General features: G+C 72.2%; 103 protein-coding genes and 1 riboswitch (2 of these 104 cut by a window edge). Of the genes, 54 read left to right on the forward strand and 49 right to left on the reverse strand.

Features of this window, described 5'->3' with window-relative positions; all coding sequences use genetic code 11:
• On the forward strand, window positions 1–163 hold the 3' portion of the coding sequence (locus ACE1OC_RS37690; RefSeq protein ID WP_407840802.1) for a glycoside hydrolase family 9 protein. Its footprint begins 2309 nt before the window's first position; the window shows 163 of its 2472 coding nt (coding positions 2310–2472); its start codon lies off the left edge, out of view; the stop codon is at window positions 161–163.
• 67 nt (window positions 164–230) lie between these two features.
• Here the strand turns inward: ACE1OC_RS37690 and ACE1OC_RS37695 are convergent, their stop codons facing one another.
• The 6 genes from ACE1OC_RS37695 to ACE1OC_RS37720 all read right to left on the reverse strand — a co-directional run bounded on the left by ACE1OC_RS37695 (window position 231) and on the right by ACE1OC_RS37720 (window position 8489).
• Window positions 231–710, reverse strand: coding sequence for an alpha/beta hydrolase family esterase (locus ACE1OC_RS37695; RefSeq protein ID WP_407840803.1), 480 nt, complete (start codon window positions 708–710; stop codon window positions 231–233).
• Window positions 711–898: 188 nt separating this feature from the next.
• Entirely contained in the window at window positions 899–2338 is a 1440-nt protein-coding gene (locus ACE1OC_RS37700; protein WP_407840804.1) for an endo-1,4-beta-xylanase, read from the reverse strand.
• Between the two features lie 391 nt (window positions 2339–2729).
• Window positions 2730–3701 carry a glycoside hydrolase family 6 protein gene (locus tag ACE1OC_RS37705; RefSeq protein ID WP_407840805.1) on the reverse strand — a complete coding sequence of 324 codons (972 nt, stop codon included), beginning with the start codon at window positions 3699–3701 and terminating at the stop codon, window positions 2730–2732.
• Between the two features lie 97 nt (window positions 3702–3798).
• The gene (locus ACE1OC_RS37710) at window positions 3799–5244 is read right to left on the reverse strand and encodes a glycoside hydrolase family 43 protein (RefSeq protein WP_407840806.1); all 1446 of its coding nucleotides are present in this window, start codon (window positions 5242–5244) and stop codon (window positions 3799–3801) included.
• Window positions 5241–7460 (reverse strand): beta-glucosidase, encoded by a 2220-nt coding sequence (locus ACE1OC_RS37715; RefSeq protein ID WP_407840807.1) that lies wholly within the window; start codon window positions 7458–7460, stop codon window positions 5241–5243. The genes ACE1OC_RS37710 and ACE1OC_RS37715 overlap by 4 nt, the downstream gene beginning before the upstream one ends.
• Before the next feature lie 9 nt (window positions 7461–7469).
• Complete coding sequence (locus ACE1OC_RS37720; protein WP_407840808.1) at window positions 7470–8489, reverse strand: LacI family DNA-binding transcriptional regulator; 1020 nt, start codon at window positions 8487–8489, stop codon at window positions 7470–7472.
• A gap of 234 nt (window positions 8490–8723) precedes the next feature.
• Here ACE1OC_RS37720 and ACE1OC_RS37725 point away from each other — a divergent pair, with 234 nt between their 5' ends.
• From ACE1OC_RS37725 to ACE1OC_RS37740, 4 genes are all read left to right on the forward strand, one after another.
• Window positions 8724–10022 (forward strand): extracellular solute-binding protein, encoded by a 1299-nt coding sequence (locus tag ACE1OC_RS37725; protein ID WP_407840809.1) that lies wholly within the window; start codon window positions 8724–8726, stop codon window positions 10020–10022.
• An 85-nt stretch (window positions 10023–10107) separates the two neighbouring features.
• Window positions 10108–11004, forward strand: a complete 897-nt coding sequence (locus ACE1OC_RS37730; RefSeq protein WP_407841806.1) for a carbohydrate ABC transporter permease — start codon at window positions 10108–10110, stop codon at window positions 11002–11004.
• Window positions 11001–11831 (forward strand): carbohydrate ABC transporter permease, encoded by an 831-nt coding sequence (locus tag ACE1OC_RS37735; protein WP_407840810.1) that lies wholly within the window; start codon window positions 11001–11003, stop codon window positions 11829–11831. Before ACE1OC_RS37730 ends, ACE1OC_RS37735 begins: the two co-directional genes overlap by 4 nt.
• 135 nt (window positions 11832–11966) lie before the next feature.
• The gene (locus tag ACE1OC_RS37740; RefSeq protein WP_407840811.1) at window positions 11967–13439 is read left to right on the forward strand and encodes a non-reducing end alpha-L-arabinofuranosidase family hydrolase; all 1473 of its coding nucleotides are present in this window, start codon (window positions 11967–11969) and stop codon (window positions 13437–13439) included.
• Window positions 13440–13524: 85 nt separating this feature from the next.
• On the opposite strand, the gene ACE1OC_RS37745 is transcribed toward ACE1OC_RS37740, so the two are convergent.
• Complete coding sequence (locus tag ACE1OC_RS37745) at window positions 13525–17406, reverse strand: DEAD/DEAH box helicase (RefSeq protein WP_407840812.1); 3882 nt, start codon at window positions 17404–17406, stop codon at window positions 13525–13527.
• Window positions 17407–17842: 436 nt separating this feature from the next.
• Here ACE1OC_RS37745 and lanKC point away from each other — a divergent pair, with 436 nt between their 5' ends.
• From lanKC to ACE1OC_RS37765, 4 genes are all read left to right on the forward strand, one after another.
• Entirely contained in the window at window positions 17843–20470 is a 2628-nt protein-coding gene (lanKC, locus tag ACE1OC_RS37750; RefSeq protein WP_407840813.1) for a class III lanthionine synthetase LanKC, read from the forward strand.
• Complete coding sequence (locus ACE1OC_RS37755) at window positions 20467–20604, forward strand: SapB/AmfS family lanthipeptide (RefSeq protein WP_389688497.1); 138 nt, start codon at window positions 20467–20469, stop codon at window positions 20602–20604. Before lanKC ends, ACE1OC_RS37755 begins: the two co-directional genes overlap by 4 nt.
• A gap of 67 nt (window positions 20605–20671) precedes the next feature.
• Window positions 20672–22552, forward strand: a complete 1881-nt coding sequence (locus tag ACE1OC_RS37760; protein ID WP_407840814.1) for an ATP-binding cassette domain-containing protein — start codon at window positions 20672–20674, stop codon at window positions 22550–22552.
• Window positions 22549–24318 carry an ATP-binding cassette domain-containing protein gene (locus ACE1OC_RS37765; protein ID WP_407840815.1) on the forward strand — a complete coding sequence of 590 codons (1770 nt, stop codon included), beginning with the start codon at window positions 22549–22551 and terminating at the stop codon, window positions 24316–24318. Before ACE1OC_RS37760 ends, ACE1OC_RS37765 begins: the two co-directional genes overlap by 4 nt.
• Window positions 24319–24351: 33 nt before the next feature.
• On the opposite strand, the gene ACE1OC_RS37770 is transcribed toward ACE1OC_RS37765, so the two are convergent.
• Window positions 24352–24960, reverse strand: a complete 609-nt coding sequence (locus tag ACE1OC_RS37770; protein WP_407840816.1) for a response regulator transcription factor — start codon at window positions 24958–24960, stop codon at window positions 24352–24354.
• 243 nt (window positions 24961–25203) lie between these two features.
• Between ACE1OC_RS37770 and ACE1OC_RS37775 the strand changes: the two genes are divergently transcribed.
• The 4 genes from ACE1OC_RS37775 (at window position 25204) to ACE1OC_RS37790 (ending at window position 31032) form a co-directional block, all read left to right on the forward strand.
• Window positions 25204–25554, forward strand: a complete 351-nt coding sequence (locus tag ACE1OC_RS37775) for a PRC-barrel domain-containing protein (protein ID WP_407840817.1) — start codon at window positions 25204–25206, stop codon at window positions 25552–25554.
• 87 nt (window positions 25555–25641) lie between these two features.
• The gene (locus ACE1OC_RS37780) at window positions 25642–25950 is read left to right on the forward strand and encodes a trypco2 family protein (protein ID WP_407840818.1); all 309 of its coding nucleotides are present in this window, start codon (window positions 25642–25644) and stop codon (window positions 25948–25950) included.
• Window positions 25951–25974: 24 nt separating this feature from the next.
• On the forward strand, window positions 25975–29823 hold the full coding sequence (locus ACE1OC_RS37785; RefSeq protein ID WP_407840819.1) for a trypsin-like peptidase domain-containing protein: 3849 nt from the start codon (window positions 25975–25977) through the stop codon (window positions 29821–29823).
• Between the two features lie 54 nt (window positions 29824–29877).
• Window positions 29878–31032, forward strand: coding sequence for a N(5)-(carboxyethyl)ornithine synthase (locus tag ACE1OC_RS37790; protein WP_407840820.1), 1155 nt, complete (start codon window positions 29878–29880; stop codon window positions 31030–31032).
• 66 nt (window positions 31033–31098) lie between these two features.
• Here the strand turns inward: ACE1OC_RS37790 and ACE1OC_RS37795 are convergent, their stop codons facing one another.
• Entirely contained in the window at window positions 31099–32217 is a 1119-nt protein-coding gene (locus ACE1OC_RS37795) for a glutamate--cysteine ligase (RefSeq protein WP_407840821.1), read from the reverse strand.
• Between the two features lie 202 nt (window positions 32218–32419).
• Between ACE1OC_RS37795 and ACE1OC_RS37800 the strand changes: the two genes are divergently transcribed.
• Window positions 32420–33742 (forward strand): MFS transporter, encoded by a 1323-nt coding sequence (locus ACE1OC_RS37800; RefSeq protein ID WP_407840822.1) that lies wholly within the window; start codon window positions 32420–32422, stop codon window positions 33740–33742.
• 50 nt (window positions 33743–33792) lie between these two features.
• Window positions 33793–35034 carry an anhydro-N-acetylmuramic acid kinase gene (locus tag ACE1OC_RS37805; protein ID WP_407841807.1) on the forward strand — a complete coding sequence of 414 codons (1242 nt, stop codon included), beginning with the start codon at window positions 33793–33795 and terminating at the stop codon, window positions 35032–35034.
• Between the two features lie 10 nt (window positions 35035–35044).
• Here ACE1OC_RS37805 and ACE1OC_RS37810 read toward each other — a convergent pair whose 3' ends face one another.
• Together ACE1OC_RS37810 and ACE1OC_RS37815 are read right to left on the reverse strand one after the other, a co-directional pair.
• Window positions 35045–36091: an anti-sigma factor RsbA family regulatory protein gene (locus ACE1OC_RS37810; protein ID WP_407840823.1), complete on the reverse strand. Its 1047-nt coding sequence runs from the start codon at window positions 36089–36091 to the stop codon at window positions 35045–35047.
• A gap of 107 nt (window positions 36092–36198) precedes the next feature.
• Window positions 36199–37101, reverse strand: coding sequence for a SigB/SigF/SigG family RNA polymerase sigma factor (locus tag ACE1OC_RS37815; protein WP_407840824.1), 903 nt, complete (start codon window positions 37099–37101; stop codon window positions 36199–36201).
• 283 nt (window positions 37102–37384) lie between these two features.
• On the opposite strand from ACE1OC_RS37815, the gene ACE1OC_RS37820 reads away from it, so the two are divergent.
• The 3 genes from ACE1OC_RS37820 to ACE1OC_RS37830 are packed head-to-tail and all read left to right on the forward strand — an operon-like array spanning window position 37385 to window position 39418.
• Window positions 37385–38068 (forward strand): HemK2/MTQ2 family protein methyltransferase, encoded by a 684-nt coding sequence (locus tag ACE1OC_RS37820; RefSeq protein WP_407840825.1) that lies wholly within the window; start codon window positions 37385–37387, stop codon window positions 38066–38068.
• Window positions 38052–38399 carry a CDGSH iron-sulfur domain-containing protein gene (locus ACE1OC_RS37825; RefSeq protein ID WP_407840826.1) on the forward strand — a complete coding sequence of 116 codons (348 nt, stop codon included), beginning with the start codon at window positions 38052–38054 and terminating at the stop codon, window positions 38397–38399. The genes ACE1OC_RS37820 and ACE1OC_RS37825 overlap by 17 nt, the downstream gene beginning before the upstream one ends.
• Entirely contained in the window at window positions 38396–39418 is a 1023-nt protein-coding gene (locus ACE1OC_RS37830) for an iron-containing redox enzyme family protein (protein ID WP_407840827.1), read from the forward strand. The genes ACE1OC_RS37825 and ACE1OC_RS37830 overlap by 4 nt, the downstream gene beginning before the upstream one ends.
• 14 nt (window positions 39419–39432) lie before the next feature.
• On the opposite strand, the gene ACE1OC_RS37835 is transcribed toward ACE1OC_RS37830, so the two are convergent.
• A complete protein-coding gene (locus ACE1OC_RS37835; protein ID WP_407841808.1) occupies window positions 39433–39882 on the reverse strand; it encodes a flavin reductase family protein in 450 nt (149 codons plus the stop codon).
• Window positions 39883–40079: 197 nt separating this feature from the next.
• Between ACE1OC_RS37835 and ACE1OC_RS37840 the strand changes: the two genes are divergently transcribed.
• Together ACE1OC_RS37840 and ACE1OC_RS37845 are read left to right on the forward strand one after the other, a co-directional pair.
• Complete coding sequence (locus ACE1OC_RS37840) at window positions 40080–40235, forward strand: DUF6131 family protein (RefSeq protein ID WP_250739869.1); 156 nt, start codon at window positions 40080–40082, stop codon at window positions 40233–40235.
• 64 nt (window positions 40236–40299) lie between these two features.
• A complete protein-coding gene (locus ACE1OC_RS37845; protein ID WP_407840828.1) occupies window positions 40300–41355 on the forward strand; it encodes a fatty acid desaturase family protein in 1056 nt (351 codons plus the stop codon).
• A gap of 189 nt (window positions 41356–41544) precedes the next feature.
• Here the strand turns inward: ACE1OC_RS37845 and ACE1OC_RS37850 are convergent, their stop codons facing one another.
• Window positions 41545–41985, reverse strand: coding sequence for a hypothetical protein (locus tag ACE1OC_RS37850; RefSeq protein WP_407840829.1), 441 nt, complete (start codon window positions 41983–41985; stop codon window positions 41545–41547).
• 1 nt (window position 41986) lies between these two features.
• A complete protein-coding gene (locus ACE1OC_RS37855; protein ID WP_407840831.1) occupies window positions 41987–42529 on the reverse strand; it encodes a hypothetical protein in 543 nt (180 codons plus the stop codon).
• A gap of 170 nt (window positions 42530–42699) precedes the next feature.
• Here ACE1OC_RS37855 and ACE1OC_RS37860 point away from each other — a divergent pair, with 170 nt between their 5' ends.
• The 3 genes from ACE1OC_RS37860 to ACE1OC_RS37870 all read left to right on the forward strand — a co-directional run bounded on the left by ACE1OC_RS37860 (window position 42700) and on the right by ACE1OC_RS37870 (window position 44769).
• On the forward strand, window positions 42700–43203 hold the full coding sequence (locus ACE1OC_RS37860) for a hemerythrin domain-containing protein (protein WP_407840832.1): 504 nt from the start codon (window positions 42700–42702) through the stop codon (window positions 43201–43203).
• Between the two features lie 57 nt (window positions 43204–43260).
• Window positions 43261–44355: a carboxylate-amine ligase gene (locus ACE1OC_RS37865; RefSeq protein ID WP_407840833.1), complete on the forward strand. Its 1095-nt coding sequence runs from the start codon at window positions 43261–43263 to the stop codon at window positions 44353–44355.
• A gap of 144 nt (window positions 44356–44499) precedes the next feature.
• On the forward strand, window positions 44500–44769 hold the full coding sequence (locus ACE1OC_RS37870; protein WP_407840835.1) for a DUF6296 family protein: 270 nt from the start codon (window positions 44500–44502) through the stop codon (window positions 44767–44769).
• An 86-nt stretch (window positions 44770–44855) separates the two neighbouring features.
• On the opposite strand, the gene ACE1OC_RS37875 is transcribed toward ACE1OC_RS37870, so the two are convergent.
• From ACE1OC_RS37875 to ACE1OC_RS37895, 5 genes are all read right to left on the reverse strand, one after another.
• Window positions 44856–46565, reverse strand: coding sequence for a SpoIIE family protein phosphatase (locus ACE1OC_RS37875; protein ID WP_407840836.1), 1710 nt, complete (start codon window positions 46563–46565; stop codon window positions 44856–44858).
• A 137-nt stretch (window positions 46566–46702) separates the two neighbouring features.
• The gene (locus tag ACE1OC_RS37880) at window positions 46703–47485 is read right to left on the reverse strand and encodes a ribonuclease BN (RefSeq protein WP_407841809.1); all 783 of its coding nucleotides are present in this window, start codon (window positions 47483–47485) and stop codon (window positions 46703–46705) included.
• A 224-nt stretch (window positions 47486–47709) separates the two neighbouring features.
• The gene (locus tag ACE1OC_RS37885) at window positions 47710–48609 is read right to left on the reverse strand and encodes a YihY/virulence factor BrkB family protein (protein ID WP_407840837.1); all 900 of its coding nucleotides are present in this window, start codon (window positions 48607–48609) and stop codon (window positions 47710–47712) included.
• Between the two features lie 67 nt (window positions 48610–48676).
• Complete coding sequence (locus tag ACE1OC_RS37890; protein WP_407840838.1) at window positions 48677–49183, reverse strand: DinB family protein; 507 nt, start codon at window positions 49181–49183, stop codon at window positions 48677–48679.
• Window positions 49184–49301: 118 nt separating this feature from the next.
• Window positions 49302–49994 carry a hypothetical protein gene (locus ACE1OC_RS37895; protein WP_407840839.1) on the reverse strand — a complete coding sequence of 231 codons (693 nt, stop codon included), beginning with the start codon at window positions 49992–49994 and terminating at the stop codon, window positions 49302–49304.
• A 235-nt stretch (window positions 49995–50229) separates the two neighbouring features.
• Between ACE1OC_RS37895 and ACE1OC_RS37900 the strand changes: the two genes are divergently transcribed.
• Window positions 50230–51252, forward strand: coding sequence for a glycosyl hydrolase (locus ACE1OC_RS37900; RefSeq protein WP_407840840.1), 1023 nt, complete (start codon window positions 50230–50232; stop codon window positions 51250–51252).
• Window positions 51253–51275: 23 nt separating this feature from the next.
• Here ACE1OC_RS37900 and ACE1OC_RS37905 read toward each other — a convergent pair whose 3' ends face one another.
• A complete protein-coding gene (locus ACE1OC_RS37905) occupies window positions 51276–51419 on the reverse strand; it encodes a hypothetical protein (protein ID WP_407840841.1) in 144 nt (47 codons plus the stop codon).
• On the opposite strand from ACE1OC_RS37905, the gene ACE1OC_RS37910 reads away from it, so the two are divergent.
• On the forward strand, window positions 51408–52604 hold the full coding sequence (locus ACE1OC_RS37910) for an MFS transporter (protein WP_407840842.1): 1197 nt from the start codon (window positions 51408–51410) through the stop codon (window positions 52602–52604). The genes ACE1OC_RS37905 and ACE1OC_RS37910 overlap by 12 nt on opposite strands.
• 198 nt (window positions 52605–52802) lie before the next feature.
• Here the strand turns inward: ACE1OC_RS37910 and rpsR are convergent, their stop codons facing one another.
• Genes rpsR through rpmG form a run of 4 tightly spaced genes read right to left on the reverse strand, consistent with a single transcriptional unit; the run spans window position 52803 to window position 54681 of the window.
• Window positions 52803–53042: a 30S ribosomal protein S18 gene (rpsR, locus tag ACE1OC_RS37915; protein ID WP_407840843.1), complete on the reverse strand. Its 240-nt coding sequence runs from the start codon at window positions 53040–53042 to the stop codon at window positions 52803–52805.
• Between the two features lie 49 nt (window positions 53043–53091).
• Entirely contained in the window at window positions 53092–54234 is a 1143-nt protein-coding gene (locus ACE1OC_RS37920) for a CobW family GTP-binding protein (RefSeq protein ID WP_407840844.1), read from the reverse strand.
• Window positions 54231–54479, reverse strand: a complete 249-nt coding sequence (locus ACE1OC_RS37925) for a type B 50S ribosomal protein L31 (RefSeq protein ID WP_274546837.1) — start codon at window positions 54477–54479, stop codon at window positions 54231–54233. The genes ACE1OC_RS37920 and ACE1OC_RS37925 overlap by 4 nt, the downstream gene beginning before the upstream one ends.
• Before the next feature lie 37 nt (window positions 54480–54516).
• On the reverse strand, window positions 54517–54681 hold the full coding sequence (gene rpmG, locus ACE1OC_RS37930; protein ID WP_030162346.1) for a 50S ribosomal protein L33: 165 nt from the start codon (window positions 54679–54681) through the stop codon (window positions 54517–54519).
• Between the two features lie 69 nt (window positions 54682–54750).
• On the opposite strand from rpmG, the gene rpmB reads away from it, so the two are divergent.
• A complete protein-coding gene (rpmB, locus tag ACE1OC_RS37935) occupies window positions 54751–54987 on the forward strand; it encodes a 50S ribosomal protein L28 (protein WP_407840845.1) in 237 nt (78 codons plus the stop codon).
• A complete protein-coding gene (gene rpsN / locus ACE1OC_RS37940) occupies window positions 54987–55292 on the forward strand; it encodes a 30S ribosomal protein S14 (protein WP_375948407.1) in 306 nt (101 codons plus the stop codon). Before rpmB ends, rpsN begins: the two co-directional genes overlap by 1 nt.
• 336 nt (window positions 55293–55628) lie before the next feature.
• On the opposite strand, the gene ACE1OC_RS37945 is transcribed toward rpsN, so the two are convergent.
• Complete coding sequence (locus tag ACE1OC_RS37945) at window positions 55629–56369, reverse strand: hypothetical protein (protein ID WP_407840846.1); 741 nt, start codon at window positions 56367–56369, stop codon at window positions 55629–55631.
• A 340-nt stretch (window positions 56370–56709) separates the two neighbouring features.
• Between ACE1OC_RS37945 and ACE1OC_RS37950 the strand changes: the two genes are divergently transcribed.
• Together ACE1OC_RS37950 and ACE1OC_RS37955 are read left to right on the forward strand one after the other, a co-directional pair.
• A complete protein-coding gene (locus ACE1OC_RS37950; protein WP_407840847.1) occupies window positions 56710–57768 on the forward strand; it encodes a PP2C family protein-serine/threonine phosphatase in 1059 nt (352 codons plus the stop codon).
• A gap of 163 nt (window positions 57769–57931) precedes the next feature.
• On the forward strand, window positions 57932–59338 hold the full coding sequence (locus tag ACE1OC_RS37955; RefSeq protein WP_407840848.1) for a serine hydrolase domain-containing protein: 1407 nt from the start codon (window positions 57932–57934) through the stop codon (window positions 59336–59338).
• A 50-nt stretch (window positions 59339–59388) separates the two neighbouring features.
• On the opposite strand, the gene ACE1OC_RS37960 is transcribed toward ACE1OC_RS37955, so the two are convergent.
• From ACE1OC_RS37960 to ACE1OC_RS37985, 6 genes are all read right to left on the reverse strand, one after another.
• Entirely contained in the window at window positions 59389–60720 is a 1332-nt protein-coding gene (locus tag ACE1OC_RS37960) for a chloride channel protein (RefSeq protein ID WP_407840849.1), read from the reverse strand.
• Window positions 60717–61262, reverse strand: coding sequence for a potassium channel family protein (locus tag ACE1OC_RS37965; RefSeq protein WP_407840850.1), 546 nt, complete (start codon window positions 61260–61262; stop codon window positions 60717–60719). The genes ACE1OC_RS37960 and ACE1OC_RS37965 overlap by 4 nt, the downstream gene beginning before the upstream one ends.
• 155 nt (window positions 61263–61417) lie before the next feature.
• Window positions 61418–62095 (reverse strand): GAP family protein, encoded by a 678-nt coding sequence (locus ACE1OC_RS37970; protein ID WP_407840851.1) that lies wholly within the window; start codon window positions 62093–62095, stop codon window positions 61418–61420.
• On the reverse strand, window positions 62085–62693 hold the full coding sequence (locus ACE1OC_RS37975) for a putative glycolipid-binding domain-containing protein (protein WP_407840852.1): 609 nt from the start codon (window positions 62691–62693) through the stop codon (window positions 62085–62087). Before ACE1OC_RS37975 ends, ACE1OC_RS37970 begins: the two co-directional genes overlap by 11 nt.
• A gap of 118 nt (window positions 62694–62811) precedes the next feature.
• Complete coding sequence (locus ACE1OC_RS37980; RefSeq protein ID WP_407840853.1) at window positions 62812–64104, reverse strand: pyridoxal phosphate-dependent decarboxylase family protein; 1293 nt, start codon at window positions 64102–64104, stop codon at window positions 62812–62814.
• Window positions 64105–64191: 87 nt separating this feature from the next.
• The gene (locus tag ACE1OC_RS37985) at window positions 64192–66690 is read right to left on the reverse strand and encodes an ATP-binding SpoIIE family protein phosphatase (RefSeq protein ID WP_407840854.1); all 2499 of its coding nucleotides are present in this window, start codon (window positions 66688–66690) and stop codon (window positions 64192–64194) included.
• Window positions 66691–66984: 294 nt separating this feature from the next.
• Between ACE1OC_RS37985 and ACE1OC_RS37990 the strand changes: the two genes are divergently transcribed.
• The 8 genes from ACE1OC_RS37990 to ACE1OC_RS38025 all read left to right on the forward strand — a co-directional run bounded on the left by ACE1OC_RS37990 (window position 66985) and on the right by ACE1OC_RS38025 (window position 73812).
• Entirely contained in the window at window positions 66985–67842 is an 858-nt protein-coding gene (locus tag ACE1OC_RS37990) for a CAP domain-containing protein (RefSeq protein ID WP_407840855.1), read from the forward strand.
• Window positions 67843–68013: 171 nt separating this feature from the next.
• Window positions 68014–68577, forward strand: a complete 564-nt coding sequence (locus ACE1OC_RS37995) for a hypothetical protein (RefSeq protein ID WP_407840856.1) — start codon at window positions 68014–68016, stop codon at window positions 68575–68577.
• Window positions 68578–68876: 299 nt separating this feature from the next.
• Window positions 68877–69665, forward strand: a complete 789-nt coding sequence (locus ACE1OC_RS38000; RefSeq protein ID WP_407840857.1) for a thioredoxin family protein — start codon at window positions 68877–68879, stop codon at window positions 69663–69665.
• Entirely contained in the window at window positions 69662–70285 is a 624-nt protein-coding gene (locus tag ACE1OC_RS38005; RefSeq protein WP_407840858.1) for a TlpA disulfide reductase family protein, read from the forward strand. The genes ACE1OC_RS38000 and ACE1OC_RS38005 overlap by 4 nt, the downstream gene beginning before the upstream one ends.
• Entirely contained in the window at window positions 70282–71025 is a 744-nt protein-coding gene (locus ACE1OC_RS38010) for a cytochrome c biogenesis CcdA family protein (protein WP_250739909.1), read from the forward strand. The genes ACE1OC_RS38005 and ACE1OC_RS38010 overlap by 4 nt, the downstream gene beginning before the upstream one ends.
• A 57-nt stretch (window positions 71026–71082) precedes the next feature.
• Window positions 71083–71643: a hypothetical protein gene (locus ACE1OC_RS38015; protein WP_407840859.1), complete on the forward strand. Its 561-nt coding sequence runs from the start codon at window positions 71083–71085 to the stop codon at window positions 71641–71643.
• Between the two features lie 25 nt (window positions 71644–71668).
• Complete coding sequence (locus ACE1OC_RS38020; RefSeq protein ID WP_407840860.1) at window positions 71669–72400, forward strand: response regulator transcription factor; 732 nt, start codon at window positions 71669–71671, stop codon at window positions 72398–72400.
• A complete protein-coding gene (locus ACE1OC_RS38025) occupies window positions 72397–73812 on the forward strand; it encodes an ATP-binding protein (RefSeq protein WP_407840861.1) in 1416 nt (471 codons plus the stop codon). Before ACE1OC_RS38020 ends, ACE1OC_RS38025 begins: the two co-directional genes overlap by 4 nt.
• A 42-nt stretch (window positions 73813–73854) precedes the next feature.
• On the opposite strand, the gene ACE1OC_RS38030 is transcribed toward ACE1OC_RS38025, so the two are convergent.
• The 8 genes from ACE1OC_RS38030 to ACE1OC_RS38065 all read right to left on the reverse strand — a co-directional run bounded on the left by ACE1OC_RS38030 (window position 73855) and on the right by ACE1OC_RS38065 (window position 82200).
• Window positions 73855–74490, reverse strand: a complete 636-nt coding sequence (locus tag ACE1OC_RS38030) for a TetR/AcrR family transcriptional regulator (protein WP_407840862.1) — start codon at window positions 74488–74490, stop codon at window positions 73855–73857.
• Between the two features lie 132 nt (window positions 74491–74622).
• Window positions 74623–75483 (reverse strand): 3-hydroxybutyryl-CoA dehydrogenase, encoded by an 861-nt coding sequence (locus tag ACE1OC_RS38035; protein WP_407840863.1) that lies wholly within the window; start codon window positions 75481–75483, stop codon window positions 74623–74625.
• A gap of 53 nt (window positions 75484–75536) precedes the next feature.
• Window positions 75537–76712, reverse strand: a complete 1176-nt coding sequence (locus tag ACE1OC_RS38040) for an acyl-CoA dehydrogenase family protein (RefSeq protein ID WP_407840864.1) — start codon at window positions 76710–76712, stop codon at window positions 75537–75539.
• 82 nt (window positions 76713–76794) lie between these two features.
• Window positions 76795–77970: an acyl-CoA dehydrogenase family protein gene (locus ACE1OC_RS38045; RefSeq protein WP_407840865.1), complete on the reverse strand. Its 1176-nt coding sequence runs from the start codon at window positions 77968–77970 to the stop codon at window positions 76795–76797.
• A gap of 115 nt (window positions 77971–78085) precedes the next feature.
• Window positions 78086–80191, reverse strand: a complete 2106-nt coding sequence (locus tag ACE1OC_RS38050) for an acetate--CoA ligase family protein (protein WP_407840866.1) — start codon at window positions 80189–80191, stop codon at window positions 78086–78088.
• A gap of 1 nt (window position 80192) precedes the next feature.
• On the reverse strand, window positions 80193–80384 hold the full coding sequence (locus tag ACE1OC_RS38055) for a ferredoxin (RefSeq protein WP_407840867.1): 192 nt from the start codon (window positions 80382–80384) through the stop codon (window positions 80193–80195).
• Window positions 80381–81694 (reverse strand): NADH-ubiquinone oxidoreductase-F iron-sulfur binding region domain-containing protein, encoded by a 1314-nt coding sequence (locus ACE1OC_RS38060; protein ID WP_407840868.1) that lies wholly within the window; start codon window positions 81692–81694, stop codon window positions 80381–80383. Before ACE1OC_RS38060 ends, ACE1OC_RS38055 begins: the two co-directional genes overlap by 4 nt.
• Window positions 81691–82200, reverse strand: coding sequence for a hypothetical protein (locus tag ACE1OC_RS38065; RefSeq protein WP_407840869.1), 510 nt, complete (start codon window positions 82198–82200; stop codon window positions 81691–81693). The genes ACE1OC_RS38060 and ACE1OC_RS38065 overlap by 4 nt, the downstream gene beginning before the upstream one ends.
• A 399-nt stretch (window positions 82201–82599) precedes the next feature.
• On the opposite strand from ACE1OC_RS38065, the gene ACE1OC_RS38070 reads away from it, so the two are divergent.
• From ACE1OC_RS38070 to ACE1OC_RS38100, 7 genes are all read left to right on the forward strand, one after another.
• A complete protein-coding gene (locus ACE1OC_RS38070; RefSeq protein ID WP_407840870.1) occupies window positions 82600–83787 on the forward strand; it encodes an aromatic ring-hydroxylating oxygenase subunit alpha in 1188 nt (395 codons plus the stop codon).
• Between the two features lie 146 nt (window positions 83788–83933).
• A complete protein-coding gene (locus ACE1OC_RS38075; RefSeq protein WP_407840871.1) occupies window positions 83934–85064 on the forward strand; it encodes a polyamine ABC transporter substrate-binding protein in 1131 nt (376 codons plus the stop codon).
• 124 nt (window positions 85065–85188) lie between these two features.
• Window positions 85189–85989, forward strand: coding sequence for an ABC transporter permease (locus ACE1OC_RS38080; protein ID WP_407840872.1), 801 nt, complete (start codon window positions 85189–85191; stop codon window positions 85987–85989).
• Window positions 85986–86879: an ABC transporter permease gene (locus ACE1OC_RS38085; protein WP_407840873.1), complete on the forward strand. Its 894-nt coding sequence runs from the start codon at window positions 85986–85988 to the stop codon at window positions 86877–86879. Before ACE1OC_RS38080 ends, ACE1OC_RS38085 begins: the two co-directional genes overlap by 4 nt.
• 5 nt (window positions 86880–86884) lie before the next feature.
• Window positions 86885–88111, forward strand: a complete 1227-nt coding sequence (locus ACE1OC_RS38090) for an ABC transporter ATP-binding protein (protein WP_407840874.1) — start codon at window positions 86885–86887, stop codon at window positions 88109–88111.
• Window positions 88112–88143: 32 nt separating this feature from the next.
• Window positions 88144–89460, forward strand: a complete 1317-nt coding sequence (locus tag ACE1OC_RS38095) for a flavin monoamine oxidase family protein (protein WP_407840875.1) — start codon at window positions 88144–88146, stop codon at window positions 89458–89460.
• 97 nt (window positions 89461–89557) lie between these two features.
• Complete coding sequence (locus ACE1OC_RS38100) at window positions 89558–90895, forward strand: aldehyde dehydrogenase family protein (RefSeq protein WP_407841810.1); 1338 nt, start codon at window positions 89558–89560, stop codon at window positions 90893–90895.
• Here the strand turns inward: ACE1OC_RS38100 and ACE1OC_RS38105 are convergent.
• Together ACE1OC_RS38105 and ACE1OC_RS38110 are read right to left on the reverse strand one after the other, a co-directional pair.
• A complete protein-coding gene (locus tag ACE1OC_RS38105) occupies window positions 90885–91352 on the reverse strand; it encodes an Ohr family peroxiredoxin (protein ID WP_250739927.1) in 468 nt (155 codons plus the stop codon). The genes ACE1OC_RS38100 and ACE1OC_RS38105 overlap by 11 nt on opposite strands.
• Window positions 91353–91427: 75 nt before the next feature.
• Window positions 91428–91496, reverse strand: a riboswitch (guanidine-III (ykkC-III) riboswitch).
• A gap of 46 nt (window positions 91497–91542) precedes the next feature.
• Window positions 91543–92580 carry an AraC family transcriptional regulator gene (locus ACE1OC_RS38110; RefSeq protein ID WP_407840876.1) on the reverse strand — a complete coding sequence of 346 codons (1038 nt, stop codon included), beginning with the start codon at window positions 92578–92580 and terminating at the stop codon, window positions 91543–91545.
• 255 nt (window positions 92581–92835) lie between these two features.
• On the opposite strand from ACE1OC_RS38110, the gene ACE1OC_RS38115 reads away from it, so the two are divergent.
• From ACE1OC_RS38115 to ACE1OC_RS38125, 3 genes are all read left to right on the forward strand, one after another.
• Window positions 92836–93591: a type 1 glutamine amidotransferase domain-containing protein gene (locus ACE1OC_RS38115; protein ID WP_407840877.1), complete on the forward strand. Its 756-nt coding sequence runs from the start codon at window positions 92836–92838 to the stop codon at window positions 93589–93591.
• Window positions 93592–93627: 36 nt separating this feature from the next.
• On the forward strand, window positions 93628–95751 hold the full coding sequence (locus ACE1OC_RS38120; RefSeq protein WP_407840878.1) for a hypothetical protein: 2124 nt from the start codon (window positions 93628–93630) through the stop codon (window positions 95749–95751).
• 199 nt (window positions 95752–95950) lie between these two features.
• Window positions 95951–96313, forward strand: coding sequence for a transglycosylase family protein (locus tag ACE1OC_RS38125; protein ID WP_407840879.1), 363 nt, complete (start codon window positions 95951–95953; stop codon window positions 96311–96313).
• A gap of 48 nt (window positions 96314–96361) precedes the next feature.
• Here the strand turns inward: ACE1OC_RS38125 and ACE1OC_RS38130 are convergent, their stop codons facing one another.
• A complete protein-coding gene (locus tag ACE1OC_RS38130) occupies window positions 96362–96697 on the reverse strand; it encodes a YbaK/EbsC family protein (protein ID WP_407840880.1) in 336 nt (111 codons plus the stop codon).
• Between the two features lie 193 nt (window positions 96698–96890).
• On the opposite strand from ACE1OC_RS38130, the gene ACE1OC_RS38135 reads away from it, so the two are divergent.
• The gene (locus ACE1OC_RS38135; RefSeq protein ID WP_407840881.1) at window positions 96891–97319 is read left to right on the forward strand and encodes a hypothetical protein; all 429 of its coding nucleotides are present in this window, start codon (window positions 96891–96893) and stop codon (window positions 97317–97319) included.
• Between the two features lie 109 nt (window positions 97320–97428).
• On the opposite strand, the gene ACE1OC_RS38140 is transcribed toward ACE1OC_RS38135, so the two are convergent.
• Together ACE1OC_RS38140 and ACE1OC_RS38145 are read right to left on the reverse strand one after the other, a co-directional pair.
• Window positions 97429–99228, reverse strand: a complete 1800-nt coding sequence (locus tag ACE1OC_RS38140; RefSeq protein WP_407840882.1) for a methyltransferase — start codon at window positions 99226–99228, stop codon at window positions 97429–97431.
• A 112-nt stretch (window positions 99229–99340) separates the two neighbouring features.
• Window positions 99341–100561 carry a 4-hydroxybenzoate 3-monooxygenase gene (locus ACE1OC_RS38145; RefSeq protein WP_407840883.1) on the reverse strand — a complete coding sequence of 407 codons (1221 nt, stop codon included), beginning with the start codon at window positions 100559–100561 and terminating at the stop codon, window positions 99341–99343.
• A gap of 439 nt (window positions 100562–101000) precedes the next feature.
• Between ACE1OC_RS38145 and ACE1OC_RS38150 the strand changes: the two genes are divergently transcribed.
• The gene (locus ACE1OC_RS38150; protein WP_407840884.1) at window positions 101001–102833 is read left to right on the forward strand and encodes an ATP-binding SpoIIE family protein phosphatase; all 1833 of its coding nucleotides are present in this window, start codon (window positions 101001–101003) and stop codon (window positions 102831–102833) included.
• On the opposite strand, the gene ACE1OC_RS38155 is transcribed toward ACE1OC_RS38150, so the two are convergent.
• Window positions 102830–104323: a carboxylesterase/lipase family protein gene (locus ACE1OC_RS38155; protein ID WP_407840885.1), complete on the reverse strand. Its 1494-nt coding sequence runs from the start codon at window positions 104321–104323 to the stop codon at window positions 102830–102832. The two genes, ACE1OC_RS38150 and ACE1OC_RS38155, sit on opposite strands and share 4 nt — an antisense overlap.
• A 100-nt stretch (window positions 104324–104423) precedes the next feature.
• Here ACE1OC_RS38155 and ACE1OC_RS38160 point away from each other — a divergent pair, with 100 nt between their 5' ends.
• Genes ACE1OC_RS38160 through ACE1OC_RS38170 form a run of 3 tightly spaced genes read left to right on the forward strand, consistent with a single transcriptional unit; the run spans window position 104424 to window position 107291 of the window.
• Window positions 104424–105275: an MBL fold metallo-hydrolase gene (locus ACE1OC_RS38160; protein ID WP_407840886.1), complete on the forward strand. Its 852-nt coding sequence runs from the start codon at window positions 104424–104426 to the stop codon at window positions 105273–105275.
• A 3-nt stretch (window positions 105276–105278) separates the two neighbouring features.
• A complete protein-coding gene (locus ACE1OC_RS38165) occupies window positions 105279–106178 on the forward strand; it encodes a LysR family transcriptional regulator (protein WP_407840887.1) in 900 nt (299 codons plus the stop codon).
• Between the two features lie 57 nt (window positions 106179–106235).
• On the forward strand, window positions 106236–107291 hold the full coding sequence (locus ACE1OC_RS38170) for a tartrate dehydrogenase (RefSeq protein WP_407840888.1): 1056 nt from the start codon (window positions 106236–106238) through the stop codon (window positions 107289–107291).
• Between the two features lie 81 nt (window positions 107292–107372).
• On the opposite strand, the gene ACE1OC_RS38175 is transcribed toward ACE1OC_RS38170, so the two are convergent.
• Window positions 107373–107570: a hypothetical protein gene (locus tag ACE1OC_RS38175; RefSeq protein ID WP_407840889.1), complete on the reverse strand. Its 198-nt coding sequence runs from the start codon at window positions 107568–107570 to the stop codon at window positions 107373–107375.
• Window positions 107571–108085: 515 nt separating this feature from the next.
• Between ACE1OC_RS38175 and ACE1OC_RS38180 the strand changes: the two genes are divergently transcribed.
• Window positions 108086–108772: a CAP domain-containing protein gene (locus ACE1OC_RS38180; RefSeq protein ID WP_407840890.1), complete on the forward strand. Its 687-nt coding sequence runs from the start codon at window positions 108086–108088 to the stop codon at window positions 108770–108772.
• A 228-nt stretch (window positions 108773–109000) separates the two neighbouring features.
• Entirely contained in the window at window positions 109001–109678 is a 678-nt protein-coding gene (locus ACE1OC_RS38185) for a transcriptional regulator (protein WP_407840891.1), read from the forward strand.
• Between the two features lie 107 nt (window positions 109679–109785).
• Here the strand turns inward: ACE1OC_RS38185 and ACE1OC_RS38190 are convergent, their stop codons facing one another.
• The 3 genes from ACE1OC_RS38190 to ACE1OC_RS38200 all read right to left on the reverse strand — a co-directional run.
• Entirely contained in the window at window positions 109786–111231 is a 1446-nt protein-coding gene (locus tag ACE1OC_RS38190) for a nucleobase:cation symporter-2 family protein (RefSeq protein WP_407840892.1), read from the reverse strand.
• A 355-nt stretch (window positions 111232–111586) separates the two neighbouring features.
• Complete coding sequence (gene thpD, locus ACE1OC_RS38195; protein WP_407840893.1) at window positions 111587–112489, reverse strand: ectoine hydroxylase; 903 nt, start codon at window positions 112487–112489, stop codon at window positions 111587–111589.
• A 52-nt stretch (window positions 112490–112541) separates the two neighbouring features.
• Window positions 112542–112593: the 3' end of an ectoine synthase gene (locus ACE1OC_RS38200; protein ID WP_407840894.1), read on the reverse strand. Its footprint extends 353 nt past the window's final position; only the last 52 of its 405 coding nucleotides appear in the window; the start codon falls outside the window, past its right edge — the gene reads right to left on this strand; its stop codon occupies window positions 112542–112544.

The raw sequence follows: 112593 nt of genomic DNA on the forward strand, positions 1-112593 counted from the left end.
CGCCACGGTGAGCCAGTCGGGCAGCACGGTCACCGCCCGGGACGCGGGGTGGAACGGCACGCTGGCCCCCGGCGGCAGCGTGAGCTTCGGCTTCCAGGCGACGTACTCGGGCACCAACGCGATCCCGACGCGCTACACGCTCAACGGTGCACTCTGCTCCTGACGGACGACGACGGAGTGGAGCCGGGGTCATCATCCCGGCTCCACTCCGTCTCCGTGGTGCGGGTGCGTCACTGGAACCGTGCGAAGAACCGCCAGATCTCTCCCTTGGTCCAGGTCCTGACGCCGCTCTCGTCGGGGGAGCCGTCGACCGGACCGGGCAGGTGGCCTCCGTCGAACGCGGCCCATTGGACCGGGTACCCGGCACGGCAGCCCGAGTAGGTGGTCGTGATGTGCGTCCGGCTGCCCGGTGCGGGCTCGCGCGGGCCCTGGGGAGTACAGCCGTTGTTGCTGACGAACCTGCCGCGCAGGGACCGTCCTTGCGCGAGGGTGGGGACGGAATCGCCGACGCCGTGGATTCCGAAATGGGCGGTGGGCTGGGCGCCGCTGCTGCACCCGCTGATCTCGCCGTCGGAGATGACCGCGACGGCCCTGAAGACATTCGCCCGGGTGCACGCGAGTGCGTAGCTCATACCGCCGTCCCAGTTGAATCCCGTGGCGAATCGCTGCGTCGTGTTGACGCAGAGGCCGCCCTCCATTCGCCGGATCATGTCGTCGACGAAGGCGATGTCCTCACCGCCCGAATCGGCCCATCCGTTGCCGAGTCCCTGAGGATGAAGCTGCGGCCCTTGCCGCCGCTCTGAATCGTGTGCGTACCGCTCACCAGAGTCGGAGCGCTGCCGCATCCGCCACCGGACGGCAGCTTGCACCAGCGATGTAAGGCCGCCGTGGCAGGCCATCAGGTGCGGGTCCAGCGTTGGTTGCTGCCGTTCGAGCAGGCGTAGAGCTGGATCAGGGTGCCGTTGGCGGTGCCGTTGGCGGCGGCGTCGAGGCAGAGGCCGGACTGGACTCCGACGATGGATCCGTCGGAGTTGAGGCGCCACTTCTGGTTGTCGCCTCCCCAGCAGCCGTAGATCTGGACCTTGGTTCCGTTGCCGGTGCCGCCCGCGTCCAGGCACTTGTTGCCGTAGACCCTGAGCTCGCCCGCGGCGGTGTACGACCACTGCTGGTTGGTGCGGTTGTTGCAGTCCCACAGGTTGAGCTGGGTGCCGTCGGTGGTGCCGGCACCGGGCACGTCCAGGCAGCGGCCCGAGCCGACGCCCTTGATCTGTCCCGCACCGGGCGTGGGGGTCGGAGTGGGGGTGGAGGAACCGGCGTTGAGTGCGTTGAGCACGGAGGTGTAGGCGGTCTTCTTGCTGCCGTTGCCGTCGAACAGCAGCGGTGACTGCTCCGATCGCCAGGAGTCGGTGTCGCGCACGCCCCAGACGGTGATGCCGAGGCAGCGTGCAACGGCCAGGCAGTCGTTGGTCACGTTGGCGTAGGTCGTGGCCGAGGCGCCCTGGATGTCGAGTTCGGTCACGGCCACATCGACGCCGAGGGCGGCGAAGCTCTGCAGGGTGGTGCGGAAGTTGCTGTTGTAGGGGCTGTCGCTGTTGAAGTGCGACTGGAAGCCGACGCAGTCGATCGGCACGCCGCGCTGCTTGAAGTCCCGGACCATGGCGTACATGGCCTGGGTTTTGGCCCAGGTCCAGTTCTCGACGTTGTAGTCGTTGTAGCAGAGCTTGGCGGCCGGGTCGGCGGCGCGCGCGGTACGGAAGGCGACCTCGATCCAGTCGTTGCCGCTGCGCTGCAGGTTGGAGTCGCGCCGGGCTCCCGAACTGCCGTCGGCGAAGGCCTCGTTCACGACGTCCCACTGGACGATCTTGCCCTTGTAGTGGGCCATCACGCCGTTGATGTGGTTGTTCATCGCCTGGCGCAGCGTGCTGCCGCTCAGGCTCTGCATCCAGCCGGGCTGCTGGGAGTGCCAGGCCAGGGTGTGGCCGCGGACCTGTTTGCCGTTCTGCACCGCCCAGTTGTAGACGCGGTCACCGGCGGCGAAGTTGAACTGGCCCTGCTGGGGTTCGGTGGCGTCGATCTTCATCTCGTTCTCGGGCGTCACCGAGTTGAACTCGCGGCCCGCGATCGTGGTGTACGCCGAGTCGCCCAGCCTGCCCGAGGCGATGGCCGTGCCGAAGTAGCGGCCGCTCTGCGCCGCCGCGCCGCCGAGCGTGCCCTCGGCGGCGTGCGAGGTCGGCGCCACCAGTACTGCGGCCGAACCGAGGACGCCGACGACCAGGGCTGTCCACAGGCCGCCGATCTTCCGGCGGACGGTGGGCGGGGAAATGGCATGTGAGCGCATGAATGAGCCTCCAGGAGAGAAATCAAGGAAGGAGGGGGAGCGCGGCAGAATGAATCCGCGTGAGCGACGCCCACGCCCCTTGATAAAGGGACGGTCACCAACAGGGCGTAGGGATCCAAGGCCGGCACCCGGCACCCGGACGGACGGACGGACGACACCGTCTCGGGCCCCAGTCTGGAAACCCCGCCGAAACATGTCAAGAGTTTCGAATGGATTTCGAGAATCCGGCCTTCCGGATAGGCCTGATATCCGTTTTCCATGGCGTGCTCCTCATCGAAAGTATTTCGATGAGGAGCGGACGGCGGACCCGAGGGGAGATCCCGCCATAAACGAATATTCATTCCAGCTCGTATCTCCGGGAATGGCAGGCTGGTCAAAGGTCGGCGCGGGGTCAGTAGCCGTAGATCATCTTGTAGGCGACCTCCGGCAGGAACTGTCCGGCCGAGGAGCCGGCCCCGACGCCGCAGTTGCCGTCGGACTCGCCGGGGACCTTGATCCACAGCAGCATTTCGGCACCGCCGCCACGCCGGCTGGGAGTTCCGATCCGGCGGCCGGCGGGGTTGCACCACTGGCCGTCGGAACCGTTGCCGTTGCGGCTGGTGTCGATGACGAACGGCTTGGTGTAGCCGTAGGAGGCCAGGGCGGAGTTGACCGCGTTGCCGTAGGAGGTGTTCTGGTCGGTGGTGACGTAGTTGGAGACGTTCAGTGCGAAGCCGTGTGCCCCGCTGACACCGGCGGCGGCGAGCTGCCGCGCCATGGTCGGGGCGTCGATCCAGCCGGGGTTCCCGGCGTCGAGGTAGACCCAGGTGTGGGGTGCCTTGGCCTTGAACTGGGCAATGGCGTTCTTCAGCATGGCGTTGCGCTCGGCGATCTGGCCGGCCGTCATGCAGCTCTCGTGACCGAGCGCGTCGGGTTCGAGGACGACGACGGCGGGGCGGCTGCCGATGCCACTGGCGAAGGCGGCGATCCAGGTGTCGTACGCGGCGCGGCTCCCGGCGCCGCCGCCGGAGTGACCGGCGCAGATGTCCCGATCGGGGATGTTGTACGCGACGAGGATCGGTAGCTTGTCGTAGGAATCCGCGCGGCCGGCGTAGGCGCCGGTGGCCGTGCCGATGTCGCCGCTCCAGTTGCCGAACCAGCGGGCGGCCGGGGTGTCGGCGATGGACGTCCGGATCGCCGCCGCCCGCCCGTCGCCGGGGTTCACACGGGCCCACCGCAGGGCGGAGTTGTCGGGGTCGGTGTAGAAGCCGCTGGTCATGGTGGTCGGGTCGGCGGCGTGTGCCGGGCCGGCGTCGATCACGGCGAGACCGGCGGCGAGGACACCGGCCAGCAGGGCGGATGCGGCTCGGACGGACGTGAGCATGGCTTTTCCTCCGGTGCGGGTGGGGGAATGAAGGGCTTGCGGATTTGATGTGGGTCACGGCGGACTCGCGTTCATCGGCGAGCCCACCTGGTGCGTGTCATCGCCCCCGCTCCGCCGGCCCCGGGTACGTGATGTCGAACCACGCGAAGCGGGCTCGGGCGGTGGAGGGGCGGCCGTTGGAGGTGGCGTAGAGGCCGAGCTGGACGCTGGTGAACAGCGGGGTGAGGAAGGTGGCTTCGAGGGTGGCCAGGTCCTGCCAGGCGCCGTCGGTTGCCGCGTGGGCGAAGGTGTGGCCGAAGCCGCGGATACGGACCCCCAGGCGCACGGGGCCCGGACGGACGGAGGTGCGGGCCAGGACCTTCGGGCCGTGGAAGAGGCCCAGTCCTTCGGTGGTGCGGAGGAAGAGGAGGTGGGTGTCGTCGTCGAGGACCACGGCGAGGCCCGCCTGTTCGTCCGGCGCGTCGGGGGCGAAGTGCAGTTCGGTGGAGACGTCGCAGTCGGGGTGCAGTTGCGGGCGGGCCAGGAGGGACGGGGTGGTGCGCTCGCCCAGGCGTTCCGGGCGGAGGCTGAGGTGGAGACCGTCGTCGCCCGTGGTCCAGAACGGCGCGCGTGGGGTGCGCAGCGCGCTCCAGTCGGGGGAGGGGTCGGTGAAGGCGTCGTGGAGGGGGCGGCGGAGGTCGGTGTGGACGACGGGGGAGAAGACCGGCCAGCCGTCGTCCCAGGCGATCCAGGCGAGGAAGGTCTCGCGGCCGAGAGCGGAGCCCGGGCGGACGCCCAGGAGGACGGCTCGCCAGTCGCCGTTGGGGGTTTGGACGAGGTCGGCGTGGCCGGTGCAGGTGACCGGGCCCGTGGACGGCGGGAGCACCGGGTTGTCGGGTGCGCCCTCGTAGGGGCCGGTCACGTGGCCGGCCCGGGCGGCGACCACGCTGTGGTCCACATCGGTGCCGCCCTCGGCGGTGAGCAGCAGATAGGTTCCGTCGATCTTGTAGAGGTGCGGGGCCTCCGACCACCGGGCGCCCGGGCGGCTGCCCGACCACAGGACGTGCTCGGGTCCCGTCAGCCGCCGTTCTCCGGGGAGGTATTCGCGCATCCAGATCTCGGTGAAGCCCGCGGCTTCGTCCACGACGCGTGCGGCGGTGAACCAGGCCCGGCCGTCTTCGTCGAAGAACAGCGACGGATCGAAGCCCTCGCCGTCCAGCCAGTGCGGCTGCGACCACGGCCCCGCCGGATCGGTCGCCGTGACGACGAAGTGGCCGGGGCCGTCCATCAGCGTGCAGACGAGATGGAAGACCCCGTCGTGGTGCCGGATCGTCGGTGCGAACAGGCCGCGTGAGGGCTCGCATCCGTCGAGGTCGAGCTGAGAGGGCCGGTCGAGCGCGGAACCGAGGCGCCGCCAGTTCACGAGGTCGCGGCTGTGGAACACGGGAAGGCCCGGGAACCATTCGAAGCTGGACGTCACCAGGTAGTAGTCCGCTCCCACGCGGCAGACGGACGGGTCGGGCCGGAACCCGGGCAGCACGGGATCACCGAACATCGCGGTCATGGAACCGGGACGATCTCGACCGGCACGGACAGCACCCGGTCGGCTGCCGGATGACGTACGGGGCCTTCCAGGGTGAAGGAGCCTTGGAGCGGAAGATCTCCGCTGGAGCGGCCGACGGCCACGCCGATCTCCCCGGGCTCCACTCTTCTGCGCAGGTCGAGCCCGGTGAAGGAGGTCCGGTCGGCATGGACGGAGAAGGTGATCCGGGCGGCCCCGCCCGGCGGTAGTTCCACCGTGCCGAATCCGGCGAGCCATCGCCGGGGCCGGACGACGGACGCGACCGGGTCCGAGAGGTACAGCTGGACCACCTCGGTCCCGGCGACCTCGCCGACGTTGCGGACGGTGACCGACACGGCGACGGCGCCGTTCGTGGTCGTGACGGGATCCACGGAGAGCTCCGAGTAGGCGAAGCTGGTCCAGCTCAGCCCGTGCCCGAAGGGGAACAGCGGGGTCGGGTCCACCGAGCTCCAGTCGGTGTGCCCGCCGAGCTTGGCGTGCAGGTAGGTGCCGGGCTGGCCGCCGACCCGGCGGGGGATGGAGACGGGCAGCCTCCCGGTCGGTTCCGCGGCTCCGCGGATGATCCGGGCCAGCGCCGTCCCGCCCTCTTCTCCGGGGAAGAACGCCTGCACCACGGCCGAGGCCCGCTCCGCCAGGGAGCCGAGCGCGTAGGGCCGTCCGGAGACGAGGACCAGGACGGTCGGCACCCCGGAGTCGAGGACGGCGGAGGCGAGTGCGGCCTGGTCGCCGGGCAGGTCCAGGGTCTCGGCGTCGCAGCCCTCACCGGAAGTGCCCCGGCCGAACATGCCGGCCCGGTCCCCGAGCATCAGCACGTTCACGTCCGGATCGTCCGCGGTGACGGTGAACCCGGCAGCGGCCAGCGCTTCGCCGAGGGTCGGGATCGCCACCCCGAGGTCGCCGGGCAGCGCGACGTGGTTGGGGAAGGAGTAGCAGCCGAGGAAGGACTGGGGGTCGTGGGCGTACGGGCCGCTGATCGCCACCCGGCACGGCTGCAGCGGCAGGATGCCGTCGTTGGCGAGGAGCACGGTGGAGCGTTCGGCCAGGAGCCTGGCCAGAGCCCGGTTTGCCGGTGGGTCGAGGTCGACCGGCTCGGGGGTGAGGGGCTGCCAGTCGGGGTCGAGCAGGCCGAGCTCGGCCTTCTGGAGCAGGACCCGTTCCGCGGCCCGGTCGACGAGCTCCTCGGACAGGTTTCCCGATCGGACCAGTTCGGTCAGCGGCTCGCCGTAGCAGCGGGCCGTGGGCAGCTCCACGTCGATTCCGGCGGTGAGCGCCAGCGCACCGGCCGCGCCGCGCGATCCGGTGACGCCGTGCCGGGTCTCCAGGAAGGAGATGGCGTAGTAGTCGGCGACGACCACACCGCCGAAACCGAGGTCGCCCCTGAGCAGCTCGGTCAGCAGCCGTTCGTCGGCGGCCACCGGGACTCCGTCCACGTCGGTGTAGCTGTTCATCACCGACCGGGCGCCTCCCTCGCGCAGGGCCCGTACGAAGGGCTCGACCAGTACGTCGGCGAACTCGCGCGGCCCCGAGGAGACGGGGGCCATGTTCCGGCCGCCGCGCGAGGCCGAGTACCCGGCGAAGTGCTTGAGCGTGGCCACGATCCCGGCGCCTTCCAGACCCTGCACGTAGGCGGTGCCGATCGCCCCGACGAGATAGGGGTCCTCGCCGATGCACTCTTCGGTTCTGCCCCACCGGTAGTCGCGGACCACGTCGAGCACCGGCGCCAGCCCTTGGTGGACGCCGACCCGCCGCATCCCCGCGCCGATGGCGGCGGCCATCTGCCGCACGAGCCCGGGGTCGAAGGAGGCGCCCCAGGCCAGCGGCCCGGGGAAGACCGTCGCCCCGAACGTCATGAACCCGGTCAGGCATTCCTCGTGGGCGACCGCCGGGATACCGAACCGGCCGGATCCGGTCACCTGTTGCTGGAGCGAGGCGAGCCGTTCCATTCCGGCTTCCGCCGAGATCGGCGCGGTGCCGTACACCCGGGTGAGCTGGCCGAGCCCGTGCGCGACGATGTCGTCGAGGCCTGGCGCGGACTCGCCCGAATCGTCCTCCATCGGCGCGACCGGTGTTCCCGGATCGGAGGGCAGCGCCCAGAATCCGGTGAGCTGACCCGCCTTCTCCTCCAGCGTCATCCGTTTCAGCAGATCGGCGACTCGCGCGGACACGGGCAGCAGGGGGTCACGCCAGGGCTCGGTCAAGGAATTCTCCTAGGGACGGGGGCGGGGCGGGGCGGTGGAGAGCCGGATCTTGAGCTCGGTGGAGAGCTCCATCCGGGGGCTGACCAGGGGTTGGCCGTCCAGGAGCTGGAAAAGGGTGCGGGCGGCGACCCGGCCCATCTCCTCCAGCGGTTGACGCACCGTCGTCAGCGGCGGTGACAGCCATTCGCACATCGGCAGGTCGTCGAAGCCGACCACGCTGAGGTCCTGCGGGATGTTCAACCCGCCCTGCCGGGCGGCTTCGTAGACGCCCATCGCCTGCTGGTCGCTGCCGGCGAAGACGGCGGTCGGCGGCTCGGGGAGGGCGAGCAGTTCCCGGGCGCGCCGGAATCCGCCCTCGTGCTGGAAGTCGCCGAACCGGATCAGGTCGCGGTCGACCTCGATCCCGGCCCGCTCCAGGGCGGCCCGGTACCCGTCGATGCGGGCCTGGCTGCAGAGCATCTCCTTGCGCCCGCCGATCGTGGCGATCCGTCGGTGTCCCAGCTCCAGCAGGTGCTCGGTGGCGGCGAGGCCGCCCGCCCAGTTGGTCGCTCCGACGCTCGGCACGCCGTTGCCCGGCAGGTCGATCGGGTCGATGACGACCAGCGCCACCCCGGCCTGTTCGACCTGGGCGCGCTGGGCCTGGGTGACCGAGGCGGTCACGAGGATGACGCCGTCGCTGTGGTGCAGGACCGGCAGTGCGGCCCAGCTCGACGGCGTGGCCTCGCCCGGCGGGACGAGGGAGACGACGGTGCCGACGCTCCGCTGGGCGCACTCGGCCTCGACGCCGCGCAGGATCTCCACCGCCCACGCGCTGTCCAGGCCGCCGATGATCAAGTCGACCAGCCCCGACCTGCGGGCCCGGCCCTGCTTGCCGGGGTGGAGGTAGTTGTGAGAGCGCAGCAGGCTCTCGATCCGTTCGCGTGTCGAGGGCGCGACGTCGGAGCGCCCGTTGATCACCTTGGACACGGTGGCCTGGGAGACCCCTGCCTCCGCGGCGATGACGGCCAGGGTCGGACGCTGCTCGCTCAACTTCTCTCCTCTGCGTGGACGCTTGGGGCCGGGGCGATAGATATCGCAAACTTTCGAAGAGTTTCCGGTTGGCTTGACCAGGTTGTCAAGCTCCAAGTGAGCTGCTGCTCACGGCAATTCGGTGAGAAGGCTTGACCGGGGCGCCTCGCGTTTCTAGTTTGTGCAGCACTGAATTCAAGGATGTTACGAAACATTTTCGAACTCGAACCCGGCATTCCCCACCCCGGAGGTCCCATGGCCAGCACACCCCCGAGTCGAAGAAGCTTCCTGGCGCTCACAGGCCTGACCGCTCTGTCCGTCTCGCTGACCGCAGCCTGCGGTGACGGGGACTCCGGCTCGGGCTCGGGGTCGGCGGCCGACGGCAAGGTGACCTTCGCGTGGTGGAACATCGCCACGACGGAACCGGGCAAGTCCCTCTTCCCGCAGATCTCCTCGGCGTTCACGGCCGCTCACCCGAACATCACGATCAAGACGACCTCGTTGGAGAACGAGGCGTTCAAGTCCAAGCTGACGGCCACCAGTTCATCGGGCAAACTCCCCGACGTCTTCCAGACCTGGGGCGGCGGCGTGCTGCGCCAGCAGGTCGACGCGGGGCTGGTCGAGGACCTCACCGACGTGCTCGGCTGGTCCTCCGACCTCACCCCGGTCTCGCTGCAGCCCTATCAGTTCGAGGGCCGGACCTACGGGGTGCCGTACGACATAGGCATGGTCGGCTTCTGGTACAACAAGAAGCTCTTCGCCCAGGCCGGGATCACCGCGCCACCGGCCACCTGGGCCGAGTTCCTCGAAGACGTCGAGAAGCTCAAGGCCGCGGGCGTCACCCCGATCGCCCTCGCGGGCAAGGAGAAGTGGCCCGGCCACTTCTACTGGGCCCACCTCGCGATGCGCGTCGCAGGCCTCCCCGCGCTGCAGCAGGCCGCCACCACCAAGGACTTCACCGGCGCAGGATTCGTCCGGGCGGGCACCCACCTCAAGGAACTGGTCGACCTCCAGCCGTTCCAGACGGGCTTCCTCGGCGCCGGCTACTCGACCCCCGGCGGCCAGGCCGCGACCATGGGCAACGGCCAGGCCGCCATGGAGCTGATGGGCCAGTGGGCACCGTCGGTACAGAAGGACGCGGGCGCCGACCTCGGGGCGGACCTGGGCTTCTTCCCCTTCCCGACGGTCGACGGCGGAGTCGGCCGGGCCACCGAGGTGTTGGGGGGTGGCGGCGGCTTCGCCCTGCGCAAGGGCGCCCCGAAGGAGGCCCTGGAGTTCCTGAAGTTCCTCGTTCTGGAAAACGAGTCCAAGCTGCTGGCCTCCAACGGCTATCTACCGGTGGTCAAGGGCGCGGAGAGCCAGCTCGCCGACGCCAACAGGAAGGCGGTGGCCGACAGCCTGGTCAGGGCGACGGGCTTCCAGCTCTACCTCGACCAGGCCTACCCGCCGGCGGTCGGACAGGAGGTCAACGACAGCGTGGCCGACCTCATAGCGGGCCGGAAGACGCCCGAGCAGGTCACCAAGTCGATCACCGAGGCTGCGAAGGGTGCCTAGCTCCGTGTCCACCCTGACCAAGGAGCGGACGCACGACACCCTGCCGGTGCGCCCGCCCGCCCCGGAGCGGTCGCTCCTGCGCGGGTTGCGCAGCTGGGCGTCGGTCGCCTGGTTCCTCGTCCCGGCCCTGGTCCTCTTCCTCGTCTTCGTCCTCGCTCCGATCGCGGTCGCCGTCTACACCGGCTTCTTCAAGTGGGGCGGGACCGGCCCCGTGGACGAATTCGTCGGCTTCGAGAACTACACCAAGCTGTTCGCCGATCAGGTCTTCCTCGGCGGTCTGGGGCGCGGTCTGTACCTGGTCGTCCTGTCGATCACGGTGCAGCTGCCGTTCGCGTTGTTCACGGCGGTCCTGCTCAACCAGAGGCTGCGCGGCCGGGCCGTCTACCGGATGCTGTTCTTCGCGCCGTACATCCTGTCCGAGGTGGTGACGGCGGTCCTCTTCACGATGATCTTCCTGCCCGGTGCGGGCATGGCCGACCATCTCGCCGGCGCGCTCGGCCTGGAGGGGCTGCGGGGGAAGTGGCTCGCCGATCCCTCGACGGTCATGCCGACCCTGTTCGTGGTTATGACCTGGAAGTACTTCGGATTCCACATGATGCTTTTCCTCGCCGGGCTGCAAAGCATCCCGGGCGAGATCCTCGAAGCCGCCTCCATCGACGGCGCCGGCGCTTGGCGGCGCTTCCGGCACGTGGCGCTGCCGCTGCTCGGTCCGACGATCCGGATCAGCGCCTTCCTGTCGATCATCGGGGCCATCCAGCTCTTCGACCTCGTCTGGGTCATGACCGCGGGCGGGCCCAACCACTCCTCCGAGACGATGGCGATCTCGGTGTTCCAGTACGGGTTCAAGCGCTACCAGGTCGGCTACGCCAGTGCGATCAGCGTGGTGCTGTTCATGATCAGCCTGGTCTTCTCCCTCTTCTACCAGCGCTACGTGCTCCGCCGTGACCTGAGCGGGGCCGTCACCTCGGGAGGTGGCCGATGAACGCCCGCAGGACGGTACGCGGCCTGTCGCTGCACGCGGTGGTCTGGCTGATCGGTGCGTTCGTCGTCGTTCCGCTGATCTACGCGGTGATCTCCGGATTCAAGAGCACCGGCGAGCTGACGACCAACCCGTTCGGGCTGCCCGAACACTGGAAGGCCGGCAACTACACGGGCATCCTCGGCGATGGAACGTTCTGGCGGCAGATCGCCAACAGCGCGGGCATCGCGATCGGTACGACGTGCTGCACGGTGGCGGTCTCGGCGATGGCGGCGTTCGTGCTGGCCCGCTATGCCTTCCGGGGCAGGGAGCTGTTCTACGCGCTGTTCACGATCGGGCTGATGTTCCCGTTCGCGGTGGCCGTCCTGCCGCTGTTCCTGCTCCTGCGAAACTTCGACCTGCTCGACAACCCGCTCGGAGTGATCCTCCCGCAGGCGGCCTTCGGGCTCCCCATGACGATCATCATTCTGCGCGGCTTCTTCAGGACCATCCCGGCGGAGGTCGAGGAGGCGGCCATCGTGGACGGCTGCGGCAAGTTCCGCTTCTTCTGGAAGATCCTGCTGCCGATGGCGCGGCCGGCTCTCGGCACGGTTTCGGTGCTGGCGATCGTCGCGAGCTGGAACAACTTCTTCCTGCCGCTGCTGGTGTTCAACGACCCGAAGTGGCAGACGGTCCCGGTCGGCGTCCAGCAGTTCCAGGGCCAGTACGCGACCGACTACGCGCTCGTCCTCGCCTACATCGTCCTCGCCATGGTCCCCGCCCTCGCCTTCTACGCCGTCGCCGAGCGGCAGTTGATCGGCGGCCTCACCGCGGGCGCCACCAAGGGCTGACTCCTGCCGCACGACCTCCATCCCCGAGGAGACCTTGTGAATCGCCCGCGCTCACCCACCCCATTTTTGTTAGCGCTAACACTGACCTCGAGCCCTACCCCTGCCCCACCCCCGCCCCCCAAAGGAGCTCTTCTGATGTGGTTCCGCCATCCGCCCCGGGCCCTGAGGCTCGTACTCGCGGTCCTTTCGTCCTTGCTGCTCGGGGCCACGCTCCTCGGCACCCAGCCCGCAGCCGCAGCCGCGGCGGCGGCGATTGACGTCAACACCTCGTACGTGCTGGTCAACCGCAACAGCGGCAAGGCCCTGGACGTCTACAACCTGTCGACCGACGACGGGGCCCGCATCACCCAGTGGACCAGGAACGATCAGAACCAGCAGGTGTGGCAGTTCGTGGACTCCGGCGGCGGCTACTACCGCATCAAGTCCCGCCACTCCGGCAAGGTGCTGGACGTCTCCGGCCGGTCCACCGCCAACGGCGCCGCGATCGTCCAGTGGGCCGACCTGAACGGCACCAACCAGCAGTGGCGGCCGGCCGACAGCTCGGACGGCTACGTGAGGCTCATCGCACGTCACAGCAACAAGGCCCTCGAAGTGCAAGGCGGCTCCACCGCCGACAACGCGAACATCGTCCAGTACGACGACTGGGGCGGCGCCAACCAGCAGTGGCAGCTCGTCCCGGTCGGCGCCGGCAACCCCGGCCCGTGCGCGCTTCCGTCGACCTACCGCTGGGCGTCGACGGGCGCGCTGGCGCAGCCCAAGCCGGGGTGGGCCTCGCTCAAGGACTTCACCGTCGTCCCCTACAACGGCAAGCAACTCGTCTACGCGACGACGCACGACACGGGGACGAGTTGGGGTTCGATGAACTTCGGCCTGTTCACCAACTGGTCGGAGATGGCCTCGACCGGCCAGAACACCATGTCGACATCCACCGTCGCGCCCACGCTCTTCCACTTCGCGCCGAAGAACATCTGGGTGCTCACCTACCAGTGGGGCGGGACCGCCTTCTCCTACCGGACGTCGAGCGACCCCACCAACCCGAACGGCTGGTCGTCACCGCAGGTGCTCTTCTCGGGCAGCATCACCGACTCCGGAACGGGACCCATCGACCAGACGCTCATCGGTGACGGGACGAACATGTACCTGTTCTTCGCCGGTGACAACGGCAAGATCTACCGGGCCAGTATGCCGATCGGGAACTTCCCGGGCAGTTTCGGCACGACCTCGACCGTGATCATGAGCGACACGACGAACAACCTGTTCGAAGCCCCGCAGGTCTACAAGCTCCAGGGCCAGGAACGCTACCTCATGATCGTCGAGGCGATCGGCTCGCAGGGCCGCTACTTCCGCTCCTTCACCGCCACCAGTCTGAACGGCTCGTGGACACCCCAGGCCGCGACCGAGAGCAACCCCTTCGCCGGCAAGGCCAACAGCGGCGCCACCTGGACCAACGACATCAGCCATGGCGAACTGATCCGCACCACCGCCGATCAGACCATGACCGTCGATCCCTGCAATCTGCAGTTGCTCTACCAGGGACGCAGCCCCAACTCCGGCGGCGACTACGGCCTCCTGCCCTACCGACCGGGTCTGCTGACCCTGCAGCGCTGACGGCAGGACTGGGTCCGGCTCCAGAACGGAGCCGGCGCGGCGGGCTCGGCCGAAGGCCGAGCCCGCCCGTCACATCCCCCGGCGGCTACTCGGTGGCCGGCGGCCAGGTGGCGCGGTCGCGGAGGTGGTGGAACTCCGTCAGTTCGGAGGCGAGGACGTCGAAGTGCGGGAGAGGGGCCCACAGGCTGCGCTCGCCGATGACGTAGAGGCGGCGCTTGGCGCGGCTCGCGGCGACGTTGAGCAGGTGCGGGGTGCCGGCCGCCCACTCGCGGGCGCCCGGCCGACCACCGCCGAGCACGAGGACGACGACGTCGGCCTCCTTGCCCTGGGCCCGGTGGACGGTGGCGCAGCGCTCGTCGATCAGTTCGGACGTCCAGCCCTGACGGCCGCGGCAGACCTTCTGGCATTCGGCGACGAGGGCCCGGAAGGGGGCGATGACGCGCACGCGCTCGACGCCGATGCCGTGCCGGTGCAAGGCGTCGAGGACGAACTCGAAGGCCCGGCGGTCGCGTTCGCCCCACGGCGCGTCCGGCGGGCGGTTCGGGTCGTCGGTGTTGAGCCAGCGGCTGGGGAGCAGACCGTCCTGCTCGGCATCGGGGAACGAAGCGTGTGCGGTGCCGTGGACCATCAGGCCGCCGTACGCGACCTCGTTGCTGACCGTGAACATCGGGTCCTCGCAGCGGCGGTGCACGCGCAGCGGCGAGCCCACCCAGACGTGCTCGTCGCCCCCGTCCGGGGCCGGCAGGTAGGTGCCGTAGCGGTTGGTGCGGTCGGCGACGGCCTGGGCCGACGTGGCCGAGGGCAGCCAGCGCTCGTCGACGCCGTAGGCGCGCAGCAGCCGCAGCTGCAGGGCCGTGGGCATGGTGACGACGGGTTCGAGCTGGAGCGGATCCCCGACCAGGAGGGCCCGTCGGGCGCGCCACAACGCGCCGACGGCGGCTTGCGGGGTGGCCTGCCCGGCCTCGTCGACGAGGACCCAGCCGATCGACTCCCGGCCGAGGCGGGCGAACATGCTGCCGACGGAGGAGAACGTCGTGGAGACGACGGGCACGAGGAGGAACAGCGTCTGCCAGGCGCGCTCGACCTCCTCGTCGGGGACGGGCCCGTTGGTGCCGGCCATCAGCTCCATCAGGACCTGCAGGTTGCCGCGGACCCGCTTCGCCGTCCCGGCGACGAAGGCGCGGTGCAGGTCCAGGGCGCGCAGGAACAGGTCGCTGCGCGCGGTGGACCACACGTCGTCGGACCAGGGCGAGCCGAGTTCCTGGTCGGCTTCGTCGAGGTGGTGCCAGCCGACGGGCAAGGACGGCAGCGCCAGGGCCGCCTCCCGCAGTGCGCGGTGGCGGCCGTCGAGTTCGGCGAGGGCGACCCGCAGGTCGCGGCGGGAGGAGTCGGCGACCTGCCGGGCGTACCGGAGGGCACGGCCTGCCTCGTCCTCCCGCGCGTTCGCGGCCCGTTCGTACGCGACGGCGGCGGTGAGGCCCGCTGCGGCCTCGTCGACGACGGTCGCGGACCGGGTGTGGCGGTCGGAGGCCAGGGACTCCGCGCGTACGGCCGCGGCGACCTGCTCCAGGGAGTCCTCGAGCGCGGCACGCTGCTGGACGAGCAGGTGCGCGATCTCGGCCTGGGTGTGCTCCTGCTGCCGTTCGGCGGCCTGCCGGTCGGCGGTGCTCTGCAGCAGGCGGCGCAGCCCGCCGCGAAGGCCCCGCTCGACGGCCGGGGGAGCGTCGTGGCGTGCGGTCAGCGCGGTCACGTACGCGCGATGGTGAGCGGCCAGTTCACGGGCGGCCGACAGGTCCGCGCGGACGGTGGCCAGCTCCTGGCGGGCCCGCGGTACGTGTTCGGATGCCGCCCCGTATCCGGCCTCGGCCGCCGCGGTGGCGGACCGGGCGGCAGCGGTGTCGGCGGCGGCCCGGTCCAGGACCGCCGTGGCGGCGGCGACCTGCCGGTCGGCCCGGGACACGGCGGCTTCCAGGTCCGCGATCCGCTGCCCGGCCGACGGGGATTCCACGGCCGCCAGGTCCCGGGCGAGCCGGGCGCGTCCGGCGCGCAGCCGCTCGACCTCGGCCCGGGCCGTACGGAACGCGGCGACGGCGTCGGTCCACGACGGCACCGGCTGGGCGGGCCCGGGGGCCGCAGCCGCGGCCTGGTCCGCCGAAGCGGCGGTACGCCGGGCACCGGGTGGGGGACGGGGCGGAATCCAGTCGCTCAGGATGTCCCGCATGCCCCGCAGCGGCGGCAGGTACGCGGCGGAGCGGGCGGCGGCCTCCTTCTTGGGCAGGCGGCCCCACCAGAACCGGTCCCCGAACTCCTTGCGGTTGGTCTTGTTGCCGAGCACCGCCGCGACCAGACCCCAGGCCGGTCCGCCCAGGAGCGCGGAGGCGAGGTCGGAGAAGTGGTCGGTGCCGCCCTGCCAGTGCTCGCCGAGCGCGCCGATGCCGGGCAGTTCGGCGGTGACGTTCTCCACGGCGCCGTTGTTGGAAGAGGTGACCACGATCTCGAACCCGGTCAGCCGCGGGTCGAGCCGCGACACGAAGCGGGGGTGCTTGCCCTGGCGGTCCCTGCCCCGCCAGGCCGGACCGGTGAACGCCTGCTCGGGCCGGTCGAACGTGGCCAGCACCGCTGCCCGCTCGACGACCAGTGCGGCGACCAGGTCGCGCAGCATCGTGGTCTTGCCCGTGCCCGGCGGGCCGTTCACGGAGAACATCCCGCCCTCGGTTCCCGCCCGGTCGGCGAGCACGCGGTCGACCGCGAACTGCTGGCTCAGGGCGAGCGGGAACCGTGCCGGTGCGGGCCAGCGCCCGGCCGGAACAAGGTCCGGAGCCACCCCTTCCAGGACGACCCCCCGCTCCCGGCGCACATCCGTCCGCGCGCCCACGGCGACGGAGCCGAGCTCGGTCAGGTACGCCTCCAGCGCCGGTCCGATCCCCTTGCCGACGGCCGTGGACACCCGGGCCAGATCGGGCGGGAGCAGGCTGTTCAGGAACGGCGCGGCGGCGGTGACCTTCGCCTGGGGGTCCCGCGGCCGTTGGACCAACCTGCTGCGCACCCGGACCACCTGCGGCCGCAGGTGGTCCCGTACCCCGCACAGGTCGGCGATCTGCGCGGTCAGGGCGACCAGATCGGCGAACCCGAGCGCACGGGGACCGGCACCTGACCCGGCACCGGCGCCTGACCCGGCACCGGCGCCTGACCCGGCACCGGCGCCTGACCCGGCACCGGCACCGGACCCGGACTCCGCCTCCGTCGACGTGGCGGATCCGGGGGCCGACGCCCGCTCGGGCACGCCCCCGGTACCGTCCGGACGCCCGGGCTCCGGCTGCTCCTCGGCGGGCCGGCGGGCCGCGACCCAGTCGGCGGCGCGGCGCACCAGGGGTTCCGCCGCGCCCTGCAGCACGGCGCCGGCGGCCTCGCCGAACAGGGCCCCGACCGCACCGACGGCGGCGCCGCCCAGGATCTCGGCGAGCAACCGCTGCCAGCTCCCGCCGCCGGCCGCGGCCGGTGTTCCCGGTCCGTCCCCGGAGCCGGGCCGCTGCCCGTACGCCGTTGCGGCGGCCGGGGCGGTGGGGCCGTAAGGGATGACGGTGGCGGTGAGCTCGTCGATCGCCCTGCCGAACGCGTCGTCGAGCTCCTCGAATCCGTTCAGCCATCCCGGTACGGACGGCCCCGGATCGAAGAGACGGCCGGTCGCCCAGCCGCACGCGGAGATCACCGACGTGTCCTCGAGCGGCCGGCCCTCGTCGTCCAGGACGAGCGCGAACATCGCGCTCTGGCCCGACAGCACCAGCTCGGTCTGGGGCACGCCGGGGTCCGGATCGGTCCCCGCAGGCAGCACCGCGATCATCGCCCGGCGGAGCAGCTCCAAGTCGAAGACCCCGCCGTAGACCTCGTGCCGCCACATGTATCCGGCCCGTGCCCGCCGTGCCCCCGTCTCCGGATGGTCCGGATCCCACGGCAGGAGCGAAGGCACCCGCCCCGGCTCCGGTTTCAGGTCGCTTACGTACTCTTCCCTCGGCCCCGACCGCACGGCGGACCGCCGGCGCGGCAGCGCTGGGATGGTCGGTGGACTGAACAGCTCGATCGCGCGCCAGCACTCCAGCAGGGCCTCCCGCCGACGGTCCTGCACGTGTCCGCTCCGCACCCACTGCCCCCGTGTCGCACACGCGGCGTACCGCCGCCCCCTGAAGATCGGCTCCGCTGCCGAATCTACCGGACCGTCAGCAGGGCGAGTACCGAACGGCCTGCTGGCCAGTCGGCCGGCCGGTGCCGGAACGTCCGGCCGTGCAGGGCCGGTTGGGCCGCAAGTGACTCGTGCGTACTGCACACCCCGTCGGTGACAGCGGTGACTGTCGCCGCATCCACCGGGCGTGACACCGTCGGGACCGCAACCGACCGAGGGAGCAGGTGTGAACAAGGGGTACGCCGCCTTCTGCGACGCCGACCGGTGGTTCTACGACGCGCCGTACCGGCGGGCCGGTGAGGACTACCCGACCGCCCTCGCCCCCGTCCCGCCGGGATGGCGCTCCCACCGGAGCGGCGACTGGCTCGCGCTGCGTCCCGAGGACGCCGAACTGCCCGCACAGGGCTGGAAGATCCACGTCTCGGCCACGCTGGACAACGCCGAATCGCTGCTGACGACGGTGTACGAGTACTGCACCGCCCGACGCATCGCCTTCAAGTTCGTCCCGAGCCGGTACCTGCTGCACCTGCGCAACGCCAAGTACGCCGACCGCGCGGCGAGCGGGAAGTTCATCACCGTCTACCCGGCCGACGAGCAGCAGTGCCGGCAGATCGCGGAGGACCTCGACGTCGCCCTGGCCGGCGCGGCCGGCCCGTACGTCCTCAGCGACCTGCGCTGGGGCGCCGGACCGGTCCACCTCCGCTACGGCAGCTTCACCCTGCGGCACTGCTACGACGAGCACGGCGAGCTGGTCCCGGCGATCGAAGCCCCCGACGGGCGGCTCGTACCGGACCGCCGGGGACCGGTCTTCCAGCCGCCCGAGTGGCTCGAACTGCCCGGATTCCTCACGCCGCACCTCGAAGCGCGCTCCGCGCTCACGCTGGCCGGCCTCCCCTTCACGGTGGAGCGGGCGCTGCACTTCTCCAACGGCGGGGGCGTCTACGTCGGCAAGGACACCCGTACCGGCGAGTCGGTCGTCCTCAAGGAGGCGCGGCCGTACGCGGGCCTCGCCGCCGACGGAGCCGACGCCGTGACCAGGCTGCACCGCGAGCAGGCCGCGCTGGAAAGGCTGACGGGGCTGGACTGCGTCCCCGCGGTGCGCGGCGCGTTCACGGTCGGCGGCCACCACTTCCTGGTGCTGGAACACCTCGCGGGCAAACCTCTCAACACCTACTTCGCCCGCCGCCACCCGCTGATCGAAGCGGACCCCGACCCGGCGGAGCTCGCCGCATACACCGAGTGGGCCCTCACCATCCACCGGAAGGTCACCGCGGCCCTCGACGCCGTGCACGCCCGCGGCGTGGTCTTCAACGACCTCCACCTCTTCAACATCATGGTGGCCGACGACGAGACCGGCGACCCCGCCGTCTCGCTGCTGGACTTCGAAGCCGCCGCGCACGTCGACGAGGGGCTGCGGCAGACCGTCGCCAACCCCGCCTTCGTCGCCCCGGCCGACCGGCGCGGCTTCTCCGGCGACCGCTACGCCCTCGCATGCCTGCGGCTCGCGCTCTTCCTCCCGTTGACCAGCCTGCTCGTCCTCGACCGGGCCAAGGCCGCCCACTTGGCCGAGGTCATCGCCGAACAGTTCCCCGTACCACGGCAGTTCCTCGACGAAGCCGTCGAAGAGATCACGGCCGGACTACCGCAGCGCGCACCGGGCGGCCGCCCACCCGCACCGTACCTGCCCGTCGAGCCGCAGGACTGGCCCGCCGCCCGTACGTCGATGACCGCGGCGCTGCGCGCGAGCGCCACCCCGGAGCGAGAGGACCGCTTCGTCCCGGGCGACATCGCCCAGTTCGCGACCGCCGGCGGAGGAATCGGTTTCGGTCACGGGATCGCAGGCGTGCTCCACGCCCTCGCCGAGACCGGAGCCGGGCCCTGGCCCGAGGCCGAGGAATGGCTGCTCGACCGGACCGGACAGCCGTTGTCCGGCACCCCGCTCGGCTTCTACGACGGCCTGGCCGGCACGGCCTGGACCCTGCACCGGCTCGGACATCCGGGCCGGGCCCTCGACCTCGCCGAACAGCTGCTCCACCAGCCCTGGGAGAGCTCGGGCCCCGGCCTGCACGGCGGGCTCGCCGGCATCGGCCTGGCCCTGGACGCGCTCGGCACCGCCGACGGCGAGGGCGAGCTGCACACGGCGGCCCTGCGCTGTGCCGAACTGCTCGCCAGCCCCGAGCACCGCCCCGCCCGCGCGGGACTGCTGTACGGCGACTCCGGACCCGCCCTGCTCTTCCTGCGGCTCTACGAACGCACCGGCGACAAGGAGCTCCTGACCCAGGCGGCCCGGGCGCTCCACCGCGATCTCGACCGCTGCGTCACGAGTGCGTACGGCACCCTCCAGGTGAACGAGGGCTGGCGCACGATGCCGTACCTCGGCGAGGGCAGCGTCGGCATCGGCATGGTGATCGACGACTGGCTGGAGCACGGCCCGGACGAGCGCTTCGAACAAGCCCGGCGCGAGATCGTCCGGGCGGCGCAGGCGACCTTCTACGCCCAGCCCGGACTGATGCGCGGCGCCGCCGGAATGATCCTCCACCTGGCCCGGACCACGACGCCGGGCCCGGGCACCGGACCCGAGGCCGTCGCCCGCCAGATCGACGCACTGGCCCGGCACGCAGTGCCGTACCAGGGGCATCTGGCCTTCCCCGGCGAGCAGATGATGCGGCTGTCCATGGACCTCTCCACGGGCACGGCCGGCACGCTCCTCGCCCTCGGCAGCGCGGCGCCCGGCGGGCGCGCGCACCTGCCGTTCCTCCCGCCGCTGCGCGAGCGCGCGGCGGCCCCAGAGCCGGCCCCGCCCGGGGCCGTGACCCATGGCACCACTCGACGGAAGAAGAGGAACCTGACATGACGCTTCTTGACCTGCAGTCGATGGAGACCCCGAAGGAAGAGGCCACCGAGCTGACCGGCGGCGGTGGCGGCGGCAGCCGGGCCAGCCTGCTGCTCTGCGGCGACAGCAGCCTGAGCATCACGACCTGTAACTGACCAGGTCACCTCGGGCCCGGGCGGTTCGCCGCCCGGGCCCGCACCACACCCCTGGAGGCATCCGCCGATGAGAGCCCCCGACGCGGCGGCCGACACCGCGCAGCCGCAGGACGTCGCCCGTGCCGCCGACCGGGCGCTCCGGGCAACGGCCCGGCACAGCGGCGGGCGCACCGCCGCCGTCCTCGGCTGCGAGGTGGCGGCCGCCGGGGCGGCGCTCGCCGAACCCGCGGTCCTCGGCCACACCCTCGACCTGCTGCTCCGCCACGCCCCGTCGGGCCCCGCCTGGACGCTGCTGTGCGCCGGGGTCATCGCGGCCGAAGTGGTGCTGGACGCCGCCGCCGCGCGGCTGACCGGAGAGGTGGACGGCCGCTCCACCGCCCGACTGCGCAGGCTCGGGCTCGCCCGGCTGCTGCGGACGGCCCCGCACCACGCGGCCGGCCACGCACCCGGCGAAACCGCCGCCCGGCTGACGGCCCACGCTGCCGAGGCCGGAAAGGTACCGGCCGCCGTCGCCCACGCCGTCGCCGCTTTGCTGGCGCCGCTCGGTGCGGTTGCCGCGCTCCTCCTCATCGACCTGTGGACGGCGCTCGCCTTCCTCGTGGGCGTTCCGCTGCTGGTGCTCCTGCTGCGGGCCTTCTCCCGTGACACCCTCACCAGCGTCGCCCGCTACCAGCAGGTGCAGCTCGCGACCGCCGGCCGCCTCGTCGAGGCGCTCGCCGGTGCCCGCACCATCGCCGCCGCCGGCAGCGCGGCCCGCGAACGCGCCAGGATCCTCGCGCAGTTGCCCGAACTCGGCACCGAGGGGCGGCGCATGTGGCAGGTCTACGGCAGTACGACGGCCCGGTCGGCGGCCCTCATGCCGATGCTCTTCTACGCGGTGCTCGCCGTCGGCGGCATCCGCCTGTCGGCCGGGGCCATCGGAGTCGGCGAGCTCCTCGCCGCGTCGAGGTACGCGGGCCTCGCGGCCGGAGTCGGCGCGGTGACCGGAGGGCTGGCGGCGGTGGCCCGCGGCCGGGCCGCCGCCCGGCGGACCGCCGCCCTGCTGGTCCTGCCCGTACTCGGCCACGGCCGGGCGGAGCTGCCGGAAGGCGGTCCCGGCACCCTGGAACTGCGCGACGTCCGGGTCGTGCGCGGCGGATCGGCGGTCCTGCGCGACGTCAGCCTGGTGATCCCCGGCGGCACCACGGTGGCGGTGGTGGGCCGGTCGGGCGCCGGCAAGACCCTGTTCGCCGCCGTGGCCGGCCGGCTCACCGACCCCGACGCGGGCCGGGTGCTGCTGGACGGCGTACCCCTGCGGGAGGTGACCGCCGATGCGCTGCGCCGCGAGGTCGGCTACGCCTTCGACCGGCCGGTCCTGCTCGGGGACACGGTCGGCGACGCGATCGGCTTCGGCGCGGGTCCACGCCCCGGCCGCGAAGCGATCCGCGCCGCGGCCCGTGCCGCGGGCGCGGACGCGTTCGTACGGCGCCTGCCCCACGGATACGGCACGCGCCTCGCCGAAGCCCCGATGTCCGGCGGTGAGGTCCAACGCCTCGGACTGGCGCGGGCGTTCTGTCATGCGGGGCGGCTCCTCGTGCTGGACGACGCCACCTCCAGCCTCGACACCGTCACGGCCCGCGAGGTCGAGCGGGCGCTCGTCCGCGAGGTCCGGCCCGGCACCCGGATCGTGGTCGCGCACCGCCTCTCGTCCGCCGTCCGCGCCGACCTCGTCGTATGGCTGGAGGACGGCCGGGTACGGGCAACCGGCACCCACGGCGAGCTGTGGCGCAACGACCCGGCCTACCGGGCGGTGTTCGCCGCGGACGCGAGCGCGGACGCTTCGACGGGAGCCGGCGAGGAGACGACTGCGGCGGCGACCGCGCGAGCCCCCGCGGTTCCGGAGACGGACGACCACCAGCCGTCCGGGGGCAACCCGGGAAACCGGGGAAACCGGGAGGCGGCGCGGTGACCGAGGGCGAGACCTGGCGCCGGGTGGCCCCCGAGGCCCGGCGGTTCCTGCGCGGCCGCAAGCGCGCCCTGGGCCGGCTCGCGGCATGGTCGCTCCTGGAGTCCGCGCACACCTTCCTCGGCGGCTACGGCGTGGCCCGCGCGCTCGACGACGGCTTCCTGGCCGGCCGCACCGCCACCGGTCTCGCCTGGCTGGCCGCGGCCGGAGCCGGAGCACTGCTCGGCGGATTCGCGCTGCGCGGTGTGTTCGCCGGACTCGCGGACCTCGTCGAGCCGCTGCGGGACGGCTTGGTGCGGCGGGCCGTGCGACAGGCACTGGACCGCGCGGTCGCCGACCCGGCGCGCGCGCCCGGCGCGGGTGCGGTGGCCCGGCTGACCCAGCAGACGGAAATGGCCCGGGACTCCTTCGCCGGGCTGGTCCTGACGGCCCGTTCGTTCGTGTTCACCGCCGTGGGGGCCTTCGCGGGCATGGCGGCCCTGGATCCCGTGCTCCTGCTGATCGTGCTGCCCCCGCTGTTGCTCGGCGCGGCCGCCTTCCTGGCGACGCTGCGCCCCATGGCGTCCGTACAACGCCGGTCGCTGGACACCGACGAGGCGCTGTCGGACCGGGTGGGGGCGGTCGGTGAGGGGCTGCGCGACATCGTGGCCTGCGGCGGACAGGCGGCGGCGCAGGCCCGGGTGGAGCCCCTCATAGCAGCGCAGGAGCGGTTGGCCGGACGGCTCGCGCGCTGGACGGCCCTGCGGACCCTGGCGCTGGGCACGGCGGGCCGGCTGCCGGTGATCGCCCTGCTCGCCGCGACACCCTGGCTGCTCGGACGCGGCATCACCGCCGGGACGCTGGCCGGAGGCCTCACGTACCTGGTACAGGCCTTGCTTCCCGCGCTGAGCACCCTGATGACGGCCGTGGGATCCGCCGGCACCCGCCTGCTGGTGGTCCTGGAGCGCTTCTGTGATCCGCCGCCGGCAGCCGAGGACAGCGGCAGCGGGGCGAGGTCGCGGGCACCCGTACGCACCACCCGGCGGAGCGCCGCCGCGGTGGAACTCCGGGGCGTCAGCTTCGCCTACGGCCCTGGTGCGGCGCCCGTGCTCGACGGACTCGACCTGGTCGTGCGGCCGGGGGAGCACCTCGCCGTCGTCGGGCCGAGCGGCATCGGGAAGTCCACGCTGACCGCACTGCTCGCGGGGATGCTGTCACCCGGCGCGGGCGCGGTCCTCGTCGCCGGCGTCCCCGCACGGCGGGAACCCGGTGCCGCGGGACCCGACCCGCGACGGACCCTGCTGCCACAGCAGGCCTACGTGTTCACCGGCTCGGTACGGGACAACCTCACCCACCTCGCCGCCCGGCCGGGCCGCCCCGCCCCCGATGACGCCCAGGTGCTGCGCGCCGTCGGCATCCTTGGACTGGAAGGCCTGGTGGAGAGGCTGGGCGGCCTGGACGCCCGGGTGTCCCCCCGGCTGCTGTCCCAGGGCGAGGGCCAGCACCTCGCACTCGCCGCCGCCTACCTCTCGCCGGCCCCGCTGCTCCTGCTCGACGAGGCCACCTGCCACCTGGACCCCCGGACCGAGGAGCGTGCCGAACGGGCCCTCGCGGCCCGGCCCGGCACCCTCGTCGTCGTGGCCCACCGCATATCCTCCGCGGCCCGCGCCGACCGGGTCCTGGTCCTCGACGGGACGCGCGCCGTGTGCGGCACGCACGCGGACCTCCCGGCCGGATCACCCTTGTACCGCGATCTGGTGGGGGAGTGGGACCGGGCCGAGGACGGGTGAGGCGGCGCCGTGTCCGTCCTCGGCGGCCGTGGATCAGACCCAGCCCTCCCGCCGGGATATCCGGATCGCGTCGATGAGATTGCGTGCGCCGGTCTTGCGGGTGGCCGCGGCCATGTAGTTGCGCACCGTCCCGCTCGCCAGATGCAGTGCGCGGGCGATCTCGGCGATGGAATCACCCTCCGCGGCCCGGGCCAGCACGCTGAGTTCCCGGGGGCTCAGCGGTACGGGGTCGGCCTCCATGAAGGCGGAGGCCAGCGAGGCGTCGATGAAGCGTTGCCCCGCGGCCACCTTCTGGACCGCTCGTACGAGCCGTCCCGGCGAGCCGTCCTTGTCAACGTAGCCGAGGGCCTCGGCCCGGAAGGCCCGGTGCAGCGAACCGGGCGCGCCGGTCGACGCGAGCACCAGGACCGAGGACGGGGACGCGAGGACCCGGCGGTCCGCGCGTCCGCCGTCGGCCAGAACGGCCGTCGCCCCCGGACAGTCGAGGTCGACGACCGTCACGTCTGGTCGTAAGGACTCGGCCTGGCGTACGGCGGTCCGCCAGCCCGCAGATGTGACGTCGAAGGACCCTTCGGATCTGAGCAGGGCGGCCAGTGCCGACCGGACCAGGCTGACGCTGTGCAGAACGAGGACCTTGGTCATCGTGCGCTCTCCTCGGTAGACGAACCAACGGCACCACACGGGTGCCCCGGTGCCCGTCGATGGAACGTCACTGCGGGGGCGCGTGGGAGCGTACGGCCAGCTTGGCCGAGATACCCGAGTCTTCGTGCTCGCCTTTGGCGGGGAACCCCCTTGAAGACCGGGCGCGTCCCGAGCCGACGTGTGAGATCCGGGTCTCGGGGCAGTCGCCTGGCCGAGGCAACCGCAGAAGGAAGGGAGACACCCATGAACATGAACGTGTGGAGCTACCGCGAGACGTCGGGCCGTCTGGAGGCGATCGACCTGAGCGGGTTCAAGGTCGAGGCGGCCGACGGGAGCATCGGCAAGGTGAGCAAGCACTCCGACGAGGTCGGCTCCTCGTACATCGTGGTGGACACCGGGCCCTGGATCTTCGGTCGTGAGGTGCTCCTGCCGGCGGGCACGGTCACCCATGTCGACGTGGAGGGCGAGAAGATCCACGTAGACCGCACCAAGGACCAGATCAAGTCCGCTCCCGAGTTCCTCAGCGAGAAGCACATCGGGGACACGGACTACTACAGCCGGATCGGCGGCTACTACGGTGGCTTCATCGGCTGAGACGTCGTCCACAGTGGCGCCCGTCGGCGCGCACGCCCCTTGTAGGGTGGCGCCCACTGAACGGTCCAAGGGTGAGGAGCCGGTGGGGTGTTGGAACTCAGTGAGATGATCCGGGAACTGAGGGCGCAGTTGACCGCGGCAGCGGTACAAGGGGCCGGCGAGGCACTGCAGTTCGAGGTCGGTCCGATCGAGATCGAGGCGAACGTCGCCGTCACGAAGGAGGCGGGGGGCGGCGGCAAGGTGCGCTTCCTCGTCGTCGAGGGCGGCGCCGACGGCAAGTACGCGAAGTCGGAGACGCAGCGCATCACCGTCACCCTCCAGCCGACGACCCCGGGCCCGGGCGGCACCCGCACGGCCGCTCGGATCTCGGGGGCGGAGGCGGCGGGCGAGCGCTGAGACCGGGGTCGGACGATGGGGGGAATGGACATCGCCCGCGTCGCCGAGGTCATCGTCACGACTGCCTCGGGCAAGGCGCGCCGGGGCTCGGGCTACTTGGTGGCCGCGGGACGGGTACTGACGGCGGCGCACGTGGTCACGGAAGCGTCGGCCGTACGCGTGCGCTTCGATGCCGACCGGCTGGGGGAGCGGGTGCTCCACGCCGAGGTGACCTTCACCGACGACGCGATCGACGTCGCCGTCCTCTCCGTCGCAGCCGTCGCTCCCCTTCCCGAGGGGCCCGCCCGGTTCGGCCGCGTGGGCGAACACGACGCGGTGCTGCAGTGCAGCGCCGTGGGCTTCCCCGCATTCAAACTGCGGGAGGGGGAGGACGGATCGCGCTACCGGGACTCCGAGCACGTGCACGGCTCCTGCTCGGTCCTCTCCAACCGGCGCGAGGGCACCCTCGACCTGCGCGTCCCCGCCCCCGACGGAACCTGGGACGGCATGTCGGGCGCGGCGGTGTTCAGCGACGGACGCATCGTCGGCATCGTGGTGATCCACCACCTGACCGACGGCCCGGGCAGGCTGGCGGTCAGCCGTGCCGATCGCTGGGCCGAGCGTCTGCCGGCGGCCGAGCGGCACGCCCTCGAGGAGCTGCTGGGCACGGAACTCTCGCCGGGCCGGCTGCCGGACGTGCTGTCGGCGGCACGCTCCGTGCGAACACCCTTCATGGCGCCTCCCGTTCCCCGCCATTTCGTACCGCGGCACGCCCTCGGACGCACAGTCAAAGAGGCGCTGCTGCACCGACCGGTGTCGCTGTGCGGCGCGGGCGGCTTCGGCAAGACGACGCTCGCGGCATGGGCCTGCGGAGAGGAGGAGATCCGCGGGCGCTTTCCCGACGGCGTGCTGTGGGCCCGGCTCGGACCGTCGCCCACCGCCGAGCAGATCACGACGTCGCTGGCCGGGCTCGCCGCCGTGCTCACCGGCGGCGCACCCGTGATCCATGCCGATGTGCCCTCCGCCACCCAAGCGTTCCGGTCGGCGCTGGGGCAGCGGCAGGTGCTGCTCGTCGTGGACGACGTATGGGCGGAGGCGGATCTGCAGCCCTTCCGCGACGCGGGCACCCTGCTGATCACCACCCGCCGCAAGGCGCTGCTCGGCGACCAGGGCACCGAGATCCCCGTGGCGGCCATGGACGACGGCGAGGCGTTGGCCCTGCTCGGCCTGCCGGACGAAAGTCCCACCCTGGCACCGCTGTTGCTCCGTACCGGACACTGGCCGCTCGCCCTCGGCCTGCTCTCGGGACCGTTGCGCAGCCTGATCTCCGACCGTCATGCCAGGACCACCGCGGAAGCGGTCGCCGAGCTGTTGGGCGAGCTGGACCGCGAGGGCATCGTGGCACTGGACGACCTGTCCGACGTCGACATGGCGCGCGGGATCTCCCTCACGCTGGAGGTGAGTCTCGCGGACCTGCCGGCGGAGTCGCGGGGACGTTTCCTCCAGCTGGCGGCCTTCCCCGAGGGAGAGAAGATCCCCTACTGGCTGCTGCGCCGCCTCTGGGGAGTGAGCGAACTGCGCGCCCGCGCGGAGGGCGACCGTTTCCTGGACCGCTCCCTCGCCTCGGCGGCGCGGGACGGGGCGGGGGTGCGACTGCACGACGTCACCCGCGAGGCCCTGCGCCACCTGGACCCGGACCGACCGGGCGCCGTCAGCACCCGCCTGCTCGACACCCTGCGCCCGGTCGCGGGTTGGCACGAACTCGACGACCAGGAACGCGCGTTCCTGCCCACACTCGCCTTCCACCTCGTCCAATCCGGGGGTGTGGAGGAACTCGCCGCTCTGGTACGCGACATGCGCTTCCTCGTGGCTCGCCTGACGGACTCCGGTCCGGTGGCCCTCGAAGGCGATCTGGAGAGGTCCGAAGCCGCCCACGCCCGGGAACTGGCCCAACTGCTGGAGCGTGAGGGCCATCTGCTCACGGGCGGCTTGTCCGCCACCGACATCGCCCTGACCCTCGAGAGCCGCCTCGCGGGACGTCCTGAACTGCTGGCCGGGCTGAGTCACCTCGCCGAGGCGCGCCCTGCTCGCGGACTCACCCCGTTGCTCCCTCCGCCCGACCGTGGCGACGGCATGCTGCGGCGCTCGTTCTTCGCCCGCGACGGTGATGGCATGTGTCATGACATCGACTGGCATCCGCGGGGGGAACTGCTGGCCGTGGCCGGCGAAGGCCCCGCCGTCCGGTTCTTCGACGCTGCCGGCCGAGAACGTGGGAATCCGATCGAGATACCCGAGGAGTCGGTGAGCCGCGTCCGATGGAGCCCGGGCGGCACGCGGCTGGCACTCATCAGCCAACGCCTCGAACACGAACGGTACGTCAACACGCTTCGCGTCTACGATCCGGAGACGGGGACACAGGTCGACGCGCTTCCAAGCCCCGGGACGGCCTTCTGCTGGGCACCCGACTCCGACTGCCTCGCCGTGGTCTGCCGGGGCGATGCGGTGGACGGAGCGGGCTTGTGGGAGCCGGGCTCGGGCATGGCGCCGCGCGCCCTGCCAGGAGCGCCCGTGGACGCCGCAGGCGGCGGAACCCACGTCGCCGCCCTGGACTGGCACGCCGAGAACGGCCTGCTCGCCTGCACGACGGGCGACGCACTCAGTGCCACGGACGGGGGCGCACTCGTGCTGTGGGCCGACCCCCGTGGGTCGCAGCCGCCGACCGTCTGGCCCTACCGGGACTTCTGCCCCCGTGGCCAGAGAGTGGGGTGGCGGCCGAGCCCGAACAGCGTGGCCTGGCGCCCCGGCGGTCACAGCGCACGGGTGCAGGCACCCGACGTCATGGTGGTGGACCCGCGGGCGCGGCGGGTGCTGTGGCGGGCACCGGAGGGCAGCTGTCCCCGGTGGTCCCCTGACGGCCGCCGCCTGATGCTGGGCAGCAGCAACGGGCACGTGCCGGGTGGGCGGGAGCAGAACTCGTTCTCGCTGTGGCGAATGCCGGCGGACACCCACCTGGCACGGGGGGAAGAACCGGTGCGGGAAGGGGAGATCATGCTGGGGATCATGCGTTTGGATCCCGGGGGAGGGAGGTGGCGCCCGGACGGCGCCGCCATCGCCGGCACCACGGAGCGACGCGTGGTCAGGTTGTGGAGATCGGACCCGTCGGACCAGGCCCCTGATCGGAAGCGGCCGGTCCGCCTGAACGTGGTGACCTGGAACGGCAGCGGGACCAGACTGGCGGTGGGGGACAGGACCGGATCCCCCCAGTGGTGGATCGTGGATCCGGAACGTGCGCGTACCGCGTGGCAGAGCTGTGCACCGCATCCTTTCGCCAGAACGATTGCCGTGCGCAGGCGGCAGCGGTGGCGCAGTGTCGGCGACTCGCCGGTGCTGTTTGGACCCGACGGGGGCCGGTACACAGTGGACCGTGGTGGATCCGGTCCCCTGCGGGTGGTCGACCGGCACCGCGGCACCTCAACCGTGCTGGGAGCGGAAGAGGGGTGGTGGTGGCGGTCCGTCTCCTTCACTCCTGGCGGCGACCGGGTCGTCGCCCTTGGCGAGCACAAGGGGCTGGGGCGGGTCCTCACCGTCTGGCACCTGACCGGGCTCGCCGTCGAGCCTCCCGTGGCGCGGTGGCTTCCCTTGCGCAGTGGGTCCGGTGACCGCAGGGAGCCGTACGTCCACGTCATCCGGCAAATGGCCGTCAGCGATACCCATGTCGCGGTGATCGGTGGGCAGTTGATCGGCCTCTTTACTCTCGATGACTTGCGGAACCTGTGCTGGATCAGAACCAACGACACCCTCTGGGGCGGAGCTTTCGACCCCGCGGGCCGCCGCCTCGCCGTGGTCGGAGACGCAGGGCTCCACCTCTTCGCTGTGCAGGGCTGCGCATCCTGAGGAGTCCCCCCATGCTCCGGGGTGTGTTAAACATGAACTAATCAAAGGGGCATTTTGCAGCAGCTCAAGCTCGGAATCATGTCGCAGTCCCGTAAAGAGAACGAGCGTCGTCTGCCGATCCACCCGGCACACTTCGAAAACATCGATGCCGACCTTCAGGCCGGCATTTATCTGCAGACCGGTTACGGAGAGCGCTTCGGTGTCCCGGACCGGCAGCTTGCACCGTGGGTCGCCGGTTTCCGCTCACGCGAAGAGCTGATCGCAGAGTGTGACGTCATCCTCCTGGCCAAACCACTGCACGAAGATCTGGCCGACCTGCGGGACGGGCAAGTGCTGTGGGGGTGGCCGCACTGCGTACAGGACGAGAAGGTCACGCAGGCCGCCATCGACCGCAGGCTCACGGTGATCGCTTTCGAGGCGATGAACCACTGGACCCGGGACGGCGGATTCAGTCTGCACGTCTTCCACAAGAACAACGAGCTGGCCGGCTACTCGTCGGTGCTGCATGCCATGCAGCTGACCGGAGCGACCGGAGACTACGGACGTCGGCGGCGTGCGGTGGTCATCGGCTTCGGTGCCACCGCCCGCGGTGCGGTCACCGCGCTCAGCGCGCTGGGTGTTCACGACGTCGACGTGCTGACCGCTCGCGGCATCGCCGCCGTCAGCTCGCCGATCCACTCCGCGCGGATCGTGCACTTCGATCACGACGTGGCCGACGACACCCTCGACCCGCGGCGCAGCATCGTGGTCACCGACGACGGTCCGGAGCCGCTGGCCGACTTCCTCGCGGGGCACGACATCATCGTCAACTGCGTGCTCCAGGACACCGCGGCGCCGCTGATGTTCCTGATAGAGGAGGATGTGCCGAAGCTCGCGCCCGGCACGCTCGTCATCGACGTCTCCTGCGACGAGGGCATGGGTTTCGCGTGGGCCCGGCCCACCACCTTCGACGCTCCCATGTTCACCGTCGGCGACCACGTCAACTACTACGCCGTGGACCACAGCCCCTCCTACCTGTGGGATGCGGCCACCTGGGAGAACAGCGAGGCGCTGATCCCGTTCCTGCGGTCGGTCCTCGAAGGGCCGGCCGGCTGGGACGGCAACGGCACGATCCGCCGAGCGATCGAGATCCGCGGCGGCACCATCCAGAACCCCGCGGTCCTGGCCTTCCAGCACCGCGCCGAACAGTTCCCGCACGCGCTGCTCTGAACCGGCCGGGCGGATCTGGTCTCTGACCCGGGTCACTGGACCAGTTCGCTGGCCCGGTCATCCGGCTCAGGCGCAGGCTCCGGCGGTGATCTCCGCGCAGCGAGTGGCCACGGCGCCGAGCGTGCCCTCCGTACGCAGTAGCCCGCGCTGGACGCGCGCCCCGTTGCCGTGCTCCAGGAGGCGGGCGATGCCCTCCCGGACGCGTTCGGCGTCGCCGTGGTCGGCCAGGGCTTTGCGCACGTGGGCGTGGAGTGCCTCGACGGCCACGGCGGGCGAGGTCGCGCGCATCGTCCGAGGGTCGATGAGCGGGCCGTCCAGCCCGGACCGGCCGGCGCGCCAGGACGCCAGCCGCAGCAGGCTCGTACCGATCCTGGCCGGCGGCTGTCCCTCCCGCCAGGCGCGCGCGGCGGTCTCGACCAGTCCGCGCACCAGGGCCGCCAGGAGGACCGGGGTCGACGCCTCCAGGCAGACGTCCGCGACCCTGACCTCCACCGTCGGGTAGGCGGCGGACAGCCGGGCGTCGAAGTACATCATCCCCTTGTCGCGCAGCACGCCGGTGTCCAGCATGGCGCGCACCTGCTCGTGGTAGCGGTCGGCGGACCCGAAGAGGTCCGTCGGCCCGGCCGACGGCAGCCGGTTCCAGACCCGGCTGCGGTAGCTGGCGTACCCGCTGTCCTCACCCTGCCAGAACGGAGAGTTCGCGCTCATCGCGGTGAGTACGGGCAGCCAGGGGCGGATCCGGTCCAGGACGGCGACGCCCTCTTCGTCCGACTCGACCGACACGTGGACGTGGCAGCCGCAGGTCAGCTGCTCCTGCGCGGTCAGTCCGAACTGCTCGCCGACCCACTCGTACCGCTTGCCCGTGCTCAACGAGGGCCGGACCGGCAGAGGGGAGGTGCCGAGGGCCGCGACCAGTGCTCCGGCGGACGCGGCGTGCCGGGCGGCTTCCCCCCGCCAGCGGGTGATCTCCTTCAGGAGCTCGCCCAGGTCGGTCACCGGTTTGGTGGCGAACTCCAGCTGCTCCTCCTGGAGTTCCTTCTCAAAGGCGTGCCCCTGCGGTTCGTCGCCAGGCTGCCGGGCGACGGACCGGTCCGCAGCCGCCAGCACGGCCCCCGACAGGGCCAGCGGCTCTCCGCTGCGTGCGTCCACCAGTAAGAGCTCTTCCTCCACGCCTACGCTTCGCATGCCGCCGCCCGTCGATCCGCTGTTCACGTCGCCCCACGCCTGCCCCGCCCCGTCCCGACCATGCGGGCGCAGGCCAGGGCGGTCGGGGTGGCGCCTGCCACCCCTGCCGACCGGGTGCTTCCGGCTCTCCGCCCCTTCGCCCAGTACGGCAGATGGCGGACGGAACTTGTGGAGCGGCCGCGCGCTCAGCAGGCTTGCCCCCATGCTCTCTCCCGCTCCCGGACCGGTCCGCTCCCCTGGGGCAGCGGCCCGGCGGGCCCGTTCCCGCCGGGCGCTGATCGCCGGCTGCGTCGGCAACTTCATCGAGTGGTACGAGTTCGGCGTCTACGGCTACCTCGCCACCGTCATCGCGGCGCACTTCTTCACTCCCGAGGGCGGCAGCGCGGTGGAGGGGCTCGTCAAGACGTACGCCTCCTTCGCCCTCGCGTTCTTCTTCCGGCCCGTCGGTGCGGCGCTGTTCGGGCGGCTCGGTGACCGGATCGGCCGGCGGCCGACGCTCGTCCTGGTCATCTGCCTGATGACCGGCGCCACGACGCTCATCGGTGTGCTCCCGACGTACGCGACCATCGGCGCGGCCGCGCCGTGGCTGCTGACGCTGCTGCGGGCCGTGCAAGGGCTGTCGGCGGGCGGGGAGTTCGGCGGAGCGGTCTCCGTCATGACGGAGACCGCTCCGCCGGGCCGCCGGGGGCGGTACGGGGCGTGGCAGTCGTTCACGGTCTCGCTCGGCCTGCTCGCGGGCGCCGGTACGACGGCGGTCCTGGCGACCGTACTGACCCCCTCGGAGCTGAACGCCTGGGGCTGGCGGGTGCCCTTCCTGCTGACGCTGCCGCTCGGGCTCGCCGCACTGTGGCTGCGGGTGCGCCTGGACGAGACGCCCGCCTTCGTTTCGGCCGTCTCCCCGACGGGCGGACCGCCGCGGCGACCGCCCGCCGGGGAGACGGTGAGGGCCGTCGCGCTGGGCGCCGGGCGGGCCATGGGCTGGTCGGCGGCCGGGTACACCTTCCTGGTGGTCCTGCCCTCCTACCTCCAGAACACGCTGAACGCGACCTTCCAGCAGGCCCTCGTCGCGACCGTGCTGGCGAACCTGGGGTTCGCGGCGACCATCCTGCCCGCCGGCGCGATGAGCGACCGGCTCGGGCGGCGGACGGTGATGCTGGCCGGAGCGCTGCTCGTGGCCGTGCTCGCACTGCCGCTGCTGAACCTGGTCCAGAATCCGGGTGTGCCCGTGTACGCGAAGGGCGCCGCGCTCTGCGCCGCGGGGGCCGCCGTCGGGCTGATGGCCGGACCCGGTCCCGCGATGCTGTCCGAGATGTTCCCGACCACGGTGCGCTACACCGGGCTGGGGCTGGCGTACGCCCTCTCCAACGCCGTGTTCTCGGGATGCGCGGGGCTGATCATCACCAGGGCCGTCGCGTGGACCGGGGACGCCGACATCCCCGCCTACTACGCCGCGACCGCCTGCGCGGTCAGCGTCGCCGCGCTGCTGACCCTGCGCGGCGACGCCCACGAGCGGACGCTCCGGTGAGCGGCCCGCCGATGGGCAGCCCGCCGATGGCCATCCGCAGGGCGGGCGCCCTGCGCGTGGTGGGGTTGATGTCGGGCACCTCGCACGACGCCATCGACGCGGCCGCCGCGGACCTCGCCCTGGACGGTGACACGCTGGTGCTCACGCCGCTCGGCATGATCAGTACCGCGTACGAGGACGGTCTGCGGGCGGAGCTCGCCCGGGCACTGCCACCCGCCGCGACGGATCTGGCCACGGTGTGCAGGCTCGACACGCGCATCGGCCAGGCCTTCGCCGCAGCGGCCGTACGGGCCGACCGCGAACTGTGCGACGGCCGGAGCGATCTGACGGCCTCGCACGGGCAGACGGTCTACCACTGGGCCGAGTCCGGCCGGGTGTACGGCACGCTCCAGATCGGCGAGCCGGCCTGGATCGCCGAAGCCACGGGCCGGCCCGTCGTCGCGGGCTTCCGCACGCGGGACGTGGCCGCCGGGGGACAGGGCGCGCCCCTGGTGAGCGTCTTCGACGTCATGTGGCTGCGCGGGCGGCCGGGCGTCCCCGTGGCGCTGAACCTGGGCGGCATCGCCAACGTGACGGTGATCGCGGACGGGCCGGGCGGCACACCGCTGGCCTTCGACACCGGACCCGCCAACGCGCTGATCGACGCGGCGGTAAGGGAGCTCGCGGGCGGGGGCGACCCGGACGGGGGCGACCCGGGCGTGGCGCGGTCCATGGACGTGGACGGCGTGCTCGCCGCACGCGGAACCGTGCACCCGGGGCTGCTGCGCAAACTGCTGGACGAGCCGTACTACGCCCTGCCCGCACCGAAGACGACGGGCAAGGAACTCTTCCACCTGCCCTATCTGCGCGCGGCGCTGGACACCTGCGGGCCGCTGCCCGCCGAGGACGTCGTCGCCACCCTGACCCGGCTCACGGCACGGACCGTCGCCGACGCCGTCCGGCCCTTCGGGGCGACGGAGGTGATCGCGTCGGGCGGGGGCACCCGCAACCCGGTGCTGATGCGGTGGCTGCGGGAGGAACTGGGCGGGGGCGGCGGGGGCGGCGCGGGCGTACCGCTGCGGACGTCGGACGAGCTCGGACTGCCGTCCGGCACGAAGGAGGCGTACGCCTTCGCCGTCCTGGGCTGGCTCACCGCGCACGGTCTGCCCGCGACCCTCGCCTCCTGCACCGGCGCCCGGCACCCGAGCGTCCTCGGCTCGCTCACGCCCGGCGCGGCGGGCGTGAGCCTGCCCGCGCCGCTGACGACGGCGCCGGTCCGCCTGGTCGTCCGCGCCCCGCGCACGACCCGGTGAGCGCCGGGTGTCACGGCAGGGGCCTGGGCCGGAGGTCGAGATGGGCCCGGACCGTCGTTCCCCCGGGCCCGGTGTGCATGCGGACCAGCGTGGCGAAGTCGTTGACGAGGAGCAGTCCGCGGCCCCCGGGCCGGTCGACCGGGGGAGGAAGGCGGCCGGCGAGCGCATCGCGCAGCAGCCCGGGGTCGCGCACCTCGCAGACGAGCTGGTCGCCCTCGGCCCAGAGCCGCAGGGTCCCGCGACCGCCTCCGTGAACCACGCTGTTCGTCGTCAACTCGGCCACGATCAGCGAAAGGGTCGCACGGGCCTCCTCCGCCATGCCGAGCCGCGACGCGATCCGGGCGGCGAAGCGACGTGCGCCGTGCAGACGCCGGTCGTCGAAGTCGTAGGCCGCGGCGTCGGCGCCCCCCTCGTCGGTCAGCGGCTCGTTGCCGCGCGCGAGGGCGCGGGTGGGCGAGAAGTGATCGCTGACGCTCTCCCGGCCGTCCTCGATGAGTGCCGGATGGGTGACGCGCGCGTCGGCCAGGGTCTCCGCAGGGAGGCGGTCCGCGTCGTACGGGCACACGAGCGTCACGTCACGACCGTGGAACGCGGCGTTGATCAGTGCTTCGTGCTGGACGCACGCCGGATACTCCCGCGGTGCACGCCCCGGCCAGACCGGTTCACCGATGATGCGGACGCGGCCGGACCGGTGGGCATCGGCGAAGGCCAGGAGGACCTTGGGGAGGATCCGCCCCGGGTTGCGCCCCACGAGCGCCATGTCGAGGAAGCGCACACTGCGGTCCGGGTCCGGGTCCGGGTCCGGGTCCGGGTCCCGGTTACGGTCCGTATCCGTATCCGTATCCGGATCCGGAACGCCGAGGGCCCCCCTGAGAAGCCGGAGATTGCCGCTCGGCACCGCGACGGCCACGGGTTCTCCGGCCGCCGCGCCGGCCCGGATGAAGGGCACCAGCGTGGCGAGGTACTCGTCCTCGCCCCGGTAGAAGAACACCGGGTGCTCGAAGGACATCGCGGACCCCGTGCCGCTCATCGCGTCCTGTACGACCCGGCTGGTCATGGTGACCCCTTCCCGACTTCGGCTCTTTCGCTGTCCACGCGCCCATGGAGGCTGCTGCCCGGTCATCGCCGGGCCAAGCCCCCGGGTACCCTCCAGGCCGCCCCGGCCTACGAAGTGCCGGTGCCGGAGTCGTCGGCGACGCGGCCGTCAGCGACATCGCCGTCGGTCAGCATGCCCGTCCTCAGCTGCTCCGTGATCCGGTTCAGCAGCCGGGAGACGTGCATCTGGGAGAGGCCGAGCCGGTCGCCGATCTCGGACTGGGTGAGTTCCTCGCCGAAGCGCAGTGCCAGGATCCGGCGATCGCGGTCACTGAGGGTCGTCAGCAGGGGCTTGAGCGTTTCCAGGCATTCGATGCGGTCGTACGCCGCTTCCTCGGCGCCGAGCGAAGACGTCAGCGGCGACGCGCTGGTCTCCTCGCCGAGCGGTGCGTCGAGGGAGCCGGCGGTGTAGCCGTTGGCGGCCTGGAGTCCCTCGGCCAGCTCGGTGTCGGTGATTCCGAGGCGCTGGGCCAGCTCGTGATCGGACGGCCGGCGGCCCAGCCCCTGTTCGAGGGCGTCGTAGGCCTTGGCGATGTCGAGCCGGAGTTCCTGCAGACGCCTGGGGACCTTCACCGACCAGCTGGTGTCACGGAAGAACCGTTTGATCTCACCGGTGACGGTGGGGATCGCGAACGTGGCGAACTCGACCCCGCGCTCCACGTCGTACCGGTTGATGGCCTTGATCAGGCCGATCGTGCCGACCTGGATGATGTCCTCCAGGGGTTCCCTGCGCGCGCGGTAGCGACGGGCCGCGTACTTCACCAGGCTGAGGTTCAGCTCGACGAGGGTGTTGCGCACGTACGAGAACTCGGAGGTGCCCTCCTCCAGGGTGCCCAGCCGCCGGAAGAGCTCGACGGACAGGGTCCGGGCGTCCGTGGTGCTCACTCCGAGCAGGTCCTCGGGGAGGCCGAGGAGGTCCGGGAGGAGCCCGGTATGGAGGGGGTCCGCGGTGTCGCGGGCAATGGGTGACATGTGGAACCTCTGACGGATGGGGCCGCGGCCGGCAGGCGCGGCGGGGGACCGTCGTCGTCTTCCCGATGGCTATATACCCCCTCACGGGACGGGCTGACCCTTTCCCCCCGCAGGGATCGCGTCGGGGGCTCTCAGTACGAAGCCCCCGACGGCCCTCGTGTGATCCTCTGAAGATCGGCAGGTCCTTGGGTAGGTCTGCGCTGTCCGGGCAGTCGCCAGTCGTTCCGTCCAGCGACGCGATCCGCCCGGCCGGGGTCACCGCGTCCGACCCCGGAGGTGCGCGATGCTCGACACGGTCCTGACCGGCAGGGACGCTCCGGCGCGGCTGATCGCCCTGCCCGGTGTGTACCGGCCGCAGTCCGATACGCGGCTGCTGGCCGATGCCCTCTCCCGCGAGGAGCCGGGGCCCGCGACCGAGGTCCTGGAGATCGGCACCGGCACCGGCGCCCTCGCGCTGTGCGCGGCCGGCGCCGGTGCGCGGGTTACGGCGGTCGACGTCTCCTGGCCCGCCGTGATCGCGACCCGGCTCAACGCGCTGCGCCATCGGCTGCCGCTGAGCGTGCTCCACGGAGACTTCGCCACGCGTACGCGGGGCCGACGCTTCGACCTCGTACTCGCCAATCCGCCGTACGTGCCGTCCCCGCGGGCCCGTCCGCCCTCGTACGGCGCCGCCCGCGCATGGGACGCAGGTCCCGACGGACGCGCGATCATCGACCGGATCTGCGCGAGCGCCCCGGAGCTGCTGCGGCCGGGCGGGGTCCTGCTCATGGTGCACTCGGGCATGTGCGGGGCCGCGAGCACCGTGGACCACTTGAGGCGCGGAGGCCTGACCGTCGCCGTGGTGTCACGGGCCGTGGTCCCCTGGGGCCCGGTGCTGCGTTCCAGACGGGCCTGGCTGCTGAGCCGGGACCTGGCGGACGGGGACGAGCAGGAAGAGCTGGTGGTCATCCGTGCCCGGCGCCCCTGACGACCGCCCTGACGACCGCCCGGCCGACCGGGAGGGTCCCGCCCGCGGCGAACGCCGTGCGGCCCGCCGAGTGGCGGTGGATCCGCAGGGTCCGGTGCTGGTCGAGGGGCCCGTGGAGGTCGTCCTGGACGACGGGAGCGTCGTCCGGTCCGACCGCTTCACGGTCGCCGTGTGCACCTGCCGCCGCAGCCGCACCTACCCCTGGTGCGATACGAGCCACCGCCCCCGAGTACGCGCCGACGGACCCGACGGACCCGACGGACCCGACGGACCCGACGGACCCGACGGACCGGCCGGCTCCGACGGCCCACAGGACAGGAGCACCGGATGACGCCCACCGCCACCACCCCGAGGAGCGGCCCCACCCTGGTGGGGGGCCGGGGCGTACTGTCGGACGCCGTCCTGGAGGCGTTGACCACAGGGCGCCCTCCGACGCACCAGGCGGTCGCCGTCCTCGCGGCCGATCCGTGGGGCGAGGACCTCCAGCTCGCCCTCTACCTGCTCTACGAACTCCATTACCGGGGCTTCGAAGGGATCGGCGACGACCGGGAGTGGGACCCGGACCTGCTCCGCCTGCGGCAGGCGATGGAGACCCGGTTCCTGCACGCACTGCGCACCGAACTGGCGGACGCCCCCCGGTCGGTCGGGGAAGCCTTCGCACCGCTCCTCGTCGAGCCGGTCGACCTGACGGACAGCGTCAGCCACCTCCTCGAAACGCAGGGCGAACTCTGGCAGTTGCGCGAGTACGCGGCCCTGCGCTCCCTCTACCACCTCAAGGAGGCCGACCCGCACGTCTGGGTCGTGCCCCGGCTCACGGGACGGGCCAAGGCCGCCATGGTCGCGATCGAGTACGACGAGTTCGGTGCCGGGCGTGCGGCGGACATCCACGCGCAGCTCTTCGCCGAGCTCATGGACGACCTCGGTCTGGACCACACCTACGGCAGGTACCTGGACCACGCCCCGGCCCCGGTGCTCGCCACGGTCAACCTCATGTCGCTGTTCGGCCTGCACCGTGCCCTGCGCGGCGCCCTGGTGGGTCACTTCGCCTGTGTCGAGGTGACCTCCTCACCCGGCTCGCGGCGCATGGCCAAGGCCATGCGGCGATGCGGGGCGGGTCCGGCCGCGGAGCGCTTCTACGCGGAACACGTGGAGGCCGACGCGGTGCACGAGCAGGTCGTACGGCGCGAGGTGATCGGCGGACTCCTCGCCGACGAACCACACTTGGAGCCCGATGTGGCCTTCGGCTGCGCGGCCACGGTCCTGCTGGAGGACCGCCTCGGAGCACACCTGCGCGAAGCCTGGGAGAACGGGCGCTCCGCGCTGCGGACGCGGCTGTCAGCGGAACCGTGATGCGGATCGGGCCATCAGGCAGGGTGCCCCGGTGAGATGTCGGAGACATCGCTGAACCGGAGCAGCAGCGGCTCGTCGTGCTGCCCGGGCGGGCTCTGGTCCACGGGCTCGAGCAGGAAGCCGACGTGGTCCCCGTCGCCTTCCACGTGCCCCCGCACCCGGCCGACGAACCAGGCGGCGCAGTCCGCGAGGACCGGGGCTGCCCCTTCGCCGGGCCGCCAGGCCGCCCGCTCGAACTTGTCCACGTCGTCGCCGGTCCGCCCGCCGAACCAGTCTGCCGTGGGCCTCTGCTCGCGGCGCAGGACGTGGACCGCCACGTGTGAGGCGCGGCGTGCGACGCGATACGTCCGGTTGGAGGTGGAGATCCACACCATGAACCGGGGCGGGTCGATCGAGCACTGCGAGGCGAATCCCACCAGACAGCCGGCCCGTTCGCCATCGGCCGCCGCCGTCACGACGTACATCGGGTAATCGAGGACGTCGGTGAAACCGTCCAGTCCGGGTCCGGTCACGGAAAACTCCTCGAGTGAGTGGTGGAACGTCCGCCACAGAATTTCAGGGCCGATCGACAGCTAAGGACGAAATTCCCGGGTAGGCGCGATCCAGGCACCCAGACGGATCAACCGTTCCGTCGAATTCCCGACATGAGAACGAGGTCACCATGATTTTCGCCGGACTCATCCTCTTGCTCATCGGATTCCTGACCGGAATCTCCATTCTGTGGACTGTCGGAATCATTCTGCTCGTGGTGGGCGCGGTGCTCTGGATTCTCGGATCGGTCGGGCACGCGGTCGGCGGACGACGCCACTACTGGTAACCGGCGCGTCACGGCGGAAGGCCACGGAAGGGGATCACGAGGTTGTGGAAAGTGACGTCCGATCATGAATTCCATGGAGAAGGTGCGCCCCCCGCCCGCAGGGGCGGAAGCGGGTAGCGATTTCGCCCGGCTGTCCAAGAAGATCCAGGCAGCCGGGCTGATGGCCCGGCGCCCGGGCTATTACGCACTGCGCATCACCGCCGTGACGACCCTTTACGCCCTGGGGTGCACGGCGTTCGTGCTGATCGGGGACAGCTGGTGGACCCTGCTCACCGCCGGATTCCTGGCCGTCGTCTTCGGGCAGGTGGCCCTGCTGGCGCACGACGTCGCGCACCGGCAGGTCTTCCGACTGCGCAGGTGCAGTGAGCTGTCCGGGCGTCTCGCCGGGAACCTCGGCATCGGTATGGGCTACGGCTGGTGGCAGGACAAGCACAGCCGGCACCACGCCAACCCGAACCACGAGGACCTCGACCCCGATCTCGATCCGGACATCCTCGTCTGGACACAGGACCAGGCCCGGGCCGCGAAAGGGCTACCACGGCTCCTGGGGCGATCCCAGGCGTTCCTGTTCTTCCCCCTGCTCACGCTGGAAGGCTTCAACCTGCACATGTCCGGGATCCGGTCGCTGGCCGACGGTGCCCTGAAGAACCGGGCGTGGGAGGGCATCCTCCTCTTCACGCACATCGCGGTCTATCTCGGCGCCCTGTTCCTGGTGCTTCCGCCCGGCAAGGCGATCGCGTTCCTGGTGGTCCACCAGTGCCTCTTCGGCATCTACCTCGGATCCATCTTCGCCCCGAACCACAAGGGCATGCCGGTCCTGCGCGGCGCGGACCGGCCGGACTTCCTGCGCCGCCAGGTGCTGACCTCCCGCGACGTGCGGGGCGGCCGGTTCACCGACATCGTGCTCGGCGGCCTGAACTACCAGATCGAGCACCACCTCTTCCCGAGCATGCCCAGCCCGCACCTGCGCCGGGCCCAGGCCATCGTCCGCGGTCACTGCCAGGAACTCGGAGTGAGCTACCTGGAGACCAGCCTGCTCCACTCCTACCGGCAGACCCTCGCCAGCCTCCACCACGCCGGCGCCCCCCTCCGGCAGCCTCGCGCGAGCAGCCTCGCCTGACGCGCCGGCACGATCGTGGCGATGACCCTGGGAATCGACGCACCCACCCTGGCCGGGTCCCCGTACTGGATCCACCCGGCGCTCACCGAGCTGGTGGAGAAGCCCTCCTCGACCTCGGCCTCGGCCCCGCCCCGCCCCGCCCTCCGGCCCGAGGGCGGGGCGGGGCGGGGCCGAGGCCGAGGTCGCCGCTCAGGTGTCGAGCAGCCGGTTGACCAGCGAGCGGTAGGCCCGCAGGGCCTGCCGCAGGTCCTCGGTGGCCACCTGCTCACCGCGGTCCCATTGCTTCTCCAACCCGCTCCGGTGTTCGGAAAGGGTGCCGGCGAACGTCTGCATGACCTCCGCCACCAGGGTGTCCGCCGATCGGACCGCCTCCTGCGGATCGTCCACGAACCGTCCCTGGATCTCGCCCCACCGCGCGCGATAGCGCTCGGCCTCGGCGGTTCCCAGCAGCGGTTCGTCCTCGTTCCCGGCTGCGCGTACGGGCTCCGCCGTGCCGGGTTCCGGTACGTCCGTGGCCTCGCCGGGGAAGAGCGGCGCGTCCCTGTCACCGGGCGGCGCGGGGCGTGCGAGGTCCTCCGTGGTCAGGACGGGCTCCCGTTCCCGTGCCGCCGTGTCGTCGTGGTTCTGCATGTCATCGGCTCCTTTGGTCGGCGAGGAGCTCCTCGAACAGCGTGCGGTAGTGGACCATCGCCCCGCGCAGCTCCTCCGTCGTCGCCTGTCCCGCATCGCTCCGCACCTTCGCCGCGTGCGCGGCCCGGTACTCCTCCAGCGTGCGTCCGTGTTCCACCGAGAGATCGCGCACCTGGTCCTCGTACCCCTCGGTGGGATAGCCGAGCTCACCCATCAGCCGGGTCACCAGCTCGTCGGCCCCTGCCACGGATCCCTCGGGCCGGTCCACGAACTGCTGTTGCACACCGGTCCATTCGTCCGCGTACTGGTGCCGGCGGTCGGGGGAGAGCTCCTTGATGTCGAGTCGGTCGTGCCGCTCCTCACGGGCACGCAGGTCCCGCTCGGCGGAGCGCTTGTCGCCCTGCTCCTCGACGGCGCGGTGGTACTCCGGCCCGAACCGTTCGCGCAGGTGGCGTCGTCGGGCCAGCGTCCACAGCAGTGCCGTGAGCGCGAGCACGACGACCGCCGCCACGACGATGACGGCTATCAGTGCATTGTTTGACATCTTCTGCCTCCGTCCGGGGGCTCATCGTGTCTGTCGACGCGGCTGCCCTGCCGGGTGGCGGGCAAACCCGAACGGGTGGGGTGAGGGGGGCCGGGGTTTGAACCGACCGCCATCGAGCAGGCGCCTTGCGCATCGAAACCGACAGCAGATCCGAGCAGGAGGGACGTGGCATGGCCGCGGACAAGCAGGAGACCCAGGACGTCGTCGCCTTGATCCTCAAGGACCACCGCAGGATGGAGGACCTCTTCCGCCGGATGCGCAGCGTGGAGGCGGACCGGGCGGGCGCCCTCGCGCAGTTCTCCGCACTCCTCGTCGCGCACGGCGAGGCCGAGGAGGCCGAGGTGTACGGCGCGCTGAAGAGGTTCAAGGACGTGGACAACGAGGAGGTCGAGCACGGGACGAAGGAGCACGCCGAGGGCAACGAGGCGCTGCTCGCCCTGCTGGAGGTGGCCGAGGTGGGTTCGGACGCGTGGGACGCGCGCCTGGAGGACCTGGTCAAGGCGGTGACCCACCACCTCGACGAGGAGGAGCGGACCATCCTCAACGACGCCAGGGAGAACGTCCCGGACGAGCGGCGCGCCGAGCTCGGGGCGGCGTTCCTCAAGGAGCGTGAGCGGCAGCTCGCCGCGGACTGCGGCAGCGTCGAGCACGTGCGTGCGCTCGTACGGGGATGACGCGGACCGTCCGCCGGCAAGGGGGGTGATCATGGCGCGGAGGGGTAGCCGCAGGGGGTGATCACGGTTGGCGTCGAAGAAGAGTACTTGCTGGTGGATCCGACGACCGGGCTGCCCGCACCTCTCGTCGAGGACGTACGCCGTACGGCCGGCCTGGGACCGCTCACCGAGCGGGGCGAGGTCCAGGACGAGCTGCTCCAGTCCCAGATCGAGGTGGCCACTCCCGTGTGCTCGAGCCTGGAGGAGGTGGGGGGCCACCTCCTGCGGCTGCGCCACGCGGTCGCTGCCGCCGCCGAGGAGAACGGCTGCAGGATCGCCGCCACCGGCGCGGCGCCACTGCGGGGGCCCCTGCCCGTGCCCGTGACCCGGACGCAACGCTACCTGCGGATGGAGGGGCAGGCACGGCAACTCGTCGACGAGCAGCTGATCTGCGGGATGCACGTCCACGTGTGCGTACCCGATGCCGCCACCGGTGTCGCCGTGATGAACCGGATCCGCGGCTGGCTGCCGACACTGCTGGCCATGTCCGCCAACTCTCCTCTGTGGGACGGGCGGGACACCGGGTTCGCCAGCTGGCGCACCATCGTCTTCGGCCGCTGGCCGGTGAGCGGGCCGCCGCCGGTCTTCGACGGCCCCGCCGACTACGAGCGGCGGCTCGAGGCCCTGCTGTCGACCGGGGTGATCGCCGACCGTGGCCAGGTGTACTGGCAGGCCCGGCTGTCCGACCGCTACCCGACCATCGAGGTGCGCTGCCTGGACGTGCAGCTCCGCGCCGACGACGCGGTCATGTTCGCCGGCATCGTCCGCGCGCTGGTCGCCACGGCGATCGCGGAGGAGAAGGCGGGCGTACCCCTGGCCGTGAGCGCGCCGGAGCTGGTGCAGGCCGGGAACTGGCATGCGGCCCGGCACGGCTTGAACGGCACCCTGGTGGATCCCTTCGGCATCTCGCAGAGCAGCGGTGACGTGCTGTGTTCGCTCGTACGGCACATCGCGCCGGCCCTGGAGGAAGCGGGTGACGTCCGCGAGGTCACCGCCCTCGTCCACCGGCTCCTGCGGGAAGGTACGCCAGCCGACCGCCAGCGCCGGGCCCTGGCCGACGGCGGGATACCCGGCCTGGTGGGCCTGCTCACGGGCGCGACCACCTCCGGTTGAGGGCCCGGTGGCCGGCGTGGCACCCCGTACGCCGCCCCCGTGTCCCCTCCACGATCGGCACCATCGTTCCGGCAGGGGGAGGATGAAACGGAAGGACTCATTGCGACTGCCCCGCGCCGGCACCGGCGCAGAGGGGAGAGGGTGATGGGACAGACGGATCCGGTGACGGACGTGCCGGGAGACGAGGTGCGGCGGGCGTTCGAGCTGGTGTTCCCCGGGGTGGCCGAGGGCGACCGGGACGTCGTGCGGGTGACCGCCACGGACCGTACGGGGCCGGGAGGCCACCCGGTCTACGAGGACGCCACGGGCATCATCCAGGCGGAGATCAGCGACCGGTCGGAAGTGCGCGTGCTGGCCACCGGGGCCGGTCAGGACCCGGCTCACGGGGTCACGGCCCGGCCCTTGTCCGGGTGATCCGTCAGCTGGCCGGCGTCCGCATCCCGCCCGGGAAGGACCACGGCCGGTCGTTCGGTCCGGGACCGGGGTTCAGGGGCCGGGGTTCAGAGGGCGGGGACGCGCACCGCGAACAGGACGGTGTCGTCCTGGGCCTCCCGAGGCCCGATGGTGTCCAGGAGCGAGCGCAGCAACGCGTGCAGCCGGATCCCAGGCGGGGCCGTGGCGAGCTCTCGGATGAGCCGTTCGACGTTCTCGTCGATGTCCGTGCCCCGTTCCTCGACCAGCCCGTCGGTGTACAGCAGCAGCGTGCTGCCGGGGGGAAGCGAACGGGTTCCGCAGGTGCGGGGCCCGGGCGGCAGGGCGTGGTGCAGCAGGACGTCGTGCTCGGCGAGGCTTTCCACGCTGCCGTCCGGGGTGAGCAGGAGCGGGGCGGGATGGCCGGCGTTGCTCCACTTCAGGTGCCAGTGACCGTCTGCCACCGGACGAACGTGGGCGTGCACGGCGGTGCCGCTGGCCGGCAGGTTCAGGCGCCGACAGGCCCGCTCGAGGGCGCCGAGGGCCTGTTCCGGCCCCTGGCCGGGGTGGTCGTGGTCCGCCTGGCGCAGCATGCTGCGGACCTGTCCCATGAGGGCGGCGGCCCGCATGTCGTGTCCGGTGATGTCGCCGACCGTGAGGGCCAGCGCCCCCGTGGCGCCACTGCCCGGTACGCGGGGCAAGGGGTAGGCGTCGTACCAGTCTCCGCCGACCATGTCGTCCCGTGCGGCGGGCCGGTACAAGGCGGCCAGTTCCAGACCGGGTGCGTCGGGGAGGTCGGTGAGCATGGCCCGCTGGAGCTGGCTGGCCGCTGTGACGCGGTCATCCAGGTGGAGTGCGCGTTCGACCGCCTGGGCGGTGTAACCGGCGAGGGTGGTCAGCACCGCCCGTTCGTCCAGGCCGATCTCGTGCGGGGCGTCCCACCCCAGGACGAGGGCGCCGAGTGTGCCGTGCGTACCGCGCAGGGGCAGGCAGGCGGCGGTGTGGAGGTGCAGGGTGTCGAATCCCGGGCTCGCCGCGGTGCCGGAGACGGCGTCGGTAGCCGCATGCGGCCCGGCGACCACGACCATCCGGTTCTCGCGCACCGCTCGCGAGACCGGCCAGTGCGAGCCGAGGGCGAACCGCTCGAGAACGCCTCCGGGGGGCGCGTCACCGTCGACGGGACTCGGCACGCGGTGGAGCATTCCCTGCCGCACCAGGAGCAGGTCGACCCGGGCGGGCTTGAGGTCACCGCTGACCAGGTCTCCGACCCGTTGGCGTACGTCGTCCAGGCCGCGGGTGTCGGCGAGGTCCTCGGAGGCCCGTAGGAGCAGCTCCGAACGGTTGAGCAGCTCGTGCACCCGGGAGGCCTCCCCTTCGGCCGCGACGGCCGCGTCCTCGGCCGCTTCGCGGGCCTGACGCCCGATCTCGGAGCGCACCCGCATCCGGGCCTGGGCGCTGCACGCGGCGGCCAGGTCCGAGAGGTCCTGTACCTCGTCCTCGCTCCAGATCCGGACGGCGGGGTCCACGACGGCGAGGACGCCGAGGACCTCGCCGGAACTCCCGACCAGGGGGACACCGGCGAACGAGAAGGCCGCGGTGCCGTCACCGGCCCGCGACAGGAACCGGGGTCGCCCGTCCTCCGCGACGCGGCGGCAGCACTCCAGTACTGCCTGGTCGGGTCTCGATTCGGGCGGCCAGCACTCGGGGAGCGCGCCGGCGGCCTCACCGGCCGGCTCCAGGCATACGAGTCCCACGGGGACCGCGAGGACGCGGGTGGCGAGCCGGGCGAACCGATTCAACCGTCTTCCTCCCCACGCGTCCCGAGACCTGCATCCGCACGTCAGGGCCTCATCCTAGGCCGTGCGGACGAGGCCGAGGGGTGCCGTTCAGGCCGATCCCGGCCGGCAGTGCGGGCTTGGCCGGACCGGCTCTCGCCTCACTGCCCGGGCTCCACCGGAGGTGCCCGGTGCAGCAGCTCGTCGTGGAGGAGCCGGCCGAGGAGCGCACCCCCGAACACGACCACGCCGATGCCGACGAGCCAGGTCTGGATGACGAGGACGGTTCCGAAGGGGCCGTAGGTGACGGCGCTGGAGGCGATCAGAGGCGAGAAGACGAGCCGGGAGAAGATCCGCAGCCCGAGCAGCCCGAGCATGGTGGCCACCGCCCCGGGGAGCAGGGCGGTCCACATGACCCGGCCGCCGAGCAGCAGACGCTGGGACCACCAGAAGAAGAGGGTTCCGATCGCCACCGTGACGAAGCCGCGGGCCGGGGACTCCCGCCAGGGCGGGGCGATCGCCGAGAGGAAGAGCACCCCCACCAGCGCGCCGAGCCACAGCACGTGACGCCACCGGGCCCACCAGCGGGCCGGAGGCAGGTCCCAGACCCGTTCGTAGCCGCTCTGCAGCATGGTGCCGAAGGACAGCCCGAACACGGCGAGCAGCGCGAGGCCGAAGGCCGTCGTGGTCCGCCAGGCCTGGCCGGGCAGGGCGAAGAGCCGCTCGATCTCGGCCCTGGCGGCCGGTGATACGCCGAGCCCGTCCGCCAGCCACTGCGCGAACCCCTGTCCGCCGCGGGTGTCCGCCGCGGACACGACGATGAGCAGGGGTACCAGGGTCAGGAACCCGAGCGCCGCGAACCCGAGGGAGCGTTGCCACAGGTCGACGTTCCGGACGTGCACCCAGCGGCGTCCGGCCCGCGCGCGGCGGTGCGCACTGCGCATCCGTCCCCAGGGCGACAGCCGACGGGTCCCATCGGACCCGTTCATCTCACCGGCCTACCCCGGGTCCGCCGCCACCGCTGCCCGACCGGCCCCGAGGCGTCCGCGAGGGGGCCTCGGCGGCGGGTCCGGTGACCGGCACGGGTGGGCCGGGGGTGAGTGATGGGCATGGCTGCTCCAGGTGCTGCTTTCACGGTAGAACCCTCCCGACCGGGAATCCACCGCAGCTACCCCCTCGGCACGGGCAAAGCCGTCTGGGCGGAGATCGAAGCCCGTTCCGCGTTGAAACGGGCGCCCGTGAGCAGCGCCAGGTTGGCAAACCAGAGCCAGACGAGGAAGACGACGCTGCCGGCCAGCGGGCCGTAGAGCCTGCCGTAGGTGTTGAGCTCCGTGTACAGGGTGAAGAGCCCCGAGGCGGCCAGCCAGAGCAGGGCCGCCAGTACGCCGCCGGGCAGGCCCCGGCGGGTGCCCCGGCTCTGGGCCGGGCCGGTGCGGAAGAGGATCAGTACCAGGAGGACGACGACCACCAGCAGCACGGGCCAGCGCAGCAGCGCGATCCCTTCGGGTCCTGCCCCACCGGCGGCCCGGGCGGCGCGGCGGGCCAGTGGTCCGGACACGACCAGCCCCAGGGCGCCGACGACGAGCAGGACCAGCAGCACCACGGCGTTGACGCCCAGCATGTGGGCCGCGCGAAGCGGTGGCCGCGTGTCGGGTACCCCGTGCATCGTGTGCAGGGCGCGCCGGAACACCGCCAGGTAACTGCACGCCGACCACAGCGCACTGAGCACCCCGCTGATCAACAGGGCCCACATCGAGGACTGTTCGGCCGCGAGCCCGTCGAGCGCGTCGCTCAGGACCTGCGCCGATTGAGGGGGTGCGTAGGAGGTGAGCCCGCCGATGAGCCGGACCCGCGTCGCCTCGCCGAGCAGCCCCACGAGGGAGACGGCGATGACGAGCGCGGGCAGCAGCGCCAGCACGGCGTAGTAGGTGAGGGAGGCCGCGTGGTCGGCCAGGTTGTCGGTCCAGACGTGGACGGCCGTACGCCGCAGCTCGGCCCGGGTGCGCGCCGCGAGGGACATGACGCGCGGACGGCCTCGACGTGCTGCTGCGCGGGGGATGTGGGTCATGCCGGGCGCGTGCCCGGCGGAGCCCCGCGCATGCGCCCGCGAGGTCCCGCGCGGGCGCACCCGATCCCTAGGCGCCGGTCGTGCCGTCGAGCATCTCGCGCAGGATGTCCAGGTGGCCGTTGTGGCGGGCCGTCTCCTCGGTGAGGTGGAGGAGGATCCAGCGCAGGTCGACGTGGAGGCCGTCGCGGACGGCTCGTTCGGCCCGCTGGTCAAGGGCTGCCGAGGCGGCCAGCTCGCGGTAGCGGGCGCTCTGTTCGGCGTACTCGTCGAGGAGCTGCGCGAGCGGGAAGTCTACGGCGATGCGCATCTCGCGGTCTGGGTCCTCGTCGGTCCAGGGGCCGTGGTCCTCCTCGCCGAGGAAGACCACCTGGAACCAGTAGTACTCGACCCAGCGCAGATGGTTGATCACTCCGCTCAGGGTCATCAGCGGTGAGCCCGGCAGGAGCGCCTTGCGGGCGTTCTCGGCGGAGACGCCTGCGCACTTGGCGCGGGCGCCGGCACGCGTGTAGTCGAGGAACGTGGTGAGCTGGGTGCGCTCGTCCCACGCGGGAGGTGTGTCGTCGATTCTGGTCATCCCGCGCATCGTCCTTGATCGGCGCGTTGGGTGTCGAGGCATTTTCCGCCGGATCCGCACCGCTCCTTCCGGCTCGGTTCCGGCTCGGTTCCGGCTCGGTTCCGGATCGGCCCCCCGGTCAATCCTCGCCGGGGACGGCGGCGAACACCGGGGCGCCGACGGCCCGGGCCAGGCGGTATCGCCGGAGCGCCCGGTCGAAGCGGGCGCGGCTGCCCGGCAGGACTCCGCGGAGGTCGGCGATCAGCGCGCCGTCCGGCACGCGGGCGGCGAGGCGGGCGACCACCGGGTCCGGGCTGTCGCGGAGTTCGGCCGCGGGGTGCAGGGGCAGTTCGGGGCCGTCCAGCTGGAGGAGGTCCCAGAAATCGTCGGCGTACGGCTGGACGCCCTCCTCGAAGCCGGTCTCCTCGACCAGTTCCTCCGCCGTGCCGATGATCCGGTCGAGCCAGTGGGGCAGCGAGTCGGCCTCGACGTGGAGGCCGCCCTCGCGGTACTGCATCAGGACCTGGCCCCACCGGCCGTCGGCCTCGATGTCGACCCAGGTGACGCCGCCGCCTCCGTCGTCGGTGACCAGCCAGTGGGGGTGCGGCAGGCCGTGGTCGCCGGCCTGGCGGGGGTGACCGGTCAGCGTGAACTCCACCGGCGGCACGGCGAACCCGCCGATTCGGCCCAGTAGTTCGCGTGCCTCGGCCGGTACCGGCACGGGCCAGCGGTCGAAGTCGGCGGCCGTGGCGCCGGGTTGTACCGCGAGGTCGAACGGGACGCGGGCGGCCAGCTCGTACAGCCGCTCGAGGAGGTTGTCACCGGAGATCACCCGGCCACGTTATCGGAGCGGCTCCCGGCAGCAGGAGGCGGTGTGCGCCCGGCCCGTGCGCCGCGCCCGGGTGGTCCCGCGCCGTGCGCCGGTGAGGCTTCACCCGGTCGGGTCTAGCGGGGGCGGGTGGCTGCCGCGAATGGCCCAGCATCGGGACAGCGGACAGGCCGTACATCGGATGAGATGCCTAACGTCGCTTCCAGACACATCGGTGCGCCCAGCTTGTGGAGGTGTCATGTCCGGTCGAGGCCGCCTGCTCGCGGGCGTCTGCGCGACTACGGTCGCCGTCGGCCTGCTCCTGACCGGGGGCGCCCGGGGCACCCTGACCACGCCGCTGCGGCAGGACTCCGGCAGGAAGGCCGGCAGCGAGATCGCGGTGGGTGCCTACCTGCACTACGGATCGCCCGGCGTCGAGCGGATGAAGGGGCTCTCGCGCTGGCTCGGGGGTACCGAGCTGCGCGTCGGGCACACCTATCTGCCGGGCGACACCTGGGCGAACATCGAGGGGGCGCCCGATTCCCTGCGCACCTGGGCGCGGTGGCGCCATGCGAAGGCCGACCGGCTGTTCGTCCTGAACGTGCCCATGCAGGAGCGCAACGAGGCCCGTCTCCCCGACGCCCGAGTCGCCGAGCTGATCCGCACCGGCGCGCGGGGCACGTACGACCACCACTTCCGGCGGCTGGCCCAGCGTCTGGTCGACCTCGAGGTGCGGGACACGGTGATCGTGCTCGGCTGGGAGATGAACGGCTTCGACTACACCCACCGGTGCCGGCCCGACCCCGAGAACTGGAAGAAGTACTGGCGGCGCATCGTGGCCGCCATGCGTTCCGTGGAGGGGCAGGACTTCCGTTTCGACTTCGCCCCCAACCGCGGTGGCGACGCGATCGCGTGGACCCGGTGCTACCCGGGTGACGACGTGGTCGATGTCGTCGGGATGGACTCGTACGACCAGGAGCCCGGCCGGACCTTCGACGAGCAGGTAGTCCAGCCCTATGGACTGCAACACCAGGTCGATTTCGCCAGGGCCCACGGCAAGGAGACCTCGTACCCCGAGTGGGGGCTGTTCCGGCACGGCGACAACCCCGAGTACATGCGGCGCATGTTGGCATGGATCGAGGAGCACAGGCCGCTCTACCACAGCATCACGGACTTCTGCCCGCACGGCGTGTGGCAGTGCGGACAGAATCCGCGCTCCTCGCGGGTGTTCCGGGACTTCTTCTCCAGCGGCGGGCCGGAGGGGGCCCGGCCGCGTTCCTGACGGCCGGCCCCCTCCTCGCCCGGTCAGGGTTTCCGGTCGCCCGGGGTGCAGGAGGAGCGCGGCGTTGCCGTGTCCTGCTCGCTGAGGTGGGTGTCCATGGCGGAGTTCAGGTCGGCCATGAACGAGTCGAACTGCTCCAGGAGCTGTGGCGGGTAGTGCGCCATCACGGTGTCGAGGCGGTGGGCGAGCGGGCCGAAGAACTCGTCGGCTCGTTCCTGGATGTGCCCGCCACTGCGCAGGGTGACGACGCGCCGGTCGGAGTGTTCGCGGACGCGGGTGATGTGCCCCGCCGCCTCGAGACGGTTCAGGAGCGCGGTGGTGGCCCCCGTGGAGGGCTGCTGCAGGGCGCCGCCGGGGCGATGCTCCTGCCCCAGGGGCTCGGCCTGCTGCGGGAGAACTTCTCCGGTCGCGAGCTCACGAAGGTCTTCGGGATCTTCGGCCCCGTACTGGGGCTCGGCGGCATCATCGGCCCGGTCCTCGGCGGCTTCCTCATCGAGGGCGACTTCTTCGGCCTCGGCTGGCGGTCGGTGTTCCTGGTCAACCTCCCCATCGGCGTCGCGGCCCTGATCGTCGCCGCGAAGTGCGTGCCGAAGAAGCCCGGCGACCGGACGGTGGGCATCGACGTGGTGGGTGCGGCGCTGATCGTGATGGCCTGCACGTTCCTCGTCCTGCCGCTGAACCAGGGGCAGGAGGACGGCTGGCCGCTGCGGACCTGGCTGTCCATGGCCGCCTCGGTCATCGCATTCGCCCTCTTCGCGGTGCGGCAGCGCCGTACGGCCGCGGCGGGCCGTGCGCCGCGGGTCACCCCGGGCCTGCTGCGCAAGCCCGCCTTCACCGTCGGGCTCGGCGCCATCGCCCTGTTCTTCGCCGGGCTCGTCGGCACGCAACTCGTGCTGACCCTCTACCTCCAGATCGGCCGGCACTTCACCGCCGGCGACGCGGGACTCGGCAACCTGCCGCTCGCGGTGGGCACGGCCATCGGCGGTGCGGTCAGCGGCGCCGTCCTCGCCGACAGGATCGGCCGCAAGGTCCGCCAGATCGGCCCGCTCGTCCAGCTTGCCGGCGCGGCCCTGCTCTGGTTCGAACTCGACGCCCTGACCGCGGACTCCTTCTCGATCTGGGACATCGCCCCGGGCGTGGCCGTCTCGGGCATCGGCGTGGCCGTGTTCGGCTCGGTGTTCTTCGACCGGGCCGGGGCCGGCGAGTTCACCGGCGGCTTCCACCGCGCCCTCGTCGTCCAGGCCTGCCTGCTGGTCGCGTTCTTCGCCGTCACCTTCCTGCTGCCCCGGCAAGGGCGCCCCGAGGACGCGCACCACGGCGTCGCCACGGATACCCCGCAGGTCGCCGTGTGACCCCTGGCCGGAGGCTGCCGGCACCAGGACGGCAGCCTCCGGCCGGCCTGGCGCCCGCAGCCCCGCCGCTCAGCCCTCGGGGCGGAGCAGGCCGCGCTCGTACGCCTTCACCAGGTGCTTGCGGTACCTGGTACACCGAGCCGTCGACCGTGATCGGGACGAGCTGCGGGGTGGTGGCCTTCCACTGCGCGCGGAGACCTACCGGCTGCTGCCGTAGGGGAGCAGGGCCATCTCGCGGGCGTTCTTGATCGCGGCGGCGAGCCGTCGCTGCTGCTGCGCCGTGACCCGGGTGACGCGGCGGCTGCGGATCTTGCCGCGGTCGGAGATGAACTTCCGCAGCAGTTCGGTGTCCTTGTAGTCGATGTACGTGATCTTTGCCGCGTCCAGGGGGTTGGGACGGGACTTCAGCGGCTTGTGGGGGGCTTGGCGACGGGCCATGAGGGCTCCTTGAGCGGTGTGGGCGATGGGGGGGCTGGTCGGCGGGGCGTCAGGAGACGGGGTCGAGGAGCGAGTCGAAGGCGGCCGGCAGTCTCCGCCACTCCTCGCGCCCCGAGGCGTACTCGGCGTCCGTGAGCAGGCAGGACTCCAGCAGTCGCTCCAGCCCGTCGCGGTCGAGGCCGGGTGAGGTGAAGACGAGGTGCTGGCAGCAGTCGCCGTGCTCCGGATGCCAGTCGAGCGAGGCGGCCGCCCTGCGCATCGGCGGCACCATCTCCCAGGCGGCGTCCGGGAGGGAGGCCAGCCAGGGCCCGGCGTTCTCCACGCACAGGGCGCCGCCCGCGGCGTCCCAGGCCAGCAGGGTGTCGGGGCGGTCGGCGAGCCAGAACCGGCCGCGGCTGCGGGCGGCGGCGCAGCAGAGGTCCTCCAGGGCCTCGTAGAGCCGCTCGGGGTGGAAGGGGCGGCTGCGGTGCCAGACGAAGGTGGTGACTCCCGCGTCCTCCGCGTCCTGTGGCAGCAGGGCGCAGGCCGGGTGCTGGGCGGCCGCCGCCGTCTCCACGTCGAAGCCGGCGAAGGCCGCCCGGGCCAGTTCCCCGGATCCGGCGGGCACCCGGCGGGCGGTCGGATGGAGTTGGGCCAGGAGGGCGAGGTCCTCGGCGTCGGCATCCTTGCTGTCCACGAGGGCCAGCACGGGGGAGTACTCCAGCTGCCGGGCCCAGGTGTCCCCGACCGTGCGCCGGTCCGAGGCGGCCGCCGCGAGGCCCACGTCCGCCAGGTCGTCGCCGTTGACGAGATAGGGCAGGACGAGCGCGGGGTCCACCGCGGTGATCACGCTGGTGAGATCGAGCACGTCGGCGCCGTGCTCGGCGACGACCTCGGCCATCGCCTTGGGCTCGACGGAGTCCCACAGCTCGACGACGGCCAGGCGCGTCATTCCGCTGCCGGCCAGCCGTTCGAGCTCGGGGACCAGGTCCTCGCGGAGCGCGCAGCAGGCGCAGTCGTTGAAGAGCGGCGCCTCGCCCCGGGACAGTTCACCCGAAGCGTCGCGCACGATGCGCAGCACGGTGCCGGCGGGGGCGGTGGCCAGGTCGTGGTGGAGCGCGACGCTGCCGGGAACGGACCGGAGCAGCCGGTCCACGACTTCCTTGCGGGCGTCGGAGTGCAGCCCGCCGACGATGACGACGGGCAGTCTCACTTGCCGCCCCCGTAGCGGCGCTCGAAGCGCTCGACGCGGCCGGCGGTGTCCAAGACGCGGGCGGTGCCGGTGTAGAAGGGGTGGCTCTGCGAGGAGATCTCGACGTCGATGACGGGGTAGGTCTCGCCGTCCTCCCACTCCACGGTCTTGTCGCTGGTGGCGGTCGAGCGGGTGAGGAAGGCGAAGTCGGCGGCCTTGTCGCGGAAGACGACGGGGCCGTAGGCGGGATGGATTCCGGGCTTCATGGCGTGTCCTTCAGGCAGGGGCGTGGATGGCGGGCTGTCAGCGTTCTTCGCGGAAGTCGACGTGCCGGCGGACCACCGGGTCGAACTTGCGCAGCACCATCCGGTCGGGATCGTTCCGCCGGTTCTTGCGGGTGACGTAGGTGTAGCCGGTGCCCGCGGTGGAGCGGAGCTTGACGATCGGGCGTACTTCGTTGCGTGCCATGGGGCTACTATACGGGAATGGAAATCATTTCCAATAACGAACCTCGTTCAGAGAGAGGCAGGTAACCCCGTGTCCGCCCACTGCCAGCTGACCGGCGCCCGGCCGGGCTTCGGCAACGCCATCTCCCACTCGCACCGGCGCACTTCCCGCCGCTTCGACCCCAACATCCAGAACAAGCGGTACTGGCTTCCCAGCGAGGGGCGCCACGTCCGCCTCAAGCTGAGCGCCAAGGCGATCAAGACCATCGACGCGATCGGTGTCGAGGCCGCGGTGGCACGCATCCGCGCCCGGGGAGTGAAGGTCTGATGGCGAAGCAGAGCAAGATCGCGCAGAACGAGAAGCGCAAGGCGATCGTCGCGCGCCACGCCACGCGCCGGGCGGAGCTGAAGGAGATCATCCGCAGGCCGTCCTCGACGGATGCCGAACGGGGAGCGGCCGTCGCCGAGCTGCGCAAGCAGCCGCGCGACGCGAGCGCGACCAGGGTGCGCAACCGGGACGGCGTCGACGGACGGCCCCGCGGACACCTGCGTAAGTTCGGCCTGTCCCGCGTGCGGATGCGGGAACAGGCGCACGCCGGTTTCCTGCCCGGCGTCACGAAGTCGTCCTGGTAGAGCCCGCGCGGCCGACGGAAACGAACGGGCTGCGGGGACGGGTGTGCGCCACCTGTCCCCGCAGCGTTCTCGGCGTGCTAGTCAGGCCGCTGTCGATGGCGGCGACCGGTTCGCCGTCGGTTCGCGGAGTCGCCCGGGGCGGACCGGCTCGCGCCCGTCCAGCCGCGGCCGCAGAAGCCGATGAGCCGCGTGTGGGGCAGGCGCAGGGTGGCCGCTGCCCTCGCTGGAAGGGAGATCGATTTCCGACGGCGTCATCAGTCGATTTCATTCGCATTGCGCCGACCATTGGATGGCTATGCCATTCATGTTCTGGAGCCTGAGCTACTGGAGCCTGAGCTACTGGAGCCGGGATACGTCCACCGAGTCGGCGGGCGCGGGGGGCTCGGCCGGGACGGGTTCGTCGAAGGCGGAGAAGGACGCCTCGACCCGCTTGTCGGGCGCTTCGGTGCCTTGGATCCGCAGGAGGTACGGCTTGTCCTCGGTGGAGACCTGGTACGTGCCCGTCTCGTCGTCGTGCCGGCTCGTGACCGTGACGGCCGGGCGGCCGTCGACGGTGGTCCGCGATCCCTTGGTCAGCTGTTCGTTCGACGGCTTCGAGGAGAACTCCTTCTTGAAGAAGTCCAGGTCGCACAAGTCGGCGAAGCCGCGCAACAGGGAGCTGTGCGTAGTGCCGTGCAGATAGCGGCCGTTGACGAGTGCGATCGCGTCCTCGGCCGCGAAGCCCGGTATCTGCGCCCGCAGAAGGGCGTCGTCGAGCTTCATCCACACGTCGTCGCCGCGTTTGATGATGTGGGCCGTGCCCGAACCACCGGGAGGCGTGACGGCGCCGACGCAGTTGCCCCCTACGTCGAACCGGAGGTCCAGAGCGGTGGTGCCCGCCTTGTCGGTCACCTCGGCCACCATGCGCATGGACGTGACGCCGGACATGGCCTCACGAGAGGCGTCCGCGATGCCCTGGGCGCTCTTGTCGGCGATGCCGTTGTCATCGGCCCGGGCGGCTCCCGCGCCCACGAGGATCAACGAGCAGACGGCTCCGGCGGCCGCGCTGAGGGCCGCGGCTGCCAGGGGTGCGGACATCGCGCCCCACCTCCTTCCGGCCGCCGCCGGATGGCATCCGCGATGGCGTGATCGCGCAATCGCCAGCCCTCCGATGCGGCCGTCACATGCTCAGCGTAGGTCCGCTCCGCGGCGGGCGCAGTCCGGGCGGGCGGCCGGCGGCGCGGGGGGTCGCACGGTGCTCGGCACGGTCCGGGAGCCGCTGGTCACGGGCTTCCAGGAGGCCCCGGCAGCTTCCGCGGGGCAGGCTGTTCCCATGAGGTCACATCCTCGATCGCCCGCTCGGCCGGGAGCGTCCTCTCGACCGGGAGCGGGCGGTCACGGTGCGTTCCTGTTCACGCTGGCGCAGTGTGCGCCGTTCATGATCGCGCTGGGCGTGCTGGGGATCGAGCTCTCGCCCGCACACGACCTGGTCACCGGGCCCGTCCTCACCACGACGCCGGCACTGGCAGCGCTGACGATGGGCCCGGTGGGCACGCTGTCCGCGGCGGCCCTCGCCGCGAGTGTGAACGCGACCTCTGCCACGTACAACCATTCGTGGGGAACCCAGACCCAGCTGATCATCGGCAACTTCCTGGGGATCATCGTGGTGTCGGTGGCCGGCGTCATCCTGAGCAACGCGGTGCGCACGCGCAGACAGAGCGAGCTCGACCAGGTCCGCCGGATCGCGGTGGCGGCCCAGGAGGTCGTCCTGCGGCCCGTCCCCGAACTCCTGGGCCCGGTACGGACGGCCAGTCTGTGCCTCACGGCCGGGACGGGGGCCCTGGTGGGCGGCGACCTGTACGACGCGGTGCAGACGCGCTACGGGGTCCGCATGATCGTGGGGGACGTCCGGGGGAAAGGGCTGTCCGCCATCCGCGCGGTCGCGGTGGCCTTGGGCGCGTTCCGGGAGGCCGTGCACTACGAGGGCGAAGTGCAGGAGGTCATGAACCACTGCGCGGCCGCGCTGCGGCGAGAGGCCGCCGTGCCGGGCACCTACTCCCAGACGGAACTTCCCGAAGTCCTCATGGAGGGATTCACCACCGCGCTCATCGCCCAGGTGTCGGACGAACCGGTGGTGTACCTGGTCAACCGCGGCCATCCGCCCCCGCTGCTGCTGCGCGGGGGCAGGGTCCGGGCTCTGATGCCCGCCGTGCCGCTGCTGCCGCTCGGACTCGAAGACCTCGTCGACGGCCCTCCCGCCGAGCCCGAGAGCTTCCCGTTCCTGCCCGGTGACCGGCTGCTGCTCTACACCGACGGCGTGATCGAAGCCCGCAACGGTGCCAACGAGTTCCTCCCCCTGGCGCAGACCATGGAGGAGATACCCCGCGACACCTCCCCACAGGAGTTCCTGGACGAAGTGCACACGGCATTGATCCGGCACACCGAGGGCCGCTTGACGGACGACGTGGCGATGATCCTCGTGGACCGGCTCGACTGACGAGGGACCGTCGCGGTCGACCTGAGCGTGCCGCGGTCGGCCCACGTGCCCGGTCCGACCCGCCCGCCCACGGCCCTTCCCTTGTAGGCCGCCCCTGCGTAGCTTCGCCGCTGCCGGGCAGCTCCGCCCGGCGGTGTCGACACGGGGGAGAGCGATGAGAGGCATGCGCCGAACGCGCACCGCACACACCGGACGCACCACGCGCACCGCACGCACCACACGGGGCCGCCTCGTGGTGGCCGCCGCGACCGTGCTGGTCGTGGCCATGGGCCTGCCGTCCACGCCGGCCGCCGCGCACGACAGCCACGAACCCCTGCTCGCCGCCCTGCGCGCCGAGGCGGGGACCGCCGTCGGCGGCGACGGGATCCCCGGGGTGATCGCCCGCACCTACAAGGACGGCGTCTCCTGGACCGGTACCGGAGCCACGGACGCGGGAACCCCCGTACGCAATCCGGACAGCCCCTTTCGGGCCGCCTCGATCACCAAGATCTTCACCGCGACGACCGTGCTCCAGCTCGTCGCCGAGGGCATGGTCAGCCTCGACGACGACGTGTTCGGCCTGCTGGGCCCGGTCCTGAAGACCAACCCCGTCGCGGGCTGCAACCCGAGCACCGGGCAATGCTTCAACCCGCCGCCCGGCAGCCCGCCCATCACCGTACGGAACCTGCTCCAGCACTCCAGCGGAGTCTTCAACTACCTCGGCGACCTGGGGGTGCTGGCGAGTGCCGGCAGCAGTTTCCCCAACCTTCCCGACTACTCCGCCCAGCAGCTCGTCGACGAAGGCGCCTCCCACGGACCGCAGTTCGCTCCGGGCACCGGCATGCACTACAGCAACACCAACTACGTCCTGCTCGGCATGGTCATCGAGCGGGTGACCGGACACCCGTGGGCCGACGAGGTCACCCGCCGGGTCATCCAGCCGCTCGGCCTCACCCACACGGTGCTCCCCGGATCCACGGCCACCCTGCCGACGCCGCACGACCAGTTCTTCACGAACTATCTCCGGCCGCGCGGGGTGTTCGGCCACCTCTCCCGTCCGGCCGCCGACTGGAACCCGTCCATCGGCGGCGCCGCCGGCGCCATCGTGTCCACCAGCGGTGACCTGGTGACCTTCATCCGCGCCCTGCTCGCAGGCCGACTCCTGCCCCCGGCGCAGCTCGCGCAGATGATGACCGACCTGAACCCCACCGGGGCCGGGGCCCCCGGTTCCCCACTCCCGGGCATCCCCTGCGACCCGGCCCGGGCCTGGCCCGAGTGCATCGTCAACCCGGCCATCAGCACGGTAAGTTCGGGCGACAAGGCCACGCCCGGATACTGGTACGCGAGCCGCCCCTGGAAGGCCGTCCAGGCCGACTACGGACTCGGGCTCACCCGCCGCACGATCACCTGCCGGGACGGCTCCACGGTCGTCCTGTACGGGCACAACGGCGGCGGATTCGGCTCGCTGAGCTACCTCTACTCCACGGCGGACGGCAGCCACGCCCTCGTGCTCAACATGAACGGCGACTGGCCGCTCTGGGAGCTGTACAGCCTGAACGGCATGTTGGCGGCGGAATTCTGCACCACCTGACGGTCACCCCCCGTCGGCCGTCCGCACCCGCTGCGTCTCTCCGGCGCCCGCTACGCCACGGCGGGCCCGGGAGGCAGCAGCTCGGTGACGACGAAGGCGACCACGGCCGCCAGGATCACGACGGGCATCATGGCGGAGCTGCCGAGCAGCAGGATCACGAGCACCACGCTGCTCACCGGCAGCCGCAGCGTGGTGGCCGAGGCCGCCGCCATGCCGGCCGCCATGCCCGGTACGACGCCCAGGCCCGGCAGGGGCGCGAGAAGGACCCCCGCCGCGGCTCCGAGGAAGAGCGCGGGGAACACGGGGCCGCCCCGCAGGCTGCCGAGACAGAGCAGGTAGGCGGCGCCCTTGAACAGCAGGACGGCGCACAGGGCGCCGACGCCCCAGGCGTGCGGGTCCGCGGCCAGTCCTGCGAGGCCGGCCTGGCCCGACGAGACGACGTCGCCGGGTGAGCGCCCGGTGATCAGCGCGTAGAGGGCGGCGCAGGCCGCGGCGCCCACGGCGCACAGGACGGTCCGTACGAGGGGCCGTGCCGCGACGTACGAGCCGATCGCCCGGGCCCCGGCCAGCAGGGGGTGCAGCACGAGGCCGAGGGCCACGGCGATGACCACCGCCCAGAGCACGTCCGCCACGTCCAGGCGGGGGAACGGCAGGGAGAGCTTCAGGGAGAGATCCCCCGTCGCCAGTCCCGTCCACCGTCCGAGGCCGGTGAAGACCAGGGCCCCGACGCCGCTGGACAGCAGGGCCGGCAGCATGACCGCGAACAGCTGCGGCCCGCCCACGCCCGCCACCTCGATCAGCAGCACCGCGGCGATCAACGGATTGCCGAAGATCGCGGAGATGGCCGCGGCGGCTCCGGCCGCGCCCAGGAGCACCGTGCTCTGCGGGGTCGCCGGTGCCCGCGTGAGGTCGCGGAACACCAGGGCCAGGCCGCCGCCGAGCGCGATCAGAGGGGCCTCCGGCCCCAGCACCGCGCCGAACGGCAGGCTCGCCACCGCGGCGAGCAGGACTCCGGGCAGGGCGGCCGACGAAGCGCCTCCCGTGTGCAGTCCGGACGCGGGGACGTGACCGCCCGCGCCGGGCAGGTGCGTGACGACCAGGCCGACCCCTGTTCCTGCGACGAGCAGCAAGGGAAGGGCCCACCACCAGGGCGGGACGTCCCAGCCCATCGCCCGGGGGAGGTCCGCCCACAAGGCGTGCTCCAGTTCGTGCAGCCCGACGAGGAACCAGAAGGCGGCGAGGGACACCGGGATGCCGATGACGGCGCAGAGGACGAGCGCCTTGAGGTAGCCGGGGCTGCGGAGCAGGTCCCGAAGGACCTCCGCCTCCTGCGGCTGGGTCCCCGTGGCGGACGGGTCGGACCGGGGGTGCGGCTCCGTCATGGGTTGTCCTCCCCTCGCCTTCGCATTCCGATCCTGACGGCGCCGAAGAGGACTTTGGCGATGACGCCCACCACGACCAGGTCGGCGGCCATCTGAGCGGTGGTCAAGGCGCGGGCGACCTGGGTGGTGGGGGAGATGTCCCCGAAGCCCACGGTCGCGAACACCGTCACCGTGAAGTACAGCGCGTCGGTCCGGGTCAGGGGCTCCGAGAACGACGGCGGCACCTCCTCGGCGAGCAGGAAGTACGACGCGGCGAACAGGACCAGGAACAGCGGCACGGCGGTGGCCAGCGCCTCGACGGCGCGCAGCCTGGGGTACTCCGCATGGGCGATGGCGGAGACCTGCCAGGCGACCAGACCGCCGAACAGCGCGAGCCCGAGGACCAGGAGCGCGACGGTGAGGACGCCGAACCCGCCCTCCAGCGGGACCAGATAGAACAGGGCGGTCAGCAGGACGACCGATCCGACCGAACGGAGCAGGCAACCCGCCAGCAGCCGACGGAGCCGTGGCGCTCGGCGCCCGCCACTCTCGTCGTCGCTCATGACCACTCCTCGCACCGGACCGGGATCTTGCGGCGCGTCCCTCGGCGGGCAGGGACCTCAGGACATTGCAGCATCCGTCGCGGTGACCTGCATCTCCGGAAGCGCCCGCCTCGCCCGCCTCGCCCGCCCCGCCCGCCCCTCCTGCATCTCCGGGTTCAGCGCGTGAGCTCGTAAAGGCTCCTGCCCGCCAGCCACACCCCGAGGACGAGGCAGGTGACGACGACGGCCGGGTCCTTGTGTCCCGACAGCCATGCGCGCAGGTTCGTCAGCGCGAGCCCGGCCCTGTCGGGCGCGCACACCATGTACAGCTCCATGGCCAGGAGGCTCGACGTGGCGAGAATGCAGAAGGCCAGCAGGGCCAGGTACGACCCGCTCCGGGACAGGTCCGCCTCGACGACGGTGGCCGCTCCGGCACCGACCATGCCCCAGGGCTGCAGGAGCAGGGCGAGTCCGGCCGCCGACCACACGGTGACCTGATCCATGCGGGACGTGAGCGAGCCGCCTCCTGAGGTATCGGACCGGGAAGGTGCCGGGGAAGTCGGTACCTTGCGGCGCCTGCGGCGCCGGTGCTCGCCGTAAAGGACCAGGCCGATGCCGATGGCCAGTTTCGCCGCGTGAGCGGCGTCGGAAGGCGGAGACCGGGGCGGAGGCGGTTCGCCACCTGTGAGGAGGATGACGACGGCGATCACCGCGACGAGGCAGGCGAACCACGCGAGGAGGAACGCGAACCCCTTCCACACGCCCCTGGGCGCCGACAGCACCAGCACGAAGGCCATGATCGGGAGCGGGTAGAGCGTGATGACCAGGCCGATGAAGAACAGGTCAAGGAGCATGGCCGCCGCGCACCCCGGGTCGGACTGATGGGAGCGAAGCCGCCAGGGACGGGTAGTCCAGGACCAGGCCGTCGTCGTCGAAGGCGATGTCCGCGCGGAAGTCGCCGGACTCGTAGCGGACGCGCGTGCCGTGCTCGGCGCGGCCGAGGTGCGTGTACGTCTGCCGGTTCGCCTCGACGGCGAGGTCCGGGACCGAGACCCAGGCCATGAGGAAGTGGTGCGGGCCGGTTCCGGGCTGCCGGTGCAGGCCGTGGCGGAGCACGGGCATGGTGTTGGTCATCGGGCAGAGGCCCAGGTCGCAGTCGAGCGCGCCGTCGAGATCGGGGCGGTGCGCGCCGTCCACGGTCCAGCGTCCGGAGGCGTGCCGCAGGTCCAGCGCGCGGGTCGTCGCCGCCGTCTCGACCGTCACGTGGAGCCGCGAGGTCACGTAGCCGTCGGAGGTTTCGAGCGCGTACGTCAGCCAGTACGGCTCGGGGTCCCGACCGACGGCGTGCCCGCGCGCGGTCAGGGCGCCCTGGCCGAGGTCGACCCAGGCGGTCGAATAGCCCGAGCCGGGGAAGACCTCCCAAGTGCGCGCGAGGCGCCGGGGTCCGCTCATGCCGTCACCGTATCCGCCCGGGGGCCGGGCTGACGCGATGCGCGTCAGGTGCCGGCGGACGCGCGCCGGATCGCGTCGAGTGCGCGCGCCACGTCCTCGTCGGTCGTCGACCAGTTGCTCACCGAGATGCGCATGACGCGACGCCCGCGCCAGGTGGAGCCGCTGATCCAGGCCGTGCCGTCGTCGAGCAGTCGGGCGAGGACCCGCTCCGTGCGCGCGTCGTCGCCGAACTCGGCGCAGACCTGGGTGAACACCACGTCGTTGAGGACGGTCGCGCCGTCCGTCCCGGCGATGCCTTCGGCGAACGCGGCGGCGTGCCCGCACAGCCGCTCGACGAGGTCGGCCACCCCGGACCTGCCGAGGGACCTGAGCACCGCCCACACGGTGAAGGCCCTGCCGCGCCGGGAGAGTTCCGGGACCTTGTCGGTGGGGTCGCCCTGCTCGTGCTGATGAGGTAGTCGCCGCGCAGACCCATCGCCGCCCGGACCGCGGAGGGGTCGCGCACGATGGCGAGGCCGCAGTCGTACGGGACGTTCAGGGTCTTGTGGGCGTCCGTCGCCCAGGAGTCGGCGTCCGCACAGCCCGCCGTCAGGTGCGCGTACCGGGGAGACGCGGCCGCCCACAGCCCGAAGGCGCCGTCCACGTGCACCCACGCGTCCGCCTCGCGAGCGGCACCGATCGCCTCGACGAAGGGGTCGAAGGCCCCGGAGTGGATGTCTCCGGCCTGCAGGATCACGAGCGTGGGGCGTTGCCCGCCGGCCGCCAGGGCGCGCCGCAGGGCCGCGGGCTCGATGCGGCCCTGCCCGTCCGCCGTGATCAGTTCGGGCTGCCCGAGTCCCAGGTAGCGCAGGGCCAGGTCGATGGCCATGTGGCGGTCCTCGCCTGCGAGGACCCGTACGCCCGGCCCGCCCGTGAGTCCGTCACGAGCGACGTTCCAGCCGGCGCGCCGCAGCACCGCGTCGCGCCCGGCGGCGAGGCAGGTGAAGTTGGCCATCGTGGCCCCGGTGGTGAAGCCCACGGCGCTGTCGGCCGGCAGTCCGAGGAGATCCAGCAGCCACGCCCCGGCGACCTCCTCCACCGCCGAGTACGCGGGCGAGGCGGCGTGCAAGACGCAGTTCTGGTCCCAGGCACTGACGAGCCAGTCCGTGGCGAGCGCGGCCGGTTCGGTGCCTCCGATCACGAACCCGTAGAAGCGGCCGCTGGGGAACGCGGTGAGCCCCGGTTCGCAGGCCGTGGCGAGCAGGTCGACGACATCGGCGGGTGCACTGGGAGCGGCGGGCAGTTCGCGGCCGAGCGCGCGCACGATCTCGTCGACCGAAGCGCGGGCGGGAACCCGGCGGTCGTTCAGGCTCGCCAGCCAGCGGACGGCATGGTCGTGGGCCCGTCGGAGCGCTGCCTCGCGCGCGTCCATACCTCGGACTATGAGGCAGGAGCCACCACCCCGCAAGCCACGCCCGGACCGGGTCCGGCGGCCCTGCCCCTCCCCGGACCGGGACCGTCAGGGGAGGGGCAGGCTCTGTTCGGACCAGACGGTCTTGCCTCCCCGGGCGTAGCGGCTGCCCCAGCGGTGCGAGAGCTGGGCGACGATGTACAGGCCACGCCCGCCCTCCTCGGAGCTCCTCGCGCGCCGCATCCTAGGCTGCGTGTTGCTGGAGTCCGACACCTCGCACGTCAGGGTGTCCGCCCGGATCAGCCGGAGCCGGACCTGGCCGCCGGCGTGCCGAATGGCGTTGGTGACCAGTTCGCTGACGATGAGCTCCGTGCTGAAGGCCAGCTCGTCGAGATCCCAGGCGGTCAGCTGCGCCAGGACGAGGTGGCGCGCGTCGGCGACGACCGCCGGGTCGGCGTCGAGCCGCCACGTCGCGATGGCGCCCGGATCCACCACCCGGGTACGGGCCAGCAGGAGGGTGACGTCGTCCCGCAGCCTGCCCGGCGGCAACCCCGCCACGATGTCGTGGCGGGCCTCGCGCAGCGGCCGCCCGAGTACGTCCGCGCGCAGCAGCCGGTCCGCCAGATCGCGCATGCCCTGGTCGATGTCGCCTTCCCCGCGTTCGATCAGCCCGTCGGTGTACAGGGCGAGGACGCTCCCCGGCGCCAGCTCGCGCTCGACCGCCTCGAAGGGCCAGCCCCCGACCCCCAGGGGCGGGCCGGGGCTCAGCTCGACGTACTCCACGGTTCCGTCCGGGCCGACCACGGCCGGGGGCGGGTGTCCGGCGCTCGCCATGACGCAGCTGCGGGTCACCGGGTCGTAGACGGCGTACAGGCAGGTGGCCCCGGCCGGTCCGCCGGGCACCGGCGTGCCCGCGTCTGCGTCTTCGGCGGCGTCGCTCTCGGCCTCGGCGCCGACCTGCAGGACCATGTCGTCCACGTGCGCCAGCAGTTCCTCGGGTTCCAGTTCCAGGTCCGCCATCGCGCGTACGGCGCTGCGCAGGCGCCCCATCATGGCCGTGGCGTGCAGCCCGTGGCCGGTGACGTCCCCGGCCACCAGGGCGACACGGGCCGACGACAAGGGGATGACGTCGAACCAGTCGCCGCCCACTCCGCTGTCCGCGTCGGCCGGCAGGTAGAGGCCGGCGGCTTCCACCGCGGGTGTTTCCGCGGTGGCCGGCGGCAGCAGGCTGCGCTGCAGGCCCACCGCCGTGCGGCGTTCCTTGGTGTACCGGCGCGCGTTGTCCACGGCGACGGCCGCACGGGCCGCGATCTCCTCCAAGAGTGCCAGGTCGTCCGGCTCCAGCGGTGCGGTGTCCCCCGTGCGCCAGAGCGTGAGCCTTCCGAACCCGATGCCCCGTGCGCACAGCGGCGCCGTCATCGCCGAGTGCGCACCCGGGACGGCGGTGGCCCACTTCGGCGGGTCGCTCCCGGGTTCCGCGGGTCGCGCTCCGAGGAGCGTGATCAGCTCCCCCCGGCATTCCCGGTCCTCGGGCCCGGCCGGTTCGGACCCTCCCGCCCCGGTCGCCGCCGGGTGGGCGACGGCTGTGGCGAGCGGAGCCGCGAACCGGGTCGTCCCCTTGCGCAGCGCGTCCGCGTCCGCTCCGGCGACGGCCATCCGGATCAGGGGCAGCGGGAGATGATGCCCGTCGGCGGGTGGTTCACCGCCGCTCAGAACGGTCTCCACGAGATCCACCGCGGCGCAATCGCCGAACGAGGGCGCCAGCACGCCGACCAGGTCCTCGACGGTGCGCAGGACGGACAGCGAACCGCCCAGCGCTCCGGTCGCGCGGTACAGCAGGTCCAGGCGCCCGCGCGACCGTTCGTGGTCGGTGACGTCGGTGAACACCGCCGCCACCCCCATCGGACGTCCGTCGGGCTGCTGCAGCCGGAACGCCTGGATGGTCACGATCCGACCCCCTCGGGGGTCGTCCAGGGTGCGCGCGGTCGTGTTGAAACCGATCAGGGGGTGCCCGCTGTGCAGGACCTCCCGCAGCCGGTCGTCGATGGTCCGCGCGTCCGCCGCCCACAGGAAGTCGGACAGGCGCCTGCCCTTCAGCTCGACGGGCACCCCGGTGTACGGCAACAGGTGCGTGTTGGTCCGCAGCAGGCGCAGGTCGGCGTCGAAGACGGCCAGGCCCACGCGCCCCTGCAGGAACAGCTCCTGGGTGAAGGCGTGGTCCTGCCGCCATCGGGCGACCAGCTCCAGGGGCGCGCCGAGTACGAGGCAGCGGCCCGCGTTCCCCCGTACGCCGTCGTTCAGCGGGATGGCGCGGAAGCCGATCTCCAGCTCACGCCCCGAGCCGTGCCGCAGGGTGGCCCGGCCCTCCCAACCGTCCCCGCCCCTGCCCGCTTGGCCGCCCTGCGCCAGCACCGCTTGCCAGCTGCCCGGATCCGGGTCCGCCAGGAGCTCGTGGGCCGGGCGGCCGCACACGTCCGCGGACCGGCGCTCCAGGAGGGCTTCGGCCGCCGGTGTCCAGGCGACGATCGTCCCGGCACCGTCGAGGAGTGCCGCGGCCGTGTTCGTGGCGGCGAAGGGATAATCCTGGTTGCTCTCCGTGGCGCGCATGCGTGCCCATCTCGTCAGCCCGGTCCCGCTGTCCCCATGCTGCTCGATGTCCGGAACGGCAGCCAGACGCGTTGCACCATCCGGTACCGCTTCAGACGTCAGTCAAAGTGTCTCGCGAGCGTCCGCCCGGTGCGCGCCCCTGCTGACGCCCCGGTGAGCGGTCCCGTTCCTGTGCACACCCTGCGGGCTTCCTTAAGGAACCTTGAAGAACGCCTCCGAATCACCATTTCCGCTGGTCACCACCCTAGGCTCGGGTCAGCCGTCTCCCCCTTCTCGCCGAGAGGTCCCCCAGGCATGAGCCGCAGCAGAACCCCCGGAACTCCGTCCCGCGTCGAGGCGCGGCGGAAGAAGACGGTGCGTACGCGCATCGTGCTGTCCCTCACCGCGGCGGGCGCGGTGGTGGCGGTCGGGGTCGCGGTCGCAGCCTCCGGCGACGGCGCACGAACCACCGGGGCGAAGGCCCGGGCGGCGGTCTCCGGTGGCGGGGCGGCGGCGGAATCCTCCCCTTCCGCCGCCCCCGCGCTCTCCGCCGACGCCGCGTCCGCGACGGGCGCGATGCCGTCGGCGGCGCCCGGCACCGACTCCACGGGATCCGCCGCCCCCACGAAGCCGGCGCCGGAGAGCAGCTCCGCCCCCGCGGCCCCGGCACCGGCCGCCAAGCCCAAGCCCACCCGTACGCCCACCGCGACCACCGGCGGCGGTTCTGGCGGTTCAGGCGGTTCCTCGGGCTCCTCCGGTTCCTCGGGCTCCTCGGGTTCTTCCGGCTCCTCCGCCGTGGAGTCGGCGGTCCTCGCCCTGGTCAACAAGGAGCGGGCCGCGGCCGGGTGCGGTGCGGTGACCGCGAACGCGAAGCTGAGCGCCGCGGCACGGGCGTACAGCGACACCATGGCCCGCAGCGGCGTCATGTCCCACACCGGACCCGACGGGTCCACCATGACCACCCGCGTGGAAGCCGCCGGATACGGCTGGTCCCGCCTGGGCGAGAACATAGCCCGCGGCCAGGCGGACGCCGCCGCGGTCATGAACGCGTGGATGAACAGCCCCGGCCACAAGGCCAACATCCTCAATTGCGGCTTCCGCGAGATCGGCATAGGTTTCCACAAGGGTGACGGCGGCCCCTGGTGGACGCAGAACTTCGGAACGGCCAAGTAGACCCCCTCACCCGCCCCGCACCCGCGGGGCCCGGCACACGTCGTCCTCCGACCCGTACGCGGGCCAGGAGGACGTCTGCGTTTCCCCGCGCATCCGGGGCCGTCCGGCGGGGCGGGTTCGTTACGGGGGAGGCGGTGACGGCCGGCCGAACGGGTCGGCCACTATGGGGCCGTGCCCCGGATTCCGCGCTACCTGCTCATATGGCTGTCGTGCACGGCCGCCAGCGTGACCGCCGTGCTCGGCACGGTCCAGTTCGTCGTCGGTTCGACCAGGCACACGCCCCCGGTCGCGCGGTCCGCCCCCGCGGTCGTCGAGACGCCGCCGGCCTGGACGGCGGTGCCGGCCCCCTCGCCGAGCCCGCAGTCGCCGAGCGCCACCGCCAGTGGGTCGCCCGGCGCGACCGAGCGGCCGTCACCCCCGGCTTCGACACCCACCTCCGCGAAGGCCCCGACGGCCACGCCCCGGACGACGGCGCCCAAACCGCCCGTCGACTGCACCGGGGGCGGATACGGCCTGCACACCGTCCCCTCGGAAGGCGGCAAGGTCACCGTGCGCTACGGCAACCGCGGCGTGTGCCTGATCTCCGCGGTCCCCGGCCGGGGATACAAGGCCGCCACGTCACAGACCGCGGACGACACCCTGACCGTCACGTTCACCGGCGCGGACCACCGCTCGGTGATCACCGCGACGATCACCCCGTCGGCCAAGGCCAGCGTGCGCGAGACGTCCTTCTGATCCCTCTGTTCCCTCTGACCCGTTTTCCGGGTTTCACCCCCTTGTGCGCGCCTATCTTCCGAGCTCCGGTGAAGCGGAAGGTGAGCTGTTCCTTAGGGGAACCTCAAGATCACGCCGAGCCGGTTCCGGCGGCCCCCGACGGTCCTATGCTCGCGTCAGCCGAGCGGCCTTCGGCGCCCGGGCACGACTGTCCCGGCACCCCCGACGAGCCGCCCCGTGCTGCCGTGCCAACGGCTCCACCGATCCGGAAGGCGTTTCGCGCCTCCGTACTCCGAACCGCGCCCTGGGGTGTCTTCGCCATGACTTCTCGCATACTCCGACCCGCCCGTGCCACCCGCCGCACGCCGCGCCCGCGCTCCGCCGCGCCCCTGGCCGTGCGGCTGCCCCTGGTGGCCGCGGCCGTGGTCGCCGCCGGGCTGACCGCGGCGTGCGGTCCGTCCGCCCAGCCCACCGGTGCCGCCGCCCCGGCCACGGCCGGACAGCCCTCGCAGAGCCTCGGGGCCGAAACGGGGTCCGCGTCCGCGGAGGCGTCCCCGACCGCCCCCACGGCGTCCACCGCGCCCTCCGCGCCGCCGTCGGCGTCCGCATCGGCCGGCACCCCGGCCGGAGCCTCGCCCAGCCCCTCGCGCGCCCAGCCCGCCAAGCCCACCCCCAAGCCGTCCCGCACCTCCGCCGCGCCCGCGCCGGCGGCCCGGATACCCGGCCCCGGTTACGACAGTTCGGCCGACGCGCAGAAGCTGATCGACGCGGCGCTGCGCGCGGCCAAGGCCGACGGCCGGATGGTGCTGCTCGACTTCGGCGCCAACTGGTGCGGCAACTGCAAGGCGGCCGACAAGGTGTTCGCCCAGCCTCAGACGGCGTCGATCCTCGGAGCCTCGTACCACCTGGTCAAGGTGGACATCGGCGGCAACAGCTCCGCCAACTCCGCCCTCCTGCGCAAGTACAGCCCCTCGGGCGGGACGTACAAGATGCCCGTCCTGGTGGTGGTCTCGCCGTCCGGCACGGTGCGCACCGACACCCACGTCACCGGCAATCCCGCCCTGACCTCGGACGGCCTCGGCTCCTTCCTCCGCCAGTGGGCGTCATGAGACGAACGCTCCCGCGCTCCACCGCCCTGGCCGGTGCCGGCCTCGCGGTGGCGCTCGCCGGGTGCCTCTACGCCGCTGCGGGCGCCGCCCCCGACGGCGGCGACGGCAGCGGGGAGGCGCCCGGCCCGGGGAGAGCCGCGGTCAGGCCCATGTCCGCGGCCGTGGTCGTGGACTCCGGGGCCCGGCCGGACGCGCCCGCGCTGACGGGCGCCGACCTGGACGGAAAGCCGGTCGGTCTCGCCGAGTTCCGGGGCCAGGTCGTCGTCCTCAACGTCTGGGGATCGTGGTGCGGGCCCTGCCGGGCGGAGGCCGACGACCTCGAGCGGCTCAGCGGGCAGACCCGCGCGCAAGGCGTCCGGTTCCTCGGGATCAACACCCGCGACCGGGACCGCGCGGCGGCGCAGTCCTTCGTACGCGCGCACGGCCTGGGATTCCCCAGCCTCCACGACCCCACCGGCGAGCTCCTGCTCCGCTTTCCGCCCGCGCTCCTCAACCCGCAGACCATCCCCTCGACGCTGGTGATCGACCGCCGCGGCCGGATCGCCGTCAGCATCGGGGGAGCGGTCACCGACGAGGAACTGGGGCCCCTGCTCGCCCGCGTCGCGCAGGAGACGGCATGACGGGGCTCCTCCACGGGACGCTGGTCGTCGCCGCCCCCGTGGCGTTCTTCGCGGGACTGGTCTCCTTCCTCTCGCCGTGCGTCCTGCCGCTCGTGCCGGGCTACCTCAGCTACGTGACCAGCCTGTCGGTCTCCGACCTGGCGGACGCCCGCGGCGGGCAGCGCAGCCGCATGGCGGCCGGCGCGGCGCTCTTCGTCCTGGGCTTCACGGCCGTACTGGTCTCCGGCGGCGCCCTGTTCGGGTACTTCGGCCGCACCCTGCTGGCCCACCAGGAGGTGGTCACCCAGGTGCTCGGCGTCTTCACCGTGCTGATGGGGCTGTCCTTCATGGGCTTCCTGCCGGGTTTCACGCAGCGGGAGTTCCGCAGCCACCGGCGGCCCGTGCTCGGCCTGGCGGGAGCGCCGCTGCTGGGGGCGGTGTTCGCGGTGGGGTGGACCCCGTGCATCGGCCCGACGCTGGCCGCCGTCCAGGCGCTCGCCTGGAGCGAGGCCAGCGCGGCCCGCGGGGCCCTGCTGATGGCGGCCTACTGCCTCGGGCTGGGTCTGCCGTTCCTCCTCGCGGCCCTGGCCTTCCGCCGCGCACTGGGCGCCTTCGGCCTGGTCAAACGGCACTACCAGTGGGTCCTGCGCGCCGGCGGCGGAATGCTCGTCCTCGTCGGCGTGCTGCTGGCCTCCGGCCTGTGGAACGACCTCGTCTACCGGCTCCAGTTGTGGAGCGCGGCGTACACCACGGCCGTCTAGAGCCGGCCGGACCCCTTCCCGCCCCCGCTCCTCCCTCCCCTGACGAAAGCACAGCCGATGAACGTGTCCCCGTACGCGCGCCACTCCCGCAAGGCCCGCCTCGCCGCCGCCCTGCTCTCCCTGACCGCCCTCACGGCCTGCGGCGAGCAGACCGCCGCGACCGGCTCCGCGCCCACGACGAGCTTCACCGAGAACGGGGTCACCGTCACCCTCTCGGTCTCCGCATGGCAGCCACCGCGGGGCACTTTGACCGCGGTCTTCACCCCGGAGGAGAAGGGGTTCCACCTCTACAGCACCGATCTGCCGGCCACCGGAATCGAGGGCGTCGGCCGGCCGACCTCGCTGGGCGTCACCGGCGTCCTGCGGGCGGACGGGAAGCTGAAGGCCGCGGCGGACGTACGGACGATCCGCGTGCCCGGCGTCGACGCCCCGGTCCCCGTCTACCCGGACGGCCCGGTCACCACCACCCTGCCCGTCCGCCTGGACGGCAACGGGGAGGCGACCGTACTGCTCGGGTACGCGAGCTGCAGTGCGGAGGAGGGCTGCACCATTCCGGTCTCCGACCGCCCCGTCCGCGTGCGCGTCACCGACAAGGGCCCCACCTTCGGTGACCGATAGAACGAGCGTTCACTAAGGTGTGCCCATGCCGAGCGTCCTGGTCGTCGAAGACGACCCCAGCATCCGCCAGTCACTCATCGAAGTCCTGGCGGAGCACGGCTATGCCGTACGCAGCGCGGGCGACGGGTTCGGCGCCCTGCGCGAGGTCACCCAGTCGCCCGTCGACGCGGTGGTCCTCGACCTGGGGCTGCCCGATCTGGACGGAGGAGACGCACTGCGCATGATCCGGGGCATCTCCTCCGTTCCCGTCCTGGTGGCCACCGCCCGCGACGACGAAGCGGAAATCATCCGGCTCCTCAACGCGGGCGCCGACGACTACCTGGTCAAACCCTTCTCCGGGGGACAGCTCATCGCACGCCTCTCCGCCGTCCTGCGGCGCACCAGCACCCTGCCGCCCGCCCATGCCGCGCACGGCGCCCGGGGTTCGCGGCCGGCGCCGGCCGCCGAACCGCTGCGCCCCACCACCGTGGGCGAGCTGGCGGTGGACCCCGGGGCGCGCACGGCGTACCTGTCCGGCCGTGAGCTCCGGCTCACCCGCCGCGAGTTCGACCTCCTGGCCTTCCTCGCCCACCACACCGGCCAGGTCGTCTCCAAACGGCGGCTGCTGACCGAGGTCTGGCGCGAACCCTACGTCGACGACCAGACCGTCGACGTGCACCTGTCCTCGCTGCGCCGCAAGCTCGGCGAACGCGCGGCGGCCCCGCGCTACCTGCTGACCGTCCGCGGCGTCGGCATCAAGCTGGTGGCGCCGCGGTGAGACGCTCGCTCGCCGGAGTGGCGCTCGCCGTCACGTCCATGGTCGCCCTCTCCTTCCTCATACCGCTGGCCGCCCTGGTGATGTCGCTCGTCAAGGAGCAGAGCGTCACCGCGGCCGAGCAGCAGGCGGCCGCCCTGGCCCCCGTACTGGCCCTGACCACGGATCCGTCCGCCCTGCGGGAATCCGCCGCGAGCCTGGACGCGGCCGAGTACGTGGTCGTCCACCTGCCGGACGAACCCGCCCTCGGCGCGTCCCGGGCCCCGGCGGCCCTGCTCGAACGGGCCCAGCAGGGCCGCGAGTCCATCTCCCAGGAGATGCCCGGCGGGTGGATCTGCCTGCAGCCGGTGGTACTGCCCGGGGACCAGGTCGCCGTCATCGAGAACTTCGTCCCCGAAGAAGAGCTGACCCGCGGGGTCACGGCTTCCTGGACGGTCATGCTCCTCCTCGCCGTCGGACTGGTGGGCGGTTCCGTCCTGGTCGCCGACCGGCTCGGCGCGAAGGTCGTCAGGTCCTCCAAGAGGCTCGCCCACGCCTCCCAGGCCCTGGGCCGGGGCAATCTGGACGCCCGCGTGGACCCCATGGGCCCCAGGGAACTGCGCGAGGCGGGCATCGCCTTCAACACCATGGCCCACCGGATGACCGAACTGCTCGCCGTCGAACGCGAACTGGTCGCCGACCTGTCCCACCGCCTGCGCACCCCGCTGACGGCCCTGCACCTGGCAACGGAACGCATGGCCGGCTCACCGGAGTCGGCCAGGGTCGAGGCCGCCGTGTGCGCCCTGGAGACGGAACTCCGAGCCATCATCACCGCGGCCCGCACCCCGCTCGCCGTGGGCCCGATGGGACAGGGCATGCTCGGCACGGAAGCGGACACGGACACGGGCACGGCGCACCACGCCACGCACCCCGGACCGGCCGGACCCCGCTGCGAGGCGGCGGACGTCGTGCGCCGGCGCACCGCCTTCTGGGCGGTCCTGGCGGAGCAGCAGAACCGCCCCTGCTCCCTCGACCTCACCCAGGAGCCCGCGGCCGTCGGCCTGTCCGAAGACGACGTCGCCGCCGTGGTGGACGCGCTCATCGGCAACGTCTTCCGGCACACCCCGCCCGGCACCGCGTTCGCCGTCCGCGTCGCCCGTACCGCCCAGGCCGTGGAACTGGTCGTGGAGGACGCCGGTCCGGGCATCCCCGAACCGGAGCAGGCACTCTCCCGCGGAAGCAGCACCGGTTCCTCGGGGCTCGGCCTCGACATCGCCCGCAGGGCCGGGTCCGTCACCGGCGGCTCGGTGCGCATCGCCCGCGGCCCCCGCGGCGGCGCCCGGATCACCGTGGTCTTCGGCCTGGCCGCACCCCCGCCGTCCGGGCGTGCGCCGCGCGCCTCCCGGCGGCGTACGGGATGGCCGCGCGCCCGGTGAAGGCCGCGGGCCGCCGGTGTAGGCCTGGGGCGGGCCGTGTCGTCAGACCGCCGGGGAGACCTCGGGCGCGACCTCGGGGAAGACGGGGGCGATCCCGAGAGCCGGCGCGATCGCCCGCCAGATCGTCGACTGGGCCGTGGCGAGGTCGATGCGGGGGTCCTCCAGCATCAGACGGTTGCCGAGGCCGTCGCACAGCGCCAGCACCAGCGTCCCCACTTCGGCGACGTCGCAGTCGGTGAACTCGCCGGAAGCGATGCCCCGTTCCACGACTCCGGCGACCCACGCGTGCAACTGGTCGTACAGGTCGACGGCGAGGACCCGGGCCGCCGCGTCGCGCAGGGCGCGCACCCACAGCTCCTGCCAGAGCTTCCAGTCCTGGCGGAGCTCGGCGTCCGTGGGCAGCATGCTCCGTACGATCCGGGCCAGGACGTCGGCGGCCGGCAGCGAATCGTCCTCGCTGCCGGTGTCCGTACCGGTCTTGGCGAAGGAATGCGTCATCGCCTCGGCGAAGAGCTTCTCGCGGGTGTCGAAGTGATAGTGGAGCAGGGCCTTCGAGACACCGGCGTGTTCGGCGACCTTGCGCATGCTGACGTGCTCGAAACCGATGTCGGCGATCACTTCGCACGCGGCCGTGAGGATTCGCTCCCGCGTTTCGAGTGCGCGCTCGGCCTTGGTCACGTTGGCTGCTCCCCGTGTCGGCGCACCCGTCGGATCGGGTGCGTGAGTAAACAAAAGGCCCCGGCGGCCCGGCCCGCCGAACCCCATCCTCGCGCATGGGGCAGCCGGGCTCGGGCCGTCGGGGCTCCGCGGTCAGGAATAGGTGTGGAACCCCCGGCCGGTCTTGCGGCCGAGCCGGCCCGCGTCCACCATCCGGGCCAGCAACGGCGGCGGGGCGTACAGCGGCTCCCGGTACTCCGCGTACATCGACCGGGCGATGGCCTGGACGGTGTCCAGGCCGATGAGATCGGCCAGGGCCAGCGGCCCGAGCGGGTGCGCGCACCCCAGGGTCATGGCCCGGTCGATGTCCTCGGCCGACGCCGTCCGCGACTCGGCCATCCGTACGGCGGCCAGCAGGTACGGAACGAGGAGCGCGTTCACCACGAACCCGGCCCGGTCCTCGGCGTGGACGACCTGCTTGCCCAGCACGCCGGAGGCGAACTCCCGCGCGCGCCGGACCGTGTCCGCGGAGGTGAGCAAGGAGGGCACCAGCTCGACCAGGGCGAGCACCGGGACGGGCTGGAAGAAGTGGAGGCCGACGACCTGCTCGGGCCGGGACGTGGCCGCCGCCAGCCGGATGACCGGGATGGAGGAGGTGTTCGTCGCGAGGACCGCGTCCCTGCGCCCGACGATCCGGTCGAGCCGGGCGAAGACCTCCAGCTTCGCCCGCTCGTCCTCGGCGACCGCTTCGACGGCGAGGTCCCGGTCCGCCATCCGGTCCATGTCCGTGGTCATCACGATCCGGCCCACCGCCGCGTCGCGCTCGGCGGCCGACAACTTCCCGGCGGCCGTGGCACGGGCCAGGGAGCGGGAGATCCGCTCCAGGCCGGCGTCAGCGGCCGCCCGGCTCGCCTCCACGACCACCACGTCCCGTCCGGCGCGGGCGCAGACCTCGGCGATGCCGGAGCCCATCAGGCCGCACCCCACGATCCCGACCCGTTCGACATCGGTCATCGGCTCTCCCCCTCGGGACTCTTGGGACTCTTGGGACTCTTCGGATGCGGAGGTCACACGGTCGAGGGCATCCGCAGTACGCCCGTGCCGCGCTTGACGAGTTCGCCCGCGATGATCAGGCGCTGGATCTCGGAGGTGCCCTCCCAGATCCGGTCGACGCGCAGCTCGCGGTAGAGCCGTTCGACGGGGTACGAGCGGTCGTAGCCTCGGCCGCCGAAGATCTGCAGGCAGCGGTCGATGACCCGGCCGGACGCCTCGCTCGCCGACAGCTTGGCGATGGCCGCCTTCGCGTGCAGCGTCTTGCGGTCGAGAGCGCCCTCGTCGACCTCCCAGGCGACCTGGTGGGTGTAGGCGCGGTTGACGGCGATGTCCACGGCGCAGTCGGCGAGCATGCCCTGGATCAGCTGGAAGTCGGCGATGGGGGAGCCGAACTGGCGGCGCTCGACCGCCCAGTCGCGGGCGAGTTCCAGGGCCCGCTCCGCCGCTCCGATCGTGCGCGCGGCGATCATCAGCCGCTCCTCGGTGAACCAGGAGCGGGTGATGTCGTAGCCCGTGCCCACCTCCCCGAGCACGGCGTCCGCGGGCAGGCGGACATCGGTGAAGGTGAACTCGGGGTGCTCGTAGACGAAGGTGTGCATCCAGCGGGGCACCCGGGTCATCTCGATGCCCGGGGTGTCCTTGTCGACGAGGAACAGGGTCGGTGCCCGGTCCTCCCCGGCGGCCGCGAGCACGATCATGAAGTCGGCGTGGTCGCCCACGGTGACGAACCACTTCTCGCCGTTCAGCACCCAGCCGCCGTCTTCGGTCCGCGTCGCCGTGGTCCGCAGGCTCTGCGGGTCGGAGCCGGCCTCGGGCTCGCTCACCGCGTAGCAGTCGCGGCGCTGCCCCCGGATCACCGGGACGAGGTACCGCTCGCGCTGCTCCGGCGTGCAGAAGGACAGGGCGTTGGCCGGCCGCCACACCATGTCCCACAGGGCGCCGGTGAGCCGCCCGAGTTCGGCCTGGACGGTGACCTGCTCCAGGATGGTCAGGCCGGCGCCGCCCCACTCCACGGGCATGTTGACGGCCTGGAGGCCGCTGTCGAGGACGGCGTCGCGGATCTCGATGTGGGCCTGCGGGGGCAGGCCGTTGTTCTCCTCGCAGTCGAGCTCGTACTTCGTGATGAACCCGGTGAGGGCGCGCGCCGAGTCGCGGAGCTCTTCCTGACGGGCGGTGAGGCGGAAGTCCATGTGCTGTTCGTCCTCGTGATCGTGGGTGAGAGGGGCAGGCGGTGGTGGTGGTTGTGGTGGTGCCTGTGGCGACGGGGACCCGTCAGGAGCGGCCGGGCAGCGCGAGTGCCCGCGTACCCCGCTTGATGAGCTCGTTCGCGATGATCAGGCGCTGGATCTCGGAGGTGCCCTCCCAGATCCGGTCGACGCGCAGTTCCCGGTACATCCGCTCCACGGGGTACGAGCGGTCGTAGCCACGGCCCCCGAAGATCTGCACGCACCGGTCGATGACCCGGCCCGCGGCCTCGCTCGCGGCGAGCTTGGCCGTGGACGCCTTGGCGTGCAGGGTCTTGGGGTCGGTGTGCGGCTGGTCGGCCTCCCAGGCGACCTGGTGGGTGTAGGCGCGGTTGACGGCGATGTCGACGGCGCAGTCGGCGAGCATCCCCTGGATCAGCTGGAAGTCGGCGATGGGGGAGCCGAACTGGCGGCGGCGCACCGACCAGTCACGCGCGAGTTCGAGGGCCCGCTCCGCAGCTCCGACGGTCCGGGCCGCGATCATCAGCCGCTCGTCCGTGAACCACTCCTTCGTCAGCTCGTAGCCGTTGCCGACGCCGCCGAGCACGTCCTCGTCGGCGACGAAGACGTCGGTGAAGGTGAACTCGGGGTGCCCGTTCACCGCGGAGTGCATGAACCGGGGGACCCGGGTCATCTCGACGCCCGCCGCCCCCTTGTCCACGAAGAACAGGGTCGCCGCCCGCTCCGGGCCCGCATCGGCCTGCACCAGCAGGAAGTCGGCGATGTCACCGCAGGTCACGAACCACTTCTCGCCGTTCAGCAGCCAGCCGCCCTCGGTGCGGGTCGCGGTGCTCGTGCACGAGCCGGGGTCCGAGCCGGCACCGGGTTCGGTGACCGCGAACGCGTCGAACCGCTCGCCCCGGATGACGGGCAGGAGGTACTTCTCGCGCTGCGCCTCGGTGCCGTGGGCGAGGACGTTGGCGGGCCGCCAGGGGATGTCCCAGAGGCAGTTGGTGACCTTGCCGAACTCCTCCTCGACGATGACCTGGTCCAGCAGGGACAGGCCGGCCCCGCCCCAGGCCGCGGGCATGTTGATCGCGTAGACGCCGGCGTCCATGGCGGCACGGGTCAGTTCGCGGACCGTCGCGGCGGGCAGGGGGCCACCCGCTTCCTCGGACTGTTCCTCGTACCCCATCAGGAGCTGTGCGTAGGCGGCGGCGCGAGCCTTGAGGGCGGCCTGCTCGGGCGTGTAGCGGAAGTCCATGACGCGCTCCAGGGCGGAAGGGACGGAAGGGACGGGAGGGACGGAAGGGATGTGATGGGTGTGACGGCACCGATGGGTGTGAGCGGTGGGTCGTGCGGGAGGGCGGGCCGGTCGCTCAGCCCAGGACGGCACGTGCGTCCAGCGCCAGGGCGCCGTCCGGGCGGACCAGCAGCGGGTTGACCTCCAGCTCGGCGATCTCCGGATGCGCGGCGGCCACCGTCGTGATGCGTTCGATCACGGCCGCCGCGGCGGCCACGTCGACGGCCGGCCTGCCCCGGACACCGTCGAGCAGTGCGGCGGTCCGCAGCCCCCGCAGCAGCTCCTCCGCCCGCCGCGCCGGTACGGGCGCCAGCGCGAAGGCCACGTCGCGCAGGGTCTCGGTGAGGACCCCGCCGAGCCCGACCATGGCCACCGGTCCGAACCGGGGGTCGTGGTTCACGCCCACGATCAGCTCGATGCCGTCCGAGAGGTCCGCCATCGCCTCGACCGAGTAGGAGCCCGCGCCGAGCCGGGCGTGCATGTCCCGGTAGGCGGCCAAGAGCGCGCCCCGGTCCGCCAGGCGCAGCGCCACGCCACCCGCGTCGGACTTGTGCAGGAGGTGCAGGGCCTTCAGCACGTACGGGCCCTCGAACTCCGCGGCCGCGGCCAGTACTCCGGCCTCGTCGGTGACCTCACGGGCGGCCGGGAACGGCACCCCGGCGGCGCCGAGCAGTGTGCGTACCCCGTGGTACCCCGGATCCGGCAGGGGCGGGGCGGCGGCGGGCAGCGCGGGGATCCCGGGCTGCTCGTGCGGCTCGTGCGGCTCGGGTGCGGAGCCCGCCGGCCGGCCGGTCATCGCCGACAGCGCGCGGGCGGCGTCCTCGGTGGCGGCGAACACCGGTATTCCGGCCTCGGCCAGCACCCGGCAGCTCGGCGACTCGGGATACATCGACTGCACCACCAGCGGCTTCGGCGAGCCCGCGAGGTGGGTGACGATCTTCTCGGCAGCCCGTGTCTCCCCTTCCGCGAGTACGGAGCCGCCCGTCTGCCCGCCGCCGCCCAGGCCGCCCTCGGACGCCGCGTACCCGCCGAAGTAGCCCGTCATCAGGACCGCGTCGACCTCGTCGGCGGCGAGCAGGTGCCCGACCGTGTCGGCGTACGACAGGGGTTCCTGCTCGCCCATCCCCGCCAGGTCGACCGGATTGCCCGTCGCGGACTGCGCCCACAGCACGGTCCGCAGCCGGTCCTGGGTCGCGGGGGCGAACTCCGGCACGTCGAGCCCGGCGTCCTCGGCAACGTCCGCGGCGATCGCCCCGTGGCCCCCGCCGTCGGTGAAGACCGCGGTCCGGCGCCCTCCCGTACGAGGTCCGGGGCGGCTGCTCAGGGCGGCCAGCGCGACGGTCATCTCCCGCGGCGTGCGCACGAGTTCCACTCCGGCGTCCCGGCAGGCGGCGGCCACGACATCGGCCGATGTGGTGAGTGCTCCGGTGTGCGAGCGGGCGCTGCGGGCCGAGGCGGAGCCGCGCCCGGCGGTGAGCAGGACCACCGGCTTGCCCGCCGCGGCGGCGGCCCGGGCGAAGGCCCTGCCGTCGCCGAAGTCCTCGGCGTACACGGCGATCGCCGTGGTGGGCTCGTGGCGGGCGCAGTCCTCGACGAGGTCGACGAGGGTGACGTCGGCCTGGTTGCCGAGGGAGACGAACCGGGAGAAGCCCAGACCGTGCGGAGCGCCGCGGAGCTGGAGTTCGAGGGCGAGGTTGCCGCTCTGGCTGAGCAGGGCGACGCCGCCGGGTGCGAAACGGTCCGAGGCGAGGTACAGCTCGGTCGTGTTGTCGGCGATGCCCAGGCAGTTGGGTCCGACGAGCACGGCTCCGGCCGCCCGGACCCGCGCGACGACCGCGCGCTGCCGGGCCGCTCCCTCGGGGCCGGCTTCGGCGAAGCCGGCGGTGACGCCGACGATGGCCTTCGCCCCGCAGGCCAGGGCCTCTTCCACGGCGGCCTCGAAGCCGCTGCCGGGGACGGAGATCACCACCAGCTCGACGGGTTCGCCGATCGCGGCGAGGGACGGGGCCGCGCTCCTCCCGAGGACGGTGCCGCCGCGCCGGTTCACCAGGTGTATGGGGCGCCGTCCGTCGGCGCGCAATGCCTGGGAGGCGACGGCGTGGCCGTACTTCGCCGGGTCGTCGCTGGCGCCGACCACGGCGACCGAGCGGGGGTCGAAGAGAGCGCTCAGATCACGTTCCATGTCACTTCTCCACTCTGAGAGCGGAGTTGGGGCAGCTCTCGGCGCAGGCGCGCGCCGCTTCCTCGGCGCCGGGCGGCACGGCGACGGCGAGGACCTTCGCGTAGCCCCACTCGTCGAGTTCGACCAGGTGGGGTGCGTGTTCCTGGCACAGTCCGTAGCCCTGGCAGCGGGTGGAGTCCAGCAGGAGTTTCACGGTGTTCCCTTCAGGGCGGGCAAGCGGGGTTCGGTCCGGTCGTCCGCGGCCGCGTCGGAGACGTCCGGTACGGCCACGGTGAGGCGGTGCCCGGGACCGCTCGCGGGTGAGGAGGCGCGGGCGCAGCCGGGACAGGGCCCGCGCAGGTGGGACCGGACGCGTTCGGGGAAGGCGCGCAGGAGGCTGCCGGCCAGGCCCGCGGCGGCGTCGAGCAGGCCGCACGCGCCACGGCCGGGCAGGCCCCGCGACCACCGGTCCAGGTGGACGAGGGTGTCGGGGCCGGCCGTCCCCGCGGCGAGGGCGTACACGGCGTCGCGGACCGCAGCGGTGCCCGAGACGCAGACCCCGCACTGCCGTGCGCTCTCCACCGCGAGGTGACCCACGGCGTCGGCGGCGGTGCCCACCGGGCAGGTCCCGGCGGCGAGGAAGCGGATCGCTGCGCAGCCCAGTGCCGTGTCGGCCGCGGCGAGCGCGCCGGGTTCGAGGGGGAGGTCCAGGGCGCGGGCGTCGACGAGTCCGCCGAACAGGCCGCCCATCAGGGCCCCGGCCGCGTCCGGAGCGCCGAGCTCGGCGGCCAGCGTGCGCAGGGGGACTCCGTAGGGGACCTCGGTGAGGACGGGGGTCGCGCTCCCGCCGGACAGGGTGACCAGGGTGGAGCGGGCGATCGCCTGCCGCAGGCCGGGGAGGGCGGCGGTGAGGGCGATGCGGGCGAGCGTTTCGACGTTGGAGACCAGGGTCGGCGCGCCGCCGACGCCGCGCTCGAAGGGGCGGGGCGGCTTGGCCGTGGGCAGGGCGGGCCCGCCGTCGATCCGGCGGACGACCGCGCTCTCCTCCCCGGCGACGTAGGTGTGGGCGGTCTCGACGACCTCGACGGGCAGGGGCGGCTCCCGTTCGGCGAGGGCCCGGCGCACGCGGTCGGCGGCCACCGGGTCCGATAGGTAGACGTAGCCGCGTACGGCGCCGGTGACCGCGGCGGCGCGGGCGAGGCCGTCGAGGACCAGATGGGGCCTGGCCCGCAGCAGCCAGCGGTCCTTGACCGAACCGGGCTCGCCCTCCTCGCCGTTCGCCACCACCACCGGGACGCCGCCGCGGTCGCGGACGGCGCGCAGTTTGACGGCGGCCGGGAAGCCGGCCCCGCCGCGCCCGCGCAGACCGGATGCGGCGAGGTGGCGCAGCAGCTCGTCCGGGCCGGTGGCGTCGGTGTAGCCGCCGCCGGCGAGGTACGCCTTGAGGTCTTCCACCGTGCCGGGCGCGGCGCCGAGTACGGAGGAGCTCGGTCGTCGCCCCGTCGGGAATCGGATCGTGGTCATCGGCTGCTTCCTGTCCGGGCTGTCAGGGGGACGGCGCGCAGGGTCCGTACGGCGCTCTCGAGTGCGGTGCGGTCTGCGGCGGTGCGGGCGTATCCCGTTCCCGGGAGGCCGATGAGCATGCGGTGGTGGTCGAGGACCACCTCGCCGGCGATCAGGGCGGCCGCGCGGTCGCCCTGCCCGGGGCCGCCGGCCGCGGCGGTCACCAGCGCGGTGACCTCGGCGAGGTAGCGCAGCCAGTCGCGCCGGGTGCCCCGCAGGACCAGGTGCTCCAGGCGGAGTCGCTCGGAGGCGACCAGGTCTGCCGGGGGTGCGGGCTCGGCGGGCTCCGCGGGCTGCATGGGCCCCGTGGGCTGCATGGTTCCCGCAGGGTGCGTGGGTCCCCTCGGTGGAGTGGGCCCCGCAGGGGGATGGTGCGAGGAAGCGCGCAGGGCGGCGACCGCAGCGGGCAGTTCCCGCTCCGGTTCGGGGGTGAGCCCGAGCCAGTCCAGACGCCGACGACCGCTCATGCGTGCCTCCGGGAGGAGTGGGGGTGCCGTGAGCTACCGGGCCGTTGCCGGGAGCCGGGGGCGGTGTGGGGATGCCCGGGGCTCACCGCGGGGACGCCGATGGCGTGCGGCAGGGGGGAGGGGTGTGGGGCCCGGGCGGGTGCCAGGGCGGCGGGGCTGCATCCAGCCCGACCAAAGGGCCCAGAAGAGGCCGAACGTCGGTGCAGCGACAAGAATTACGCTAGCTGACCGATCGGTCAGTGTACAAGTCTTGACCCGGCGGAAATCAGCCAGCAATCTGGCTGTCCAATCGGTCAGCAAGGCCTCGCCGTCCGCCCCGGCCTGCTGTCCACCGCCGGGTCGTCTCGATGCCCTTCGCCGAGACCGATCACCGCACCGCCGGTACGGAGGAGTCACCCGATGCACTCCAGAGCCCCCGAGACGCCCCCGGTCGACCAGCGGGTCCCGGACGTCCCCGGGCCCGCCCTGTCAGCCCGCTACTACACCGATCCCGACACGGCCGCCGAGGAGGTCCGGAAGGTCTTCGCCAAGGCCTGGCAGCTCGTCTGCCACGAGTCCGACCTGCCGAACCCGGGCGCCCGGCTCGCCGCCACCGTCGCCGGCCGCGAGGTGCTCGTCGTCCGCACCGAGGACGGCGCCCTCGCGGCCCACCTCAACGTGTGCCGCCACCGCGGAACGCGCCTGGTCACCGCCCCCGAACCGGCCGGCAAGGCGATCCGCTGCCCCTACCACGGCTGGACCTACCGCCTCGACGGAAGCCTGGTCGGAGCCCCCGAGGCGCGGCAGATCCCCTGCCTCGACAAGCCCGCGCTCGGCCTGTTCCCGGCCCGCGTCGAATCCTTCCTCGGCTTCGTGTTCGTCAACCTCGACCCCGACGCCGTGCCTCTGGCGGAGCAGTGCGCCGGGCTCGCCGAAGCCGTCGGCCACTACGCCGGAGCCGACCTGGTACCGGTCGGCCGCGACCGGATCCACGACCTGGCCGGAGCCGAGGTCCAGGAGGCCAACTGGAAGGTGACGGTCGACAATTACCTGGAGGGCTACCACGTCCCGGTGGCCCACCCCGGCCTGATGCGGCTGCTCGACTACCAGGGCTACTCCTGCGAGATCGCGGAGTCCTACGCCCTGTTCGCCTCGCCCCTGCGGGACAAGCCGTCCTCGAACTGGGCCGAACGCCTCTACCAGCGCATCGCCGCCCCCATGCCCGGCCTCGCCGAAGCCGATCGGCGGGTCTGGCGCTACGCGGTCATCTACCCGAACACCCTCATCGACTTCTACCCCGACCACGTCCTGGCCTGGACCGCGATCCCCACGGCGGTGGACCGGGTCGCCGTCCCCGGCGGCTTCTACACCCGGCGCGGTACGAGCCTGCGCACCCGCATCGCCCGCCGCCTGAACATCCACATCGGCTGGATCACCAACGATGAGGACGTCGAACTCGTCGCCCGCGTGCAGAAGGGGCTCTCCACCCCCGGCTTCGAGCCCGGCCCGCTGTCCCGCCGCGAGTCGGCGGTCGGATGGTTCGCCGGCCGCATCCGGGCGGACCTGGACGCCGTCGCGGATCCCGGCGAGCCCGACGCCGGGCCCTGAACCGCGCCTGAGGCACCAGCCGTTCGCTTGCCCAGCCCAGCCCAGCCCAGCCCAGCCCAGCCCAGCCTCACCCCCCCCCACGCTCCGCCCGCGCACGTCTTCCCATCAGCCGTCTCCCCACGGCCCCCCTACGGAGAGGACCCCGCATGTCCCCCGAGGCACACCTCCTGTCCAGACGCTCTCTCCTCCGCGCCGGCACCGCCACCGCACTCGGCCTCGCGGCAGCCGGCTGCGGGTTCGCGTCCGGTGACGACCCGGCCGGCAAAGCGACCGCGGAGACGCCGATCGACGTCAAGGTCGACGGCGACCTCGTCTACTTCAACTGGGCCGACTTCGTCGACCCGGCCGTCCTTGAAGGCTTCCAGGAGGAGTACGGCGTCAAGGTCGTCCAGTCGAACTTCGACTCGATGGAAGGCATGGCCGCCAAGCTCAACTCCGGGAACCAGTACGACATCATCTTCCCCACGGCGAAATGGTCCCAGCGCCTCGCCGCCGGGGGCAGGCTGCGGACGATCGACCACACCCGGCTGAAGAACGCCGAGGCAGTGTTCGCGGGCTACGACTACTTCGCCGACCCCTGGTACGACCCCGGATCCCGGCACACCGTGCCCTTCACCATGTACAAGACCGGCATCGGCTGGCGCCGCGACCGGCTCGGCGACCTGACCGGTTCCTGGGACGACCTGTGGAACGAGCAGGCCAAGGGCAAGGTCTTCGTACTCGACGACCGCGACGAGGTGCTCGGCATGGGTGCGCTCAAGCTCGGCCTCGACCTCACCACCGACGACCCGGACGACCTCGCGCGCGTCACCGAGACCCTGCGCTCGCTCCGCCCCCGCCTGCGCGGCTTCTCCAGCGACAGCTACAACAACCTGCTCAACGGCAACGCCGACATGACGCAGGCGTGGAGCGGGGACATGGCCGCCATGCTCGCCCAGGCCGAGGACCCCGCCGTCTTCGGCTTCGAGATCGCCCGCGAGGGCGCCCCCCTCAACTCCGACTGTTACGCGATCCCCGTCAACGCGCAGCACCCCGGCACCGCGATGCTCTTCATCGACTACATGCTCCGCCCTTCGAGCGTGAAGAAGAACATCGAGTACATCGGCTACCCCATGCCGGTGCGCGGCAGCGAGGACACCTACACGGCGCTCGTGGAGCCGTTCCCCCAGTGCCAGGTGACGGCGGCCGACCTCAAGGACGACCTCTACTTCCGCAACGGCACCACCAAGGGCGAGCAGCACCGCGACGCCGCCTGGACCGACGTGAAGGCCGGCTGACATGCCACGACCTGCTCTCCGGGATCCGCGGAACCGATCCGCGCCGACCCGACCGCCGCGCGGGGGACGGGCCGGGAAGGAGGCGAGGCTGTGGACCTGGTTCCTGCTCCCTGGCACCCTCTGGATGACCGGATTCCTCGTGGCGTCCCTGCTCCTGGTGGCCACCCTCGCCCTCGGCACCACCGACCCGCTCGGAAACCCGCGCTTCGGGCTCAACTTCGAGAACTTCGCCTCGCTCGCCGATCCGGCCTACCGCACCGTCCTCTTGCGTTCGCTCGGCTACGCGCTGTTCACCTGCCTCGTCTGCCTGGCCGTGGCCTACCCCGTCGCCTACGCCATCGCCCTGCGCGGCGGCCGATTCAAGAGCCTGCTCATCGCCGCGATCGTCGTCCCGTTCTTCGCCAACTACCTGGTACGGATGTACGGCTGGTCCGTGGTGCTCTCCGACGACGGACCGGTGCTGAGGGCCCTGCGCGCGATCGGCCTCGCCGACGGCGACACCAAGATCCTCCAGACCGCCCCGGGGGTCATCGCCGGACTCGTCTACGGTTTCGTCGTCTTCATGATCATCCCGCTGTACGCGGCCATGGAGCGCATGGACACCTCGCTCATCGAGGCCGGACGGGACCTCTACGGCGGCCCCTTGAGGACCTTCGTCTTCGTCACCGTGCCCGCCACCCGCCAGGGCGCGGCCGCCGGATGCGTCCTCGTCTTCCTGCCCGCCATGGGCGACTTCGTCAGCGCACAGCTCATGGGAGGCCCCGACCAGATCATGATCGGCAACCTGATCCAGGACAAGTTCTTCCAGGGCCAGAACTGGCCGCTCGGCTCGGCCCTGACCATCCTGCTGATGGCGGTCCTGCTGCTCGGGATGCTCGGCTACCTGAGGCGCACCCGCAAGGACGAGGCGGAGGCGGTCCGATGACCCCGAGCCCCGTTCCCCGTACGGCACCGTCACCTGGTCCGGCACCGTCACCCCGTACGCCGCGCAGGAGACGGCGCCGCGGAGCCGACCGCCGGCCCCGGTTCGCCATCGCCGTCACCGCGGTCTTCTTCGTGCTGCTCTACCTGCCCGTCGGAGTCGTCGTCCTGTTCTCCTTCAACGCGCAGAAGTCCCTCACCGTCTTCGACGGAGTGAGCCTGCGCTGGTACCGCGCGTTCCTCCGCGACGACGTGCTCGTCGGCTCGCTCGGCATGAGCCTGCAGGTGTCCCTGGTCGCGATGGCCGTCTCGCTCGTCCTCGGCGTGGCCCTCGCCCTCGGCCTGGTCCGCGGCCGCGGCCGCCTCGGCTCCTTCGCCGGCCTGGTCATGCTCGTACCGCTGATCACCCCGGAGATCGTCACCGGCGTCGCATCGATGATGCTCTTCAAGGGCCTCGGCATCACCCTGTCCACCACCACCGTGATGCTCGCCGAGGTCACCTTCTCCATCTCCTACGTCACCGTCATCCTGCGCTCCCGCATCGCCGCCCTCAACCCGGAGGTCGAGGAGGCGGCGATGGACCTCGGTGCCACCCGCGGACAGGCCCTGCGCCTGGTGACCCTGCCCGCGCTGCTGCCCGGCATCCTCGCGTCCGGGGTGCTGATCTTCGCCCTGGTCTTCGACGACTTCGTCCTCGCCTACTTCACCACCGGCGTCGACCCGCAACCGCTCTCCGTCCGCATCTACTCGGCGATCAGGTTCGGCGTCCAGCCCACCATCAACGCCGTCGGCACCCTGATGCTCGTCGGGTCCATCGCCCTCATCGCCTTCGCGCTCTCCATCCCGCGCCTCTTCGGCCGCCGAGGCGGCCTCGATCTGCTCCCGGGGAAGTGACACCCATGCATCACCCGAACCCTGACCCGCCCGCGGAACCGCGCACGGCCGACGCGCACCAGCCCGCTGCCGCCCACGACGACGTTGTCCCACACGCCACGACTGTCCTGCAGGCCACAGGCACCCCGCAGGCCACAGGCACCCCGCACCCCGCAGGCGCCCCGCACCCCGCCGTCCGGCTCGACCGGGTCGCCAAGCGGTACCGCAACACGCACACCTACGCCGTCCACGACGTCACCCTCGACATCGCCCCGGGCGAGTTCTTCTCCCTCCTCGGCCCCTCCGGCTGCGGAAAGACGACCTTGCTGCGCATGACCGGAGGCTTCGTCGACCCCACGGAGGGCAGCGTCCTGCTCGACGGCGAGGACGTCACGGGCCTGCCGCCCAACAAGCGCAACGTCAACACGGTCTTCCAGAGCTACGCCCTCTTCGACCACCTCTCGCTCGCCGACAACGTGGCCTTCGGCCTCAAGCGCAGCGGCGTCCCCCGCGCCGAGATCCGCCGGCGGGTCGGGGACATGCTGGACCTCGTACAGCTCGGTGAACTGGCCGGCCGCAAACCGACCACGCTCTCCGGCGGCCAGCGCCAGCGCGTCGCCCTCGCCCGCGCCCTGGTCAACCGGCCCCAAGTCCTGCTCCTGGACGAGCCGCTGGCCGCCCTCGACCTGAAGCTGCGCCGCCGGATGCAGGTCGAGCTCAAGCAGATCCAGCGCGAGGTCGGCATCACCTTCGTCTTCGTCACCCACGACCAGGACGAGGCCCTGACCATGTCGGACCGCCTCGCCGTCATGAACGAGGGCCGCATCGAGCAGTGCGGCACGCCGGAGGACGTGTACGAACGCCCCACGAGCAGCTTCGTGGCCTCCTTCATGGGCACCTCCAACCTGGTCCCGGGGACCTACCGCTCCGGCCGCGTCGTACTCGACCAGGGCCCCGCCCTGCCCGTAGGGCCCCGGGCCGGCGTCCCCGACGGCAGCCGGGTCAGCCTCTCGATCCGCCCGGAGAAGATCTGGCTCTCCGGCTTCGAACCCGGCATGGCCCAGGTCAGCGGTGTCGTCCGGGAGACCGTGTACTGCGGACCGACCACCACCTACCTCATCGAACTGGCCCCCGGCGTCACGGTGTCCGTACTGGAGCAGAACACCGTCCGCTCCCGCATGGAGGACCGCTGGAGCGGCGGCGAGCAGGTCGAGATCGGCTGGAACCCCGAACACTGCCTGGTCCTCGACTGACCCGTCCGGCACCGACCGAAGGAAGCACACCCATGAACCACGACGTCATCGTGCTCGGCGCCGGACTGGCAGGTCTCGCCGCCGCGCGCGACCTGGCCGCGGGCGGGGCCGACGTCCTCGTCGTCGAGGCCCGCGACCGGGTCGGCGGACGCGTAGAACAGACCACCCTCCCCGACGGCCGGCTGGTCCAGCTCGGCGGGGAGGTGGTGGGCCGGGCCCACACCGCCTACACCGCTCTGGCCGCGGAACTCGGCCTCACCCTGGTCCCCAGCTACGTCGCCGAGCCCGGCGCCCTCGCCCGCGCCACCCCCGAAGGCGTCTCCGCCGCGGACCCGCCCCACTGGTTCGGCCCGGGCGACGACGACTGCCACGCCAAGGTCACCGCCGCCTTCACGGCGCTCGCCGCCGGCGTCGACCCGGCCGACCCCTGGTCCCACGCCGAGGCCGCGCACCTCGACCGACTGTCGGTGGGCGACTGGCTCCGTGCCCAGGGCGCCACCCAGGCCGTGGTGCGCCTCTGGGAGATCGGCCAACTCGCCCTCGCCGACGGCTCCTGCGAACGGACCTCCCTCCTCGCCTCCCTCCGCAAACACGCCGCGGTACCCGGCACCGGCCACTACGAGCACGAGGCGTGGGAGGGCCTGCGCGTCGCCGAGGGATCGGCGACCGTGGCCCTGCGCATGGCCGAGGCCCTCGGCGGCCGGATCCATACGGGTTCCCCCGTCGAGTCGGTCGCCGTACGGCGGCCCGGCCGCAGCTCCGTACGCCTGGCCGGCGGCGAAACCCTCACCGCCGCCGCCGTGGTCAGCGCCCTCCCGGCCGGCCCGCTCCGCGCGGTCGCCGTCACCGGGGTCTCCGACGAGCGCCTCTCCTCCCTGCACCGCCAACGCCACGCCCTCGCGGCCAAGTTCACCGCCGCATACGCCCGCCCCTTCTGGCGCGACCAGGGCCTCAGCGGCCTCTCCGAAAGCGAAGGCGTCCTCGGCAGCACCTGGCCGCAGAGCGAGGGCATCCTCTCCGCCCTCGTCCCGCCCGAACGCTACGGCGTCCTCCTCGGCGTGCCCGCCCCCCTGCGCACCGCCGAACTACTGGCCGACATCGCGCGCCTCTACGGAGACGAGGCCCACCGGCCGCTCGCCACCTTCCTCCGGATGTGGGGCACCGACCCGTGGACCCAGGGGTACGTCACCCAGTGGACCCCCGGTGACGTCATGGCCGTCGGCCCCCGGCACGGCACCCACGAACCCCCCTTCTACGTCTGCGGGTCCGACCAGTGGGTGGCCGGCTACATGGAAGGCGCGGTCCGCACCGGCCGCGCCGCCGCCGAGGAGGCCCTGCGCCGTGGCTGACACCCCGCACGACCCCAGCGCACCCCCGCACCGCCCCATCGGGACCCTGCACAACCACATCGGGGGAGTGGACCGGCCCGCCGCCTCGGGCGAAACCATGGCCCTCACCGACCCCGCCACCGGCCGCGTGCACCGCCACGCCCCGCGCTCGGGCCCCGCCGACACGGACGCGGCCTGCTTCGCGGCAGCGGCCGCGTACGGGCACTGGTCCACCACGACCCCGGCAGACCGCCAGCGCGCCCTCCTCGGCATCGCCGACGCCATCGAGGCGCACGCGGAGGCGTTCACGGCCGCCGAGACCGGGGACACCGGCAAGCCCGCCGAGCAGTTCAGGGACGACGAGCTGCCCGGGATCGCCGACACCTTCCGCTACTTCGCCGGAGCCGCCCGGAACCTCCCGGGCGCCGCCGCGGCCGAGTACACCGAGGGCCGCACCTCCCTGCTGCGCCGCGAACCGGTCGGGGTCTGCGCCCAGATCACCCCCTGGAACTACCCGTTGATGATGGCCGCATGGAAGATCGCTCCGGCCATCGCCGCCGGCAACACCACGGTGCTCAAGCCCGCCGACACCACCCCCTCCTCGTCCGTGCTCCTGGCCCGGATCGCCGCGGACCACCTGCCCCCGGGCGTGTTCAACGTCGTCTGCGGGGACCGTGACACAGGCCGCGCCCTCACCGCCCACCCGGCGGTCGCCCTGATCGCCGTCACCGGCAGCGTCCGGGCCGGACAGGAGATCGCGGCAGCCGCCGCGGCCGGCCTCAAACGGGTCCACCTGGAACTGGGCGGCAACGCACCCGTCATCGTCCACGAGGACGTGGACGTGGAGGCCACCGCCGCCGCGCTCGCCGGGGTCGCCTTCTACAACGCCGGCCAGGACTGCACCGCGCCCACCCGGCTGCTGGTCCACCGCCGGATCCACGACGCGTTCCTCGCGGCCTTCGCCGCCCGGGCGGCCGGGCTCCGCGCCGGCGCCGACTTCGGCCCCCTCAACAACACCGCCCAACTGGCCTCCGTACGGGGGCTTCTGGACCGCCTGCCCGCCCACGCCGGGATCGTCACCGGCGGCAGCCGACTCCCGCGCCCCGGCTTCTTCCACGAGCCCACCGTGGTCGCGGGCGCCCACCAGGACGACGAGATCGTGCAGGAGGAGATCTTCGGACCCGTCGTGACCGTCCAGTCCTTCGCGGACGAAGCCGAGGCCCTGCACCTGGCCAACGGCGTGCGCTTCGGTCTGGCCGCGAGCGTGTGGACCACCGACCACGACCGCGCGATGCGCGCGACCCGCGCCCTGCACACCGGCATCGTCTGGGTGAACACCCACGGCACCACGGTGTCCGAGATGCCACACGGCGGAGTCAAGCACTCCGGCTACGGCAGCGACCTCTCCCTGTCCGGCCTCCTGGACTACACCCAGGTCAAGCACGTCATGCTGTGAGCGAGGGCTCCGGTTCACCGGGGGCGGGGTCGTCCACGGCCAGCAGGGTCAGCGGTACGTTGCCGCGTACGGCCTGTGCGTAGGGGCAGACCTCGTCCGCCCGGTGCAGCAGCGGCTGGAGGTCCGCGGCCCGCCACCCGGGCAGGCTGACGGTGAGGGCCACCGCGAGGCCGTAGCCCGCGGGCGTGTCCGTGGTGCCGAGCTGTACTTCGCAGGCCACGCGCGCCGCCGAGGCGTCCGCCCCGAACTCGGCGGCCACCTCCGCGAGCGCGGAGGTGAAGCAGGCGGCGAAACCGGCCGCGAAGAGCTGCTCGGGGTTGGTGGTGCCCGGGACCTTCTTGCGCGGCGGGGCGAGGCGGACGTCCAGGCGCCCGTCGTCGGTGCGGACGGATCCGGTACGGCCGCCGGCGGCGTGCGCGGTCGTCCGGTACAGGCTGCGGGTGAGTGGCACGGTCATGGCGTTCGGCCCATCTTGCTCGACGAGGACGCTGCCCGGGCGCGGACAGCGGAGGGCGCCGCTCGTGCGGCACCTCGCGCGTCGTCGTGCGTAACCGGGTACGGCGCATCTCGTCCGGGGCCTCGGGTCGGCCGCCGGACAATCTAGCAACGGCGACGACCGTGCGGGGCGTCGCTCGCGGTGACGCTCCTCACCCGCGGTGACCCTCCGCACCGCTGCCGGCCCGGTCGCGATCCGCGGACCCGGGCCGGTGCCCGCTCCGGTACGCCCCCGGAGGCATGCCCTCCCACCGGGTGAAGGCACGGACCAGGGACGTCGCGCCGCTCAGGCCGACGAGCGGTGCGATCCGGTCCAGCGGCAGGTCCGTGGTCTCCAGCAACCGCCCGGCCCGGCCGTGGCGGGCGGTGTCGAGGAGCGCGCGCCAGGACGTGCCCTCCGCCTGCAGGGACCTGCGCAGGGTCCGGACGCTGAGGCCGAGCTCCCCGGCGGGGCCCTCGGGGCCCGCGTCCTGGAGGGCGGCGTCCTCCAGCCACTGCCGTACCCGCTCCGCGACGGTCCCGGCGGCGGACAGCCGGTGCAGCAGCCGGTCGGCGTAGGACCGGTGCAGGGCGTTCAGTGCCGGGTCGTAGAGGGGGCGGCGCCGGTCGAGGTCCTCGTCGGCGACCGTGATCGCCGTCTCCGCGGCGTCGAAGGAGACGGGACAGCCGAGGACGTCGGCGTAGGGCTCCGCCGCGCCCCTGCGGGGGTGGGTGAACGACACGGCCAGGGGCGCCCAGCCGTCGCCGGCGACCCAGCGGCCCGCCCGCACCATGCTGCTGACGACCGCCTCCACCTGCTGGGGGTGCATGGCCGCGGGGGCGACGGTGGGCCGGTAGCAGACCCGGCCGACGCCGCCGTGGCGGTGCAGGGTCACCTTGCCCGCCTGGCTCACCAGGGGGTGGTAGCGCTCTGCCGCCTGAGCGGCGTCCGCGAGGCTGGCGCAGGTGAGGACGAGGTGGCCCAGGATGTGCAGGCCCTCGGGCCTGATGCGGTCGCCCACCAGGAGCCCGGTGTGCGGGCCGGCGCCCACGGCGCCGAGCACTTCGTCCCACAGGGCGCGCATCTCGCCGAAGTCCAGCCGGTCCGTGGGCAAGCTCCGGGAAACCGACCCGCCGGTGCCGTCCGCCGTGGCGCTCAGGACGGCGAGGGCGTAACACGCGGTGACGGAGGGCGACTCGATGGCTGACACGTCGGTCAGTCAATGCGGGCGCACCGCCCCAGTCAACACCGCACCCCTCGACAGCGCACCCCTCGACCCCGAGTCGGCGCCCCGGCCCGCGGCGGTCCGGAGAGTCAACGGGTTGGCCGCCGGAGTCAATGACGGGGCCGCGGACCGCTCCTAAGGTCGGCCTGCGGGCAGCGAGGGACTCAGGGCCTCCGCAGCGCCGGGGAAGCGTGCCGCCCTCGTCGCCGTCCCGGTCACCACCGCTCAGAGGAGTACGCCGTGATTCTCTTCCTGCTCCCCGCGGGCGACTACGACCCCACCGAGGCGGCCGTGCCCTGGGCCGCGCTGCGGGACGCCGGATTCGAGGTGCGGTTCGCGACCCCGGACGGCAAGGCCGCGTACGCCGACCCCCGGCTCACGGACCTCGGCTTCTCCTGGCTGTCACCCTGGCTGATGACCCGCCGCGCCGAGCTCGCCGCCTACCGGAACCTCACCGAGGACCCCCATTTCCTCGCCCCCTCCTCGTACAAGGAGGTGGACCCGGCCGACATCACGGGCCTGTTCGTCCCCGGCGGCCACGCCGCGGGCATGCGCACGCTGCTCGAAGACGCCACCGCCCAGTACCTGTTCGCCCGGGTCTTCACCCAGGGGCTGCCGGTGGGGGCCGTCTGCCACGGAGTGCTTCTCGCCGCCCGGGCCAAGGATCCCGTCACCGGGCGCTCGGTCCTCCACGGCCGCCGGACGACGGCCTTGACGTCCCTGCTGGAACTGACCGGGTGGAACCTCACCCGGCTCTGGCTGGGGCGCTACTACCGCACCTACCGCACCACTGTGCAGGGGGAGGTCACCGCGGCGCTCGCCGACCCGGCCCACTTCCTCGCCGGCCCCGCCCTGCCCGTCCGCGATACCGCAGCCCGGCCCGGACGCGGCTTCACCGTCAAGGACGGCAACTACGTCTCCGCGCGGTGGCCCGGCGACTGCCACCGCTTGGCGGCCGACTACCTGGCCCTGGTCCGGGAGCACGTCATGTCATGAACGCCTCGTGAAGGAGAAAAGGAGAAAGGGATGGGGATGAACCGACGAAGAGCCCTCGGGCGAAGCCGGTACCTGTTAACCGGCCTGGTCCTCGCTCTGGTCACCCTGCTGCTCGGCCCCTCGGCCGCCGGCGCGTCGGCGGGCCCGCAGTGGTGGGAGCCCGTGGCGCGTCCGGCCCCGGACTCGCAGGTCAACGTCACGGGGGAGCCGTTCACCGGGACCGACGACCGGGGCCGGGTCCGCGGGTACGTCGACGGGCACGTGCACCTGATGTCCGACGAGGGCTTCGGAGGGCGGCTGGTCTGCGGAAAGGCCTTCTCAGCGGCGGGGGCGGCGGACGCGCTCAAGGACTGCCCGGAGCACTACCCGAACGGCGTCCTCGCCCTCTTCGACATGATCACCAAGGGTGGCGACGGCCGACACGACCCCACCGGCTGGCCGACGTTCCGCGACTGGCCGGCCCACGACTCCTCCACCCACCAGCAGACCTACTACGCCTGGGTGGAGCGGGCTTGGCGCGGCGGCCAGCGGATCCTGGTGAACGACATGGTCACCAACGGCGTCATCTGCTCGCTCTACTTCTTCAAGGACCGCGGCTGCGACGAGATGACCGCGATCAGGCTCCAGATCCAGAAGACGTACGAGCTCCAGGACCACGTCGACGCCATGTACGGCGGCGCCGGCAAGGGCTGGTTCCGGGTCGTCACCGAGCCCGGCCAGGCCCGCAAGGTCATCCAGGAGGGCAAGCTCGCCGTGGTCCTCGGGGTCGAGACCTCCGAACCCTTCGGCTGCAAGCAGGTGCTGGACGGTGCCCGCTGCACCATGGCCGACATCGACCGCGGCCTCGACGAACTGCACCGGCTGGGCGTGCGCAGCATGTTCCTGTGCCACAAGTTCGACAACGCGCTGTGCGGCGTCCGATTCGACTCGGGCACCCAGGGCATGGCCATCAACGTCGGCCAGTTCCTGTCGACGGGCACCTTCTGGAGCACGGAGCCCTGTCCCGGCGCCGAGCACGACAACCCGATCGGCTTCGGGCTGTCCGCGGAGGGCCACGAGGAGGCGGGCGCCGCCGTGACGGCCGAGGGCGGCACCTCCCGGGCGGAGGCGGAGGCGGAGGCGGAGGCCCGGATCCGGGGCGCCCTGCCGGAGGGAGCCGAACTGCCGCAGTACGGCGCCTCCTTGCAGGGGGCGCAGTGCAACCGCCGCGGCCTGACGGCCCTGGGCGAGTACGCGGTGCTGGGCATGACCAAGCGCAACATGATGCTGGAGATCGACCACATGAGCGTCAAGGCGGCCGGCCAGGCGCTGCGCGTGCTCGAAGCCGAACGCTACTCCGGCGTGCTCTCCACCCACGGCTGGATGGACGACGGCTGGACCGAACGGGTCTACCGCCTGGGCGGCTTCATCACGGGCCACATGTACGAGGCGCCCGCCTTCGCCGCCGAGGCGCGCAGGCACGCCGCCCTGCGCGCCAAGTACGGTGCCGGGTACGGGATCGGCACCGACATGAACGGCTTCGCCTGGCTCCCCGGCCCCCGGCCGGCGACCGGGAACCCCGTCAGCTACCCCTTCCGCAGCCCCGACGGCGGCTCGGTCCTCGACCGCCAGGTCACCGGCTCGCGCGTCTGGGACGTCAACACCGACGGCGGCGGCACCCACTACGGCCTCGTACCCGACTGGATCGAGGACATCAGGGTCACCGGCGGCCAGGACGTGGTGGACGAGCTCATGCGGGGAGCCGAAGGCTACCTGCGCACGTGGGAGGGAGCCGGCGGCCACACCACCCCGTACGTACCGCTGGTCCGCGGATACCGCCCGCACGCCGGACACCTGGCGTCCTCGCGCCCCTTGCCCGCGGGGTTCACCCACGAGGGGGTCTGGAAGCTGCTGCGGGACCCCGCGCCCGGCACGGTCCGGCTCTACGAGTGCAAGGTGGCGAACCACTCGCTGCTGACTCCCGACCCGGGGTGCGAGGGCCAACAGCCCCTCGGCGCGGTCGGATACGCGTACACCAAGGCGGTGCCGGGCTCGGTCCCCCTCTACCGATGCTACGCACCTTCCGTATTCGACCACTTCGTCTCCAACAGGCCCGACTGCGAAGGGCCTTACGTGAAGGAGGGCCTGCTCGGCCACGTCATGCCGGTGGCTGCGCCGTAGCGACACGGCGCAAAGGTGCCCCCGGTGCGTGCGACCCGGGGGCACTCGTCCGTTCGGGTGGCGTTGTCCCTTTTGGGGTGGTAAGTGCGCCTGGAAGTGCGCCGGTCCGTGCTGTGCTGTGGCCACGGCCCGAAGACGGCCGTATGCGGGCCCGCCCGCTGTTCGCGGCAGGTACGGCCCCAACAGCGAAGGAGGACTGATGTCGCGCTACCCGAAGGACCGGCGAAGCCGGAGCAGGTTCGCCCAACTGCTCTTCTTGGTCATGGTGTTGGCAGTCCCGCTCCTGGACGTCTCCGGGGCCCACGCCGCCGCGGTCCACTCCAAACAGGGCCCCGACTGGGATGCCATCGCCCGGTGTGAATCCGGCGGGAATTGGCGGGCGAACACCGGCAACGGCCATTACGGCGGACTGCAGTTCACCCAGTCGAGCTGGAAGGCGGCCGGAGGCCGCAAGTACGCACCGCGCGCCGATCTCGCCACGAAGGCGGAACAGATCGCCACGGCGAGGAGGCTCGCCAGGGTCCAGGGAATGGGGGCCTGGACCTGCGCCCGGCGCCGCTGACGGACGCGCCCCAACAGGGCGGCTCCGCCGCCCTGTTGGATGGACACATCAGAGGGCGAGGCCTTCGATCAGTTCCGCGCCGGGGATCTCCGTGAACAGCTTCCCGGGCGCGATGAGCTTCCCGCGGCGGCGCCCGCTGCCGATCACCACGTACGGCATGTCGCGGACGGCCGCGTCCACCAGCAGGGGCCGGTCTTCCGGAAGTCCCAGCGGGGTGATGCCGCCGTACTCCATGCCCGTCAGCTCCACCGTCGTCTCCATCGGGGCGAAGGAGACCTTGCGCGCCGTCCAGCCGTCGACCGCTCGTGCCACGGGCGGGGTGAGCTCGGCGAGACAGTCGGGGGCGGGCAGGGCGTTGTCGAAGCGGCCGATGGGAGTGCGCACGGCCGCACGCTAGCACCGCGCCGGCAGGCGTCGCCCGGCGGGCCTCACACCCTGTCTGACCTGCGGTTTCATCCTGAATACCGGTGGGGCGGGAGCACGGTCGCGGATGCGGGCCCGGAGGCCCTGTGTCAGCTTGGAACGAGTGGGGGGCTGGACCGGGGGGCGTCTTCTTCCCCGAAGGGGTGCATCACAGATGAACCGACTTCTCGCCACGGCCGTGAGCACGGCCGCCGCAGCGCTTCTCGTGGCAGGCGGGGCCGCCTCGGCCTTCGCCGCCGCGCCCGCCGACGAGGCGACCGACAAGCTGTGCAGCAGTCTGACCGAACTCAAGGCCGACAACGCGAAGTTGCGCGCGCTCGACCCGGCGACCGCCACCAAGGACCAGATCAAGGACGCACACAAGGCCGTCCAGGACGACTGGAAGACCGTTGCCGAGTCCACCGCGCAGTTCAACGCCGCCCAGAAGGACGCGGTCAAGACCGCGGCCAACGACCTGAAGAAGACGTACGACGACCTGCCCGGCGACACCACCGGCGCCGATGCCCTGACCAAGCTCACCCCGGACCTGCAGAAGCTCGACACGGCCGTCGCGAGCGCCCAGAACGGCCTGCAGTGCGGCTGACGGGCTGACGCGGAACCGCTGATCGGCCGACCCGGATGCACCACCGAGCGGGGCGCGGAAGGGGCGCCCCGCTCGGGCCCGGACCTCGTGAGCGCCCGGTGGGCCTTGCCTACCGGGCCTTGCGGGCGTGCAGGACGTACGCCTCCAGCGGGAGCGGGGTGCGGTCGAGCAGCTCCAGCCCGGCGTCGGCGAGCAGTCGGGCGTAGTGCTCGGCGCGGCGTTCACGACCGCCGACGTTGCACATCATGTGGAGGTCCCAGGCCGTGGCCAGCGACGGGGAACCGTCGGCCGGCAGCAGCCGTTCGATGACCAGCAGGTCGGCGTGGGCGGGCATCGCGCGGGCGCAGTGGCGCAGGATCTCCCGGCACCGGTCGTCGTCCCAGTCGTGCAGGATGCGGGAGAGGACGTACACGTCGCCGCCGTGCGGTACGTCTGCGAAGTCGCCGCTGCGGTAGTCGCAGCGGGCGCCGCAGCCCGCGGAGTCGAGCGCGCGGCGGGCCGCCTCGACGGCGTGCGGGCGCTCGAGGAGCGTGCCCCGCAGCCCCGGGTGTGCGGTCAGGATGCGCCCGAGGAGCTCGCCGTTGCCGCCGGCGACGTCGACCACGGTCCGCGGGGTGGATGTCCGGGCCGCGGCGGTGATCACGGGGTGGGCGGGGAGCGGTTCGAACATCCGCGAGCTGGCGGCCATGGAACGGTCGAAGAGGTCGGCGAGCTCGGGGTCGCGTGCGAAGTGGTCGAAGTGGTTCTCGCCGAAGAGGTGGTCGAAGCCGGGTTGCCCGGTCCGTACGGTGTGGTCGAGGGCGGCGAAGGAACGGTAGAAGGGGCCCGCGTACATCAGGGCCAGGGGGCGCATCGTGTCCGGGGAGTCCGCGCGGAGCAGGGCTCCGAGCCGGGTGAGACGGAAGCTTTCCTCTCCTGCCGTGTCCTCGGCGTCCTCTGCGTGCTCGGCCACCACGTCGAGCATCGTGAGGTAGCGCAGGAGCGTGCCGAGGTTCTCGGGCCGGGTGGCGGTGCGTCGGGCGAGTTCCCCTGTGCTGGTGGCCGCGTGCGGGTCCATCGCGTCGGGCAGGCCCAGGCGTGCGAACGCGGCGAGTGCCTGGGTGGTCCACGCTCCGGTGAGCAGGCGCAGGAGCGTCTCGGCGGGCCGGGAGGCGTCCGGGTGCTCCTGCGGAGCCGCGCGGAGGTGGTCGTCGAGGGCGTCCCGGTGGTCGCCGGGGGTGTAGAGCTCCAGGCGGCGATAGCCGCACGCCCCGGCGGCTGGGGTGATGAAGTAGAGGACGGTGCCGTCCTCGTGCGGGTTGTACCCGCCGCCGTCGGGGCGGGCGCCGTGCCGGGCGAGCACCGCGCACAGGCCGCGCAGCACCAGCGGGTCCGGGTGCTCCAGTTCGAGGGCCAGGTGTGCCTCGTGGCCCCGGGCGCGTTCGTGCGCGGCGAGCGCCCCCAGGTCCGAGTGCGGGGGCACCGCGAGGGCGAACACCTCCACCGCGCGGCGCTCTCCGGCCGGGCCCTCGACGCGGGGGCGCAGGATCCGGACGTCGAGCTCGGCCAGGTCGCGGCGGTGGCGCCGGGCGAGCCGTTCCCGTACGACGACGCTGGGCTGGGACGGGGTGTCTACGGCGAGCCCGCAGTCGGCGAGTCGGCGGCGCAGGTCCTGCGGGTCGGTGGGGAAGAGCAGCAGGCCGGCGTGGGCGAAACGGCAGTGCGGGGCCAGGGACTCCAGTTCGGGGCCGCGCAGGCCGGGCAGCAGGAGGGGCAACAGGGTGGCGGTGTCGTGTTCCCGTACGAAGTCGACGGCCGCGCGCAGGCGGGCCGTGTCGTCGGTCAACGTCGTGCCGTCGGGAAGCATCGTTTCGCCTCGAAGCGGCGATCCGGCGGGGCGCGTCGCTTCTTCGGGGAGGGTCGTCGTCATCGCGGAGGTTCCTCGGGCGGTGCTGGGGCGGATGCTCCGGCGGAGCGGGGCATGGTGGACCGGCTGTGCGGTGATGTGAGCGAGAGGGGGGCGGTACGGGGAAGACCGGCGGTCACACGCCGACGTAGTTCTCGGCGAACCAGTCCTGGTGGGCCCGGGAGGTGCGCAAGGAGTCGAGGCGGGCGCGCCGCAGGGACGCCTGGAAGAACGATCCGCCTGACGGGTCGGAGTCCGGGGCCGGGATCGCGTGCAGCAGCCCGGTCATCCACTGGGTGAACTCCTGTGCGCGCCAGATGCGCGCCAGGCATTGCGCCGAGTAGCGGTCCAGGGCCGCGTCGTCTCCTGCGGCGAGGGTCTCGGCGAGTGCTCCGGCCAAGATCTCCGCCTCCAGTACGGCGAGGTTCGCGCCCTTCGCGGCGGCCGGCGCGGTCAGGCTCGCGGCGTCGCCGGCGAGCAGGAGCGAGCCGTGGCGCAGGGGTTCGATCACGTCGCACGCAAGGTCGACGACGCCGCGCTCGATGATCGGCCCCCTGCGCAGCGGACCGTGCTCCGCGGCGCGCATCCGCAGGTCGAGTTCGTCCCAGATCCGTTCCTCGGACCAGGCATCGGCGGATGCGCCGCGCCGGTACTGGAGGTAGTACCGCGTGACCTGCGGGCTGCGGGCCATGTGGCCGGCGAAGCCGCGGTCGTGGACGGCGTAGCCGACGGCGTCGAGGCTGGGCGGAGCTTCGGCGAGCAGGCCGAGCCAACTCACTCCGTGGTCGTGGTGCTGGCGGACCGCGGTGGGCGGCAACGAGCGGCGGGACGCTCCGTGGCGGCCGTCGCAGCCGGCGACGTACCGGGCGTCCCATCGGGCGGGCCGGCCGTCCGGCTCCCGGGTGGTGACGTACGGCCGGGCGCCGTCGGCATCGTGGACCGACAGTGCCTCGGTCTCGAAGTGGATCCTGCCACCGGCGTCGAGGTAGTGCGTCAGGAGGTCCGTGACCAGGTTCTGCTGCGGGTAGACGGTGTGCACCTCGCCCCGGCCCAGGGAGCCGTAGTCGAGGCGGAAGCGGCCGTCCCCGGTACGGAACTCGCACGTACCGTGGGTACGTCCGTGCCGGTGCAGCCCGTCGGCGAGGCCGTGGCGGTCCAGGATCCGTACGGTGTTCGGCGCGAGGAAACCGGCCCGGGCCCGGGTCTGGACGTGTGAGCGGTCGGCGCGTTCCAGAACGACACAGTCGATCCCGGCGGCGAGCAGGAGGTTGGCGAGCACCAGGCCGGCAGGGCCGGCACCGAGCACGACCACATCGGCCGCGGTGCTTAAGCGTCGACAATTCTGACTTTCTGTCATGGCGCGGGAATCATAAGCACGGAAAAAGCCGAGGAAGATCACAAATCACCCACATGGAGCAATGGGGTGACAATCTGCCCGTGCGGCGCCTCGGGTCGCGGTGCGGGTCTCCGGGTCGCCGGGTCCGGCCTCGGGGTCGATACTGAAGGTCACGGTGCGTGGAGGCGACATGCGTGAACCGGAGCGTCGCGGCCCGAGGCGGGCCTCGGTGCCCGTCAGCCCTGTCAGCCAAACGGCGGCAGTCGTACTGGACGACGCAGGCGTGGTCCTCGCGCGGTCGCAGTGGGCCGCGACGCTGCTGGAATGCGCGCCGGGCCGGACGTGTGCGCCCTTGCTGGGAGTGCTCCCGCGAGCCGGGTCCGAGGGGCGACCGGGCGGGCGCCTGGTCACCATTCCGGGTGATCGCGATGGCGGGGACGGCGGCGATGCGCGTCACGCGGTGACACTGGTCTGCACCGTCGTACGGCTGGCAGCCCGCACCCCGGGCGGTTCCGGCGCCGAGGCACAGTGGCTGGTCCTGGTCACCCCGTCGGAAACCGAGGCGGAGGCGGCCGAGCGCGATGCGGGGCGACGCCGGAAGGGGCTGTCCCACGCCACCGCCGCGGGCATCGGCACCTCCCTGGACGTGTCCGAGATGGCCGAGACCCTCGTGAATCTGCTCGTCCCCGATTTCGCCGACCTGGCGACCGTCGACATCGCCGAACAGGTGCTGGTGGGCGACGAGCCCCCGCACCTCGACACCAGCGGTGACGTCCGCCTGCGCCGGATCGCCGCCGCACAGAGCCCGGAGATATCCGCCGAGGACCTCCTGGCGGTGGGAGAGGCACTTCCCCCGGTGGCGGACAACGCGTTGATGCGTCCCCTCATGAAGGGGCTGCCCGTGCTGGTCCCGGACGTCGCCGTCCTGTACGAGAAGCTCGGCGTGGACCCGCAGAGCCTGCCGTTGTTCGTCCCGAGCGGGGCGCACTCCTCCGTGGCGGTGCCGCTCTACGCGCGCGGTCTGATCCTCGGCTGCGTCACCGTCTGGCGCAGTCAGCTGCCCTCCGCATTCGGCGAGGAGGACGCCGCCCTCCTGCACGACGTCGTCTCCCGGGCCGCCCTCGGCGTGGACAACGCGCGCCGCTACACCAAGGAACACCAGTCGGTACTGGCCCTGCAGCGAAGCCTGCTGCCGCGCTCGGCCCTGGACTCCACCGCCGCGGAAACCGTGGGCGTCTGCCAGCCGGCGGGCGGCGGTCTGGGGGTCGGCGGGGACTGGTTCGACGTGATCCCGCTGCCGTCGTTGCGCGTCGCGTTCGTCGTCGGGGACGTCGTCGGCCACGGCCTCGATGCCACCACGGCCATGGCGCGCCTGCGGACCGCGGTGCAGACCCTCGCCGACCTCGATCTGGACCCGGGTGAGCTCCTCACGCACGTGGACGACCTGGTGCTCGGTCTGTCCAGCGAGGAGACGGCAGGCGATTCCCGCTCCGAGACGGCGGTGCTCGGCGCGACCTGCCTGTACGCCGTCTACGACCCGGTGACGAGGAAATGCGCCGCGGCCACGGCGGGACATCCGCCGCCGGCCCTGCTGGCGCCCGGTGAGGAGCCGGTCTTCGTCGCCACGGTGCCGGGACCGCCCCTGGGGGTCGGCGGGATGCCCTTCGAGGTGACGGAGTTCGACGTACGGCCCGGAAGCACGCTCGCGTTCTTCACGGACGGGCTCGTCGAGAGCCGCGGCGGCGACATCGAGGAGGGGATGGAGAGGCTGCGGAGCGCACTGTCCGGCGCGGACTCGAGCCGGACCCTGGGCGAGATCGGCCAGGGCATTTTCGACAGCGTGCTGCCTCCCGAGCCCTCCGACGACGTCGCCCTGTTGCTCGCCCGACCCCATGTCCTCGCGTCCGATCAGGTCGCCGAGTGGGAGCTCGAAGCCGACCTGTCCCTCGTCGCGCAAGCCCGTGAGCTGGTGGTCGGCCAGCTGTCCAGCTGGCAGTTGGACGAACTGGGCTTCGTGACGGAGCTCGTCGCGAGCGAGCTGGTCACGAACGCGATCCGCTACGCCGGGGGACCGGTCGGGCTCCGCCTCATCCGCGACAGAGTGCTCGTCTGCGAGGTGTCCGACCCCAGTAGCACGCAGCCGCGCCTGCGCCGGGCACGGGAGTCGGACGAAGGCGGGCGCGGCCTGTTCCTGGTGGCCCAGCTCACCGACCGGTGGGGCTGCCGGTTCACCGGTACCGGGAAGACGATCTGGACGGAGCAGCCCATAGGCGGGGCCGGACCCCTCGCCTAAGTTCCTGCGGCCCCGAAGCGCATCGTGGCGCGCGAGCGCAGGTCGTACCGCTCCCAGTGCGGCATGGCCGGGTGGTTGGGGTCGCCGGTGCGCACGAAGGAGATCCAGGCCCGGTGCACGCTCCGGGCGAGGGCGTCCCTGGTCCGGACGTCCATCCCCGTCAGGAACGGCGCGTGCGACCACGCGTCGAAATTGTCGAACACGAACGGCAGGTCCAGGCAGTGCGGAGCACCCAGCCGACCGTCGTGTGCGGGGGTGGGGAAAGCGAACTCGTACGTCCAGACCGGGCGGCCTCGTACCGCCCGCGCTTCGGCGAACGCCAGGGTGGGCTTCCTGAACAGCTCGTCGGTGGCCAGGTCGATGAGAACGTCGACCGGGCGGCCACCCGGGCGGGCGGCCTCGTACGCCGCGTAGGCCTCGGCCGCGTCGTCGCCGAAACTGTCCCGCGCCCGCCGGAGCACCTGTTCCCTGGTCGTCGACGCGTACGCCTCGCCCAGCGCGAAGACGAAAGCGGACTCTTCCGCGGTCCAGCCGATGAGCACGTCGATGGCCGCGCCGGGACCGTCGAGCAGGTTCTCGACCGGTTGCCGCGCCGCCGTCACGCCGTCGAGGACCGGCATGAACGGCGCCGTCCAGTGCCCCCATTCCGCGGTGGCCGCGAGGAGTCCGGCGGTGGCTTCGACCAGTCGCGGCCACGGCAGCGTCCGCAGATCATCCCCGTCCTTCGCTCCTACGATCTCCCGATAGGCGGCGGTGCGGGCCCGGGCCTCGGCGGGCGTGGCGAGGGGCATGGCGAGCGGGACGCTCTGGAGGATGGCCCGACGGAAGAGCCGGCCGTCACCGGCGTGGCCCGCGAGCGCCGCCGTGGACAGGGCGCCGGCGGACTGGCCGGCGACGGTGACGTTGCCGGGATCCCCGCCGAAGGCGGCGATGTTGTCCTGCACCCAACGCAGCGCCGCGAGTTGGTCGGTGAGCCAGACGTTGCCGCCCCCGGTGTCCTCCGTGTCTTCCGAGCCGTCCGTCGAAGCGAAGTGCAGCAGGCCGAGCGGTCCGAGCCGGTAGTTGAGGTTCACCACCACCAGGTCGCCGTCCCGCGCGAACGTCTCGCCCGAGTAGTTCGGCATCGCCCCGGACCCGGAGATGAAGGCGCCGCCGTGGATCCAGACCAGGACGGGACGGCGGGCGTCGTCGATGCCGGGGGACCACACGTTGAGTGTCAGGCAGTCCTCGTCGAAGGGCGCGAAGCCGTGCCCGCCGAGCATCGGGTCGACCTCGCGGACGATCTGCGGCGCACTCGGACCGTACGCCGTCGCGTCGAGGGTGCCGGTCCACCCCTGGTGCGGCTGCGCGGGGCGCCATCGAAGGGGCCCGACGGGCGGCGCCGCGTACGGCACGCCCTTGAACACGGCCAGGCCGTCCTCGACGATGCCGCGGACCGGGCCCGATCGCGTGTGCACGACGGGCGCGGTGCGGTCCTGAGCGAAAGCCATCCAGGGCGTCCTTCCGGTGCGGGGGATCGAGAGACCCACGGTATTGCGCATTTCTTGCGAACGTCAATATTCTTCGATCCTTCGTCAAGGGGAGGCTCGCATGGCGGCGTGGCACATCGGTACGACGGTGATCCACAAGGTGCTGGAGGCGGAACTCGACGTACCGCTCTCGGGGGTCCTGCGGACGGACGACAGCGCGCTCCTGGAGAGGTACCCGTGGCCCGCCCCCGACTTCGGCAGGGCCGACGGCACCTTCGTGCTCTCGGTCCACGGGCTGGTCGTGGACACCGGTGCGCGCCGGATGCTCGTGGACACCTGCGTGGGCAACGCCCGGCCGTCGGTGCCGTTCCTGCCCATGCTGGACTCGACATGGCTCGAAGACCTCGCCGCCCTCGGCTACCCTCCGGAGTCGATCGACACGGTGGTGTGCACCCACCTCCACTTCGATCACATCGGGTGGAACACGCGCCTGGTGGACGGGAAGTGGGTGCCCACCTTCCCCCGTGCACGCCATCTCGTCACCCGGGTGGAGTGGGACCACTGGGCCGACGACGCGGCCGCCGACCTCCACGACACGATGCGGCCCTTGATCGATGCGGGTCTCGTCGACTTCGTCGGGAACGACCACCGGGTCGGTGACGGCGTGCGGCTGGAAGCCGCCCCCGGGCACACCCCGGGCCAGGTCGCGGTCGTGATCGAATCCGGCGGCGAACGCGCCGTGATCACCGGTGACCTCGTGCACCATCCGGTGCAGTTCACCGAACCGGACCTGGCCGGCCTCGCCGACGCCGATGCGGCGCAGGCCGCTGCCACCCGGCGGGCGTTCGTCGACCGGTACGCCGACACGGGAACGCTCGTGATCGGCACCCACTTCCCCGCGCCCACGGCCGGCCTGCTCCGGCGCGGAGGCGACGGGGGCGTGCGCTTCGTCGCGGACGACGGCCGGCGCTGAGCCGTGGACTTCCGGCAGCTGACGTACTTCCTCGCCATCGTGGACCACGGCGGCTTCACCCGCGCGGCCGCGGCGCTCTACGTGTCCCAGCCGTCCCTGTCGCAGGCGATCCACGTCCTGGAGCGGGACGTGGGCAGCAGCCTGTTCCACCGGATGGGCAGGAAAGTGGTCCTCACCGAGGCCGGCGCCGCGCTGGTCGCGCCGGCGCGCGACGCCCTGCACGCCCTGGAGCTGGCCAGGGCCGGCGTCGGCGCCGTCCGGGAGCTGCGCGCCGGCCGTCTGGAGATCGCCGCGATGGCCTCACCCACGATCGAGCCCCTCAGTACCATGCTCCAGCGCTTCACCGAGCGCTTTCCGGCGGTGTCGATCGCCCTGCGCGTAGCCCTCACCCGCGAGGACGTGGTCGAGAGGGTGCGTACGGGAGGCTGTGAACTCGGGCTACTGACCACCACCACCTCGTCGCCACTGCCGTGCGCGGACGTCGTCCCGCACCACGTCGGAGAGCACCGGCTCGTCCTGGTCACCCCGCCGGACGGCCCGTTCCCGGCCGGCCGAGCCGTGCGACGCGAACAGCTCGAAGGGCGCCGCCTGATCGTCGGGCAGCGGGGGACCGGGATCCGCGCCTACGTCGACGACCTGAAGGCGCAGGGCATCGACGTCGGCATCGCGGTGGAGACCGAACACCGCATGGCCTTCCTGCCGTTGGTGCTCGGAGGCGTCGGACTGGCGGTGGTGACGGAATCCTGGACCGGCTTGGCGGAGCGGGCGGGAGCCCTCGTCCTCGACCTGGAACCGGCCTGCGTCCAGCGCAACGTCCTGTTGAGCCGCAAGGCGCAGCCGACACCGGCTGCCCGCGCCTTCCTCGATCTCGCCGTCCCACCGGCTCATAGGAGCAGCCTATGAGTCACATCGGGGATGCGTGTTGGACCCGGACGGTCCCCGATTGCTGGAATGCGAGCCATGACGAACCACGACATCGCCCTCATCCCCGGCGACGGCATAGGCGCCGAAGTCCTTCCGGCGGCATGCGAGGTCCTCGACACCGTCGGGAAGCGCCACGGCATCACCTTCGCCTACGAGCAGTTCGACTGGTCCTGCGAGCGCTACCTGCACCACGGGTCGATGATGCCCGAGGACGGACTGGAGCAGCTGCGCCGTCACGACGCGATCCTGCTCGGCGCCGTCGGCTACCCGGGTGTGCCGGACCACGTCTCCCTGTGGGGACTGCTCATCCCGATCCGCCGGGCCTTCAAGCAGTACGTGAACCTCCGCCCCATCCGCGTGTTCGACGGTCTTCCCAGCCCCGTTCGCGCGGCCGTGCCCGGCGAGGTCGACTTCGTGGTCGTCCGGGAGAACACCGAAGGCGAGTACAGCGAGATCGGCGGTCGGATGAACCGCGGGTTCCCCGATGACATGGCCGTCCAGCAGGCCGTGTTCACGCGCGCGGGTGTGACCCGGATCCTCGAGTTCGCCTTCCGCCTCGCCGAACGGCGCGGCGGCCCCCTCACCTCGGCGACGAAGTCCAACGGCATCGTGCACACCATGCCGTTCTGGGACGAGCTGGTGGCCGAGCGTGCCGCCGAGCACCCCACGGTCGAGTGGAACCAGGAGCACATCGACGCACTGGCCGCCAAGTTCGTGCTCGACCCCGCGCGCTTCGACGTCGTCGTCGCGTCCAACCTCTTCGGGGACATCCTCAGCGACCTGGCGGCGGCAGTGGCCGGCGGCATCGGCATCGCCCCGTCGGCCAACCTCAACCCCGAGGGCGAGTACCCGTCCATGTTCGAGCCGGTCCACGGATCGGCCCCCGACATCGCAGGGCAGGGCATCGCCAATCCGATCGGCGCGATCTGGTCCGCCGCCATGATGCTCGACCACCTCGGCCACCCCCGGGCCGCTGCCGAGATCACCGGTGCCATCGCCCGCGTCCTGGCCACCACGCCGGTACGCACCCGCGACCTCGGCGGCAGCGCCTCCACCGCCGCGTTCACCTCCGCCGTCCTCCAGCACCTCTGACGGGACACGGAGCACCGAGGCCGGGCCGTGCGGTACGCCCGCCGGAGCGAGGGATCCGGTCGCTTCACCCTGCCCCACAGGTCAGGGCGGGCTGTGCCTCGGTGCGTGCCGCGCAGGACGTGGGTCGGTCTCGGGCAGCAGCCCGAGCATGTCCAGCAGCAGCGCCAGCTCGCTCGCGTCGGCGGCCCGTGAGGCGACGAAGCGGCGCGCTGCCGCACGGTCGGTGGTCCCGGAGTACGCCAGGAGGGCCGGCTCGTCACAACCAAAGGGATCCTTCACTCGGCCGATCCCACCACGCCGTCCCGTTCTGCGCATGCGCAGTGGGCCGCTTGATCGACCGGCGTCCGAGTGGGAGGGGTTCTTCGGTGAGCGCGGCGCACGGACGGGAGCGCCGTCGCCGGTCGGTTCCTGCATCGAGTCGTGACATGCGTCACGGTCCGCATGCCGCCCTGCGGGCCTCCGCGGAGATCCATTGCCTCGGCACATTTCAGGCTATGTCCCTGTTTGGCGTTGACATGCCGTACTCCGACAGAAACGGAATCTGGCACTCCTTTTTCTCCGGCTCCAACAGGGCTGGCGGGGATGGATTCTGGCGGTGGGCCAGGCGGCTTCCGGGGTGGCCGCGAGAAGGGGATGCACGATCTTCGGGCTGTTTCAAGCGGTGTCCTGAAGGTCCCGCGCGTCCGCGTGGGGGCCGCTTGCCAGGCCGCGGGAGGGCTTCTAAGAATGGCGATTCCTCCGGCGCCTTCGCGGTCCGGCGCCGGGAGCTTCGCGATCACCGAGTGAGGTCCCGCATGAAGAAGCACCGTAAGAACTCGCACCACCGGAAGATAGTCATCGCCGTCGGGGCCATGGCCCTCGTGGCCGTACCCACCACGGCCATGGCCTGCCTCGACCCGCAGGCGACCGACCGGATGCGGCCCGTCGCGGCCGGGCAGGACGGCCGTCCCTGGTACGGCGACCCCGCCGCGCAGCAGCCGGTGGAGCAGCCCGTCGAGCAGCCCGTCGAGATCGCGCCTCCCGTGCAGACCGGGGCGCAGCAGCCGGTGGACTCGTCCGCCGAGCCGGCCGCACCCCCCGGGCCCTCGGACTCCGCGGCGCCCTCCGGTGCCCTGGCCGAGGTCCTGGCGCTGGTCAACAAGGAGCGGGCCGTGGTCGGGTGCCCCGTACTGACCGTGAACGAGAAGCTCGCGAAGGCCGCGCAGGACCACAGTGAGGACATGGCCGCCCACTCCAACATGTCCCACACCGGCTCGGACGGCTCCGACCCGGGTCAGCGGATCACCCGCGCCGGGTACCAGTGGCGTTCGTACGCCGAGAACGTCGCGTACGGCTACCCCACCGCCGCCCAGGTCATGGAGGGCTGGATGAACAGCCCGGGCCACAAGCGGAACATCCTCGACTGCGGCCTGAAGGAGATCGGCATCGGCCTCGCGCAGCCCGGCCAGTACTGGACGCAGGACTTCGGCACCACCCGCTGAACACGCTGTGACGTCGCGACCACCTCCTTACCGCCTCGAATGGCCTTTGAATTGAAGGGGATGGGGCAGTTTCGACCTTCTTAACGTCTGTTAGTGTGCCCGCGCTTGGTGTTCGTCCATCATTCCGTTTCCCCTCGCGCGCGGAGCGTCCGAGGGGTGTTGCGAGGTGTCTTGTACGTGTACAGCGCTCCGTTTTCCCCTGTCGAGGCCAGATCCGCGCGAGCCCGCATGGGCCTGACCGTGACCCAGGTGGCCGCCTCCATGGCGTCCTGCGGGACCCCGGTCGACCCCGAGCTGGTCCTGGCATGGGAGCGGGGCTCCCACGTGCCCTCCGACCAGCACCTCTTCGCGCTGGCCGATGTGCTGTGGTGCGACACGGTCACCCTCATGGGCACCGGGCCGAGGACGCTCGTCGAGTTCCGGCTGGCTCGCCGGCTCGGCGTGGAGGGGCTGGCGCACCGCCTGGGCATGGAGCCGTCCGAGTACCGCGCGGCCGAGTCGGCACGGCAGTGGCACGGTGACGCCCGGCAGACGCGGGTTCTGGTGGAGGCCTTGGGGCTGTCCTTGCGCAAGCTGACCGGGATCGTGGGCCGGGACGGCGAGTTGGAGGACCATCTGCGGTCGGCCATCGCGGGGCGGTGGAAGGTGCATGTCGATCCCGTGGTGGAGATCGTCGCTGTGGACGCGACGAGCGTGGGCGATGCGCTGCGAACGATGCACGGGGAGTTCTCCGAGTTCTCCGAGTTCTCCGAGCGGTACATGGGCAACCTCGTGGCCCGCAACGACGACTCACGGCTCAAGGAGATCGCAGCGGAGCGCGCGGCGTACCTGCGCCGTCTGGCCGACCGGTTCTGGGAGTTGGTCGGCGAAGAGGGCGGGGCCCAGACCCTCGGGCTGGACGGCTGAGACCGAGTACGGCGGCGCTCGCGCGCCGTGGCAGCGCAGCAAGGCCGGGCGGCGGGGAATCCGCTCCGGCCTTGCTGTCACGGTAGGCGAGTCACCGGGTCGGCCGGTCAGTGGGAGAGTGCTCCCGTGCCCGGACGGGCGATGGCGTCGTCCTCCATGTCGTCCCAGTCGATGTCCATCGTGCTGCGGCTGGTGAAGACGTTGAAGATCAGGTTCAGGGCGATGGCCGTGAGGGCACCCAGGGTGATCCCGCTGTCGAGTACGGCCCGGACGCCGTCCGGCATGCGGTCGAAGAACGGCGCGACCGTGGTCGGCAGCAGTGCGGCGCCGAGACTGACCGCCAGGATCAGGGTGTTCCGCTCCTCGCGCAGATCCGCCTTGCCCAGGATCTGGACGCCGACCGCGGCGACGATGCCGAACATGGAGACCGCCGCCCCGCCCAGTACCGGGTGGGGGATCGAGGCGACGAGGCTGCCCGCCTTCGGCAGCAGTCCGAGGGCGATCATGAACACGCCCGCCGCCACCACCACATAGCGGCTCATGATCCTGGACATGCGGACGAGGCCGATGTTCTCCGCGAACGCCACGTACGGGAACGAGTTGAGGACGCCGCCCAGTACCGTCGCCGCGCCGTCGGCGCGCAGGGCCCGCGCGACCGTGTCGGCGTCGACCTTCTTGCGGGTGATCTCCCCGATGGCGTAGACGTCCCCGGTGGTCTCCACCATCGTGATCAGCATGACGACGAGCATCGCGACGATCGGGAACAGCTCGAACCGGGGCATGCCGTAGTGGAACGGTGTGGTGACCCCGAGCCAGTCCGCCTGCTCCACCACACCGAAATCGACGTCACCGAGGATCCACGCGACCGTCGTGCCCGCCACGAGCCCGAGCAGGACGGCGAGGCTGCTGAGGAGCGGTTTGCCGACCCGGACCAGGATCAGGATGAAGAGCAGGGTGCCGAGTCCGTACGCGAGGTTCCTCGGAGATCCGTAGTCGGGTGTGCCGATGAGGTGCGCGCCGCCGGCCGCGTCCTGGAGGGCCACGGGTATCAGGGTGATGCCGATGATGGTGAGGACGGTGCCGATGACGACCGGCGGGAAGTACTTCACCAGCTTGCTGAAGAGCGGGGCGAACAGGAAGGTGGCGATGCCCGCCGTGATCACCGCTCCGTAGACGACGAGCAGCCCTGCGGTACCGCCGCCCGCCCCCGTGCCGATGGCGATCATGGGGGAGACCGCCGTGAAGGTCACGCCTTGGACCAACGGCAGCCTGGCGCCGACCTTCCAGACCCCGAGGGCCTGGATGATCGAGGCCACGCCGCAGGTCAGGAGGTCCGCGTTGATGAGGTGGACGAGCTCCTCGCGGGTGAGTCCGAGGGCGTTGCCGAGGAGGACCGGGACGATGACGGCCGCGGCGTAGAACGCGAGCACGTGCTGGAAGCCGTACAGGGCGAGCCTGGGGATCGGGAGGAGCTCGTCGACGGGGTGTGTCGTGTGCCGGGAGGAGCGCTGTGGGGAGGACTGCCGGGAGGACTGTCGGGGCATTCTTGCCATCTCTGCCTTGCCTTCACGAGGTAGGTGAATGAGAAAACCGCCGCTCTCCAGCCCTGGATGACAGGGCGAGGGCAGGTCGGCTCGCACGGAGCCGACGCCGGGCGGTGTTGCCGACAGCACGTCGCTCTGCAGGTACATGTGTCCCGAGTTGGCAGGACGTCCTTCGATCGATGGATCGGATCACGGGTTGATCATTGGATCCGAAGGGATTTCGACCGGAGGGCGCTCACCATAGCCAAAGGTGGGGTTTCCTCGCGAGTAACCGGAGTCAGACTTCTCATTTCACCTGCGGGGCGCCGCCCGCCCCGGCAGGCAGTGCCGGGGCGGGCGGGCCGGGTCGCGTCGGCCGGGTGCGTCAGCGCACTGGGGTGAAGTCCTGTGAGGCGATGTACTTGGGGCGGCGCACCGGAGCGGCGAAGGGCTTCGCGGGGCGGTTCTCGACGCTGTTGAAGACGAGGAACACGTTGCTGCGCGGGTAGGGCGTGATGTTGTCACCCGAGCCGTGCATCGCGTTGCAGTCGAACCAGGTGGCCGAGCCCGCCTTGCCGGTGAAGACCTTGATGCCGCAGGCCGAGGCGAACTTGGTCAGTGCCTCGTCCGACGGGGTGCCCGCGTCCTGCATCTGGAGGGACCTCTTGTAGTTGTCCTTCGGCGTCGCACCGGCACAGCCCAGGAAGCTCCGGTGGGAGCCGGGCATGATCATCAGGCCGCCGTTGGTGGTGTAGTTGGGCGTCAGGGCGATGGACACCGACACGGTCCGCATGTGCGGCAGGCCGTCCTCGGCGTGCCAGGTCTCGAAATCGGAGTGCCAGTAGAAGCCGCTGGCTCCGAAACCGGGCTTGACGTTGATCCGGGACTGGTGCACGTACACGTCGGAGCCCAGGATCTGTCGCGCGCGCCCCACGACGCGCGGATCGGAGGCGAGGCCCGCGAACACCTCGCTGATCCGGTGGACTTCGAACACGGAGCGCACTTCCCGGGACTTCGGCTCCACGATGGAACGGTCGTCGGCGAGCGTCGAGGGGTCACGGAGCAGCCGGTCCATCTCGGCCCGGTAGACGTCCGTCTCGTCGGGCGTGATGAGTTCGTCGACGGACAGGAAGCCGTCGCGCTCGTAACTCTCCAGCTCGTGGGCCCATATCGGGCCCGGTGTGCCGGGCTCGGACCAGACGACGGGGTCCACGCGGCCGGTGAGCACCTCCTCGGAGCCCCGGGTCGGATACAGGTCCTTCGCCGTGCGGGTGGATGCGTAGGTCATGGTGGTGCCTGCCTCTCCTCTCTGTTCTCTGCTCTTCGTACGTGTCCGCGACTCAGCCGTCATCGGGCTCGGTGAGCAGCGGGTACACGCCGTTCTCGTCGTGG

It is taken from the genome of Streptomyces stoeckheimensis, assembly GCF_045822005.1.
Lineage (GTDB): Bacteria > Actinomycetota > Actinomycetes > Streptomycetales > Streptomycetaceae > Streptomyces > Streptomyces stoeckheimensis.

Coding starts and splice junctions, on each gene's coding strand:
- ACE1OC_RS38140 (WP_407840882.1), bottom strand. CDS start 99,228: ATGACGACGACCCTCCCCGAAGAAGCGACGCGCCCCGCCGGATCGCCG.
- ACE1OC_RS37955 (WP_407840848.1), top strand. CDS start 57,932: ATGCGCCGAACGCGCACCGCACACACCGGACGCACCACGCGCACCGCA.
- ACE1OC_RS37965 (WP_407840850.1), bottom strand. CDS start 61,262: ATGAGCGACGACGAGAGTGGCGGGCGCCGAGCGCCACGGCTCCGTCGG.
- ACE1OC_RS37735 (WP_407840810.1), top strand. CDS start 11,001: ATGAACGCCCGCAGGACGGTACGCGGCCTGTCGCTGCACGCGGTGGTC.
- ACE1OC_RS38095 (WP_407840875.1), top strand. CDS start 88,144: ATGAACCACGACGTCATCGTGCTCGGCGCCGGACTGGCAGGTCTCGCC.
- ACE1OC_RS37975 (WP_407840852.1), bottom strand. CDS start 62,693: ATGAGCGGACCCCGGCGCCTCGCGCGCACTTGGGAGGTCTTCCCCGGC.
- ACE1OC_RS38155 (WP_407840885.1), bottom strand. CDS start 104,323: ATGGCTTTCGCTCAGGACCGCACCGCGCCCGTCGTGCACACGCGATCG.
- rpsN (WP_375948407.1), top strand. CDS start 54,987: ATGGCGAAGCAGAGCAAGATCGCGCAGAACGAGAAGCGCAAGGCGATC.
- ACE1OC_RS38075 (WP_407840871.1), top strand. CDS start 83,934: ATGTCCCCCGAGGCACACCTCCTGTCCAGACGCTCTCTCCTCCGCGCC.
- ACE1OC_RS37900 (WP_407840840.1), top strand. CDS start 50,230: ATGTCCGGTCGAGGCCGCCTGCTCGCGGGCGTCTGCGCGACTACGGTC.
- ACE1OC_RS38125 (WP_407840879.1), top strand. CDS start 95,951: ATGTCGCGCTACCCGAAGGACCGGCGAAGCCGGAGCAGGTTCGCCCAA.
- ACE1OC_RS37850 (WP_407840829.1), bottom strand. CDS start 41,985: ATGCAGAACCACGACGACACGGCGGCACGGGAACGGGAGCCCGTCCTG.
- ACE1OC_RS38035 (WP_407840863.1), bottom strand. CDS start 75,483: ATGACCGATGTCGAACGGGTCGGGATCGTGGGGTGCGGCCTGATGGGC.
- ACE1OC_RS38190 (WP_407840892.1), bottom strand. CDS start 111,231: ATGGCAAGAATGCCCCGACAGTCCTCCCGGCAGTCCTCCCCACAGCGC.
- ACE1OC_RS37785 (WP_407840819.1), top strand. CDS start 25,975: ATGGACATCGCCCGCGTCGCCGAGGTCATCGTCACGACTGCCTCGGGC.
- ACE1OC_RS37810 (WP_407840823.1), bottom strand. CDS start 36,091: ATGACCAGCCGGGTCGTACAGGACGCGATGAGCGGCACGGGGTCCGCG.
- ACE1OC_RS38180 (WP_407840890.1), top strand. CDS start 108,086: ATGAAGAAGCACCGTAAGAACTCGCACCACCGGAAGATAGTCATCGCC.
- ACE1OC_RS37705 (WP_407840805.1), bottom strand. CDS start 3,701: ATGCTCACGTCCGTCCGAGCCGCATCCGCCCTGCTGGCCGGTGTCCTC.
- ACE1OC_RS38100 (WP_407841810.1), top strand. CDS start 89,558: ATGGCCCTCACCGACCCCGCCACCGGCCGCGTGCACCGCCACGCCCCG.
- ACE1OC_RS37860 (WP_407840832.1), top strand. CDS start 42,700: ATGGCCGCGGACAAGCAGGAGACCCAGGACGTCGTCGCCTTGATCCTC.
- ACE1OC_RS38040 (WP_407840864.1), bottom strand. CDS start 76,712: ATGGACTTCCGCCTCACCGCCCGTCAGGAAGAGCTCCGCGACTCGGCG.
- ACE1OC_RS37795 (WP_407840821.1), bottom strand. CDS start 32,217: ATGCGAAGCGTAGGCGTGGAGGAAGAGCTCTTACTGGTGGACGCACGC.
- ACE1OC_RS38120 (WP_407840878.1), top strand. CDS start 93,628: ATGAACCGACGAAGAGCCCTCGGGCGAAGCCGGTACCTGTTAACCGGC.
- ACE1OC_RS37925 (WP_274546837.1), bottom strand. CDS start 54,479: ATGAAGCCCGGAATCCATCCCGCCTACGGCCCCGTCGTCTTCCGCGAC.
- ACE1OC_RS38160 (WP_407840886.1), top strand. CDS start 104,424: ATGGCGGCGTGGCACATCGGTACGACGGTGATCCACAAGGTGCTGGAG.
- ACE1OC_RS38090 (WP_407840874.1), top strand. CDS start 86,885: ATGCATCACCCGAACCCTGACCCGCCCGCGGAACCGCGCACGGCCGAC.
- ACE1OC_RS38185 (WP_407840891.1), top strand. CDS start 109,001: ATGGGCCTGACCGTGACCCAGGTGGCCGCCTCCATGGCGTCCTGCGGG.
- ACE1OC_RS37885 (WP_407840837.1), bottom strand. CDS start 48,609: ATGACCCACATCCCCCGCGCAGCAGCACGTCGAGGCCGTCCGCGCGTC.
- ACE1OC_RS37960 (WP_407840849.1), bottom strand. CDS start 60,720: ATGACGGAGCCGCACCCCCGGTCCGACCCGTCCGCCACGGGGACCCAG.
- ACE1OC_RS38170 (WP_407840888.1), top strand. CDS start 106,236: ATGACGAACCACGACATCGCCCTCATCCCCGGCGACGGCATAGGCGCC.
- ACE1OC_RS38105 (WP_250739927.1), bottom strand. CDS start 91,352: ATGACCGTGCCACTCACCCGCAGCCTGTACCGGACGACCGCGCACGCC.
- ACE1OC_RS37710 (WP_407840806.1), bottom strand. CDS start 5,244: ATGACCGCGATGTTCGGTGATCCCGTGCTGCCCGGGTTCCGGCCCGAC.
- ACE1OC_RS37880 (WP_407841809.1), bottom strand. CDS start 47,485: ATGCGCAGTGCGCACCGCCGCGCGCGGGCCGGACGCCGCTGGGTGCAC.
- ACE1OC_RS38085 (WP_407840873.1), top strand. CDS start 85,986: ATGACCCCGAGCCCCGTTCCCCGTACGGCACCGTCACCTGGTCCGGCA.
- ACE1OC_RS37695 (WP_407840803.1), bottom strand. CDS start 710: ATGATCCGGCGAATGGAGGGCGGCCTCTGCGTCAACACGACGCAGCGA.
- ACE1OC_RS37945 (WP_407840846.1), bottom strand. CDS start 56,369: ATGTCCGCACCCCTGGCAGCCGCGGCCCTCAGCGCGGCCGCCGGAGCC.
- ACE1OC_RS37770 (WP_407840816.1), bottom strand. CDS start 24,960: ATGACCAAGGTCCTCGTTCTGCACAGCGTCAGCCTGGTCCGGTCGGCA.
- ACE1OC_RS37870 (WP_407840835.1), top strand. CDS start 44,500: ATGGGACAGACGGATCCGGTGACGGACGTGCCGGGAGACGAGGTGCGG.
- ACE1OC_RS37890 (WP_407840838.1), bottom strand. CDS start 49,183: ATGACCAGAATCGACGACACACCTCCCGCGTGGGACGAGCGCACCCAG.
- ACE1OC_RS37760 (WP_407840814.1), top strand. CDS start 20,672: ATGAGAGCCCCCGACGCGGCGGCCGACACCGCGCAGCCGCAGGACGTC.
- ACE1OC_RS38145 (WP_407840883.1), bottom strand. CDS start 100,561: ATGACAGAAAGTCAGAATTGTCGACGCTTAAGCACCGCGGCCGATGTG.
- ACE1OC_RS38070 (WP_407840870.1), top strand. CDS start 82,600: ATGCACTCCAGAGCCCCCGAGACGCCCCCGGTCGACCAGCGGGTCCCG.
- ACE1OC_RS37800 (WP_407840822.1), top strand. CDS start 32,420: ATGCTCTCTCCCGCTCCCGGACCGGTCCGCTCCCCTGGGGCAGCGGCC.
- ACE1OC_RS37845 (WP_407840828.1), top strand. CDS start 40,300: ATGAATTCCATGGAGAAGGTGCGCCCCCCGCCCGCAGGGGCGGAAGCG.
- rpmG (WP_030162346.1), bottom strand. CDS start 54,681: ATGGCACGCAACGAAGTACGCCCGATCGTCAAGCTCCGCTCCACCGCG.
- ACE1OC_RS38045 (WP_407840865.1), bottom strand. CDS start 77,970: ATGGACTTCCGCTACACGCCCGAGCAGGCCGCCCTCAAGGCTCGCGCC.
- ACE1OC_RS37815 (WP_407840824.1), bottom strand. CDS start 37,101: ATGTCACCCATTGCCCGCGACACCGCGGACCCCCTCCATACCGGGCTC.
- ACE1OC_RS37970 (WP_407840851.1), bottom strand. CDS start 62,095: ATGCTCCTTGACCTGTTCTTCATCGGCCTGGTCATCACGCTCTACCCG.
- ACE1OC_RS37840 (WP_250739869.1), top strand. CDS start 40,080: ATGATTTTCGCCGGACTCATCCTCTTGCTCATCGGATTCCTGACCGGA.
- ACE1OC_RS37980 (WP_407840853.1), bottom strand. CDS start 64,104: ATGGACGCGCGCGAGGCAGCGCTCCGACGGGCCCACGACCATGCCGTC.
- ACE1OC_RS37820 (WP_407840825.1), top strand. CDS start 37,385: ATGCTCGACACGGTCCTGACCGGCAGGGACGCTCCGGCGCGGCTGATC.
- ACE1OC_RS38015 (WP_407840859.1), top strand. CDS start 71,083: ATGAACGTGTCCCCGTACGCGCGCCACTCCCGCAAGGCCCGCCTCGCC.
- ACE1OC_RS38060 (WP_407840868.1), bottom strand. CDS start 81,694: ATGACCACGATCCGATTCCCGACGGGGCGACGACCGAGCTCCTCCGTA.
- ACE1OC_RS37725 (WP_407840809.1), top strand. CDS start 8,724: ATGGCCAGCACACCCCCGAGTCGAAGAAGCTTCCTGGCGCTCACAGGC.
- ACE1OC_RS37700 (WP_407840804.1), bottom strand. CDS start 2,338: ATGCGCTCACATGCCATTTCCCCGCCCACCGTCCGCCGGAAGATCGGC.
- ACE1OC_RS38080 (WP_407840872.1), top strand. CDS start 85,189: ATGACCGGATTCCTCGTGGCGTCCCTGCTCCTGGTGGCCACCCTCGCC.
- ACE1OC_RS37740 (WP_407840811.1), top strand. CDS start 11,967: ATGTGGTTCCGCCATCCGCCCCGGGCCCTGAGGCTCGTACTCGCGGTC.
- thpD (WP_407840893.1), bottom strand. CDS start 112,489: ATGACCTACGCATCCACCCGCACGGCGAAGGACCTGTATCCGACCCGG.
- ACE1OC_RS37985 (WP_407840854.1), bottom strand. CDS start 66,690: ATGCGCGCCACGGAGAGCAACCAGGATTATCCCTTCGCCGCCACGAAC.
- ACE1OC_RS38020 (WP_407840860.1), top strand. CDS start 71,669: ATGCCGAGCGTCCTGGTCGTCGAAGACGACCCCAGCATCCGCCAGTCA.
- ACE1OC_RS38010 (WP_250739909.1), top strand. CDS start 70,282: ATGACGGGGCTCCTCCACGGGACGCTGGTCGTCGCCGCCCCCGTGGCG.
- ACE1OC_RS37830 (WP_407840827.1), top strand. CDS start 38,396: ATGACGCCCACCGCCACCACCCCGAGGAGCGGCCCCACCCTGGTGGGG.
- ACE1OC_RS37855 (WP_407840831.1), bottom strand. CDS start 42,529: ATGTCAAACAATGCACTGATAGCCGTCATCGTCGTGGCGGCGGTCGTC.
- ACE1OC_RS37990 (WP_407840855.1), top strand. CDS start 66,985: ATGAGCCGCAGCAGAACCCCCGGAACTCCGTCCCGCGTCGAGGCGCGG.
- ACE1OC_RS38050 (WP_407840866.1), bottom strand. CDS start 80,191: ATGGAACGTGATCTGAGCGCTCTCTTCGACCCCCGCTCGGTCGCCGTG.
- ACE1OC_RS38005 (WP_407840858.1), top strand. CDS start 69,662: ATGAGACGAACGCTCCCGCGCTCCACCGCCCTGGCCGGTGCCGGCCTC.
- ACE1OC_RS37775 (WP_407840817.1), top strand. CDS start 25,204: ATGAACATGAACGTGTGGAGCTACCGCGAGACGTCGGGCCGTCTGGAG.
- rpsR (WP_407840843.1), bottom strand. CDS start 53,042: ATGGCCCGTCGCCAAGCCCCCCACAAGCCGCTGAAGTCCCGTCCCAAC.
- ACE1OC_RS37755 (WP_389688497.1), top strand. CDS start 20,467: ATGACGCTTCTTGACCTGCAGTCGATGGAGACCCCGAAGGAAGAGGCC.
- ACE1OC_RS38065 (WP_407840869.1), bottom strand. CDS start 82,200: ATGAGCGGTCGTCGGCGTCTGGACTGGCTCGGGCTCACCCCCGAACCG.
- ACE1OC_RS38000 (WP_407840857.1), top strand. CDS start 68,877: ATGACTTCTCGCATACTCCGACCCGCCCGTGCCACCCGCCGCACGCCG.
- ACE1OC_RS38135 (WP_407840881.1), top strand. CDS start 96,891: ATGAACCGACTTCTCGCCACGGCCGTGAGCACGGCCGCCGCAGCGCTT.
- ACE1OC_RS37835 (WP_407841808.1), bottom strand. CDS start 39,882: ATGTACGTCGTGACGGCGGCGGCCGATGGCGAACGGGCCGGCTGTCTG.
- ACE1OC_RS37950 (WP_407840847.1), top strand. CDS start 56,710: ATGATCGCGCTGGGCGTGCTGGGGATCGAGCTCTCGCCCGCACACGAC.